The organism is Neobacillus dielmonensis, from assembly GCF_000612665.1.
GTDB classification, from domain to species: Bacteria; Bacillota; Bacilli; order Bacillales; family Cytobacillaceae; genus Neobacillus; species Neobacillus dielmonensis.
Window position 1 is genome coordinate 194,346 of sequence record NZ_HG942076.1, and the last position, 103,399, is coordinate 297,744.

General features: G+C 40.7%; 87 protein-coding genes and 3 pseudogenes. 32 read left to right on the forward strand and 58 right to left on the reverse strand.

Annotated elements, in window-relative coordinates; translation table 11 throughout:
- Positions 1 to 456: 456 nt before the first annotated feature.
- The gene (locus tag BN2425_RS17455) at positions 457 to 1,305 is read right to left on the reverse strand and encodes an AraC family transcriptional regulator (RefSeq protein WP_154663533.1); all 849 of its coding nucleotides are present in this window, start codon (positions 1,303 to 1,305) and stop codon (positions 457 to 459) included.
- A gap of 363 nt (positions 1,306 to 1,668) precedes the next feature.
- Between BN2425_RS17455 and BN2425_RS17460 the strand changes: the two genes are divergently transcribed.
- The 6 genes from BN2425_RS17460 (at position 1,669) to BN2425_RS17485 (ending at position 8,512) form a co-directional block, all read left to right on the forward strand.
- Positions 1,669 to 3,339 (forward strand): hypothetical protein, encoded by a 1,671-nt coding sequence (locus tag BN2425_RS17460; protein WP_042462295.1) that lies wholly within the window; start codon positions 1,669 to 1,671, stop codon positions 3,337 to 3,339.
- A gap of 166 nt (positions 3,340 to 3,505) precedes the next feature.
- Positions 3,506 to 4,321: an N-acetylmuramoyl-L-alanine amidase gene (locus tag BN2425_RS17465; RefSeq protein WP_052352938.1), complete on the forward strand. Its 816-nt coding sequence runs from the start codon at positions 3,506 to 3,508 to the stop codon at positions 4,319 to 4,321.
- Positions 4,322 to 4,587: 266 nt separating this feature from the next.
- A complete protein-coding gene (locus tag BN2425_RS17470) occupies positions 4,588 to 6,477 on the forward strand; it encodes a winged helix-turn-helix transcriptional regulator (RefSeq protein WP_042462088.1) in 1,890 nt (629 codons plus the stop codon).
- Positions 6,474 to 7,436 carry a DMT family transporter gene (locus tag BN2425_RS17475; protein WP_042462090.1) on the forward strand — a complete coding sequence of 321 codons (963 nt, stop codon included), beginning with the start codon at positions 6,474 to 6,476 and terminating at the stop codon, positions 7,434 to 7,436. Before BN2425_RS17470 ends, BN2425_RS17475 begins: the two co-directional genes overlap by 4 nt.
- A 44-nt stretch (positions 7,437 to 7,480) precedes the next feature.
- Positions 7,481 to 8,188, forward strand: coding sequence for a CTP--phosphocholine cytidylyltransferase (locus BN2425_RS17480; protein ID WP_042462092.1), 708 nt, complete (start codon positions 7,481 to 7,483; stop codon positions 8,186 to 8,188).
- Between the two features lie 96 nt (positions 8,189 to 8,284).
- Positions 8,285 to 8,512 carry a DUF2187 family protein gene (locus BN2425_RS17485; protein ID WP_154663534.1) on the forward strand — a complete coding sequence of 76 codons (228 nt, stop codon included), beginning with the start codon at positions 8,285 to 8,287 and terminating at the stop codon, positions 8,510 to 8,512.
- Between the two features lie 539 nt (positions 8,513 to 9,051).
- On the opposite strand, the gene BN2425_RS17490 is transcribed toward BN2425_RS17485, so the two are convergent.
- Positions 9,052 to 10,533: a S8 family serine peptidase gene (locus BN2425_RS17490; RefSeq protein ID WP_042462095.1), complete on the reverse strand. Its 1,482-nt coding sequence runs from the start codon at positions 10,531 to 10,533 to the stop codon at positions 9,052 to 9,054.
- A gap of 737 nt (positions 10,534 to 11,270) precedes the next feature.
- Positions 11,271 to 11,621 (reverse strand): hypothetical protein, encoded by a 351-nt coding sequence (locus BN2425_RS17495; protein WP_042462097.1) that lies wholly within the window; start codon positions 11,619 to 11,621, stop codon positions 11,271 to 11,273.
- Positions 11,622 to 12,206: 585 nt separating this feature from the next.
- Between BN2425_RS17495 and BN2425_RS17505 the strand changes: the two genes are divergently transcribed.
- Both BN2425_RS17505 and BN2425_RS17510 read left to right on the forward strand, forming a co-directional pair.
- Positions 12,207 to 13,553: an ABC transporter substrate-binding protein gene (locus BN2425_RS17505; protein WP_042462101.1), complete on the forward strand. Its 1,347-nt coding sequence runs from the start codon at positions 12,207 to 12,209 to the stop codon at positions 13,551 to 13,553.
- Positions 13,554 to 13,628: 75 nt separating this feature from the next.
- Positions 13,629 to 14,813: an amylo-alpha-1,6-glucosidase gene (locus BN2425_RS17510; RefSeq protein ID WP_042462103.1), complete on the forward strand. Its 1,185-nt coding sequence runs from the start codon at positions 13,629 to 13,631 to the stop codon at positions 14,811 to 14,813.
- Between the two features lie 60 nt (positions 14,814 to 14,873).
- On the opposite strand, the gene BN2425_RS17515 is transcribed toward BN2425_RS17510, so the two are convergent.
- The 5 genes from BN2425_RS17515 to BN2425_RS17535 form a co-directional block, all read right to left on the reverse strand.
- A complete protein-coding gene (locus BN2425_RS17515; protein ID WP_042462106.1) occupies positions 14,874 to 16,112 on the reverse strand; it encodes a sensor histidine kinase in 1,239 nt (412 codons plus the stop codon).
- 8 nt (positions 16,113 to 16,120) lie between these two features.
- A complete protein-coding gene (locus BN2425_RS17520) occupies positions 16,121 to 16,792 on the reverse strand; it encodes a response regulator transcription factor (RefSeq protein ID WP_042462108.1) in 672 nt (223 codons plus the stop codon).
- 65 nt (positions 16,793 to 16,857) lie between these two features.
- Entirely contained in the window at positions 16,858 to 17,688 is an 831-nt protein-coding gene (locus BN2425_RS17525; protein WP_042462110.1) for an RnfABCDGE type electron transport complex subunit D, read from the reverse strand.
- Complete coding sequence (locus tag BN2425_RS17530; protein ID WP_042462112.1) at positions 17,689 to 18,570, reverse strand: FAD:protein FMN transferase; 882 nt, start codon at positions 18,568 to 18,570, stop codon at positions 17,689 to 17,691. It lies immediately after the preceding gene.
- Between the two features lie 21 nt (positions 18,571 to 18,591).
- Positions 18,592 to 19,047, reverse strand: a complete 456-nt coding sequence (locus BN2425_RS17535; RefSeq protein ID WP_042462114.1) for an FMN-binding protein — start codon at positions 19,045 to 19,047, stop codon at positions 18,592 to 18,594.
- A gap of 657 nt (positions 19,048 to 19,704) precedes the next feature.
- Between BN2425_RS17535 and BN2425_RS17540 the strand changes: the two genes are divergently transcribed.
- Positions 19,705 to 20,085 carry a hypothetical protein gene (locus BN2425_RS17540; RefSeq protein WP_042462116.1) on the forward strand — a complete coding sequence of 127 codons (381 nt, stop codon included), beginning with the start codon at positions 19,705 to 19,707 and terminating at the stop codon, positions 20,083 to 20,085.
- A 510-nt stretch (positions 20,086 to 20,595) separates the two neighbouring features.
- Here BN2425_RS17540 and pssA read toward each other — a convergent pair.
- From pssA to BN2425_RS17555, 3 genes are all read right to left on the reverse strand, one after another.
- Complete coding sequence (pssA, locus tag BN2425_RS17545; protein ID WP_042462301.1) at positions 20,596 to 21,045, reverse strand: CDP-diacylglycerol--serine O-phosphatidyltransferase; 450 nt, start codon at positions 21,043 to 21,045, stop codon at positions 20,596 to 20,598.
- Between the two features lie 271 nt (positions 21,046 to 21,316).
- Positions 21,317 to 21,613 (reverse strand): DUF5661 family protein, encoded by a 297-nt coding sequence (locus BN2425_RS17550; RefSeq protein ID WP_042462118.1) that lies wholly within the window; start codon positions 21,611 to 21,613, stop codon positions 21,317 to 21,319.
- A gap of 629 nt (positions 21,614 to 22,242) precedes the next feature.
- Positions 22,243 to 22,830, reverse strand: a complete 588-nt coding sequence (locus tag BN2425_RS17555; RefSeq protein ID WP_235714674.1) for a YdcF family protein — start codon at positions 22,828 to 22,830, stop codon at positions 22,243 to 22,245.
- 229 nt (positions 22,831 to 23,059) lie between these two features.
- On the opposite strand from BN2425_RS17555, the gene BN2425_RS17560 reads away from it, so the two are divergent.
- The 3 genes from BN2425_RS17560 to BN2425_RS17570 all read left to right on the forward strand — a co-directional run bounded on the left by BN2425_RS17560 (position 23,060) and on the right by BN2425_RS17570 (position 23,791).
- On the forward strand, positions 23,060 to 23,278 hold the full coding sequence (locus tag BN2425_RS17560; protein WP_042462120.1) for a DUF1659 domain-containing protein: 219 nt from the start codon (positions 23,060 to 23,062) through the stop codon (positions 23,276 to 23,278).
- Positions 23,279 to 23,315: 37 nt separating this feature from the next.
- Complete coding sequence (locus tag BN2425_RS17565) at positions 23,316 to 23,534, forward strand: DUF2922 domain-containing protein (protein ID WP_042462123.1); 219 nt, start codon at positions 23,316 to 23,318, stop codon at positions 23,532 to 23,534.
- A 119-nt stretch (positions 23,535 to 23,653) separates the two neighbouring features.
- Complete coding sequence (locus BN2425_RS17570; protein ID WP_042462125.1) at positions 23,654 to 23,791, forward strand: YvrJ family protein; 138 nt, start codon at positions 23,654 to 23,656, stop codon at positions 23,789 to 23,791.
- 123 nt (positions 23,792 to 23,914) lie between these two features.
- Here the strand turns inward: BN2425_RS17570 and BN2425_RS17575 are convergent, their stop codons facing one another.
- Positions 23,915 to 24,316, reverse strand: coding sequence for a cytochrome-c oxidase (locus tag BN2425_RS17575; RefSeq protein ID WP_042462127.1), 402 nt, complete (start codon positions 24,314 to 24,316; stop codon positions 23,915 to 23,917).
- 550 nt (positions 24,317 to 24,866) lie between these two features.
- Positions 24,867 to 25,652, reverse strand: coding sequence for a transposase (locus BN2425_RS17580; protein ID WP_319922084.1), 786 nt, complete (start codon positions 25,650 to 25,652; stop codon positions 24,867 to 24,869).
- A 433-nt stretch (positions 25,653 to 26,085) separates the two neighbouring features.
- Between BN2425_RS17580 and deoC the strand changes: the two genes are divergently transcribed.
- Positions 26,086 to 26,796, forward strand: coding sequence for a deoxyribose-phosphate aldolase (gene deoC, locus BN2425_RS17585; protein WP_074433081.1), 711 nt, complete (start codon positions 26,086 to 26,088; stop codon positions 26,794 to 26,796).
- A gap of 308 nt (positions 26,797 to 27,104) precedes the next feature.
- Positions 27,105 to 28,703, forward strand: coding sequence for a PTS transporter subunit EIIC (locus BN2425_RS17590; RefSeq protein ID WP_042462131.1), 1,599 nt, complete (start codon positions 27,105 to 27,107; stop codon positions 28,701 to 28,703).
- A gap of 300 nt (positions 28,704 to 29,003) precedes the next feature.
- On the opposite strand, the gene BN2425_RS17595 is transcribed toward BN2425_RS17590, so the two are convergent.
- The 5 genes from BN2425_RS17595 to BN2425_RS17615 are packed head-to-tail and all read right to left on the reverse strand — an operon-like array spanning position 29,004 to position 32,727.
- Positions 29,004 to 29,957: an ABC transporter permease gene (locus BN2425_RS17595; protein ID WP_042462133.1), complete on the reverse strand. Its 954-nt coding sequence runs from the start codon at positions 29,955 to 29,957 to the stop codon at positions 29,004 to 29,006.
- Complete coding sequence (locus BN2425_RS17600) at positions 29,950 to 30,867, reverse strand: ABC transporter ATP-binding protein (protein ID WP_042462135.1); 918 nt, start codon at positions 30,865 to 30,867, stop codon at positions 29,950 to 29,952. The genes BN2425_RS17595 and BN2425_RS17600 overlap by 8 nt, the downstream gene beginning before the upstream one ends.
- On the reverse strand, positions 30,864 to 31,577 hold the full coding sequence (locus BN2425_RS17605) for an ABC transporter ATP-binding protein (protein WP_042462137.1): 714 nt from the start codon (positions 31,575 to 31,577) through the stop codon (positions 30,864 to 30,866). Before BN2425_RS17605 ends, BN2425_RS17600 begins: the two co-directional genes overlap by 4 nt.
- Positions 31,574 to 31,945 (reverse strand): GntR family transcriptional regulator, encoded by a 372-nt coding sequence (locus BN2425_RS17610; RefSeq protein ID WP_042462139.1) that lies wholly within the window; start codon positions 31,943 to 31,945, stop codon positions 31,574 to 31,576. Before BN2425_RS17610 ends, BN2425_RS17605 begins: the two co-directional genes overlap by 4 nt.
- Before the next feature lie 5 nt (positions 31,946 to 31,950).
- Positions 31,951 to 32,727, reverse strand: a complete 777-nt coding sequence (locus BN2425_RS17615; protein WP_042462141.1) for a hypothetical protein — start codon at positions 32,725 to 32,727, stop codon at positions 31,951 to 31,953.
- 652 nt (positions 32,728 to 33,379) lie between these two features.
- On the opposite strand from BN2425_RS17615, the gene BN2425_RS17620 reads away from it, so the two are divergent.
- Together BN2425_RS17620 and BN2425_RS17625 are read left to right on the forward strand one after the other, a co-directional pair.
- Positions 33,380 to 33,601, forward strand: coding sequence for a hypothetical protein (locus BN2425_RS17620; protein ID WP_042462143.1), 222 nt, complete (start codon positions 33,380 to 33,382; stop codon positions 33,599 to 33,601).
- Positions 33,602 to 33,721: 120 nt separating this feature from the next.
- Positions 33,722 to 35,194, forward strand: a complete 1,473-nt coding sequence (locus BN2425_RS17625; RefSeq protein WP_042462145.1) for an aminotransferase class V-fold PLP-dependent enzyme — start codon at positions 33,722 to 33,724, stop codon at positions 35,192 to 35,194.
- Positions 35,195 to 35,476: 282 nt separating this feature from the next.
- On the opposite strand, the gene BN2425_RS23570 is transcribed toward BN2425_RS17625, so the two are convergent.
- The 12 genes and pseudogenes from BN2425_RS23570 to BN2425_RS17680 form a co-directional block, all read right to left on the reverse strand.
- Positions 35,477 to 36,253, reverse strand: coding sequence for an OmpL47-type beta-barrel domain-containing protein (locus BN2425_RS23570; protein WP_406603201.1), 777 nt, complete (start codon positions 36,251 to 36,253; stop codon positions 35,477 to 35,479).
- A pseudogene (locus BN2425_RS17630) lies at positions 36,242 to 38,350 on the reverse strand (pectate lyase family protein); the annotation flags it as partial. The pseudogene BN2425_RS17630 and the gene BN2425_RS23570, both read right to left, overlap by 12 nt.
- A 320-nt stretch (positions 38,351 to 38,670) precedes the next feature.
- Positions 38,671 to 42,321, reverse strand: a complete 3,651-nt coding sequence (locus tag BN2425_RS17635) for a hypothetical protein (protein ID WP_042462147.1) — start codon at positions 42,319 to 42,321, stop codon at positions 38,671 to 38,673.
- A 13-nt stretch (positions 42,322 to 42,334) separates the two neighbouring features.
- Positions 42,335 to 44,641 carry an NACHT domain-containing protein gene (locus tag BN2425_RS17640; protein ID WP_042462149.1) on the reverse strand — a complete coding sequence of 769 codons (2,307 nt, stop codon included), beginning with the start codon at positions 44,639 to 44,641 and terminating at the stop codon, positions 42,335 to 42,337.
- A 384-nt stretch (positions 44,642 to 45,025) separates the two neighbouring features.
- Positions 45,026 to 47,059 (reverse strand): hypothetical protein, encoded by a 2,034-nt coding sequence (locus BN2425_RS17645; protein WP_042462152.1) that lies wholly within the window; start codon positions 47,057 to 47,059, stop codon positions 45,026 to 45,028.
- A 344-nt stretch (positions 47,060 to 47,403) separates the two neighbouring features.
- The gene (locus tag BN2425_RS17650; RefSeq protein ID WP_042462153.1) at positions 47,404 to 48,705 is read right to left on the reverse strand and encodes an MFS transporter; all 1,302 of its coding nucleotides are present in this window, start codon (positions 48,703 to 48,705) and stop codon (positions 47,404 to 47,406) included.
- A gap of 88 nt (positions 48,706 to 48,793) precedes the next feature.
- Positions 48,794 to 49,942, reverse strand: coding sequence for a galactonate dehydratase (dgoD, locus tag BN2425_RS17655; RefSeq protein ID WP_042462155.1), 1,149 nt, complete (start codon positions 49,940 to 49,942; stop codon positions 48,794 to 48,796).
- Between the two features lie 21 nt (positions 49,943 to 49,963).
- Positions 49,964 to 50,593 (reverse strand): bifunctional 4-hydroxy-2-oxoglutarate aldolase/2-dehydro-3-deoxy-phosphogluconate aldolase, encoded by a 630-nt coding sequence (locus tag BN2425_RS17660; RefSeq protein ID WP_042462157.1) that lies wholly within the window; start codon positions 50,591 to 50,593, stop codon positions 49,964 to 49,966.
- 27 nt (positions 50,594 to 50,620) lie between these two features.
- Positions 50,621 to 51,580, reverse strand: coding sequence for a sugar kinase (locus BN2425_RS17665; RefSeq protein WP_042462159.1), 960 nt, complete (start codon positions 51,578 to 51,580; stop codon positions 50,621 to 50,623).
- A gap of 23 nt (positions 51,581 to 51,603) precedes the next feature.
- Complete coding sequence (locus BN2425_RS17670; RefSeq protein ID WP_042462161.1) at positions 51,604 to 52,350, reverse strand: IclR family transcriptional regulator; 747 nt, start codon at positions 52,348 to 52,350, stop codon at positions 51,604 to 51,606.
- Positions 52,351 to 52,867: 517 nt separating this feature from the next.
- A complete protein-coding gene (gene wecB, locus BN2425_RS17675; protein WP_042462163.1) occupies positions 52,868 to 54,028 on the reverse strand; it encodes a non-hydrolyzing UDP-N-acetylglucosamine 2-epimerase in 1,161 nt (386 codons plus the stop codon).
- 282 nt (positions 54,029 to 54,310) lie between these two features.
- Positions 54,311 to 54,517 carry a spore germination protein GerPB gene (locus tag BN2425_RS17680; protein ID WP_042462165.1) on the reverse strand — a complete coding sequence of 69 codons (207 nt, stop codon included), beginning with the start codon at positions 54,515 to 54,517 and terminating at the stop codon, positions 54,311 to 54,313.
- Positions 54,518 to 54,882: 365 nt separating this feature from the next.
- Between BN2425_RS17680 and BN2425_RS17685 the strand changes: the two genes are divergently transcribed.
- Positions 54,883 to 56,061, forward strand: coding sequence for a rhamnogalacturonan acetylesterase (locus BN2425_RS17685; RefSeq protein WP_042462166.1), 1,179 nt, complete (start codon positions 54,883 to 54,885; stop codon positions 56,059 to 56,061).
- 396 nt (positions 56,062 to 56,457) lie between these two features.
- On the opposite strand, the gene BN2425_RS17690 is transcribed toward BN2425_RS17685, so the two are convergent.
- The 3 genes from BN2425_RS17690 to BN2425_RS17700 form a co-directional block, all read right to left on the reverse strand.
- Positions 56,458 to 57,396 (reverse strand): alpha/beta hydrolase, encoded by a 939-nt coding sequence (locus BN2425_RS17690; RefSeq protein WP_042462168.1) that lies wholly within the window; start codon positions 57,394 to 57,396, stop codon positions 56,458 to 56,460.
- Between the two features lie 17 nt (positions 57,397 to 57,413).
- Positions 57,414 to 58,220, reverse strand: a complete 807-nt coding sequence (locus tag BN2425_RS17695) for an SDR family NAD(P)-dependent oxidoreductase (protein WP_042462169.1) — start codon at positions 58,218 to 58,220, stop codon at positions 57,414 to 57,416.
- A gap of 223 nt (positions 58,221 to 58,443) precedes the next feature.
- Positions 58,444 to 60,411, reverse strand: a complete 1,968-nt coding sequence (locus BN2425_RS17700) for a sigma-54-dependent Fis family transcriptional regulator (protein WP_042462171.1) — start codon at positions 60,409 to 60,411, stop codon at positions 58,444 to 58,446.
- A gap of 267 nt (positions 60,412 to 60,678) precedes the next feature.
- On the opposite strand from BN2425_RS17700, the gene BN2425_RS17705 reads away from it, so the two are divergent.
- The 3 genes from BN2425_RS17705 to BN2425_RS17715 all read left to right on the forward strand — a co-directional run bounded on the left by BN2425_RS17705 (position 60,679) and on the right by BN2425_RS17715 (position 61,399).
- The gene (locus tag BN2425_RS17705; RefSeq protein WP_042462173.1) at positions 60,679 to 60,897 is read left to right on the forward strand and encodes a DUF1659 domain-containing protein; all 219 of its coding nucleotides are present in this window, start codon (positions 60,679 to 60,681) and stop codon (positions 60,895 to 60,897) included.
- Positions 60,898 to 60,934: 37 nt separating this feature from the next.
- Complete coding sequence (locus BN2425_RS17710; RefSeq protein WP_042462175.1) at positions 60,935 to 61,153, forward strand: DUF2922 domain-containing protein; 219 nt, start codon at positions 60,935 to 60,937, stop codon at positions 61,151 to 61,153.
- Positions 61,154 to 61,261: 108 nt separating this feature from the next.
- Positions 61,262 to 61,399: a YvrJ family protein gene (locus tag BN2425_RS17715; RefSeq protein WP_042462177.1), complete on the forward strand. Its 138-nt coding sequence runs from the start codon at positions 61,262 to 61,264 to the stop codon at positions 61,397 to 61,399.
- A gap of 191 nt (positions 61,400 to 61,590) precedes the next feature.
- Here the strand turns inward: BN2425_RS17715 and BN2425_RS17720 are convergent, their stop codons facing one another.
- The 8 genes from BN2425_RS17720 to BN2425_RS17755 form a co-directional block, all read right to left on the reverse strand.
- Positions 61,591 to 62,880: a glycoside hydrolase family protein gene (locus tag BN2425_RS17720; protein ID WP_042462179.1), complete on the reverse strand. Its 1,290-nt coding sequence runs from the start codon at positions 62,878 to 62,880 to the stop codon at positions 61,591 to 61,593.
- Between the two features lie 436 nt (positions 62,881 to 63,316).
- Positions 63,317 to 64,117: a prohibitin family protein gene (locus BN2425_RS17725; RefSeq protein WP_042462181.1), complete on the reverse strand. Its 801-nt coding sequence runs from the start codon at positions 64,115 to 64,117 to the stop codon at positions 63,317 to 63,319.
- A 266-nt stretch (positions 64,118 to 64,383) separates the two neighbouring features.
- The gene (locus BN2425_RS17730; protein WP_042462183.1) at positions 64,384 to 64,665 is read right to left on the reverse strand and encodes a hypothetical protein; all 282 of its coding nucleotides are present in this window, start codon (positions 64,663 to 64,665) and stop codon (positions 64,384 to 64,386) included.
- 190 nt (positions 64,666 to 64,855) lie between these two features.
- A complete protein-coding gene (locus BN2425_RS17735; protein ID WP_042462186.1) occupies positions 64,856 to 65,488 on the reverse strand; it encodes a hypothetical protein in 633 nt (210 codons plus the stop codon).
- Between the two features lie 113 nt (positions 65,489 to 65,601).
- Positions 65,602 to 66,315, reverse strand: coding sequence for a DarT1-associated NADAR antitoxin family protein (locus BN2425_RS17740; protein WP_042462188.1), 714 nt, complete (start codon positions 66,313 to 66,315; stop codon positions 65,602 to 65,604).
- Positions 66,284 to 66,964, reverse strand: coding sequence for a DarT ssDNA thymidine ADP-ribosyltransferase family protein (locus tag BN2425_RS17745; RefSeq protein ID WP_052352939.1), 681 nt, complete (start codon positions 66,962 to 66,964; stop codon positions 66,284 to 66,286). The genes BN2425_RS17740 and BN2425_RS17745 overlap by 32 nt, the downstream gene beginning before the upstream one ends.
- Before the next feature lie 472 nt (positions 66,965 to 67,436).
- A complete protein-coding gene (locus BN2425_RS17750) occupies positions 67,437 to 68,486 on the reverse strand; it encodes a phosphotransferase family protein (RefSeq protein WP_042462190.1) in 1,050 nt (349 codons plus the stop codon).
- A 65-nt stretch (positions 68,487 to 68,551) separates the two neighbouring features.
- Positions 68,552 to 69,133 (reverse strand): TetR/AcrR family transcriptional regulator, encoded by a 582-nt coding sequence (locus BN2425_RS17755; RefSeq protein WP_042462192.1) that lies wholly within the window; start codon positions 69,131 to 69,133, stop codon positions 68,552 to 68,554.
- A gap of 386 nt (positions 69,134 to 69,519) precedes the next feature.
- Between BN2425_RS17755 and BN2425_RS22340 the strand changes: the two are divergent.
- The 3 genes and pseudogenes from BN2425_RS22340 to BN2425_RS17765 all read left to right on the forward strand — a co-directional run.
- A pseudogene (locus BN2425_RS22340) lies at positions 69,520 to 70,595 on the forward strand (AMP-binding protein); the annotation flags it as partial.
- A 174-nt stretch (positions 70,596 to 70,769) separates the two neighbouring features.
- Entirely contained in the window at positions 70,770 to 71,084 is a 315-nt protein-coding gene (locus BN2425_RS23155) for an AMP-binding enzyme (protein ID WP_235714679.1), read from the forward strand.
- Between the two features lie 24 nt (positions 71,085 to 71,108).
- Positions 71,109 to 71,960, forward strand: coding sequence for a crotonase/enoyl-CoA hydratase family protein (locus BN2425_RS17765; RefSeq protein ID WP_042462194.1), 852 nt, complete (start codon positions 71,109 to 71,111; stop codon positions 71,958 to 71,960).
- Between the two features lie 792 nt (positions 71,961 to 72,752).
- Here BN2425_RS17765 and BN2425_RS17770 read toward each other — a convergent pair.
- From BN2425_RS17770 to BN2425_RS17800, 6 genes are all read right to left on the reverse strand, one after another.
- Entirely contained in the window at positions 72,753 to 73,325 is a 573-nt protein-coding gene (locus BN2425_RS17770) for a hypothetical protein (RefSeq protein WP_042462196.1), read from the reverse strand.
- A gap of 282 nt (positions 73,326 to 73,607) precedes the next feature.
- A complete protein-coding gene (locus tag BN2425_RS17775) occupies positions 73,608 to 74,681 on the reverse strand; it encodes an ABC transporter substrate-binding protein (RefSeq protein WP_042462198.1) in 1,074 nt (357 codons plus the stop codon).
- Entirely contained in the window at positions 74,678 to 75,484 is an 807-nt protein-coding gene (locus BN2425_RS17780) for an ABC transporter permease (protein ID WP_042462202.1), read from the reverse strand. Before BN2425_RS17780 ends, BN2425_RS17775 begins: the two co-directional genes overlap by 4 nt.
- A 1-nt stretch (position 75,485) precedes the next feature.
- Complete coding sequence (locus BN2425_RS17785; protein WP_042462310.1) at positions 75,486 to 76,289, reverse strand: ABC transporter permease; 804 nt, start codon at positions 76,287 to 76,289, stop codon at positions 75,486 to 75,488.
- Positions 76,279 to 77,388, reverse strand: a complete 1,110-nt coding sequence (locus BN2425_RS17790; RefSeq protein WP_042462203.1) for an ABC transporter ATP-binding protein — start codon at positions 77,386 to 77,388, stop codon at positions 76,279 to 76,281. Before BN2425_RS17790 ends, BN2425_RS17785 begins: the two co-directional genes overlap by 11 nt.
- A 1,454-nt stretch (positions 77,389 to 78,842) precedes the next feature.
- Positions 78,843 to 79,895 (reverse strand): HEPN domain-containing protein, encoded by a 1,053-nt coding sequence (locus BN2425_RS17800; protein ID WP_042462207.1) that lies wholly within the window; start codon positions 79,893 to 79,895, stop codon positions 78,843 to 78,845.
- Between the two features lie 629 nt (positions 79,896 to 80,524).
- On the opposite strand from BN2425_RS17800, the gene BN2425_RS17805 reads away from it, so the two are divergent.
- Complete coding sequence (locus BN2425_RS17805; RefSeq protein WP_042462210.1) at positions 80,525 to 81,100, forward strand: dihydrofolate reductase family protein; 576 nt, start codon at positions 80,525 to 80,527, stop codon at positions 81,098 to 81,100.
- Between the two features lie 426 nt (positions 81,101 to 81,526).
- On the opposite strand, the gene BN2425_RS17810 is transcribed toward BN2425_RS17805, so the two are convergent.
- The 8 genes from BN2425_RS17810 to BN2425_RS17845 all read right to left on the reverse strand — a co-directional run bounded on the left by BN2425_RS17810 (position 81,527) and on the right by BN2425_RS17845 (position 91,632).
- A complete protein-coding gene (locus BN2425_RS17810; RefSeq protein WP_042462212.1) occupies positions 81,527 to 82,549 on the reverse strand; it encodes a DUF3231 family protein in 1,023 nt (340 codons plus the stop codon).
- A gap of 391 nt (positions 82,550 to 82,940) precedes the next feature.
- Entirely contained in the window at positions 82,941 to 84,161 is a 1,221-nt protein-coding gene (locus BN2425_RS17815) for a cupin domain-containing protein (RefSeq protein WP_042462214.1), read from the reverse strand.
- A gap of 23 nt (positions 84,162 to 84,184) precedes the next feature.
- Positions 84,185 to 85,795, reverse strand: coding sequence for a response regulator transcription factor (locus BN2425_RS17820; RefSeq protein ID WP_042462216.1), 1,611 nt, complete (start codon positions 85,793 to 85,795; stop codon positions 84,185 to 84,187).
- Complete coding sequence (locus BN2425_RS17825; RefSeq protein ID WP_042462218.1) at positions 85,788 to 87,620, reverse strand: cache domain-containing sensor histidine kinase; 1,833 nt, start codon at positions 87,618 to 87,620, stop codon at positions 85,788 to 85,790. Before BN2425_RS17825 ends, BN2425_RS17820 begins: the two co-directional genes overlap by 8 nt.
- An 88-nt stretch (positions 87,621 to 87,708) precedes the next feature.
- Positions 87,709 to 88,086 carry a sensory rhodopsin transducer gene (locus tag BN2425_RS17830; protein WP_042462220.1) on the reverse strand — a complete coding sequence of 126 codons (378 nt, stop codon included), beginning with the start codon at positions 88,084 to 88,086 and terminating at the stop codon, positions 87,709 to 87,711.
- 22 nt (positions 88,087 to 88,108) lie between these two features.
- Positions 88,109 to 89,062 carry a sugar ABC transporter substrate-binding protein gene (locus tag BN2425_RS17835; RefSeq protein ID WP_042462222.1) on the reverse strand — a complete coding sequence of 318 codons (954 nt, stop codon included), beginning with the start codon at positions 89,060 to 89,062 and terminating at the stop codon, positions 88,109 to 88,111.
- A gap of 55 nt (positions 89,063 to 89,117) precedes the next feature.
- Positions 89,118 to 90,110, reverse strand: coding sequence for an ABC transporter permease (locus BN2425_RS17840; protein WP_042462312.1), 993 nt, complete (start codon positions 90,108 to 90,110; stop codon positions 89,118 to 89,120).
- A gap of 22 nt (positions 90,111 to 90,132) precedes the next feature.
- Entirely contained in the window at positions 90,133 to 91,632 is a 1,500-nt protein-coding gene (locus BN2425_RS17845) for a sugar ABC transporter ATP-binding protein (protein WP_042462224.1), read from the reverse strand.
- Between the two features lie 144 nt (positions 91,633 to 91,776).
- Between BN2425_RS17845 and BN2425_RS17850 the strand changes: the two genes are divergently transcribed.
- The 5 genes from BN2425_RS17850 to BN2425_RS17870 all read left to right on the forward strand — a co-directional run bounded on the left by BN2425_RS17850 (position 91,777) and on the right by BN2425_RS17870 (position 96,060).
- The gene (locus BN2425_RS17850) at positions 91,777 to 92,256 is read left to right on the forward strand and encodes a sugar ABC transporter substrate-binding protein (RefSeq protein WP_052352942.1); all 480 of its coding nucleotides are present in this window, start codon (positions 91,777 to 91,779) and stop codon (positions 92,254 to 92,256) included.
- Positions 92,246 to 93,718: a tetratricopeptide repeat protein gene (locus BN2425_RS17855; RefSeq protein ID WP_042462226.1), complete on the forward strand. Its 1,473-nt coding sequence runs from the start codon at positions 92,246 to 92,248 to the stop codon at positions 93,716 to 93,718. The genes BN2425_RS17850 and BN2425_RS17855 overlap by 11 nt, the downstream gene beginning before the upstream one ends.
- Positions 93,719 to 94,279: 561 nt before the next feature.
- Entirely contained in the window at positions 94,280 to 94,750 is a 471-nt protein-coding gene (locus tag BN2425_RS17860; RefSeq protein ID WP_042462228.1) for a hypothetical protein, read from the forward strand.
- A gap of 16 nt (positions 94,751 to 94,766) precedes the next feature.
- Positions 94,767 to 95,540 (forward strand): hypothetical protein, encoded by a 774-nt coding sequence (locus BN2425_RS17865; RefSeq protein WP_042462230.1) that lies wholly within the window; start codon positions 94,767 to 94,769, stop codon positions 95,538 to 95,540.
- A gap of 64 nt (positions 95,541 to 95,604) precedes the next feature.
- Positions 95,605 to 96,060, forward strand: coding sequence for a hypothetical protein (locus tag BN2425_RS17870; RefSeq protein ID WP_042462232.1), 456 nt, complete (start codon positions 95,605 to 95,607; stop codon positions 96,058 to 96,060).
- A gap of 130 nt (positions 96,061 to 96,190) precedes the next feature.
- Here BN2425_RS17870 and BN2425_RS22595 read toward each other — a convergent pair whose 3' ends face one another.
- Complete coding sequence (locus BN2425_RS22595) at positions 96,191 to 96,355, reverse strand: hypothetical protein (protein ID WP_154663537.1); 165 nt, start codon at positions 96,353 to 96,355, stop codon at positions 96,191 to 96,193.
- Between the two features lie 79 nt (positions 96,356 to 96,434).
- Positions 96,435 to 96,827: a hypothetical protein gene (locus BN2425_RS17875; protein ID WP_042462234.1), complete on the reverse strand. Its 393-nt coding sequence runs from the start codon at positions 96,825 to 96,827 to the stop codon at positions 96,435 to 96,437.
- 85 nt (positions 96,828 to 96,912) lie between these two features.
- Here BN2425_RS17875 and BN2425_RS17880 point away from each other — a divergent pair, with 85 nt between their 5' ends.
- The 3 genes from BN2425_RS17880 to BN2425_RS17890 all read left to right on the forward strand — a co-directional run bounded on the left by BN2425_RS17880 (position 96,913) and on the right by BN2425_RS17890 (position 102,220).
- The gene (locus BN2425_RS17880) at positions 96,913 to 97,392 is read left to right on the forward strand and encodes a hypothetical protein (RefSeq protein WP_042462236.1); all 480 of its coding nucleotides are present in this window, start codon (positions 96,913 to 96,915) and stop codon (positions 97,390 to 97,392) included.
- A gap of 217 nt (positions 97,393 to 97,609) precedes the next feature.
- The gene (locus tag BN2425_RS17885; RefSeq protein ID WP_154663538.1) at positions 97,610 to 98,764 is read left to right on the forward strand and encodes a hypothetical protein; all 1,155 of its coding nucleotides are present in this window, start codon (positions 97,610 to 97,612) and stop codon (positions 98,762 to 98,764) included.
- Between the two features lie 636 nt (positions 98,765 to 99,400).
- Positions 99,401 to 102,220, forward strand: coding sequence for a TerD family protein (locus BN2425_RS17890; protein ID WP_052352943.1), 2,820 nt, complete (start codon positions 99,401 to 99,403; stop codon positions 102,218 to 102,220).
- 435 nt (positions 102,221 to 102,655) lie between these two features.
- Here BN2425_RS17890 and BN2425_RS22350 read toward each other — a convergent pair.
- Positions 102,656 to 103,152 (reverse strand): annotated as a pseudogene (locus BN2425_RS22350) (SPFH domain-containing protein).
- Positions 103,153 to 103,399 lie beyond the last annotated feature (247 nt).

Below are 103,399 nucleotides of genomic sequence, written 5' to 3' on the forward strand. Positions count from 1 at the left end.
CATTTCTAGCTTTTTCAATGTTTACGGTCACGTAGAGGCTGTCTACGTTACCCATTTCTAGCTTTTTCAATGTTTACGGTCACATAGAGAAGAGGCATTCAGGTAACCTCAATCTGTATTTTTCAGCAGGGTCGGGATTAAGAGTCAGTGATGAAATAATAGATATCATTTAACAAAATTAACTAAACGTTTAATTAAAATTCACACCAAAACCTAACAATCGTTTGTTTAATTTGGCTGCAATCATTGATAGGTAGTGCCTTTGAATGCTATCTATCCCAAAAATGTTGTCAGTTAAACAAACGTTTAGTTAAAAGGGTCGATAAATCCGTTATGACAGCAATCATCCCAATTATAAAGAATAAATTTGTCAGTTAAATAAACGTTTAATTAGGACCGTAACTAATCCTCTTAAGAAAGATTGATGCATGAGAACCGTCCCCCCGTTCCCCAGGTTCACTGTTTTTCCAGTCTATATTGATAGGGTGACATGCCGGTGACTTTTTTGAAGACACGCCAGAAGTGGACGTTGTTGGTGTAGCCTACGATGTTGGCAATTTGGTTTATTTTTTTTGTGGTTTCGTTGAGGTATCGTTTGGCTTCGTTTATGCGGATGGCGTGTAGGTAGTCGATGAAGCTGCAGCCGGTGTATTTTTTAAATAGTCTGCTGATGTACTGTTCGTTTAAATGAAAATGGTCGGAAAGGGAACCCAATGAGATGTCGTTCGCGTATTCATTGTTGATAAAGGTGATGATCTTTTCGATTTCTGGTTTGCCTGACTTTCGTTGGGGATTCATCGCTTTCGTTGTTTTTTGCGGGCTCACCGCCTCTAACAACCTGTTACTTTCAATTAATAGTTGTGACAACAAGGCTCTAAGATAAATCTCCCTCCCCTTGCGTTTCATCTGATATTCCTCGAATAACCTCTGCATAATATTGTGGATCAATTCCCGCTTATTTGGAGGAATTGGCACAATATGCGGGCCATTTTCAAACAGTGATCCTAACAGGATCCGTTCGCTTGCGTTCAAAAAACACTCGCGAAAATTCATCACAATTCGCTCGTACTTCTGCTGGTTTTTCAAAACTGTTTTATGGATGACATTTTTATCGATAAAGACCAGATGCTGGCGCTTCACCTCGTACATTTCCCCATTAATGAGATAAATCCTTTCCCCTTCACACTGATAATAAATTTCATAATCCTGGTGCAGATGGTGGGTGGTCATCGATGGACGACACCCCTTAAAACGATCTATATAAAAAGACTGTTCGTGCAAAGAAACGCTTACTTTTTGTACCAATGAATATACCCCCTGTCACACTAAGACACCGAGCTGAGATTCCATACCTTTTTCCATGCTAAGCCGCCCCTTTCCTTCACCTTTTTAGTAATCCCTACTTTCAGCCCACTTCAGAAAAGAAATCGTAGTAAATTAGTAACCCTTCTTCCGAAATTGTAAACATTAACGCCTGACCCATACAAAATATGTAATAAAAAGGTTGCTATACTTTTATTGTTTAGGGGTTTAGTGAAGTAAAGTACTTAATTAGGAGCCCAAGCAAATGAAAGGTTTGCATAGTGGGCGGAGGTGATGATGAGAAACTCTGGTTTTTCCATCCAGACCTACATAAATTTTAAAAATGATAGAATGGTGGGATTCACTATGAAATTAAAAAAGACAATGAAATGGGTTTTGGCTTTATCCTTTGTTACTTCCCCGCTTTTGTACAGTGGACAAGGAACAGCGAAAGCAGCAGAAATCAATTCAATCCCCAATACAACAAGATATTTCAAGAATTATGACAATAGCTTTCTATCCGTCTCTGGTTATGCCTCATTCGGGGTTCATGACCGCAGCCAATACATTGACACCCCGTATTATCGCCAGGTAAAAACCGAAAGAGAATTTTTACAGGCGATTGTCGATGCCCAAGCAGGAAATGTCAAAGTCATTGAAGTAGCCAAAGACTTGAACTTTGGCTGGAAAAATTTAAATCTTAGTGCAGACGAAGCCAAAAAGTATCGGTTTATCACCAAATACCGGGACCCTATGTATGGATTTACCAATCCAAAACTAGCTGCTTCCGGTGTTTCACAGTTAAAGATTGATGGTGTCGATGGGCTGACGATTTTTTCAAAAAAAGGGAAAACGATTCGGTCCGCGGAACTCAATTTACAAAGATCAGCAAACGACATCGTCATCCGAAACCTGAACTTCGATGGTATGTGGCAATGGGATGATACCGGGAAACATAAGGAAGTAGGCTGGACCTTTATTAAAATTAATGGGGCCAATAATGTATGGATTGACCATTCCAAATTTACACTGGGAGCCGATGGGTTAATTGATACGGAAAATGGCGGATCCAATATCACCATCTCCTGGTCCCAATTCGGATTACCAGCCAATGAACATCCGGCAGAAGATAGCGACATCTATCAAACGATTCAGTTTATGGAGCAAAAATATGCCGCTGGGGAGTTAAATTCCGATAGCGTGTACTATAACATGCGCAATGGCGGGGCGACCAAGGAAGAGATTATGGCCTATGCCGCCTATCACAGTAAGGTCCATCTAACGGGGTCCGGTGATAAAGACTATGTGGATTATGTGTCAGGCAGTGGTTTGAATTACAAAGATGGCAATCAACGAATCCGGCTCACACTCGCCTATAACACCTATACCAATGTCGGGCAGCGGGTGCCGATGATCCGCCAAGGCACCGGCCATGCCTATAACTTGTATCTAGATAACTCCACTCACTATGATATTTTGGAAAAGGTTGCGGCGATTGCGGAATTTGGAACCGACCAATTGTCACGAGCATTGAATGCGCGAAATGGTGCTTCTGTTGCAGCCGATACCTCCGTTTTTAATGACATTAACGAACCGATTACCGGTGCTGAAATTCAAGGATTAGATACAGGTTACATGGAGGCCCCTTGGGATACGTTATTCCATAGTGCTTATAACCGTAATTTGATTGTCAACTCCCGAGTCACCAATCAATATGGGTCCTATACCGGAAGCAGTTGGGACAATAATGGCGAAAACCTGTTTACCAAAGGATTTACCTGGTATGACAAATCCACGATTGGAAATTGGGCTTGGTCCTCTCATATTGTAGGAAGCGAAAATATGAGCAAAATGAACCCGCCTACAGAACCATTCAGTTTCGAATATCGGGATGATGAGAAGCTGCCTTACACTTATAACGTGCTTCCTTTAAATTCTGTGGTGCCAACAGTGACAGAGTATGCCGGTGCAAACAAAGTGAACTTGAGTCCGATTGGTTGGTTAAAAACCACCTATAGTTCTAAGGGGAATAATTAAAGACAATCTGTCTTGATAAAAACGCTTGGTTTTTAAAACCAGGCGTTTTCTTTTTTCCAAAATACCAAAAAGCGAACCCGCCTAATAAGAGAAAAATGTTTACCCAAATGTCCCTGTCAAAAATAAATATTTCACATTATATAAAGTAAGGAGGAGTTGATAAGTTATGGTCAAAAAGGTTTGGTGGGATCCTGGTCACGGCGGAAGCGATCCAGGTGCTGTTGGAAATGGATTAAATGAAAAGGATCTAACATTAAAGATCGTTCGATACGCCATGACCTCCTTAGAAGCAAACTATACGGGTTTTGAACAAAGAGCCACACGAACAACTGATGCGACTGTTGAATTAACCAAACGGGATGATGGTCCCGATGCTTGGGGAGCAGACGTATTTGTAGCGGTTCATATTAATTCCGGCGGTGGAACAGGCTTTGAGAGTTACGTTTACACAAGTCCTGATGCAGGTTCCGTATCACTCCAAAATGTTTTACATCCTGAAATCTTAGCCGCCATGAAAAAATTTGGCGCCATTACAGACAGAGGAAAAAAACGCAGTAATTTCTTTGTGGTACGGGAAACCAATGCACCCTCGATTTTAACGGAGAATCTTTTTGTTGACTCCAGTGATGCTAATTATTTAAAAAATGAAGCCTTCTTGAAAGCGATTGGGGAGGCACACGCAAGAGGTGTAGCAGCCTATTTAGGATTAAGCAAAAAGGAGGTAACACCCGTGTTGGAACAAACACCAGTTAGAGTGATTATTCCGAATTCGGCATTTTGGCAAGTAAAATCCTTAATCCCGCAATATATGGATCGTGGTTATAAAGCATATGGAGAACCACAGCTAGACTATAGCACGGCCTATCCAAAAGACAATGACCCTTGGGCGTTTATCATTGAAACCACTTTAGCTTTTGCGAATCAGCTAGTCAATGAGTTTAAAAGAATGGGGTATGATCGGGTTTACATTGAAAACAGATAAGAGCACCCCCTTCCTACTATCTTTTCATAATAGGTTAAAAAACGTTTGGTTTTTGAACAGCCAAGCGTTTTTTTATTTTCCTGAACTGTCATGTTAACTTATCCACCCAAGCCTCCCAACCCTCCTATATTTCAATTAAATTAACCTAACGCCGATGTTCTGATAACTATTTGTTTTTTCCTAAAAATACCTATATTCCCAATTTACGTTAGATATGATACAATAGTACTGTTCAAAAATTGAACACGAAAAGGAGGGGGCTCAAGATGCTTAACTTTAAAATTCTAGAAATCTTATTAAAAAACCCAGACATCTCGCAGAGGGAACTATCCAAGCAGGTTCATCTTTCTATTGGGAAAGTAAATGCCTCGTTAAACAGACTCCAAATAGATGGATATATTGAAATAAACAAGTCAGGTAATAGATATGATTATCATGTTAGCGACAAAGGTAGAAACTTCCTTCTACAAGAACTTGAAATCCTTCAAGAATCAAAGGTTCCCCTTCAGACTATTAAAAACAAAAAAGTCACACAGGCTGTGATTTTAGCTGCTGGCGAGAGAAAGGAATTTAACCAACCCGTTTGTTTACTTGACATCGAGGGATCCAATCTTCTAAAAAGAACAGTGACGATTTTAGAAGAAAACGGAATTGAGAAAATCATCATTGTGACGGGTTACCAAAAGGACGCTATCGAGAATGATGAGTATCTCAAAGGGAAAGACCCTATCTTCTTCGTTGAAAACCCCCGCTATCTATGGACTGGCAGCATGGCCTCACTAGCCGTGGCGGCAGAACATGTTACAGATGATTTTGTCCTGATCGAAGATGATATTTTACTAGAAGAAAGAGTAATGAGGGAGCTACTCCAGCACGAAGACCGGGATTGTATGCTGCTGACAAAAGAAAGTGGATCTGGCGATGAAGCATACGTCGAAATCCGAAACGGTACGATCTATGAGATCTCAAAAGATATTTACCGCTTAAACCGCATTGATGGCGAAATGGTGGGGATGACAAAAATTTCGTACGAAGTCTTTAACGAGATGCTAGAAATTTTTAAAAGCAATAAAAATCCTTATATAAACTATGAATATACCCTTCTCGATGTCTCACGAACGATTGACTTAAGCTACCTTAAAATTCCTGACATGATTTGGTATGAAATTGATAACCAAGAAAATTACCATACCGTTGTAGACAAGATTTTTCCTTTATTAAAGGTGAAGGAAGAAGCGTACAAAGAGCATCAGCTAAAACAAACAATTGCAAACGCTTTAAAAATAAAGGTCAATCAAGTCACAGCCATCTCTCCCCTCGGCGGCTTAACCAACCGAAACTATAAGGTGACCATCAACGAAAAGGACTATGCGGTCAGATTTCCTGGTAAGGGTACCGAGTCCTATTTAAATCGACAGGCTGAAAAAATTCATTCTTTCATTGTCAGCAACCTTGGAGTTCATCCTAAAATTGTTTACTTTGATGAGCAGACCGGTTTGAAACTGGCTGAATATATTCCTAACGCTGAAACACTGAATTCTAAAACAGGAAAAAGACAAGACAACCTCTCTTTGGTTGCGAGAATTTTTCAGAAAGTCCATCATTCTGGTGAAAAATTTGTGGATAGATTTGATGTATTTGAAAAAATTACCGAGTACGAAACCATTCTTCATGAGTTTAATGGCAAATTACCAGATGATTATGATGATGTAAAAAGGCAAGTTCTTGAATTAAAAAGTGAATATCAGTCCCTCCCTTTTGAATTGGCACCATGCCATATCGATCCGCTTGCTGAGAACTTTGTCAAAAGCGGCGAAGACCAAATGTTTTTAATCGATTGGGAGTATGCAGGCATGAATGATCCGCTTTGGGACATTGCGGCTTATAGCATTGAAGCGGAGCTGTCGTCATCTGAGGAAAAGCTGTTCTTATTAAACTACTTTAATGGAGAAATGACTGATGAAGAAGCCAAAAGGCTTTGGATGAATAAAATTTTCCTAGATTTTCTGTGGACGATTTGGGCCTTAATGAAAGAAGCCTTAGGGGAAGATTTTGGTTCTTACGCTGCCACCCGCTATCATCGCGCAAATTCTAACTTAAGAGAGTATGACAAGCTACAAAAAGTAAGAGGTAAACGGGAGGGGCAGATTTTATGAAAATCAAAAGTGTCAGTGATGCCAGAAAAGGGTTAGGGGCTGGGGTTCTGGCCGGTGCTACATGGGGAGTAGATACAGTGCTAGTGGGGATCATTATGGCCAGCACTCCCTTTATCGACTCAGCGGAAGCAATATTTTTAGCGCCATTTGTCGCTACCTTTATGCACGACTTTTTCTCAGCCGTCTGGGCCACACTTTACATGCTAGTAAAAGGCCAATTAAGAGAAGTTTTAAAGTCGCTAAAAACAAAAAACGGCGTCGTCATTGTTGTTGGGGCCCTTTTAGGCGGACCTGTTGGGATGACCTGTTATTTATTAAGTGTTAAATATATTGGTCCTGCTTACACAGCAGCGATTACCGCGGTATTTCCAGCCGTCAGTGCCCTGCTAGCGGCATTAGTATTAAAGGAAAAAATCAATGCCCGGGTCTGGTTTGGTGTGGTCTTAAGTGTAATCGGTGTCATTGTCCTAGGATATGTACCATCAGCATTTTCGGTGGGCAGCAATTTCGGATTAGGGTTACTTTTTGCATTCGGTACAGTCATTGCCTGGAGCTTAGAAGGAATCATTTGCGCATGGGGAATGAAAGATGGAGATATGGACCCTGAGCACGCCATTAATATTCGGCAGGCCACTTCGGGAATTTTTTATGCCATCATTATCGTTCCATTTATTCAAGGATATGACTTAGCATTCAGTGTCCTGACCTCTCAGGTTGGATGGATTATCGCGATCACCGCATTAGTCGGCACGGCCTCCTACGTTTATTATTATAAAGCCATTAACATCATCGGAGCTGCACGAAGCACTTCTTTGAATATTACCTATGTGGTCTGGGCAATCGTTCTCCAGCTGCTATTTATGAGTACGCCTGTAAGTCTGCAACTCATTATTGGTTCCCTCATTGTGATTATGGGGTCGATTTTCGTCGCGGGGAATCCTAATCACTTAATGATTTAGAAGAGAAATTAGCATTATAACTGTAAATAGAAAGGCTGAATGCTATGAGAGCCATTATTTTGGCAGCAGGGATGGGAACCAGACTCCGGCCATTAACGGACCATACGCCAAAATCGTTAGTGGAAGTTGGCGGTGAACCGTTGGTGGAAAGGCAAATCCGGTTTTTACAGGAAAAAGGCATTACCGATATTATCATCGTAACGGGCTATTTAAAGGAAAAATTCAATTATCTAAAAAGCAAATACAAGGTAAGACTAGTCCACAACGACAAATATGAAATCTACAATAATGTTTATACCATGTACCTGGTCAGAGAATATCTGCAAGATAGCATTGTTACTGAAGCCGATGTTTATATGAACAATAACTTTTTTAAAACTAACTTGGTCCATTCCACATATTTTACAGGGCTTAAACAAAACTTCGCTAACGAGTGGGTTCTCCAATTTGACAGCCAATACAAGGTGACGAACATCACGGTTAGGAGTGGCACAGATTATATTATGTCGGGTGTATCCTACTGGTCAAAAGAGGATGGGTGCTTTATCAAGGAAAAGCTTGAAGAGATCATTGCCTCTGGCCAATTTAAGGATTTATATTGGGATGATATCGTGAAGGAGCAAATCCACCACCTTAACGTATACGTTTCAATCATCAACCCAGACGACTGGTTTGAAATTGACAGCTTAACTGATTTTCAACATGTTAACGAATATATGATGAAAAAAAGAAACGCAGTCACGAGTAACTGACCAGTATGAACGATTATAAGCCTTAAATTTCTCTGGCAAATTTTGAATACTTGGGCATACTTACAATGAACCGATATGAAAAAGGAGAAAAGAGCCATGGCAGATGAGGCAATACTGGATGAAAAAAATGAAGATAACACGAAAACGGGTAAAGCAAAGATAGGCGATATGGTCGAAATCAAAAGAGGCAAACGAAAAGGAGAAAAAGCAGAGGTTATTTCCCTTCGAGAAAACTCGGTTATCGTGGAACTTGGAATCAACAAAAAAACCGGAGAACCAATTAAAACGGTCGTCAACCATAAGAATTATAAGCGAATGAAGTGAAGGCTCCATGGGGATCCCACTGGCTCCATGGGGACGGTTCTTCTGGAGCCGTCTCCATGGGGATCCCACTAAGTACCAAGGGACGTTTCTCCTGGCTTGATTGCTACTAGAACCGTCCGAAACCATGACTTGGCAGTAACGTTAAAACTAAATAAACGTTTAGGTAAGGATTCATCAAAACCTAACAATCGTTTGTTAAGTTGGGCTGCAAGCATTCATAGATATAGCATTTGACTATTCCTCTCTAAAAATATGTCAGTTATACAAACGATCAATTAAAAGGCCTGAAAGTCCGTTAATACAACAATTCCCTGAACAACTAAGAAAAATTTGTCAGTTACTTAAAAGTTTAATTAAATTTCACGAATCCTAAGAATAAATGAAACACTAGAACCGTCCCCCTGTTTCGCGGAGGACACCCTTACCATTAGCTAACCGTTCCTACTGCCAAGCCTGTAGTGGACTTTCACCACCAAGTTATCGCCCATGCCGGGCGCACCATAAAAAAGAGGCTGACGTGGGTCAGCCTCTTTGCATGATTATTTACCAGTCACAGCTGTATAAGCGTTTGCTTCACCCGAACCAAAGTATGCGTCATATCCCGGTTTGCCGTAGTCTAATGCTGTTTTTTCAATAAGAGCCTCGACCTGAGCTGGTTTGTAATCCGGATGGGCGGCTTTGATTAATCCGGCGATCCCTGCCACTTTTGGAGAAGCCATCGAGGTTCCGTGCAGATAGGCGTAGCCTGGATGCTCAGGATCGATGGTCGTGAAATATGGCTCTAAATACGTTGGCCAAGTGGACAATGCCCGATAAGTGAAATCACGGTCATTTAAATCTCCCGATGCGGCATATTTAGGACCATTGTCTCCGCCAGGCGCTGCTACCGTAATAAAGCTATTGCCATAGTTCGAATAAAAGGCCAGTTGGTCCTTTGACCAACTATTTGAAGAAGAAACCGTAATAACGCCTGGAAGGCCTCCTGGTGTTTCAATGGTCACACCTTTAAAGACAAGGTTGGTATCGCCATAGTTTACATTCAAATAATCGGTAAGTGATTTTTTATCCGCGTAGTTTAACTCTTCATTGCCGGCAGAAGCCACAAGTGTTACATTGTTTTGAACGGCATACTTAATGGCCCTCTTCCAAAGCAGAACATCAGCAATGTCAGAATAGCTCGTGCCATCGAACTGATATTTTAGGTTATCATAGCCGCCGATTGACATATTGACCACATCGACTTTATCTTTTGCGGCTTGAATCATAGCGGAAACGATCGGTGCAGTTGGGGCACTGCCAGAGCTGTCAAAAATACGATAAGCTCTGATTCCCAAATCTGGGCCGACCCCTTTAATTTTTCCATTACCCGCAATGGAACCGGCTACGTGTGTGCCATGACCTTCACGATCCAGTACATCGGTTTTGTCACCTGTTTCTGATGTATCGTCTCCGTTATAGCCGCCTTTAGGAACGAAACTTTGCCCGCCCACATAGTTTGCTTTCAAGTCAGGATGGTTGGCGTCAATACCGGTATCGATTACCCCGACAATGGCTTTATGAGTAACCTTTCCATTTGTTGCTGTACCGCCGGACTCAATTTTGAATGACTTTCCTTCATTTGTTAAATGACGGATATCCCACTGTGAGCTCCAAAATGTACCATCCTTATCAGGAGTGAGGGTAACAGGCTGACCATCTGCTTTTGCAGGCTGCTCGTCGTCCAGCTTATACCTCATTTCCACATTGGCCGCGCTGATACTAGAATTAGATTTTAGGTTGCTGAGAAAATTAGGATTTGATGAACGGACTTCCAATCCGCCAATTTCCGGAATGGCATTGATGACTTCCCCACCAGCCTTATTGATGTCTTGCTGATAGGTTTTTGGCAGAGATGATTGTTTGTAAGCAATGAGGTAGGTTTTTGCAGGTGCTTGTGCAGATGCTTGAAGGTTGAGAGAAGATAGAGAGATTGCTAGAATACTGCTGGCTACGACCGCGATACCCTTGTTCCTTTTTTTCAATAGACTAACCTCCTATTAAATTAATCTAACACCTTCATTTTAAGGTATGTTCCATTTTATGGAAATAGAAATCTCTCGATAAAAAGTGACAGGCACCATCCAAGGAATTCCCAAATCAGATTATCTTCTTTGAGGTGGTTCCTCTCAGCAAATTGGCAATAATATTCAATCGTTTTCTGTGTCTGCATGATAAAACTTTTGGAAGGTTTTCAAGGTTCAGAAATGGGAAGGGCGTCAGATTGTCATTTTTGTAGAAAATATAGTTGCTGTAAAGTGTTGATAGGGTTACGATGTATGTATTTACTTACACGGAGGAGGTCTTGAGGATATGGGACAGGGGAACTGTTAAATCGCTGTTGAAATACATGTCCTGAATAAATATGATGATTAGCGTAAGGAACCGACTCTTGTTTTTTTCTTCCCATGGATTTCTCCCTTCAAACTACTTAAAATATGGCCCAAGAGATATTTCACTCAATTATAAAAAGTACTGAACGCATAGAGCCTCATCTATGGAAATAATATAACACCGGAAATCAAGGAAATAGGAATTCTTTCAATTCCTACAGGATGATGAAGTGTATAATGGAAGCGAGCTACCCGACTGTAAGGATGGAAAATTCGACAAGTGGAAAGAATAATTCAGTTGTAAATAGCCACTAAAAATAAAAAAACTACGGATAAGGAGATTATCAGTAGTCTTTTCTAATATGTATGTAACCTACGGTACCCTTATCCTAGCTATTCAAAAAGTCCAATGCCGCCGCCTTTTTTGAAGATTGTTGAACTTCTCTTTCTGCGATCATATTTAGAATTTCTTGTACTCTCGCAATATCTACTACATGGTAGGAGCTGCTTCTCTCTTTTCTATCAGTATCAGAAAATACGGTAATACCCCATTCAACTTCTCCTTCGATGAATTCCCCTTTTGATTCAATAAATTGAATAAAGGTATTTGATTCAACACTACGTCCAGTTAAATTACTGTATGCATTTTCATCAGTACAAAAGAAGAGCCTTTCTCCTGTCTTTAATTTTTGCTTTAATTCCTTTATTTTCATTTGGAATTCATCAATTCTCTCTTCCATGTCTATTCTCCTTTATAAAATTCCTCTCAATTACCGGTGCATAAGTTCTATCATCTACTAATTAATCAGTATAATATTACTAGAATAATAAAAATTATACAGTCAAAAATACCCGATCACAATACATTTTCCCAAAATTTGTCGAAAGTGTTTTTGTGTGTATTTATACCTTAACTTTAACAATCCTTTTATGGTTATACCTGAAATATGGTAGTAAAAGGTGGTATCGGATCCACGGGGACGGTTCTCTTCTGGGGCCATCTCCAGGGATCCACGGGGACGGTTCTTCTGGGGCCATCTCCATGGGTCCTAGGTACCACAGGGGTGGTTCTCCTGACTTGATTGCCACTAGAACCGTCCCCATGGTATCAGTCCCCCTGTTTTGTTCCCATTATCTAAAAATATTTGATAATTACCTTTAAATTTTTGACTTAAAATGAAAACGTTAACATTTATAATGATAAAAAGTAGTAATTTTTGTAGTGCCTTAATTCTGCCGTTTATCTTGAAACAGCAGGGCCAGTCAGCATAGTTATGGATGATGTCAGTTTTAAGTTATTTTATAACAGGTAGAGGAGGATCATCATGTACAAAAAGCTTCTAAAACTGGCTGGGGTTTCTTCATTGGCAGCCTCACTGTTGTTAGCCGGCTGCGGCAAAGATAGCTCGTCCGCAAGCAGTACTACCAAAGATAAGGCAGCAAAAACCGAATCAGACGAAAAGGTTACCATTACATTTTGGGACGATAACGCAGGCCCTCAGCGTACCCCGATATGGGAAAAAATCATCAAAGACTTTGAAGCAAAGAATCCGAATATCACCGTTGATTATGTGGGACTACCGAAGGATTCCTCCAAATCCAAATATGACACGGCCATCGCGGCAAACGATACCCCAGACGTAGCGATTGTCTATCCGCAATGGATCCCGGAATTTGTCATGCGCGGCGCCTTGCTTCCGCTAGACTCCTATTTTAATAAATGGGACGAAAAAGGAAAAATTGACGCAGGTAGTATTAAATTTAACAAGGATATTGCGCCTGATAAGAAATTATACGCTGTTTCCTTTTCCCAAAACCAGGACATCCTTTGGGTTCGTCCGGACTTGTTTAAAGCAGCCAATGTGAAAATTCCGGAAACATGGGATGAATTCTTTACGGCCGCTGAAAAAATGACCGATCCATCTAAAAATGTCTATGGCTTTACCCTTCGCGGCGGCGTTGGCGGGTCTTTCCAATTACAGCGGATGATGTACGCTTATTCTGGAATCACAGACTATATGAAAAACGGCAAAAGCACAATTAACGATCCAAAACACGTTGAGTTTTTAAAGAAATATTTAGGCATGTATAAAAAATATACACCGCAAAGTGATATCAATGCTGACTATAAAACGATGATGGCTACCTTTGGTACAGGCATCGCCGCAATGGTCCAGCATAACATCGGTTCCTACGGGGAAAATGCCAAGGCCTTTAAACCGGAGCAATTCCAGGCCATTCCACTGCCTGCGTCAATGAAAGGCAACTATGTAGCAGAAGGCGGTAATACCGTCGGACTGGGTATTTTTAAAGGGACGAAACATGCGGATGATGCGTGGAAATTTATCGCGTTTGTCAACTCCAAAGAGAGCCAGAGCTATTGGAACCAGCAGGCAGGACAAATCCCTACCAACTCTGATACGTTTGGGGAAGATTGGGTGAAACAGGCTCCGCACATCCAGACGGCAGCCAATGTCTATTCAAATCCAAAAACAAAATTATACATTCCGCCATTCTATCTTCCGGAATACAGCACGATCCTGAACACGGTTGTAGACCCGGGCGTTCAGGAAGTATTGAGCGGCAAAAAGACAGTGGAGCAATTCTTGGATGAATGGGCCAACGCCTTAAATGAAGCGCAGAAAAAATACGATGAACACATGAAAAAATAATTGGATCCATGGGGACGGTTCTCCTGGCATCGTTGCCAGAAGAACCGTCCCTGTGGTATCAGAGGAGTAAAGTTTATGAGGAATGAAACTAATTTTCCCGGAAAGCAAACATGGCAACCTGTACTAGACTATACGGAGGAGCTCCACCAAAAATGTACGCATGAAGCCTCCTCCCCGTTTATTTATCCATGGGAGGAAATTGGAAGTGGGTATTGTTACGGGCCGGCATTCGGCCATTGGGATATTATTCATGAAACAATGGATGCGATTCACACACGACCATTGCATGCACGTCAGCAGCTCTTGAACAATCTTCATAATCTTTCATGTGACGGATTTCTTCCCGGTGTCATTTACCTCACAAACAATGAAGTAAGATGGGGCACGGACCAAACACACCCTCCAGTCTGGATTGCTGCGGTAGACCGTTATATGGAGGTAACGAAGGATGAATCCTTGTTGGAGCAGTGCTTCGAGGCTTTGCAGCGTCAGGTGGGATGGTTTGAACGGGAACGTAAAGCAGACGGTGAAGGATATTTCTATACCGATATTTTGAACCACAAGTGGGAAAGTGGTGTGGATGACGGTATCCGATTTAATGATACTTCTATGGGGAAATTTGCCTGTGTGGATGCCACATCCCATGTTTACTCCATGTATCGGACTTTGGAGAGATGGGCTGATAAGCTGGGTTATTCCAGTTCTCAGTACCGAAGCCGTGCTGACGAGCTGCAACAATTCATTCAGACGAAGTTATTTGATGAGGAGTCTGGGTTTTTCTATGATGTTTGGGCAGTAGATAGTCCAGAAAAACGGCACCTCTGCTTTGAAGGAATCTGGCCGTTGGTTGTCGGGGCGGCATCCCCCGCACAGGCACAACGAGTGATCGATGAACATCTCCTGAATCCGAACAAATTTTTCACCAATCATCCGATGCCAACCGTAGCCATCGATGATCCAGGTTTTGAACTTCGCATGTGGAGAGGCCCTTCCTGGAATAGTATGACCTATTGGGCCGCACGCGGCTGTATGAACTATAACAGAGACGACGCTGCCAAACTCATTCTGGAAAAAGCATTGGATGCGACTGCCGAACAATTTGAACGTACCGGTACGATTTGGGAGTTTTATCATCCGTTTTTGGGAGAGCAAACCGAATTAGCCAGAAAACCCTATACGGAATTTAATCAACCTTGCAAAGATTACCTGGGACACAATCCCCTTATTACAATGGCATATCTTTGGATGGAATGCCAGTAATCCACAGGGACGGTTCTCCTGGCTCTATCGCCAATAGAACCGTCCCCGTGGCTCCCTGCTTCATTTAACGGGAAGATTTACAGTAACCCGCGTCCCTTCTCCTTCATGACTTGTAATCCGAATTTTCCCGGAGTGGGATTGGACAATCCATTTGGCGATGGAAAGCCCTAATCCGGATCCTTCTAAGTGACGGGTTCTTGCCTTGTCCCCCCGGTAATAGCGATCAAAGATGTATGGAATATCTTCCTTCGGTATCCCAATCCCCGTGTCCGCTATTTCAATGATCGCGCGCGAATTTTTTACACTGCTTTTAATGGATATCACGCCATTCTCCTTGGTGTATTTGACGGCATTATCCAATAAAATAACAAACAGCTGTTTCAGCCTCTCTTTATCTCCCTTTAAGGAAATGGGAGAAAGATCCGCTGTTACTTCAATATTTTTCAAACTGGCTAATGCTTTAAAGTTTTTTACTATCTGATGAAGAGTGTCATCCAGCTGGATCGCCTCTTGCTGCAGCTGCAATTGGTCAGAATCAGACCGGGCCAAGGTCAGCAAATCGGAGGCCATCTTGGACAGATAATTTATTTCCTGAATGGCCTGATGGATGGTCTCACTTTCCTGTTCGACACTATGATTGGGATGGCGAAACAAGTGTTCAAGATTGAGTTTTAAAACCGACAGCGGTGTCCTTAGTTCGTGCGAAGCATCCGCCACAAATTGCTGCTGCTTGTCCCAAGACCGCTTGATCGGGATTAACGCTTTACTGGCCAGGTAAATCCCTGCCAGAATCGCGATAAATACACTTAATAAAGAACCGAAACCAATCACCATCAACAAATGGGAGAGCATTTCTTTTTCGTGTTTCAGGTTATAGACCACTTGAATTTTCTGATAGGGAGCATAGTTTTGATTATCGGAAACCGAAATATTGATATACCGATAGGATTGATCCCCAACAGCAGCCGTTTGCAGCCCCTCCTGATCAAGCAGACTGGAAAATTGTTTCCTCAGGGCATCAGAAAAGGAGTTTGTTGGCACCACTAGGCTTTGCTTCGTTCCCTTCCCCCAAAGGATATAGACAAACCGGCTATTTTCCTCCCGCTCCGGGTTAAACTCCCTGTCAATTCTCTCTCTTTCGCGAAGCAAATGGCTTTTCTTTTCTGTAAGGTTTTTATCCACTTGGTGGTATAAGCTGTAATACGTATAAAAATAAATAAGGGCGCCAAAAATATTTTGCAGAATAAAAAAAACGAGTGAATTCAGTATCACAAGCCGGCGTTTTGTTTTTTTAAACATGGATTATACTACTCCTTCAGCATATATCCCACACCACGGACCGTCCGAATCAGGTGTTCATAGTCAAAGGGGGCTAATTTTTTCCGTAAATAGTGGATATATAAATCCACAATGGCGTCGGTTGTTTCAGATTCTATTCCCCAAATACGTTGAAAAATTTGATCTCTTGTTAAAATTTGTTCCTTATTTTGAATCAAATAATAAAGCAATTCATATTCTTTGATCGTCAATTTTAAAACTTGGTCACCGATTAAGCCCTCATGCTGATTGGTATCCAAAAGGATGGGTCCATAGGCTATTTTCCCTTCCAGTCCGATTTTCCCTGCCCGGCGCAGGAGTGACCTGATTCTGGCTAAAAATTCTTCTGTCGCAAAAGGCTTGACGATATAGTCATCGGCCCCGTAATCAAGACCCTTCACCCGATCCTCGATCCGATCCTTAGCCGTTAGAAACAAGGTTGGTGTTTGATTTCCTTCCGCCCGCAATTTCCTCATTAAGGTAAAACCGTCCATTTTTGGGAGCATAATATCAAGCGTGATCAAATCATACTCACAGGCTAAGGCCAGCATATACCCTTCTTCGCCATCTTCCGCTTGGTCCACTTCGTATTGTTCTTCCTGTAAAATGGTCGAAATAATTCTTCTTAACGGCAAATCATCTTCTACAACCAATACTCGCATTCTGCACTTCCAACCCCCTTAAGGATTTTCAACCACGATCGTCTTCCCAGCATTTTGCCGATACATTATCCACTAATCACTCTCCGAGAAGTTTTAGATCGCATCTGCCTGCGTTCTGCTGCTTTCGAAGTTGATAACTTTTTCCAATAACTATAGATATTCCCTATCATCAGCCCGATAAACAAATACGTCAAGCCGCCGAAAATGGCATAGACAATGATTCCCGCAATTGCTGAAACAATGCCAAACACCACTTGATTCTGATATTTAGCCGGTGAAGTAGGCGGGTCGGTCAGCATAAAAAAGCTAAAGAACAGGGCGGCGTTAATAAAAGGAGGCCGAAGTGCATCTGCCGCTCCCCCTATCTCCAATAAGCCCAGCAGCAGGAGTAATAGAAAAAACGTCCCCAGATAGGCAAAAACTTGAGGAAATTTATTGACCCGCTCCGTTACCAGGTATCCTCCTATTAAAAGAAAGCCAATCATCCACCAAGGAAGGTCGCCAAACGCTCCCCACCAGCTCTGCCCTGGATGAAAAAGAAAAATCGATAGCAGCAAGCCAAAGGCAGCCGGATTAAAAATCGGTTTCTTCTTATAGACGAACAAATGCTTGGACAGGATGGCCATTACAGCGGTCCCTGCCACCATGTACCACGGGGTGGTGAAACTTAAAACCAAGGATATGATCAGTCCGGTAATGACCGTACTATCCTTGCTGCTTTTTCGATTCTTCAACGCGCAATAAATCGAGTCTGTTACAAATGCGGCAACAATGGCAATGAGACTATTGACGATCCCCATTAGTGTGATGGATCCAATCGAAGCAATGAATAAAAAAGCGGCGATGCTGATGGTGACATATCCTTTTGGTGTTTTTAGCCATTTAGGTGCGTTCAATTAAATCCCTCCCGTTCTAACAAGTTGTAATTCAGGTGTAATCCAGATTCCTTGTAAATTGGCGTCTTCGATTAGCTGTTTTCCTTTTTCTCCACCGAGCAGGAAGGAGGACGTCGAAAAGGCATCGGCCATCATGGCAAATGGGGCCATGACGCTGACACTGACCCATTGGTTGGGTGATTGTTTGGTTTTTGGATTCACAATGTGATGCAAATCAGCGATTGCCGGATTCCTCCGCTCGTAACTTCCTGATGTGCAGATGGCTTGATTGGTGATTTCAACTGTATCAATTAACTGATCTTTTTGAAACGGGTGCTGAATCCCGATTTTCCACGGCTGCCCATAAAAATCAAGCCCTCCGGCAAACAGGTCACCGCCAGCGTTAATGAGAAAGCCGTCAAACTCCTTCAATTCCTGGGCAGCCAAATCAATGGCAAAACCTTTGGCAACAGCACCCAAATCGATGACCAAAGGTTTTTTTAACAGTAAGGTACGGGGTTGCCGATCCATAACGATGTCTTGATACGAAACCGAATCGGCAGCAGGGCTGTCCATTCGGTCTCCCGTTAAATAATGCCGGTTAAATCCGTTTTTCTCCATCACTTTCCCGACCGTGGGATCGAATAATCCTTCCGTCATTCTGGCCATTTCAATGGCAAAATGAAGCGGCTCGAAGAAAAAGGGACTGATTTCAACGGGTGTGCCGACATTTTGGCAGGCCCGCATTAACTCACTAGAAGGGCTAAACCGGCTGCAGGCTTGTTCCACTTGGTAAAAGGCCTGAAACGCCTGATTTATCTTTTCGGCTGCTGCTTGATTCGATTTTCCTGTAACAACTTGTATATCGACTACAGTATCCATATACAATTTGGTTTTTCTCATGGTTTTCCCTCCTTCTTGGCCCTATGCGTTTTGGGCTTGATTCAGGGCCTCTTGTACCGCATCTTGGAAAGCTTCCGTGCTATAGGTGGCCCCGGATACATTTTGGACTTGAGGGCTTTGATTCTGAAGGACTTCTTCCGGCAGTCCTACTACGTCACGTTCCGAATAATGCATGGCAAAATCACTGATTTCCACATCGGTGATTTGATCATTTTTTATGGTTACCTGTACTTCAATGGAACCACGGCGATTCATTCCCATGCCGGTATAGGTTCCGTCTTTATACCGTGATTGGGTTTGCCTGCTGGTGACGTCAGTGTGAGTGGAAGTTGGGCTGTTTGATTGAACAAAATTTGCCATATATGGTTTCGGCTGCCCATCAGCCGCCTGCGTTTCTGTCGTATAATACCCAGCAGCATAAACCGCTGCAATGGCAGTGGAACATAGAAGGACCCATTTTTTGTCCATTTTTTTCATCTCATCATCCTCCTGTTGGATGGCTGAATTCTTTTCACTCATTCAGTCTAACTCGGGAAGATTAGAATTTTCTTAGAAACAGGGAGACGGTTCTTGTGCATGAAAGGTAAAATTGAATAAGGGTCGTCATTTCTGACCACCCCTCTCAAAGAGTCCGTCCGTGCGAAACTTCGCATACGGGCCTCCCCCTCGTTATTGCGATAAAACTCAACCCTAGAAAACTACACTAGATTTTGTCGGATAGACATCTCGTGCTCTTGGATTACTGCCTTGAGTTCTGATACCGATCTGGTTGGACAAGGTCGGCGAGGCATTCACTCTATCCCTGCCCTCCTAACACTTTTCAGATATTTGGACCTCCTGTTCTCTCGCACAGTCTCCTGCCTTCATGTCAACTTGGGATTTACAGCTCTGGTCAGAGTTTTTCCTTCCGTCCCTCCGCACCGTTCCTCGCGGACATCGCACTGTCTGTTAGCTAATATTTCCCGACTGAACGGCAGTCGTATTCAGGACTTTCACCCTAAAGTAGCACGTGGGACATGCGCACAAAAGCAACCGCTTGGATTTTTCCGAGCGCTGTTTGCGTTCCACTGGCACCTGCATGATATGAACAGCCCTCAAGCAAGCCTATTGCAATACTAAAATAATTATATTATTATGATGACCCAGGATAACTTATTTTTTGGCAATATGAAACATGTACAATCTTACAATCTTAAAAAGAAAGACTTATATTGGAATGCAGACGGCAGCGAATTAAACTTCCCATTTGCCGCTGGTTTATACCAATCGTTTGTACCTGTGAAAAACGGAGCGTATTTGGTTACCCATGCAAAAGGCAATTTCTACTTAAGCTATACTCAGCTTAATAGTGATGGAACGGCAACAATATTAGCGACCATTGATATTCCTGCAAGCCTGGAAATTAAAAATGCTTATATATCTGCAGATAGCAAAAATGTAAATGTCTATGCCGTAGTGGAATATAAAGGGCAACCAACTATTCAAAAATATACCTACTCTAGGATAGACAATTAATAACGTGTAAGCTAAAAGGTGAGACATCAATACTATCCATAGATAGAACAATCGAAAAAGAGTGCTTTCTCTAAACTGGCACCCGTGTCAGGACATATGAATAAACTAGTCATTGTGCTAAAAGATGATCCTTATATTGGTTAGGGGTCATCTTTTTTTTAATTCTATTTACAGTAGGAAAAAGTTGTGTAAATAACCCTTATTGAAATTTGCACTTCTACACCTGTGGCCTTTTGGTGCGGAAATGCTACATAGTGAATGACAATCGGTACATTGTTTCTCCCATGTTTCTTGGCAAGGACTCAAATATCCAAGTCTTTCTTCAAGATATTCTCTTACTACCATACTTTTAAATTCATCATTATATTTCCCATAAACAACACCCCAAAAGCCAGAGTTTACTCTAACTTTTCGGGTGCAGTACATTCTTCTTTTGTGTCGTTGCCACAAGAACCGTCCCCGTGGTATCCCCTTGAACTTGCCGGATCCAATAGAACCGTCCCTGTGGTATCAAAGTTTTTTAACTCTAATAGGGGTTACCATTAAGAGTGCAAGGATTAAGGTAATCCATGCGTTGCTATAGGAAAAGAACCCCATTGCGGCAAGCGGCAATCCAGCGGCAGGAATAGGCAATCCACTAAAGTATCCAATGGTTGGTTTCACATTAAACCGAGCCAATCTTAATGCCCCCATGATGGGGAAAAGGATAAACGCCAAGGAAGTTAGAAGTGACGGAGCTGCTATTGTATGAAATATAAGTGCAGGCGCAACACCAAAACTAACAATATCCGCTAAAGAGTCCAATTGTACACCCAATTCACTGTTAACTTTTAATCCTCTCGCAACCCTTCCATCAAGCAGGTCAAAAATAGCTGAACAGAATATAAATACCGAGGAGAATTCTATAAAGCCGCTCATATTAAAGGTGATGGAAAGAACGCCGCACAATAAATTTCCCATTGTAAAAAAGTTTGGTACCGCTTTTGCTACTTGAGTTAACAAAATTGTTCCTCCTGACTTTAACAAAACCGCTCATATAATTAGCATTTTCTATAAATTCTACAGTTATTCTCCAAAAGATAAATATAGAATCAAGAATCTTTGTTCTCCAGTGCTTAACAGTAGTAGGTACCCAATTTTCTCAAAGCAGTGTTAGCTAGGTGACCAGAGGGACGGTTCCTGTGCTTCAAAAGTAAAAAATGAAGCAGGAGAACTGTCACCCTGCTTCAAATTATTTGTTCCAATAGGCTTTTGCTTCTTGCTCGAGTACTTTTAATCTTTTGTAGTAGTCAGGGAATTCGTTAAGGTGAGCTAGTGCAATTTTTCCTGTAATGATTGGATTATCATCAGAAACATTGGTTTGGCTGGATACTTTTCCATGTTCAAGCTCTGTATTTACTCCCATCCAAAACTCATCTAGATCAAATTTAACTTTGTTAAAGTCAATCCCTAACAGTAATGCTATTGCTGCTGCTTCTTCTTTAGAAAAGGATTTAGCCCTTGTTGGATAACGATTATTTTTATAAATGTTTGGTCTTTCGCTGGTTGGATATGGATAGTGTGAACCAGAATTATAATAATTGAAGTGGTTAGAATATGATTATTATAGTAAGACAAAACTCATCACCCCTAGTAAGCTAGTTATCACACTATACGTTAGTTACCTGTTTATGAGCATGTTTACCAAAGGTAAAACAAATCCTAACCTGCTTCATTAGCACAATTCAAAAAGGCTGCCGCAACAACCTGATTATTGAAGTAAAGCCCCCTATAGTTTCTGTACAAAAATCCTTTATGCTGCTGTGTCATTAGCTAGGTAAAAAAATCCCCTTTTATTGCTTCAGCTTCGTTAATCTTTTCACCATTAGCTTGAACAGAGGAAGCCCGCAATTACGGGCTTCCCCCTTTAAACAACTTAATGGTTTCGATTCTCTTTTTTAAAAAATTTAATACCATAGACAACAATTTAAATGTTCAACATGGCATTTATAATAGGTTGGCCCAGTAAACGGTCCCTGCATAGCTGTTTGATTAATTATATCCGAAAACTGGCAGCAGCGAGCCTTCGGTTTCTGCCTTTTAAACCAAATAAAAACGTCGAAAGTACTTAGGATCCCTTCAGGAAGTGATTTAGAGAGGAGTTTACTTCCCAGAAGGCTAATAGTTCTTCCCCACTGCGTACCCAACCATCTTCATGTACTCTGTAAGGGTATGCATGATACTTTTGTTATTGCTCCACCACCGTTCCGGGTTAAAATTCCGGTCCTTAGCTCCCGCATAATAAAGCTTGATTGTTGTATCCTTAAACTCACGGTCAAAAATCAGTTTGACCCGTTTCATATGATAATTGGAGGAAACCACGATGACCGAACTAAAGTTATAGGGTTGAATCACCCGCTTAGTAAACTGTGCATTCTCATAGGTACTATCTGAAAGGTCTTCCAGGATAATTGCCTTTTTTGGAACCCCGAGCTTTATGGCATGCTCCTTCATTAACTCAGCAGCAGTCACATCGTTGTAGATGGGGCCGCCGGAAATGACAAAATACTTTCCGTATCCTGTTCGGTAGAGTTCCGCCGCCCGTTCCACTCGTTCCCCACGGTCGCCGCTCAACACAATAATCGCATCTGACTTTTGGATGGAATCCTCAATCAAAAGAAACTTGCCGGCATTTAGGATAAAAACAATCAGCAATACTAAGATAACAACAATAAGTCCTATTAATATAGCACTACGTCTTCTCACAATATTCCACCCTCACATTTATGCATTATCACACTCGTAATTCCGATTCTCTTCTATATAAGGATAATTTTACCACAACCTATTACCCAGTATTTCATTCGATTATAAAAAAATATTACACTAGCTATCTGCCGTTTTTATACAAGTCCGGTGTAATTGCCTTTTTTCCATCCCCCTGTCCTTTTACCCTCTAAATCTATATATAAAAGGCGAAAGGAGGTGAGGCGATATGGCACAAGGATTCCTTGAAAGCACAAAGCTTCGTTTAGTTTTTCAAACGGGGATGGATGACGAAGGCAAGCCGATTCTAAGGTCCAAGACGTTCAGCAACGTCACCAAGGCTGCCACAGCTGATCAGTTGTATCAAGCTGCCAATGCTCTCTCTGTTTTGTCTATCGATCAGTTAAACAAAGTGGAACGCAATGACAGTACGGAAATTATGGGGTAATGACACGGGGAAAATGTAACGACGGGAGGTGAAGAAAATGGCAAAAACATTGGAATTGCAATTTGGCACAGAGTTTGGAAAAACGGCCCGGATCTCGGTCGAAAATCCGAAGGAACCGGTCGATGAAGAAGCCGTAAAACAATCCATGGCACAAATCATTGCAGCCGACATATTCGTAACAGCCAGCGGCAAGCTAGTTGCCGCGAAAGGTGCAAGAGTCATCGACCGCAATGTCGTGGAATACGAACTAGCATAAGATGAAAGATCGGAGAGGCCGGATTCAGCAGAAACCGGTCTTTTTTATGGTAGCCAGAGGGAGCCAGAGGGACGGTTCTCGTGGTCCTAACAGATTAATAGAGAAAGGAGTGAACAGCCGTGGAACAGATTATTCCGCTCATCAGCGAGGTGGGCTTTCCCATCGTAGTGACCCTATATCTGCTTTACCGAATTGAATCAAAGCTCGATTTAGTGGTCCAGTCGATCCAGAGTCTTCCCGAACGAATGAAGGGATGACAAAATTTCCTGACGAGGCTATTCCTACTAAGGATTGCAGTTCTTTTTTGGGGAGGCCCCTCTAAAAAATAAGGCTGAGTTCATTGTAGAACCCAGCCTTATTTTTTGCAGAATGTTCGTTCCTTAAGCCTTAAAATTACTTCTTGCATTAGGTATGGAGCTTGCCTTTAATGTCTTAAATAGGTTTACTGTAAATAGAAGTGTGCCAACCACAACTGCTAAGGAACCGACAATCATGACAGGAAGTGCAGCGGAAATGCCCCAAGACTCACAAAACAAGCCAATTACCATAACAGGCAATCCGATATTATGAAGCCAGAAATGAGTTTTAGCTAATTTGGTATCAGCCGCAAATGGATAAATGGAATAAATGATGCCAAATAAGGCGGTTGAAACCCAGCCCAACAAATTGATATGGGCATGCATAGAGGTATATCGAAAATCATGAATGATTCCCATGGTCATCCCTACTAAAACCCCTATTGAAAAATAGACTGCTGCAATTTTGATCAGTGTTTTCCCCATTATTTTTCCCCTTTTTCTAGTTTTTACTATAAACACCATAAAATTATACTATAAATCTATATATATAAAATATTTTTCAGTTCTTTTTCTATAACTTTTTTACAATTTTCGGTATTCATTAGTGCCACAGGGCTACACAGGGCTACACAGGGATCCACAGGGACGGTTCTCGTGGTTCTTTTTGGGAAGAAAAAAGGATTAGAAAGTCTCCTAATCCCTACTTAGTCATGTTGAGCCTGCCTTACTTCATGAATGAATCTTTCTCGGCTTTATACCAATGGAAGCCACTACAGATAATCAGGCAGTTATTTGGTTTCTGAGCTGAGTTTTTCAATCTCCTCTCGAGTCAACCCAGTCAATTCAGCAATTTCTTGTGTTGACTTGCCCTTTTCTTTCATTTTTTTGCAACCATTCTTATCGCTTCCATTTTTCCCTCTTGTCTTCCTTCTTTTTTCCCCAGTTCTCTCCCCCGTCTCTCATAAGAATTGATAATCTCCATTGGGAACCACAGGGACGGTTCTCTCGGTCTCAACCTAACTCCCATCTTCACCTACGCTTTTGAAATCAGCTTCCGTGAAACGCCCAGGATTCTTGCTGTTTGGCGCTGCGACAACCCTTTAATTCCTTTTGTTTTCTTGAAAATTTCCTTTCTTTTGTTTCTCGACAAACTTTTAACTTGGGCAATTTCAATCCCATTTAGCAGTATCTTAATTGCTTCCCTTGCTTCCTCATCCGTCAGTTTTGAACCTTTTATCTCGTATTCCAGACACTGGTCTTCATTAACAGTTTCATTAAATTCTCGAAATCGCTCTCTGGCCAGCTTCCGATTCTCTGAAAACTTTTCCAAAATGAAATCTGGATCCAGCAGGTCCCTTGCAGTTTTATCCCCTATACCGTTATAGGCAAGATAGCTGCTCCACCTCCATTCCGCTACTTTTTCGACCATTCCGGCCTTTAACGGATTTTGGTGGATATACCTAACCACGGTAAAGAGATAGGGTTCGGTTTCTACATTCTCGCTGTGGAACCGATCCTGAAAAAGATGACCGCAAGTTCCATACCTCAGGTTATAACAAGAGACAAAACTGATACCAATCCGTTTCAGCGTAACCGATACATCCTCATCCCCTTCTCGAATCAGAAGATGTACGTGATTGCTCATCAAACACCACCCATAGACTCCCATATTCGTTTTCAACTTATATTTATGTAAAATATCAAGGAAGTTTTGGAAATCACGGTCGTCGTGGAAGATCTCCTGTCTATTGGCCCCTCTCCACACAATATGGTAGATACCACTGCGGCTCTTTTTTCTAGCTTTACGAGGCATATCCATCACCAAAGGGAAAAAGTAGTAGTAAATGTTGATTTATTTCCATGAAATGCATTAAACCTCCTTAAAAGATTTATTAAACATTGGGAGTTGATAAAAAGATGGGATGTGCAGATAATTATGGCTGGTTTGTGCTAGAAAAAACTAAGGAGAAAAAGGAATGAAATGGGGTAACAGGCTTGAAGAGAAAGGAAAAGGTAAAATAACCATTTGACAGGGAAATCCAAGAGGAGATGAAGAATGAAACTACTCTCTATAATCCCCCCTATCATACAGCAGTTTTCAAAAAATTTCATCCATTTTTCTTTCCCTGACTATTATGACTCCGGCAGAACCGTCCCCGTGGCTCCCGTGGCTCCCGAGCAATACCAGATACTGTTGAAATGACGCTAGTTTAGTAATATATTAGTTGTAATTTATATATGGAGTGATTTTAGTGACAAAATACACTATTGATGATTTATCTCAAATGATAGATCATACCAATCTCAAACCTTATGCAACTCATAAGGATTTGAAAAAGTTATGTGCCGAAGCGAAGCAATATCATTTTAAAATGGTTGCCATAAATCAAGTTCAGACAAAGTTATGTGCAACAGAATTGAAAAATACAGACATTCACGTTGGTGCGGCCATTAGTTTTCCCCTGGGCCAAACGACGATTGAGGCAAAGGTTTCTGAAACATTGGATGCCATTCGCAATGGAGCGAACGAAATTGATTATGTGATTAATCTCACCGAGCTGAAGGAAAAAAATTATGACTATATACAAGAAGAAATGGAACGGATTGTATCTGTCTGCCGGAGCAATGATGTAATCTCAAAGGTGATATTTGAAAATGCCTATCTTACAAAAGAAGAAATCATAAAACTAGCTGAGATTGCGAAGATCGTACAGCCTGACTTCATAAAAACCTCTACAGGCTTCAGTCCAAGCGGGGCGAAAGCGGAGGATGTCAAAATCATGAAGGAAACAGTGGGCAATGCCGTAAAAGTGAAAGCTGCAGGAGGAATCCGCGACGCGGAAACGTTTATTTCGATGATAAAAAATGGGGCTGAACGGATTGGGTGCAGTGCCGGAATCCAGATTATTGAAGAAATAAAAAATAAGCTCGAAGCAGAAGGTAAAGACTTTATCGAAATCTAAATCCTTTAACGAAAAAGGCTCCAGTACCTAACAATATGTAGGATACTGGAGCCTTTTCCTCTACTGACAAGTAAAATCCGAAATTCGCAACATTTTAGACACAACATGAAACGAAAGTAATTTTATTCATTTTTCTTTCCCTGACTCCGATAGAACCGTCCCCATGGTCCCATAGTTCAAAAGTTTCATACATATTATTCTATGTGCTAAATATAATGAACCACGAAAATCATTTATATGTGGAGGAGGATTGATAGCACGGCTAATGGGTTTTGGCTTGATTCATTCCAATTTGTGGAGGGATAGGGATGTTTGAAAAACTTCAACGCCTGGGAAAAGCCTTTATGATTCCGATTGCAGTCCTGCCGATTGCAGGATTGATGCTTGGAATCGGCGCGGCCTTTACCAACCCTGTTATGGTGGAAACCTACGGACTAACTGGAATCCTCGGGGATGGTACCATTTTGTACTATATTTTAAGTACGATGTCTGCGATCGGAAATATCGTCTTTAGTAACCTGCCATTGATTTTTGCAGTAGGTATTGCGTCAGGGTTAGCTTTACAGGAAAAAGGAGCCGCTGGTTTATCAGCCTCCATCGCCTTTCTCGTCATGCATGTTATCATTAGTACCATTTTAGGATTCTTGGGCCATACCCCAGAAACCACGACGGTAGACTACTTCATGTCGAAGGGCATGAATTCAGTAGAAGCGACCCAGCAAGCAAGCGTGTATGGATATGAACTTGGCATTTTCACCGTCAGGATCGGGGTACTTGGGGGAATTATCGTCGGGCTGCTTGTCGCCTTTTTGGCCAATAAGTATTATGACAAGAAGCTTCCAGATGCTCTTTCCTTTTTCTCAGGCGTCCGATACATTCCGATTGTTTCCGTGTTATCCATCAGTGTTGTAGGGGTCATTATTCCATTTGTATGGCCTTATATTCAAATTGCCATCTCCACTTTTTCCGAATTCTTTGGCAGAACCGGCCCCATTGGAATGTTCTTCTATGGATTTTTTATGCGGATTCTCAATATCTTTGGTCTTCATCATGCGATTTATCCATTATTCTGGTATACACCGCTTGGTGGTGAAATGGAGGTAGCTGGAAAAGTAGTCCAAGGGGGACAAAGCATTTTCTTTGCTCAGCTGGCGGATCCGACTACTACCAAATTTTCAGCCGAGGCCACCAAGTATTTCACAGGCGGTTACCTGCCGATGATGTTCGGTCTCCCGGCGGCTGCACTGGCCATGTATAGGACGGCTGATACGAAAAATAAAAAAGTCGTGGGCGGCATCCTCTTTTCAGCGGCTCTTACCTCATTCGTAACCGGGATTACCGAACCCATTGAGTTCACCTTCCTATTTGTCGCACCCGTCCTTTACGGGATTCATGCGATATTAGAAGGATTATCGTATGCGATACTATATGCTCTTCATGTCGCCGTAGGGGTTACTTTTTCAAGAGGGATTATCGACTTTACGTTATTCGGGTTATTGCAAGGCAATGATAAAACCAATTATGTGTGGATTCTCATTCTAGGTATTCCGACAGCGATTATCTATTACTATATCTTTAAAATTCTGATTCTCAAATTCAATCTGAAAACGCCAGGACGCGGCGAGGATTCCGAGAATAAGTTGTATACCAAGAAAGATGCGCTGTTAAAAGACGTGGAGGTCGAGGACGTCATTGCGGCATTGGGTGGCAGAGACAACCTTGTGGAGGTCGATGCCTGTATTACCAGATTAAGAGTGACCGTCAAAGATATTAGTAAAGTGGCCGATGATTCGGTATGGAAAGGAGATCTGAAAGCAAAAGGTGTTTTCAAAAGAGGCTCAGGTGTCCAAGTCGTCTATGGAGCGCTTGCTGAAATCTTAAAAAATGAAATCAATAAAATAAGATAGGGCTCCACAGGGACGGTTCTCATGGCTCTATTGCCAATGGAACTGTCCCTAGTGGTACCACGCTTTATGAGACATTTCTGCTCTTGAAACCAACAAAATGTCTCATATGGGGCATCTATTGGACATTTTGCTATAAGAAAACCGGAAAAGTGTCCCATAAAGGGGCTCTCTATGAGACATCTTTGCCTTCGAAACATCAAACTGTCTTAGAAGCCTGGCACTGCTGTCACCAGTAGAACCGTCCCCCTGGAGTCATGGCGCTGCCGTCTCCAGTAGAACCGTCCCCGTGGTACCTGGACCCTACGCGGCGACGTCTCTTTTAGTGAATACGCCAAAGGCTAGTAGCTGGAAGACGAGGAAGTAGATCAGTAGCATGATAATGGAGAAGCTTACTGTCATTCCTTCGACTAATGGGACGCCATCGGTATATTGGGTTAGGTTGGTGTTGGCGAATAGGCTATATTTCGCCCAGTCATAACGGGTTGCAATCAATGTGGTAATCTGACCGCCTACCATTAGCAAGAAGATCGATAAACCAACGGCCAACGAACTATTCCGGAATACAGCGGAAATCATAAAGGCCATGGTGGTAATCATCATGACATCGATCGACGCTAAGAAATAGGTCTTGATCAAATAGAGAAGCATATTTTGTTCGACGACACTTCCATTCGCGTAGGCCAAATGCGTCGTGTTGCCATCCCCTGTTCCGAATAAAGCAAATCCCAAAATCGCGGCACTGCCAAACAAAATCACCAGCATCATCAGTCCAAATAAAATCACCGTCAAATATTTGGATAACAGGATTTTAGAACGTTTGATGGGCCTTATTAATAGCAGCTTGACCGTTCCCCAGCCAAATTCGCTGGCCACAATCCCTGCCGCCACAATGATGGTGAATAAACCGGCAAACGAAATCAGTGCCGTGCTGTCTTGAATGAATGTCCACCCTGTTGCCTCATTGTCAGGCGGAATTTTATGTTCCAACCGGTATTGATTAATGGCAATCTGTCTTTGCAAATTTTTCTTATACGTAGCGGCTGTTGGAGGCAGCTCGCTCATTTGTTTTTGGTCCTGTGCAATTTGCTGCTGAACCTGCTGCTCCCATTGAGGATTCACCGTTGGATTCTGTTCACCATAAACTTTGTTTAATGTCCCTGTCGCGATAACGGCCAGTACCAGCAGGCCAATCATCACGTAGGTGCCGGGACGTTTAAATATTTTGATCCACTCATTAACAATCAGACTATGCATGAACCTTTTCCCCCTGTGTTGTGACTTCAAAGAATCGATCCTCTAACGTTTTAGCCAATGGCTTCACTTCAAAAATTCGTATTCCTTTTTCAACAAAGAACTGAATCATGTCCGGGACTTCTTCTTTTTCCAGATCGACTTCAATCCCATTTTCACCCCTCTTATAGGAAATAGGGAGGTTTTTGAGAATCGCGGCGGCTTTTTTCAAATCGACCTCGAAGAAGTATTTCTGTTTACTATCCTGTACATAATCATGGACCTGTTGAATGTCGACGAGCTTTCCTTGTTGAATAATCGCGATGCGGTCACACATCATTTCCATTTCCGATAACAGATGGCTGGATACGATGACGGACATCCCTTTTTCCTTCGTCAACTTTTTCAAATGGTCGCGAATCTCTTTAATGCCCGCTGGATCAAGACCGTTGGTTGGTTCATCGAGAATCATCACCTTCGGATCATGAAGCAGGCTTTGGGCCAATCCCAATCGCTGCCGCATACCGAGCGAATAGGTTTTGACTTTATCATGAATGCGCTCCGTTAACCCGACAAACTCCACGACTTCATCGATTTTCTGTTTGGAAATGCCCTTAACCATCCGGGCATATTGCATCAAGTTCTGATACCCGGTTAAAAATTTGTATAGTTCGGGATTTTCCACAATCCCGCCAATATGCTGCAGGGCATCTTCAAATTCAGATTTCACATTATGACCGCAGATCATAATTTCACCGGATGTAATCCCCATCAGGCCGACAATCATACGAATCGTCGTCGTTTTTCCAGCGCCATTTGGTCCTAAAAAGCCGAATACTTCTCCCTCTTCAATCGTGAAGCTTAAATCATCGATGATCTTTTTCCCTTTAATCACTTTTGTAACATGTTTTAATTCCACAACAGGATTACTCATAAAACATTCCCCTCCCTTTTTGCCATCGTTGCTTTAAACCACTCGAGCACAGACAGCCCTTCCTCTTCTCTAAGGTCTTCGACATTTCGCTGTTCAATGACCTCTCCACGCAAAATCACCATCGCCTCGTCTAAAATTGGTTCAATTTCATCAATTTCATGGGTGGCAATCAGCACGGTCTGCTCCTCAAAATTAATATAGGATAATAGACTTTTCACAATCGAATCGCGCACCATTGGATCAAGCCCGGAAAAGGGTTCATCCAGCAGCAACACTGGAGCCTTCCTTGCCAAGGCCAGAACCAATTTCAATCTGCCGCGATTCCCCTTGGACAATTGTTTTATTTTTTTAGCAGAATCCAGCTTCATGTCCTGCAAAAGCTGCTTTGCCTTGCTCATTTCAAAATCAGCAAATTGCGAGGCATAAAAGTCCACCATGTTTCCCACTGTAAAGGAAGGATAAAACATATCCAGTTCCGTTAGATAAGAAACATTATGGCTAATTCTCCGGGTCACTTGCTCGCCATTCACTTCCACCTGGCCGCTGTCCGGATACACGAGCCCGGCAATCATTTTTAAGGTCGTCGATTTGCCGCTGCCATTTGGCCCAAGAAGCCCATAAATTTTTCCGGTTTCCAATGTGAGGGAAACATTTTTTAAAGAAAAATCTTTCCCATATCGCTTCGAAATGTTCTTTAGTGCAATGGTCATTCCTGCTCCCTCCTAAAGAATTGCTGTAAGCCCTGGACCATTTCCTCTTGGGAAAAGCCAAGCTCTTTCATGCTCTTGACGAATCCGCCAATAATATCGGTTTGCAGTTGAATCTTTAATGCTTGTAGGACCTGTTCATTTTCTGTCACAAAGGTCCCCTGTCCCCGCTTTGTTTCCACGATCCCCATCCTCTCCATTTCACTATACGTTCTTTGAATGGTGTTCGGATTCACACCTGATTCAACTGCCATTTCCCTTACAGAAGGTAATTTTTGTCCTGCTTTCAGTTCTCCTCTTACAATCTGGGACGACAGGTGATCAACTATTTGAAGATAGATCGGTTTAGATGCTTGGAAGTCTTTTGTCATCGCCATTACACCTCGACTTTTCTGTCAAGCAACCAACAGGAAATCAGGAATAGGACGATGGCAATAAGAGCATAGAGGAGAATCCCAAGTACCGGAATATCCATTGCATTCAAGCGGATTTCCCAGCCATCCTGTTTGTAGCTCGTATGGACCCCCGCCAATACGGGAATCGTCCATTTGTGGACGAACTCTTTGAGCGGTTCGATTTTTCCAAAAAAGGTGGAGATCGCATTATAGACAAAAAACAGAAGCAGGATCACGAGCCAGCGCCAGTTTTTTATGGCAGGGAATTTATTCAAAGAGTGAAAGATGGTCCAATACAACAACGCCCAGCATGATACATATAAACTGAACAAAAGCAGACCGGCATTAGCAATGACCGCCCCGTCAAACAAATCGGACGATTCGATATGAATCTCATTTTTGTAAAAATGATAAATTACCAGTCCGACGGCTGTTAAATAGATTTGGGCAACCACTTGATAAACCAAGCTGACTGTTAGTTTCGATAACAATAACGATCTGCTGCTTTGCGGATTATAGAGCCATAATTGGGTTTTTCCCTCCAGCCGAAGCATGGACAATAACATACACGGCAGGAAAACCGCGTGAAACAGCAGCACCAGGACTACTACCATCGGGAGAAAGGAAAGTGGAGAATGAAGATAGATCTCCAGTGCCATCGGCAGACACAAAATTAAAGAAATAAGAATGATCCAAGAAAAGAACCAAACCTTGGAAATAGCAAAGTCCTTTTTCACTAGCCCCTGAAAAGCAGACATCTGCTCAAAACCTCCTTGCGCACTTTTGTATTAGTGTTCTAATCAAATAGTACACTAATACAATATGACAAATCAAGGGGCTACAGTGGAAAATTTTGTGGACTCCACGGGGACGGTTCTCATGGCACCATTGCCAATGTAACGCTCCTCCATGGCCACTGCTTTTAAACAATTTCTAGAGTGAACAATTTAAATAAACGTTTAGTTAAGAAACCTATCAATACCTAACAATCGTTTGTTTAATCCGGCTGGATTCACTGATAGAAAAGGCTTTTGATTGCTTGTTAGCCAAAAATTTTGTCAGTTAAACAAATGTTTAATTAAAAGGTCCGCTGCATCAGTTATAAAAGGATTTTCTCCCAGTAAACAGAAAAAAGCTTGTCAGAATAAACGTTTAGTTAAGTCTGACACTAGTGCCAATATGCAAAAGTGCTCCACCAGAACCGTCCCCCTGGTTCCCCAAGTATTCTAATAATTTTTACAATTATATGGAAAGTAAGATAAAAATACCCTATAATCTACTTTACTAGGACTTTAACACTACGACGATAGTAGAAAGGGGGAGGAGAAAAGTTGAAAAACAGGATTTTATAAACTCTATTCAATAAAACTAAACTATGAAATAAATAGATATAAAAAAAGTGAGAAATAGATGAAGAAATTTAAATATCAATTGGCTCTATTCTTGGTTCACATTATGGTTGCCATCATTATTAGTTCTATTTTGACACTGATATGTTATGTCATCCTACCTAACTATGATTACCAAAACAAAAAAACAACTATGGTAATTGCGGTATTCTCGATTATTGGCACCGCTTATGTATTTAAAAAAGGTCTGGTTTGGATCTATCCATCTAACGGGGATGGGTAGTCGATAACAATATGGAGCATAAGATACTTCCTACAAAACGCAAATAAATTTTTCAATATTCAGTAATCATTGCTTGAACTAATAAAAATTATTCTATAAGTCTAAAGGAAGCTCGAAATAATGATAACAAAAGAAAACACCGTAAGTTTAGAAGAGTATTTTCTGCCATACTATAATGAAATCATTGGAAATGGCCAAACATTTGAAACACCTTTCGGGAAAAAGGCGATTTGCTACGCAGACTGGACTGCAAGCGGTCGTTTGTATCAGCCGATAGAAGACAAAATTACCCACCAATTCGGTCCTTTCGTGGCAAATACGCACACTGAAACGAATGTAACAGGTAAAACCATGACAGAAGCCTATCATACCGCAAAAAAAATCATTAAGAAGCACGTTAATGCAAATGAGAATGATGTATTATTGTTTGAAGGCACCGGAATGACAGGCGCTATATGTAAGTTACAGCGCATTTTAGGTTTATCAATTAACGCAAACTTCAAGACTAATATCAACTCTTCGGATAGACCAGTTGTGTTCATCACACACATGGAACACCATTCGAACCACACCTCCTGGGAAGAGACATTAGCCGAAGTTGTGATTGTCCCCCCTAACGAACACGGGGATGTATGCCCTGATTCATTAGAAAGTCTGCTGGAAAAATATAAAGAACGTTCCGTTAAAATCGGCTCATTCACTGCCTGTTCTAATGTTTCTGGAGTTAAAACACCCTATTACGAATTAGCCAAAGTGATGCACAAATACAATGGCTACTGCTTCGTGGATTTTAGCGCTTCTGCACCCTATGAATCGATGAATATGCATCCTGAAGACCCGAATGAAGCACTGGATGCTATCTTCTTTTCACCACATAAATTTTTAGGCGGCCCGAGTTCTACGGGAATCGTTATTTTCAATAAATATCTATATAAAAAAGAAGTTCCCGACAGGCCTGGCGGCGGAACGGTCAATTGGACCAATCCCTGGGGTGGAAAATCATATATTGATGATATTGAGGTACGGGAAGACGGAGGAACACCCGGATTCTTACAAGCAATTCGTGCAGCTTTGGCAATCAAGCTGAAAGAAAAGATGGGCATTGATCATATTGAGATGAGAGAAAAAGAGATTGTGGAAATGGTATTTAAGAGAGTAGGCAATAACAAAAAAATAACGTTATTAGAACCTGACAAGAAGGATCGATTGCCCATATTCTCTTTTTATGTCTCTACCGTTCATCATAATTTAGTAGTGAAATTACTGAATGACGTTCATGGCATCCAAGTACGAGGCGGCTGCTCATGCGCGGGTACATATGGACATTATCTGTTAAATATAAATCAAGAGTACTCAAAAAAAATAACAGATGAAATAGATAAAGGTAATTTTATAGTAAAACCAGGTTGGATCCGTGTATCATTCCATCCAACCACCAAAACAGAAGAAATACACTACGTATTTGACTGCATCGAGGATATCATTGATCATATCGAGGATTATCAAGAGGAATATGATTATTGTCCTAGTTCAAATGAATTTAAACATAAGGATGAAGTGAACTTACAACCTAACCATTGGTTTGAGCTTTAAAAGTTGGCCGCTGCAATATTGCCTTCTACCGACTCATTGGTTGCAATTATCTTCGAACAAGAATACAGGGCTGACGCCTGCCCGGGGCTGGATGGTTCGAGCAAAAGCAAAGGTTAGTAAGAAATTGCCGGACTTGACTCATTACTTAAAGCAAAGAAGAGATTTAAGAAACTGTTTTTACTGACCCTCGTCCCCCAATAAGCAAAAATTGATGCACGAGAACCGTTCCCCTGCTCCATCAAAAAGAGGGTGTTCCCATTGGGACACCCTCTTCTGCTAAGATTATTTCATTAACTTTTCTGTAAAAGTAATTAGGTATTCTGCTTGCGCTTCTGTTATTTGTTTATTTGTATGAGCTTTTACTACGTTGATGAATGCTTGAAGCTGACCGTTTCTGGCTTCAAGGTTTCCTCTTTCTTCTGCTGTTTTTGCAGCCTCTAGTTTAGAAAGATAGGAGGCGGCTTTTTCTTGATTGCCGTTATCCTTTAGGAATGACTCAGTTAATTTAGCTAGACTATCGTAGTTTACAGTAACATTGATGGTTATGGATGCTGTTGTTTTATTGCCAGCAACATCCACGGCTTCTGCGTTAAACGTATGAGCACCGAATCCCAGCTGATAGGCTGGTACTGAAATATCTGGACAATCACTTGTTCCAATCCCTGATAACCCATCTTCAGCATGACAAGAAATCGTAACCACTTCATCAACACCATACACTGTACCATCTTCTACAGAGTAGGTAATGATTGGGGCGGTTCGGTCGATGTTCATTTCAACATCCTTTTTCTCTTCCAAATTACCCGCTTTATCTTTACTCCAGTAGCTAATGACGTGTTTTCCTTCTTCACTCACTTCAACTGAAGTCCCTGTTTTTGCCTCTCCGTTATTGATGGAGTAGTAGGTGGTGTCCACCCCTGACTCATCGTCTGATGCGGTAAAGTTCACTGTAACAGGACCGCTAAACCAATTGTTTTGTGCTGCCCCCTCCGTGCTATACGTTGTTTGAGGTGCTGAGGCATCGGTCAGTTGCGGTTCACCTGCAAATTCTAGTGACATGAAAAATAGATTCGTCACATCCGCTTTCGTAATCGAATGTGTACCTGGCTGAAGTGGGACGGTCACAATACCATTTGTCATCGGATAATTGATTCCATCGATCTTGATTCTTACTCCATCTTCTCGATTAAACACTAATGTTAAGGTTGCCTCTTTAGTAGTAGTAAACTCAATACGGGTCGCGGTTTCTATTTTCAAAGCTTGTGTTAAAGTTAAACCATTATACTCGACGGTTCCCTTACTTGTGGAGAGGTTTCCGACAATCGTGAAAAAGTCGCTTGTTTTTCCATCCAAGGTAAAATTATGGACATAAGCTTCCGCTGTTGGAATGCCTGGGTCTGTTGGGTCTGTGGGGTCTGTCGGATTTGTTGGATCTGTTGGGTCCGTTGGATCTGTTGGAGGTGCGGTGGAATGACCGCCCACAGATACAAGGTTCGTGGTGTAATTTCTGATTTTCGTCATCAGTGCTGCATTAAGGCTATCCGATGTGTCATCTACGGAATCATTAAACTCCCATGTAAAATCTCCATGATTTAAGCGTCCAGACTCTGCCGTGACAACTTGTTCTACAAGGCTTACGTCATCAACGTCTGCTGCGTCGACGCCCAAGTCTAGACGAGTATCAAAATTATTATAAGATGTTCCACCTACCAATGTTTGATAGGAACTTGGAACGGTTTCACTTCTTGACGAAGCCAAGTAAGCATCAAATGATGTCGCATGTGCCGGAGCGGTTCCTGCATCGGAATTCGCATAAATAACACTTTGTGCATCCTTAATGCTATTATTGTAGGCTTTAATCATCCCGCCATTTTCGCCAGAGAAGGTCCCTGCCCCTAAGGCATCCGTTCCCTGCAAGGAACTCATCATTGGATATTTAGCATGTCTAAAATAGTTCGATTCTACAAAAGCTGAACTTCCTGTTGTCACACCGACACCGTATTTTGAGATGCCATCATAGAAGTTATTGTAAATATGAGCAGATGCGACTCGGATACGCGGGTGACGAGAGTCTGAATGATCAAACCAGTTATGATGGAAGGTAACAAAAAACTCCTGTGGTTCACTCAAACCGACGAGAGACGATTTTCCGGAATCCCAGTAGTGATTATAAGAGAGTGTAATATAAGTAGAACCATTTTTAAGGTCAGTGGAGCCATCCCCTTTTGCCTGGTCAGCATCTCCTCCTGCCGTTCCATAGAAAACGTCATTATTGTGAACCCAAACATTCACATTACCGGTATCCATGGAAATGCCATCATCAGGGAATAACATGATCCCCAGGTTTCGGACTTCTACATTCCCGACATATCGAAGCAGGATTCCCCATCCATAAGCATAGGCATCTTCTCCGATCCCTTCGACTGTCATATTTATTTCTGTATAATTGGATTTCCCCTTTACTTCAAGGTATCCGCTGCTATTCAATTGCCCGCTCAGGTCAGCAGCTGTCACTTTGCCAATGATCCGAATGCTAAGTGGCGTTTTATCGTAGCCCTTTTGTCTTAATTTCAAAATTTCGCCGATACCAACTGCGGTTTGCTTGGTGCCCTTACTATCGATGACCACATCAATCTTTACGGTTTTAGCAGTCTCGGATGTTACATAAACAACTTGTGCACCATCTTTAAGGGTTCCATTATCATTGTAAGCACCCGAACCGGTACCATATGGAGAATTAGCAGCAAAAGCAAATCCAGACCGGTCATGTGAGGTGACAGATACCGTATTGGAAACGGTCGTTACGGTTGAACCGTCTGGCAGTAAGGCTTCGACTTTCATAACATAATCGCCAGCCGCAAGGCCAACAGCATCCGCTCTCCAATAGGAAGGATATCTTCGGATTAATTCATCATCAAGTTGTTTATATTGAGAATCTGGTGCGCCCGCAGGTTTAACGTGAACATTATAACCTACAGCATCACTGATTGGCGCCCACTCGATGTAGGCCGTTTCAAACCATCCCCCACTTTTGGATATAGAAGGACTAGCAGCCTGTACGGTCTGACTGGCAAATCCTCCTATGATGAAAGATAGAATAAATGAATACGATAAAAAAAGAACAAATGACTTTCTAATTGCCTTCATCAAATACATTCCTCCATAGTTACAAGTTAAACCTTCACTTTGAAAAGTAATTTCATAGCTTACTACTTAGTGTAACAGGAAAACAATAAATCCACTTTTAATTATCTTTTTACTGGAAGACATATCTCTCTTTATCTATCTTTTTTCCTCCTCACCTCCTCGCCGCCAGAAAGCGCATACATTTTTCATTATAATTTAACACATACTGGTAAAAACAGGTACAAAAGTTGCATAGGCTCCACAGGGACGGTTCTCCTGGCTCTTTTGCCAGTGGAACCGTCCCTGTGGCTCCTCCCGTCTCCAAATAGAACCGTCCCCATGGCCCCGCTTCACATATATGGTGACTTAACAAGGTCCACTCCAAATAATGCTCCCATATACCCGTAAATCTGATGAATAGACATAGAATCAATGAAGTCTATTTTTTTAATTTGCTGAAATAATAATGTTGGATCCTTCATTTTGACTGCGATCTCAAGAGCTAATACATTGGTCCGAAGATGGGGACGGATGATTGTATAAAGTTCTTGCTTAAGTTCTTGGCCTTTCACAAGATTTAATAAAGTAGAATAAAAAGCGTTAGCCTGTCCCGCATCTTCTAACCCATTGATAAGATGAAGAATCGATGGAACTTGCCGTAGTACTTCTGCTTCGTCAACTTGATTTAAAAAAGCGATATAACTGCCAATTTTCCCCTTTTCATAAATAATAGGGATCGCCGTTTCAAAAATCTCACTTGCTAATTCTTCATTGTCCAAATAACAGGCAGAGGAATGAATCAATTCTAATAGATTTATAGTTCTATTTCCAACAGGTATAGATAGTCCCTCTTGAAGGGTTTCCTTTAGAATTTCTTCCGCTTGATTGGAAATAATTCCGGATTCCAAGAGATTTTTGAGAAGTTTAGCCCTTTCTTCCAAATCTTTAACCGTTAGCAATTGTCTATAAATATCGTCGACAAGCTTTTGCTTGGTGGATTGCTGAAAGAATCCCTTCAGATAGCCATTACACTTTTTATCGGTGAACAGCTTCGATATCTTCCCAGGATGACATTCCATTTTGTTTAAGTATTTTTCGAAATACTCATCAGCCATTTCTGTTAATTGGTTATCATATAAGGTAATAAGAACATCAGCAATCTCCTCGGATTTCGCCACATCAAAACAAAGCATAACCATCTCTATAGCCATTTCGGTTTCAATCTTTTGTTCTAGAAGAAAATTAGCTATCTTGGTTAACATGGCAACATTCTTTTCTTTTACAGCATCTTTGATGTTTTCTTGTAAAAGATAAACACCAGACTCTGGGTTTAAGAGATAAATCCTTTGAATCAGATCTTGACGATAAAAATCCATACGGATTCCGTCATTAGTTCTTCTAAGATTATTATCTAAAAGTTCCCGTACATAGGATAATTCTTCTTCCCTCTCCAGAAAATGATCAATTAAGTTTAATTTTATTTCTTGGGTCCAATCAATGAACCCCCATTCATCAGCTAGTGGGATATTTTTTTTCAGCAGTTCAATAGATTCCGTTGTGTAACCCAATAATGCAACTGCCGTTCCCATCATTCTCTCTAATGCAGTATAATTGCTAAAATCATCCGTATAGGAAACGGCCAAATCTGCAAGTACCTGTAACAAAGAAAAGGCCTTCTCTTTGTTATTCAATATGTTTACATAATACTCCGCTAATAGAATCAAATTGTCTGCCTGCTTAAATTCGTCATCAAGTAACAATGCCTGTTGATTGGCCTTTTCCAAAAGTGGTTCAACTAACGGCTGCTCCCCCATTTGATCAAGCAATCGGACCATCTCAAACAAGGAATCAAAATCGAATATTCTCCGATCAATGGTCCCAATTAATTGCGAAAAAAACCGGATTCCTTCTTTTTCTCCCATCATATAAATGGACATGTCGAAGCAATCTTTTATAAGATGCTCCGGATGATAATCGAAGTTATTAGTATGATTTTTTAAACAGGAAGGAATAACATTCTTAATCATGTCTAAAAATCTCTTTTGTTCACCGCACTCTAAATACCAATACGCGATATTAACTTTTTCTTGTAACCGGTAATAATAATCTGAAAGTTTAGGTGAGAGCTCCGCAGCAAGGTTTACCAATCTCAATACTTCTGACTCAACCTTTGTAACCGCCTTAATGGCAGTAATGATAGAGTAAGAGACATCAGCCCCTACTTGTGGTTTGGATAGCAGCTCCATCATTGAACGCCTCAACCGTTTTTCTTCCTTGTGATTCCTTAACTTGGGCATAATATATTTAAACAGTTTAACATACATTTCAGCCTGTTTTGTGGGGTTATCCATCCTACTAATTTTGGCTGACAGCTGATGATAATACTTTCTCAAAAGGAATGGATTATCAATGTGTTCCCCTATTGTAATAAAAAAGGAGTTAATCCAAAATGACCTTTCCAATTTTAAACTTTCCATTATATCTTCGAAGAGTAATAGATATCTTTCAAAAGAAGAACTGTACGATAGTAAAACACTGCAAAGGTCTCCTAATTTATCATTAGATTCACAGCCGGATATCCCTTGTTGGGCAACCTTAAAGGCTGTTTCATGATCAATACCACTAACGATATAGCATTGGGACAACTCACACATTAACTCGAATTTTTGGGGTGAGGAGGGTGTTTCACTCAATTTCTTATAAAGTAAAGGGAGTGTAAATTTAATGAGTTCTTCATGTTCGAAATCTTTCACCCTATCGACACCTTTTGAAATGGCACCCAAGAGATTTTCCTGTGATAGCTTTTCCATTGATGCAATGGCGCGAGTTACCATTATTTTCGATAAATCATGTAGTTGTTCATTTTGACTAAACTGTACGGCAAAATAAAAATAATTGTCAGCAGAAAAATTATGTCTATTAAAGAACTCAAAGGTAACTTTCCTTGTAAGGTCCTGATCCACTTGAGGTTCATAAAGTGCTAAAAGTTGAGATAAATAAACAAATGGAGAACCTCCTTCGTTCATTAGTTGAAAACATAGCTGAAGTGCCTCTAACACAAATAATTGCTTCCATGGACCGGCCTTTTTGGCTACTTCTATTAGACATTCCACTCGATCTTCCTTCTTATGAAAAAGCTTACTCCTTTCAAACAGAACTTTAAAAAAAGATATAGAAGCTAATTCTTTGTTCTTCATTCCTTGCAAAGAATATTCGATTTGATCTAAACATTTTAAAAAAGATAAGAACTCATTATTAATATACGAGTATTGGAACTCAATCATTAAAAGGTCAATCACTTTTGGAAGCCAGTCTGTCAGAACCTCAGCTTCCTTTCCTTGCTGTATTAATGCATTCATATAAAGAATACTTGCTTCTTTGATTACAACTGGATTTGTCATTAGTTTGAAAAGAGGTTTAGCAATCATGTCATCACGGTTTAAAGATCTCTTGAAAATTTCAAGTAAACTCTCCTCGTCTAATGTCTGCTTCATCATTTCCAAGAGCGTTACCTGATCCAATTCATGTAGTCGATCCAACAGTTCAATGACCAATACAGCGTATGTTTTGGGAACTTTGCTTAAATCTTGTTTTATGCCCTCCTTTAACACTTGATTGGCTTCATAATAATAGTTTAAACTCTTTAATTCATAGGCGATTACTAATAGCCAAATCACCTTTTGAGCACCAGAATAAAGTTTTGAATACTGAAGGGCCCGATAATAGATGACTCCATTTTGAAGGAGCTGTTTATTGGCCATATCCGACTTCAGAATATCTAAAGGAGAAACCGCCAATAGATTTTGTTTTCTCTCTTTATAAGCCTCCGCCAGTGAAAAGACGGCATTAGGATCTTGTTTTTGCGCTGCAACATCCAATGCAAGTTGAATCACTTCAAATGTTTTGAGTGGTTCGTCACTTAAATGGTTTTGTTGATACTCGTAGTATTTCTTATTCAGAGCAAGATGAATTAACTGCTCTCCATAATCAGTAGGGTGCATGTTCTCATCCTTCCTAAACTGTGGGGGATCGCTCTATTTGCAAATCCGAAAGTTGATTATAATAAAAATAAGCATCATACAAATGTTTTGCATAATGTCTAAGGGGATAAGTAGTATCTACATGGTTTTTCTCCCATTCCATGCACCAGGTAAGCAATAATTGCAGACCAATATGGCGAAGATGATTCATCATGCTGCTGCTTCTTAAATGGTTGCGGAAGGAATCATGGTAGATGGTCCAGCCCATTTCTCCGTCAGATGTTTCAGCCTGCTTGAGTACAACGCTGCCATATTCCAGGGCTCTATACAGGCCAGCCTGCCATCCCGGTACCCCATGAACGTCCAAGGCTTTTTCTAAAATTGCACCTATATCCTTTTTCGTTAAGGGCTCATATGCCCAACATAAAACGGAAAAAATATAATTTAAGTAAAAAGTTAAATCGCCAGTTTTTAATCGTTCCAACAAGGAATCATAATAATGTTCCAAACCGTTAGGTAATTCATTTTCATCATAAAAACTGTATTTTCCTTTTTTTATGTCTTCCATCAAAAGATGAATATATAAAGGCAAACCTTGTGATTTCTTCATTACTACATCTATAAAGTGATTTTCATAGCTTGCCGAGTTTACCTTCTCATCGCGTTTGTATAATTCATAGCGTTGCATTTCACATTCTTGTTCTATGAGTTCCCTAATTTCTTCCGACTGTAACGAAGGCAATTCCCCATCATCCCACAGTTGATCTGCATGCATAAAGATATTTTTGAGATGATACTCCGGCCTGCTTGCACACACCCACAAACATCCGGAAATCGGGTGCTTGAATGGCAGCTTAAAAAAGGACTCATGGCTGGGTCCTAATTCATCCAATCCATCTAATAAAAAGAGAATCGTTCGGTTTTCCTTTTCAAGAATCTGCTGTTTCTGAATTTCATCCAGACATTTTAAAAATTGGCCCTGAATGGGCTCATTCGGTTTGATAGCAAACGTCAATCCAAATTCCTTTGCCAGTTTCAACGTTGCAATGTGATAAAATTGATCTGGACTACAGCGGATATCCCCCGCCCTAAAGAAGAACGGAATAACGAACAGTTTCTTGCCAAAGCCTTTAAAATCAAGGGCTAACTTGGCCATAAACGCAGATTTTCCAACACCGGGCTTACCGGTCACCCACAAACAGGAATTTTCCTTTCTCTTTTCCTTCACCCAGCCTTTTACATCCTTTATTTGCTGACTCCGGCCAACGATAATCTGAGTTAAATCAGATAGGATATCCATAAACTCAAAATCCCATTGGGGAAAGGATTCATCTAACCGTTGCCGGGCAATCCTTTTCTTTCTCCAGTCTTCAAAATTGTAGATGGACAAAAAAGGCTGCAACAAGTCCTCTCCCTTTTGAGAAAATGAACTTTTTTTGCCAAATGAAGTGAATTCAAGCATTTTTCGGTTTTTATTGTAACGCATATAAATCATCGGGGATGGATGGCTATCTGTTTTTAAAAACTCTTGCTCTGACTCGGACCAAACCATGGCAATATCATAATATTGGAGAGGAAAAAGATTGATATATTCATGGTCATGCTTAATATATACGGCGATGGACTCTAATGGGGACGTTTGCTCTGAAATGGCAGGGATGCTCCCGATTTCATCCGGAAGACCTTGTAAGAGAGTTTGTATATTCCCCTTATCATCTGTGGCTAATAAAAGATAGGATTGCAAGAAAGTCAATTGATCGGCCATATTGGTCATCTTTGTAGAAAAAGAATGATAAAGTTTCTCCGCTTCTTCATCAGGCAATCTGCCGCCGTGAGCCAGCTTATTGCGCAATGATAATATAGCCGTTCCATCATGATTGGAAGTGCCGAGCAAAAATGGTTTCCAAGTGTCTTTCCAAAAAGGGAGCATTTCTTTCATAAAAAAGGCTTTTCTCTTAGCTAAAAATTGTATGGCATCATCAGCCAAACCAATCCATGCTCCAAAGGTAGGACGTTCTATTTTCTCCATCAGTGATAGTCTTAATTTTTCTGGGAATTCCTTCTCTATTTGATATACATTGCTTAAACTTACGATGGCAAAAAATCGAGTCACCATTTCAGCAGCATCGGTCAATCGATGCAAAGAGAGAAAAGGATTCGTTTCTTTAAAAAATTCAGCCAATGTTAAAGCAATCGGCGTTGGAAGTTTTTGAAGTAAAGGTATGTATGGATGATCGATCGAACTCACTTCTTTTTTCATTAAGAAAGGGGGTTCATGATTTCCACAAAAATAGTAACCTCCTGACTCAATCATAGGTTGTTCACATAGCTTACAAATCATCAAAAGGCTTCCCCTCCATAGATAGTTCTTTCCATGTTCATGATTAAAGGGTTTGTTTAGTCATAAAGCAGAAACTAATAAAAGTTTGGTTTTAGAAAGATTGATACTTTGAAAATTCCAGTGGGTCCCCATAGCCTACCTAGGTTTTAAGATTAGTATAACATGGGGACATTGGTGCAGAATAACCGTCCTCTGCACCAACATAAAAACTAAATAAATGTTTAATTAAAGATCACGTCAAAACCTAACAATCGTTTATTTAGTTTGTCTTTAAACCATGTAAAGAGTCGTAAAATATCTACAATCACTAGACGAAAAGTATAACTTTGACTTGTTCCTCCCGCTCTCTACTTTTTTGTGACCCTCCGAACTATTGAAAGGCACCTAAAAAATTTTCACTACATCTTGGACTAGATATTGATGTAATAAACCAAGTATGTTCTGAACATAGTCTCTGCATTCTCCTGCCACTTTTAATGAAACAAATTTTGTATGGGCAGGCGGATTGCGAAAACGATTCCGCACTTCCTGGTTGAACCAGTCTGCTATTTGTCCAGAAGCTAGCGCTAGGAGTCCTTCCTCCGTAAAATAATTAGTTAACTCATTATAAAAAAGCCTCTTTAAATTTTTATCTTTGCCGCTATCACTAGTTACTTTGCCAAATAAATAGTTTAATAGACCAAGCTCTAAGCCACTTTTGCTTCCATCTCGTATAAACAATAGATTCCTATAAATGGACTCCCAAAAATGAAATAAATCTTGGGCCTTTTTGGAGCCATCCGCCTTTAACTTCGACAATTCCTCTTCCAACGTTTCATAAGAAATCGTTTTACTGACTGGTACAATGCATTTCTCATTGATTTCCACTTCTAGTATTCTAAAGAACCCCAGAGATATCATCCCCGCATCCTTCCAGCGAAACCCTTCCTCAATACTTCGGTCATACATGGACACGGCGGTCTCGTACGATAATCTTCCCATTGGACTCAAGCTTGCTAACCAGCTAGTTTCCTTTGCTTTCTCCTCATATGTTTCCTTTAATTGAAGGAAATCCTCTCTTTCAGCCAAAATATTTTCGATGACCTTGGTTTTATTGTGACGTAAGGCAAGGGCCTCTAGGTAAGCCAGTTCGAATAATTCCCATTTTCTCTGATCATGAAAAGCGAGAATCTGTTTACGATTCCGCAAGATATTCTCTACGAATTGTTCCTTCTCTTGAAGCCTGTATTGGGCCATAAACACCGTAATGTAATCCTCTTCAGTTAATTCATAGGCATCTGTTAATACATATCGGACAATCACTTGGGTAGGATTTTCTTCATTCATCAGCTCATCATAAAGACTTGGATGAAACTTTAAGGCGAAATTCAGTTTATAATCACGGACATCCAACAAATCCTTGATAAAATCTTCTTCTTTGGCAGGTACACTTATATGTTGTTCATATGCCAACAATTGCACGTCTTTCTCTTGCGCCCTCTCCAAAAATTCAGTAGCCAGCTGACAAGAAAATCGGTTAAATACCGGAAGAGAGGATTGGTCCATTTCAATCATATTGTCAGAATGCTTTGATAGGATTGCCTCAATTTGACGAATGTCATCCTCATAATTGTCAGAATGCAAGACGGCTTGCTGCATAATATACATAAAAAAGGGGAAAGATATTTTGCCTTGTTGGGTTTCCAGACATTGAGATAGGTGGGAAACATCTCCCAAGAGAGCGTAGGACTCTAAAATTAGTGCCTGTGCAGATGGAAAATCGATCTGGCCGGATTTCAGCTTTTGTGCATATTGAATGGCACCTGTGAAATCATTTGAATGAAAGCAAGACAATGCTTCCAAATAATTTAATTCTCCTTCATCATGATCCTGGTCCTTTAACTTTCCAAGAATTTTAAAGGCGATTCGTTCTTTTTTACTATGCATTGCTAGGAAAAAACGAATCCGCAATTGAGCAGGGCTACATTCATCAAGACCCTCATCTAAATCTTCTATTCGCTTCTCTTCTAGCCGTTTTGCCTCTACAAACTCTTTTGCCCGTGGATCCATTTTATCCCATGCAGATAACAATAGCTTATATTTATTGCGAGTTTTACCTGGCTTAAGAGTTTGATGCCATTCTTTTTCATACTTATCCTTTAGTAAAATGAGTCCCATAAAATACTGCAATTTCGATGAACTAAACGAGTTTTTGTATCTAGGCTGTATGCTATTAGCACCATCATCCTCATTAGAGAGCTTTTCAAAAATCCATGTTAAAAACCCAGCATAATCAGGCCCGCCATAGAGTGTATGGTCACCGGTTGTATAATATTGATTGAGTTTTTGTTCAATCTCTCTAACAACAGAATTCCCAGTGGGAAGCTGCCGATATTTGGACGATACACTTTTGTTCTTCTGCTTCTTTTTCTTGGCCATGTGACTATCTCCCTTTTCTGCTAATCATACTATTATCTAAAAAAACTTTGGACTCTAAATAGGATTATAATACTATATTGTTCGGGGTACCACGGGGACGGTTCTAGCGGTTCTTTTTGGCAAGAAAAGCGAAGTCCTACTACTTTTGAAGATGAATGGAATATTTGGAGCAGATACGTTAAACTCATTCGCTATTTCGTTGTTTATAAGCAACGAGCCTTTGAAGCTAGAAAATGACCTCGGGATCGAACCCGAGGTCACTTTCTGTGAGTCTTTGAAATTTTACATTCGAGGAAGCTCTGAATGGAGCCAGAAGAACCGTCCCCTTGGATCCCTTGGATCCCTTAAGCTGCTTTGTTTACGTTATTGGGTTCGGTAACCCGTTCTACTTTTCCTACTAGGAAGATGTAGGATAGTGCGCCGATTAGGGTTACGCATGCGATGAATGTTAGTGCTGGTGCAAAGTTTCCGCCTTTTACTAGGTAACCGATTACGATTGGGATGATGATGGATGCGGTTCCACCGATAAAGTTGAACACACCGCCTGCAATCCCGATTAAACGTTTTGGAGCTAAAAGAGAAACGAATACCCATGTGATGGAGGCGAAACCGTTTCCAAAGAAGGCAATAGACATGAATAAAACAATAAGGGCTGGGCTGTCTACATAGTTCGCTCCGATAATGGAAGTAGCCAACAATAATCCAGTGATAATTGGCGTTTTTCTCGCTTTATCTTTTGAAACGCCCTTTTTCACAAGGAAATCAGATAAGAATCCTGAAGCAAGCACCCCAATGAAAGCTGCGATAAATGGCAATGAGGCTAAAAACCCAGATTTAATGAACGCCATTCCTCGATATTCTACTAAATAAGTAGGGAACCAAGTTAGGAAAAACCATAAGGTGGAGTTCACCGCAAATTGGCCGATATAAATCCCCCACAGTTTTCTGCTAGATAAGACAACTCCTAAATCTTTCATCGTCATTTTCTGTTTAGCTGATTTATCTGAGGAGCTGGCAACTATTCCGTCTCCTTCACGGATATAGTCTAGTTCTGCTTGATTCACTTTTTTACTTTTATCTGGATCACGATAGAACAAGAACCATAGCACCGACCATGCAAGGCCTATAATACCAGCAATGATAAACAAGCCTCTCCAGCCAAATGTTTGCTGAAGGAAAATAAGTGTTGGTGTTAAAAAGGCTAATCCGATAAACTGACCTGATGTATAGATGGAAACAGCGCGTGCCCTCTCATTTTCAGGAAACCAGGAAGCGGCTACCTTACTGTTCGTAGGAAAGGCAGGTGCTTCAAATACCCCTAAACCAACGCGGAAGAACATAAGTCCCGAAAAACCGCTTGCAAATCCTTGTAATAAAGTCATTAGTGAGAAACCGGCAATCCCAATGGTATGGGTATTTCGGTTACCCAGCTTATCTAACAGCCATCCGCCAGGAATTTGCAGCAAACAATACGTCCAACCGAAAGCTGAGAAAATCAATCCCATTTGGACCGTATCAATATGTAGTTCCTTTGTGATAAAAGGAGCTGCAATGGAGATATTACTGCGGTCCATATAGTTTACAATAACCGTGATAAACAGCATAAACACAATACCATAACGAACCTTTGTCGCCTTTTTATTCATTGATCCTCAATCCCTTTGCTGTAATTTAATCAAAAAGTAATTTCTTGAGCGGAGCCTGTCACCAGACCTGCCCCGCTCGAGATGTTTTCTACCACTCAGCGACGCTGCCGTCTTTATGGCGCCAAACTGGGTTTTGCCATTGATGCCCGACTTTGGCCATTTCACGTACTTTTTCTTCATTGACCTCGACACCTAGTCCCGGTCCTTGTGGGATCTTCACATAACCATTTTCATAATCAAATACAGTTGGATCGACTAGATAATCTAATAAGTCACTGCCTTGATTATAGTGAATGCCTAAGCTTTGTTCTTGGATAAATGCATTGTGTGCCGTAGCGTCTACTTGTAAGCAGGCTGCAAGGGCAATTGGGCCAAGCGGACAGTGCGGAGCAGCCGCTACATCATAAGCTTCTGCCATGCTAAGGATTTTCTTGCATTCGGTAATTCCACCCGCATGGGATAAATCAGGCTGGATAATATCTACATACCCGCCCTCCAATAACGGTTTAAAATCCCATCTTGAGAACATCCGCTCACCAGTCGCAATAGGAGTCGACGTTAACGAAGCAATCTCTTTTAGAGCCTCATTATTCTGAGGAAGAACCGGTTCTTCAATAAACATCGGTCTGAACGCTTCAAGTTCTCTGACAAGCACCTTTGCCATTGGCTTATGTACACGCCCATGGAAATCAATGCCGATGCCGATATTTTTGCCAACTGCCTCACGAATCGCGGCTACATTCTCAATTACTTTCTCGACTTTATCGTAGGAATCAATGTATTGTAATTCTTCGGTTCCATTCATCTTAACCGCTTGGAAGCCTCTTTCCACACAGTCTAATGCCATACGTGCGGTATCACTTGGACGATCTCCGCCAATCCAGGAATAAACTTTGATAGAATCACGGCAAGCGCCGCCAAGTAGTTGATAAACTGGTGCATTATAAAATTTCCCTTTAATATCCCAAAGTGCTTGGTCAATTCCAGCAATTGCACTCATAAGGATTGGGCCGCCGCGGTAGAAGCCGCCTCGATACATCACATTCCAATGATCTTCAATGCGTAAAGGATCCTTGCCCATTAAATACGTCATTAACTCTTCTACTGCTGCTTTTACAGTAGCTGCTTTTCCTTCGATGACCGGCTCACCCCAGCCAACAATTCCTTCATCTGTTTCTATTTTTAAAAATAACCAACGTGGTGGCACTTGGAACAATTCATAATTTGTAATTTTCATTTTTACCACACTCCATGTAAATTAGTTTTGTGCTGCAAGAACCATTTGCCTTGCTTTTTCCGTTAGTTCTGTTAAATAGGTCTCTGTTACTGGCTTTTTGGTGTTGACCAACGAACTGCCGATTCCCAATCCAGCCGCACCAGCATCGAGATACTCTTTTATGTTGTTCAATCCTACTCCCCCGGTTGGCAATAATGGAATCTGTGGGAGCGGACCATGAATATCTTTAATAAACTGAGGACCTAGCGCGGTCGCTGGAAAGACCTTAATGATATCTCCGCCTAGCTCATACGCTGTTAAAATCTCGGTCGGAGTAAACGCGGCAGGAATACTAACCGCTCCATACCTCTTTGTTAGTTCGATCGTTTCAGCACGTAAGGTTGGCGATAAAATAAACTGTGCTCCTGCAAGCAGGGCGCTGCGAGCTGTTTCAGGATCTAACACGGTTCCTGCACCCACTGCCATTTCATCACCAAATGCATCCGCCACCATTTCGATAGCCGACAGCGCTTTCGGTGAGTTCATGGTCATTTCTACAACGCGAATTCCACCTTCGTATAAAGATTGAACAATTTTTAACGTATCTTCTGGCCTTGCTCCTCGAACAATGGCAATTAATTTATGATCAAGTATTTTTTGCAATGTAGTCATTCGTCCTATTCCTCCTTGCTCACTTACTTAACGCTTTACTTCATCCCTTGCACCCACATCAAAAAACTGATGTAGTTCCGCTCGGTCAGGAAGCCCTTCTATATCTCCATTTACGGTACAAACCATCGCCCCAATGGCGCAACCACGCTTGACCGCTTCAGCAACTGGGAAACCATCAAGAAGCCCTGAAAGAACTCCTGCTGCAAATCCATCACCCGCGCCAACTGGGTCGACCACAGTTTTGACTGTAAAGCCTTCTACATGTCCTTTGTCGGCCCCGGCATTAGTAGAATAATAGGCTCCTCTTTCACCAAGCTTCACGATAACGGTTTCAACACCTAGTGCATGAAAGGAGTCTGCAGCTTTCTTGTAATCTCTTGATTCAAATAAAAACTCACATTCCCCGATGCCTGGCAAAACAATATCTGACTGCCCAGCGATCGATAATAACGTTTCTCGGGCTTCCTCCTCGGACCAAAGCTTCCTGCGAAGATTTGGGTCAAATACGACTTTCACTCCATTTTTTCGAGCAATCGTGATCGCTTGATAGATCGTTTCTTTGCAAGAAGCGCTCAGTGCAGGTGTAATGCCAGATAGATAGAGGAACTTTGCATTGGCTATATACTCCTGTTTTAGGAGGTCAGGACTTAGCTGACTGGCAGCTGAGTTTTTACGGTAATAGTAGATATTCACATTGTCCTGGTTCACGATTTCTTTAAAAAAGATGCCTGTCGGCGCATTTTCATTGATCGTGACCTGACTAGTGTCTACTCCCTCGCCTCTGACTGCGGTTACAATTTGGGCGCCAAACTCATCATTTCCAAGCTGACTAATCCATCCGGTTTGATGCCCAAGTCTAGATAATCCAATGAGCGTATTGGTCTCGGCCCCTGCAATTCTAGTCGTATACTGGTTTGAATAGCGCATTTTTCCCATCGTATTTGGGGTAAATAAAACCATTGTTTCCCCAATACTAATAACATCCATGTTTTCACCTTTTTTCTGTCTATTTACATAAATCCAAGGCTTTCTGAGATCTTTTTTGAGGTCCACAAAACCTTTTGAACAATCTCAGCTTGCTGCGCCAACATCCTCTCCTTGGGGCCGGCAACACTGATGGCAGCATGAATCTTTCGATCGGCGGCAAACACTGGAGCTGCCACGCAATATAATCCATCTTCATTTTCCTCATCATCAATGGTGTACCCAATCAACGCATATTGGTAGAGTTCCTTTTCCAGTTCTTCTCGATCGGTAATCGTTTTAGCTGTAATCGGAACTAGATCAATTTCATCCAAAATTCTTGACCGTTCTTGTGCAGGCAAATTGGCCAAAAAGGTTTTCCCCAGCCCGGTACAATACAACGGCTTACGGAAACCCGTTTGTGCCGTGGTCCGTATGGATCGCTTGCTATCAATCTTTAAAAGGTAGACTAACTCGTCTTCTGATAGCGCCGCCATAAACACCGTTTCTTGGACACTTTCCATTAGTTTTTCAAGGTAAGGCTTGGCTACAAGCGAAATATCTAAGTTTTCCAAAGCCAAGGTTCCAATATGGATCAATTTAGCCCCAAGCTTATATTTTTTCATCGGGTCTAAACTTAAATAACCTGACGCAGAAAGTGTGGCTACTAGATTTGATGTACTGCTTTGTGGAAATGATAGATTTTCACTGATTTCTTTAATCGTCAACCCATGTGGATTGTTGGATAACAATTCAAATATTTGAAGAACACGCTCAGCCGATTTTACCGACATCCTATTCCTCCTAGCGTTATCTTAAATCACATATGTGATTTAGAATCTCATATGTGATTTTCACAGGCACATAATATCACCATGACCTCAGCACGTCAACAACTATTTAAATCGTTTTCAAAAAAAACCTACAGAGCGCCAAGGGGACGGTTCTTCTGGCATCCATTCGAGGGAAATGCTGGGAGCCGCGGGAGCCATTGGGACGGTTCTCATGGTGCCCCCAGGAACGTTTCTCACATTTATATGCCGCGGATCTGTCTCCATAATTTGAAGTATATCTATTTGTTATGGCAATTGATAAATTACTAGCTTTGTCGCACAAACGAAACGGTTTAGTTAATTCACCTATGTAGAACTTTTTATAAGAAAGGTATTATGGAGAAACGCCGTGCAAATTTATATATCATTGTGACAAGCGTATAAAGCAAAAATTGGTGGGTATGAGTCCGGTACAATACCGGTTCCATACCCACCAATTGGCTGTATAAAATAAAGCTCTAACTTTCAGGGGGTCCCATCAGAACCGTCCCCTTGGTTCCCTGAAATCTTGTGGCCTGTCCTTGTGGTATCCAAAATAATAAAGAATGGCATCTACGATCCTTCTTGAAGCCTTCCCATCGCCGTATGGATTTGAGGCTTTGGCCATTAAATCATGATAATTTTTATTCGATAATAGCTCATCTGCCAGATTAAAAATGTTCGCTTCATCTGTACCTGCTAACCTAAGAGTTCCGGCTGCAACTCCCTCTGGTCGTTCGGTTGTATCTCTTAGTACCAGCACCGGAACCCCTAATGATGGTGCTTCTTCTTGAACACCGCCTGAATCAGTAAGGATTAAATAGGCTCTAGAGGCGAAGTTATGGAAGTCGATAACATCTAAAGGTTCTATTAAGTGAATTCGCTCATTTCCTCCAAGAAGCCTTTCTGCTGCCTCACGTATAATTGGGTTCAAATGAACCGGATAAACCACCTGAAGGTCCTCATGTTTTTCAACAAGGCGTTTCACAGCATGGAACATATTTTCCATTGGTTTACCCAAATTCTCTCGTCTGTGCGCTGTCATTAGTAAGAGCCTGTCGGAACCTACTTGGTCTAATACAGGGTGGGTAAAATAATTCTTTACAGTCGTCTTCAATGCATCGATCGCTGTATTACCCGTAATATATATGGACTCTTCCCTCTTATTTTCTGATAAGAGGTTCTCTTTCGACTGTAACGTTGGAGCAAAGTGAAGATCGGCAAGAACTCCTGTTAGCTGCCTATTGATTTCTTCCGGGTAAGGTGAATACTTATTTCTCGTACGCAACCCCGCCTCCACATGCCCAATGGGAATGGAGTGATAAAAAGCGGCAAGACTTGCCACAAAAGAAGTAGTAGTATCCCCATGTACTAATACCATGTCAGGCTTGGCATCCTCGTATACTTTATTTAATCCATCCAAACTCCGGGCTGTTACATCAAATAGCGATTGCCGTTCATTCATGATGTTTAAATCATAATCTGGGGTAATGTCAAATATATCTAAAACTTGGTCAAGCATTTCACGATGTTGAGCGGTAACAGCTACAATTGATTCAATCTTATCATTAAATTTATCTAATTCTTTTATCAATGGTGCCATCTTGATTGCCTCTGGTCTCGTGCCAAAAACGCTGACAATCTTCAATCTTTTTTCCATATCGATGCTCCTAAAGCCATTATTACTAATCTTCAAATGACAAATATCTACAATAGTTTATCACATTAACTACTAATTAAACGTTTATTTATAAATCATAACTTTGCTAATTCTGCTGCTTCGATTCCCTTTCACAGCTAAAAATTTTGTCAGTTAAACAAATGTTTGTTTAAAATGGTTAGTGGATTCGATAGGACGGAATTCCCCTCCAGAAAATAGATAAAAGTTTGTCGGCTATGGTAAAAGTGGACCAGTAGAACCGTCCCCCTGGTTCCCCTGGTTCTACTTACGTACCGGTGCTTGTAATGGGACGGCAAATTCTAAGGGAGCACCTAAAGGAACTAATGCAGTTCCAACTGTCGTATATCCAACCGGAGTAACTCGTTGGGCTTTGGCTGCCCCACTACCAATTTGAAAAACTCCAGAATTGGTTATCTGTCCAATTTTCAACACATTGATGTCAAATGCTTGTTTAAAATGTTGATTCATTTCAGTCACCTCAAAATACAATATGCCCAAGAGTTCGTTTGGGTTCCATGGGAGTTCCACGGGGTTCCACGGGGTTCCACGGGGACGGTTCTCTTGGCTCTATTGCCATTGAAGAAGCCATCTCTATGACCCCAACTTTGATTTTCAGTACATCAAAAGTCAATCGTATAAATACGCCAGCAACTTGGAAACTGTCTATCCTTCAAAATACAGTGACTCTAAAAATCACTGATTTTTGAACAAGATTACCTGAAATATACAATTCTAAATATTTGGACTATATGTAAAATAATAATGTAAACGTTTTCCAGACTTGGAAGGTTAATGCCCTTCCAATCAGGAAAAAAAGATATAAGGAGGAAAAGATGAAAAAAGGAGTCTTGTTAAAAGGATTAAGTATGTTGCTGTTAATAGTGGTGTTATTTAACGGATGGGGGCATATACCTGTGCACGCAGAGCCCCCCCACTACAAGTTTGATTTTGGTAATGGAGAAGTTGAAAAAGGATATATTGGTGTTAGCGCATCGGATAAATATGATGAAAAGAAACGTTACGGCTTTAATACTCCTGAAAACATGACCAATGTTCCGGCATCTGGAACAGGTGTAGCGAGCGATGCGGTTCGATTTCTTACGTTTGGCACAAAAAGTGAGAACACATTCAATGTCGACCTCCCAAATGGCTTGTACGAAGTAAAAGTCACATTGGGAAATACCGCAAGAGCAAGCATTGCCGCAGAGGGCGTTTTCCAAGTGATGAATATGACGGGTAATGGTGCAACCGATTCCTTCCAGATTCCTATCACAGACGGCCAATTAAACTTGCTTGTAACAGAAGGCAAAGCTGGAACAGCCTTTACATTAAGTGCATTGGAAATCAAAAAACTCTCACGCCACCCGGTAACGAACAGAACAATTTATATTGGCGGTGACTCAACCGTTTGCAACTATTATCCTTTGGATACAAGTGAGCAGGCTGGATGGGGGCAATTGCTTCCTAAATTTGTTGATACTGAAGAGTTTCAAGTCAGAAATATGGCCACAGGCGGGCAGTTCGCAAGAGGTTTTAGGGATGATGGACAGCTTGAAGCCATATTAAAATATATCAAACCAGGAGACTATTTTATCCTGCAATTTGGCATCAATGATACGGCCGCCAAGAACAGTACAACCGAGGAACAATTTAAAGAGATTATGCGGGATATGATCCAGCAGGTAAAAGCAAAGGGAGCCACCGTCGTATTGTCCGCTCCACAAGGAAAGGCGATTGATTTTAACGAGCAGGGCGTGCATTCCTCTGTGGACAGATGGTACCGCCATTCCACTGTAGCCTTGGCACAGGAGGAAAATGTCCCGTTGGTCGACCTTAATGTCCTAAGTTCAGCTTATTTTACTTCCATTGGCCCGGAAGCTACGCTTGAGCACTTTATGCCTGACACATTGCATCCAAACCGAAAAGGAGCAACCGAACTTGCTAGAATGGTTGCGGAAGAATTAGCGAAACTAGGGCTGGATGGTTTTACAGAGGAAAGCCAGAACAAATAGTGACGCAGCACGGGGATTGACGCGATAAAGCAAAGGGAATCGACCCAATTTATTTGGTTGATTCCCTTTTTTATACCACAGGACGGCTCTCATGGTTTTATTGCCACCGAAAGTCCCTACTGCACTCATCACAACGTAAACTTTTAAGCCAGTAGAACCGTCCCCCTGGCTATCTCTAGCACCGGCAAGCTGATCGCGGCAAAAATAATAAAGCAAGATTGTGGTCAGCAATGTCGTGGAATGTAAATTAGCTTAAAATAGAAAAACGAGAGGCTGGTCACAGAAACTAGCCTCTCTTGTTATAAGCCATGAGAACCGTCCCCCTGGTCCCCAAACAAGCAGTGAGGATTTGAAAAACACCCTCACAGCCTGCAGCTAAAAAACTCGTTCCATCTTTTATTGTGTGATTAATTCAGTAGCTGTTTCTTTCTCCAATAGGTGCTTTTTAAACCAATTAAGCGCAGCCGGTGCGGAGTGAGATAATCCCGGGTTTGTATAGGCGTCAAAATGGCCGCCTGGTATAATCTTGAGCTGTTTCGGCTCTCTCGCTCTTTGGAAGGCTTCAACAGCTAAATCGGTCGGAGTCAACTCGTCATTCTCCGCCACAACCATCAATAAAGGTGTAGGAGAAATTAGTTCAATTAAACCAGCTGGGTTGTAAGCCAAAAAGGCTTCCATCGTTTCAAGCGTTACCTCATTCCTCCAATTAGGGGCAATCGTCCCGCCCGTTGAGATGAACCATTCATACGAATCCGGTGTTGGCAGCGCACTTGGTTGACCTTCCGGAGCAACAACGGCTACATGTTGAACTTCTCCTCCGTTGTACCTTGCCCTTCTATACTCATTTAAATCTTTAATGAAATTGTTCAAGACATCCGGCCTCATTAATCGTTGCGCATTTTTAAAGCCATGAACCAGCGGCACTTGAGCAACCACAGCTTTTACCCGTCGATCGACTGCAGCCAAATGCAAGACATGGCCACCGCTGTAAGAAGATCCCCAGATACCGATACGTTCCTCATCAACTTCAGGGTGCTGAGAAATCCAAGTAATCGCATTTCGATAATCCTTATGCTGCTCTTCCGGAATGACATGCTGGCGGGGTTCACCTTCCCCTTCCCCGGTGAAACGATAATCAAACACCAAAACCACAAAACCTGCATCCGCGAACCTTTCTGCAAAATTAGGCAAATGCATTTCCTTTACCGCACTAAAACCGTGGGCCATGACAATCGCTGGCTTTTTCTGCCCTGTTTCTCCCTCTGGAAGATAGAGCCACCCTTTACAATTTAGTCCTTCACTTTTAAAAGTAACATCTGATCTGATATGAGCCATTTTTAATTCCTCCCTTTTTATCGTGCGGTAAATCCGCCGTCTACTACTAGTGATGATCCTGTCACCCAACGAGATTCATCGGATGCCAAAAATAACGCAGCGTACGCCACATCCTGTGCATTTCCTAAATGCGGCCATGGAGATTGGTCGTGAAGTCCTTTATTAAGCTCCTCATCCTCTAAAAATGGCCGGACCATGGCTGTTTCTAAGAATCCTGGGCAAATCGCGTTGATATTGATTCGTTCTGGCGCATAATCAACCGCCAGTTGTTTAGTTAAATTCACAACCGCTCCTTTTGACGTACAATAACCTGGTTCTTGGGCGAGTCCAACCAGGCCCCCAATAGAAGCAATGTTAATGACTTTTCCTCTTGATCCCGATGAAGCACTTGCATTTTGTTCTAACATTTGGGTAATAGCAGATTTACACCCTAACCAAACACCTTTCGTATTGACGGCCATCGTTAAGTCGAAGGCTTCCTCTGTTTCCTCAACAATTCCATTTAAACCCGTAAAGATGCCAGCATTATTGACCATAATATCTAAGCGTCCAAATTCCGAAACAGCCAGATCGACAAGAGCCTGAACATCCTTTGCTTTGGTTACATCTGCTTTTAAAAAGAGAGCTTGTCCACCTTCCTGCCGAATCAGCTCATCTGTATCTATATCAATGCTTTCATCGTATCCGCCTTGCCGTGCGGACTTTTGAAGGTCACTACAAATCACCTTTGCTCCCTCTCTTGCAAACGTAAGGGCAATCGCCCGACCATTGCCTGAACTGGAACCTGTTACAATCGCAATTTTGCCATCCAACCTTTTTGCCATTCTAGCACTCTCCCTTTACCTTCTTTATTGGTATTGAATAACTTTTCCCTTCAACTCCTCTCTTTTTTACCTCACCTTACATATATGCAAGTACCGTGCCAACTTAATAGATAGTGATATTTCTAGTTTTTTTTTCAAACAAGTGTCTCACCTGAGACAATGGCTGTCTCAGGTCTCACATAAAAAAAGCTTAGTAGGCAGTTCATACCTACTAAGCCCTATCCTATGAATAGGCACCGTCAATCCCGTATTTTTTCATTTTTCTATAGATGGTGGCACGCGATATGCCCAATTCCCTTGCAGCTTCCGTCATATTTCCGTTCAGCCTTTTTATAGCGGTTAGGATCCGGTCTCTTTCGACTTCCATGGGGTGTTCTGCTGCCGCTATTATTTCCTCTGGCAGATAGTGCGGAAGTAAGATATTCCCTTCCATATGAAAAAGAGACTGTTCTACGATATTTTTTAATTCTCTAATATTACCTGGCCAATGATATTGCTTAACCAATTGCATTGTTTCAGCTGGGACAACGACTTCACAAGAAGTAAATGGCGGACTTAACACTTTGATAAAGTGTTGAAACAAAAGGGGAATGTCCTCTTTTCTTTCCCTTAGGGCGGGTAGATGAAGTTGGATCACACGGAGACGATAAAACAAATCCTCGCGAAAGGTCCCATCTTGTACCGCTTTGGCTAAATCCTTATGCGTAGCGGATAGTATCCGAACATCAACAGGAATGGCTTTTTCTCCCCCAATCCTTGTGACCGTTTTTTCTTCCAATACCCGCAGCAGGTGCACCTGTACAGGTAACGGCATATCTCCAATTTCATCTAGAAAAATAGTTCCTCCCTGGGCCATTTCAAACTTTCCGGGATTGCCTTTAGCTTTTGCGCCGGTAAAGGCACCCGCCTCGTAGCCAAATAATTCACTTTCAATTAGTTCCCTTGGAATGGCACCGCAATTGATGGCGATGAAGGGCTTATTTCGACGGTCACTCGCATCGTGGATCGATTGGGCAAATGCTTCCTTTCCCGTTCCCGTCTCACCTGAAAGAAACAGATTGGTGGTTAGCCTAGCCGCCTTTTTCGCCAAGTTGACTGCCCTTAAATAGGGAGGTGATGTTCCGATTAACCCTTCAAAGCTATAGTTAGTATTCTTGTTATTTTTTTCATCACTTCTCCTTTTTTCCTGTATAGGAGGGCGAAATCTACTTTCACCCAATCGGATGACAACACCAATGACTTCTCTATCCAAAATCACAGGATAGATCATACATCTAAACTTGCGGTGATCTCCTAACGGGTGAAACTCCTGTTCAATAAATGGTTCTTTTCCTTGTAAAACATAATCAACCAGTGCATCTAATTCTTTGAAACTTGCTATGGACTGTACGCCTGATTGCTGTATGGTGTATGTATGTTCCCCGCTCATTTTTAATATATTCTTTTTCGCATCCGCAATGATATATGCTTCATTTGCTGAGCCTAAGGCTGCTTCCAAGAATGGGTTGATTTGAACACCATATTGATAGATATTTTGCTCGAGATATTTCGTAATGTGGTTGGCATTGGAGATCGCTAAGCAGATGGTATGGGGGTTGATGCTTGAACCTTTACCGGTAATATCAAAAACACCGAGTAAATCGTTTGTAAATGGGTTAAAAATAGGAGCTGCCGCACAATACCAATCCTGCCATCCGTTACAAAAGTGTTCGGTAAATAATACCTGAACGGGTCGTTTATTCTTTAAAACCGTTCCAATGGCATTTGTTCCAGCCACTTCCTCTGTCCAAATAGCACCTGGCATGTGACGCACTTTTTCGCCTTTTTTTAAAATGAAATGGTCGCCAAATGAATTTAAGATCACGCCATTTTTATCTGTAATACTAATAATGGTATCGGTGTTTGCGAGTGAATCTGAGAGGATTTTCATGTGTGGAGTGGCATAGGAAAGTAATAAATGATAACTCTCCCGCTTATCAAGCAGTTCGTCCTCATGAACTATTTCATTCACTTCCGACTGAAAAGGATTGACTCCGAAGTCCTTGGATCGTGCCCAAGAGTCGATTATATCTGGACGGATTTTATTATTATGACTTAACTCTCCCTTTTCAATAAAAGTAGCCCAGGCTTTTTGAATGGAAAAATGGGGGTCAACAGTTTGAAGGCTATAAGGATTCAACGTTTCTTTCATCAAAAATCCTCCCGCAATTAATCATTCACCATAACGTTATTCCTAAAATTGGTAATTAGGTACTACTCTAATTATTTCAATGAATAACCTGATTTTCCTGCCTGCTACATAAAAGGAATCCATTTCTTTTCCATCTACCGTTATACTTTCAATCTTAGTTACAAGCGTGACCGCATTCTCCTATTTTCCCGTGGCTAAATTTTTTCCTCCCCCCTGTCCTTTTCACCCATGAATCAATATATAAAAGGCGAAAGGAGGTGAGGCGAAATGGCACAAGGATTTCTCGAAACTACCAAGCTGCGTCTAGTATTTCAAACTGGTATGGATGACGAAGGCAAGCCAATCATACGATCTAAGACGTTCAGCAACGTCACAAAGGCTGCTACAGCTGACCAGTTGTATCAAGCTGCCAATGCACTAGCTGGTTTAACGATCGATCAGTTAAACAAAGTAGAGCGCAATGACAGTTCCGAAATTATCGGTTAATGACTTAGGAAAAATATAACGATGGGAGGTGAAAGATATGGCAAAAACATTGGAATTGGAATTCGGCACAGAGTTTGGAAAAACAGCACGTCTTTCTGTTGAAAATCCAAAAGAGCCTGTCGATGAAGAAGTCGTAAAGCTATCGATGACCCAAATCATTGCTTCTGACGTGTTCGTATCAGCCAGCGGCAAGCTGGTTGCGGCGAAAGGGGCAAGAGTCATCGACCGCAATGTCGTGGAATATGAACTCGCTTAAGGTGCGAGACCCGAAGAGGCCGGCTTCAACAGGAACCGGCCTTTTTTATGGTAGCCAGAGGGACGGTTCTCATGGAGTCTAAATAAGTAGAGAAAGGAGTGAATAGCTGTGGAACAGATTATTCCGCTCATCAGCGAGGTGGGCTTTCCCATCGTAGTGACCCTATATCTGCTTTACCGGATTGAAGTAAAGCTAGATTTAGTGGTCCAGTCGATCCAGAGTCTTCCGGAACGAATGAAGGGATGACATCCTGGCAAAAACTTATTTCTACCCAATGACTGCATCTCCTTTTGGGGAGGCAGCCATTTTATAGTACATTTATCCATTTCATTACTTATGATGGAACAATCATGTGAAACAAGAAAATCAGGGCGAGGCAGTGCTCCGCAATCTATTGTTGGTTGCCAGAAGAACCGTCCCCGTGGACCCCAGAATCATTATTCCAAAAAGTCATTAAGTTTCTTGTCGATTTTCCATAGAGCCAGCTGTTCTTCATTGTTTGAGTATTTTGCATATATAAAGTAGAGCTTGTTATCTACTTTGAGGACATCATATAAACTTGCTCCTGATTCGGCATCCAGATTAATATCCTTTTTTAAGACAGTAAATTGTTGGTCTAGTATGGCATACTTCATATTGGCAAATTCATAACTGCCTGTTCCACCGTGATCAAGGTCGCTGCTGTAGAAAAAAATGAATCGATCAGGATTTACCTTCATAAGACTTGATGGTTCATGGTCTGCCATATCAGAAAGGATTATCTTTGCCTGTCCCCAGCTTTTCCCTTTATCACCTGATGAAATGACCTTGATCCTGGAATGGCCCCTATCGATCTCTTCCTCCTCATACAGAAAATGAAACTGGTCATTTTCATCTACGACTAACTGTCCATCCTCTAGATTCTTATCTTCGGTTAATATGGACTGGACATATTCCCACTTCTTTAAGTCTTGAGAGTGATATAGCTTGATAGTATATCGTCCATTCTCTTGGGAAGGATTTCCTCTATTAATGGTACCCTGAATATCCGTAAAGGTGGCATAATAGCCATCTTTGGTGTGAACAATAGTCGGGTCAATTTTTAAATTGCCCTCCGTTTCAATGACCGATAGTTTTTTGGCTGTTCCATTCTTTAAATCAACTTCATGAATTTCAATGCTATTCTTTTCAAAGGATCCCGTAATCATAATCGTCTTGTTTTGGGACACTTTCACCATATCAAACCAATTTGCAGGTATTGCTGGAGTCATTTTTTTGAGGGGCTGTTTTCCTCTTTTTAAAAGCATTTGTCCACTCGTGATAAACGCAAGGACGCTGCCATTGTATTCAAGTAGTTTTGAATCTCCCGCAGGAAAGGATTCTACCCATTCTGTCCCCTGTGAAATGGGTTCAACAAGATTTTTATCTACCTTGACATCCAAATTCGTTTTCTGTTCTACTTGTTTTCTATTACCTTTAATCATGATTTTGTTGAAACTCAAATTTAGATTAGAGCTTCCGTTGCGTTCCTCCACGTCCTGTCTCCTGTCAGACAATGTTGGAGTGGTTTCGGTATCCCATTGTTTTTTATACCTTGCAGCATTATTCGAATCTGAAAGCTCATCAATACTATAGACGATCTTTCCTTGCTTTTGACTTTTAGATTGGGGCTGCTGCTTGAGATCTGTACAGGCAGACATAAGGGCCAGAAGCAACACCAAATAGAGTAACCATCCTTTTCTTAACACTTGTACCATTCCTGTCTTTGTTTAACTTGAGCTGTTGGCTGCGGTTCTATTAGAGCATCGGTCAAATATTTTCTAATATTAAAGGAACTATCCCTATTTATTTTGAACTTATTATGGCTTTGTTACACTTTGCTAAGAACTCACATTTATAAACTTACTTGATAGCACTAAATCAGGTGTTATATTTGACCATCTAAGCTCAGTTATAAAAGCAAAATCTCGGCTTCGCGACACCGCAATAAAAAAATGACCTCGGTATCGAGACCAAGGTCATTTTATGACATACAAAATATATCAGCTCTACACGATTGGCATAACATTAGAGGATGGCTCTTCATTGAAGCACAAGAACTGCCCCCCTGCTTCACCGCCAGAGAAGGGGTTGCCAGAAGAACCGTCCCCGCGGTTACCGTGACAGGCAATCTACACCGCCATCTTACTTCTCAAGCCCATTAACATCGATAAATGGTGTGGCGCCTCCCGTGACGCTCGGAAGGCGTCCGTCCCATTTTTCCAAGGCTTTTTCTTGGACTTCGATTTGTTTTAATTGAATTAATTCCGGGGTGACTTCTTGTTTCTTTAGCCGCAGTGCTTCAGCTTCAGCCTGGGCTTGTGCCACTTTCTGCTCCGCTTCAATTTTGACTCTTTCGAGATCCCGCTGGGCGCGCAGGGCATTTTGCTCTGCGGTTTGTTTCGATTCAATCGCTTTATTAAACTCTTCACTAAACGCAAATTCCTTAATATTAATATCCTCAAGCAGCATATAGTATTTCGTTAATTTATTCGCCAGTATATCCTTCACTTTCGCTGATACCTCGGGGCGTTTTGAGATTAATTCCTCTGCCGTGTACTGGGCGGTAACCGCCTTCAGTGCTTCGGCAATGGCGGGGTCGACAATGCGGGTGCGGTAATCCATTCCAATTTCCTGATAGAGTTTATTGACCGCTTCGGGATCCACCGAATAGTTGACCGCGACCTTTGTCGTTACCATTTGAAGATCCTTTGAGGATGCCGACTGGGAACTTTCCTCCTTCTGAACCCGAACCTCAATTTGTTGAACCGATTGGACAAATGGTATCCTAAAATGAAGGCCCTCTGATAAAATGGTCGACTTAACGGCTCCCAATTGCACCAGCACACCCCTGTTCCCAGATTCGACAGTGGTTACTGAAGCAAATCCCACAACCACAATCACCAGCGCAATGAGTCCAATCAAAATCGATTTTGTATATTTCACATCGTACCCCCCTTAAAAATTTCCATCACTAAACAAATATGAAAACGAGAGCAACTTTATACACAGAGATCCATAGGGACGGTTCCGTTCGTCATCCCCTTGTTTCCCATTCTGTTATACCTGCTAGTACGAAGGTATCAAGGAACAAAGAAGTAACTCTGCTAGTGTTAGCACTATAAAAAGCCGTCAGTTTCTAATAATAGGAGGGTCTTTCTACCATTTCAAAAAATAGGAAGCTATGAGATTTCATCGTCTAAATGGTTCCTTTAAAGCATCCCAAAATTCGAGGGGTGACAGTGCACTGGAACTACCACTTTCACCTTTCTAAACCAGAGTATTCCAGGGATATAATGAACCCGTACAAAAAAAGAGAAGTGCGCTAACACTTCTCCCTGGAGCCATGGGGACGGTTCAGCTGGCAATCTTCCAATTTTGAAGGTTGCAGCTGCAAAGAAAGATGTATGGAACAAAACGATCAACTCATAAATGGCAACAATGGTGAAATGGCGATGGGAGATGAAGAAAACCAGCACGATGTTGATGCCCAATGGGGAACCACCTGATGATCGAGAAATATGGGTTGACGGTGACCGTGATACAACAAGAGGGCTGAAATCAGCCCTTTTGTTTACCCATCCCTTCACTTAATAGCATCGGTTAAAGACATGTTCACCCAAGAGCAAACAAAAGCTGTTCCACATTATTAATCTATAAAATTTTGTCAATGACAGGCAATAATTATTCATTATAATCGATCGTTCTTTGGCCCCCGCTATCAAATATTCTTACCAAGTTCATTTCAGTAAGTTCCTCATATTTTTCCTTTACCTTCACTTGACTGTCTATAATCATTTTAATAAAACTATCAAGTTTATCGACTAGAAAATCGTCATATTGCAATTCGGATTCAAGCAGAGAGTTGTACACATTATTGGTTAAATCGATGATTTCTGCATTAATTAAACTAACGTCCATACTTTTATAGTAGACCGAATAGTCGTCCGTTTTTTCCGCTAATTGGTCGCCTATATCATTGATCTCATGTGATTCTGTATGCTTTTGATACGCTATATCTTGAATATCTAATATTAATTGACTATATTCTAATAACCCTTCTTCATCAAATGGGGGCATAATCGATCCTTTGATACCATTTATTATGTCAATAAGCGTAGCTAACATTTTTTGATTATCCAGAAGAATTTGCCTTAATCGGTTAAGATAAGCGGCTCTTTCTTTTTGGTTAGTATCGTCATCAAAATCGGGACGAGGACGTGTTTCTTTTATTTTTTTCTTCATTTCATTAGCAGCAATATTCGATACATCGTTCGCAAACCGTTTAGATGCCCCATAAAATAATTTCTTCCACATAATTCTTCCCCCTTTGTTCATTCATTCCTATAACAATACCTACAAATCTATAAATCAAAATTCTCTATCCTACGATTTAGAATTGCCTGTCACCTAGATTAATGCTTGATTAATTAATCAAATATGGACAATTGTTGCGTGTTTTCTTCTGTCATTGTATCAGAGTCCTTCTTAATCCCCTCAGAAAACAAAGCCTTAAAACTTTCAGGAGAAGATAAAGCTTTATCCAGTAAACCGGTTCGGTAAAGAGCTACATATATAGCCGATGACTTGGCCTGACAGTTAATCGATTTTTCAGGATTAAATTCAATATCTGTAAAAGCATCGTATAGGATGACCTGATTAGCCAATTCTTCATGCATAGATAGGGCATTAACATAAAGCCAGTCATAAAATAAGGTTTTTGGGGTTAAAGGCCAAATCCTTCCAAAATAATCAAAATGAACTAGGTCCCCGGAATTCCGTAATCTAGGGTCCCTTTTTGCTTCTCTTGAGGACTTTTCTAGTAAATCCCGATAGGGCCCTCCCTTTTCAAAAACTTTACTAGATTGAAAGGCAGTCTCTACTGTAAAAGACTTACCGGACTTTTTGGTTTTAATTTCCAAATTAAAGGCACTTAACTTTACACCCAGATCCGTTTCAGATTTACTAGAGATTTCTAAAACCCTTTTTCCCTCTTCTATCCTATTAAATTCATCATGTAATGAACGAATAGACTTTTGTTTTTGCTGTAAGGAGAACCCCGGAAACCATTCGAACTGAGTATTTATCTCTCTGACATACCCATCCTCTTTACTACCAACTAGGAAAACCGGTCGTTTGGCCATAGCTTTTCCCCCAGTATTTATAATCTAACCTTCGCCCGAAATAATCAGGGTCTACAACAAATTCAATTGGCGATTTGTAAATGCGCCTTGTGCGTTTTCCATTATCTTGTTTCCTATACTCATTTAGAGTAGATTCATTTTCAAAGATGACCCTTTTAAAATAATCCACTTCAATATTCGTCTTTACTAGGACCTCTGCTTGAGGATCGGTAGGAAAATGAGGTAAAAGCCCCATTTCTTTCCTGCTTGGTTTACCACTTCTCTCTGCAAACATATTGGTTAAGCCGATTAGTCCCTGCTTCTCTTCCAAAGGAGTATTCCTCACTGCATTACTTGCAGCATTTGTATGGCAAAATGAACATTCTTTTTCCAGTAACACATCTACGGATAGTTCAATCACGACCCATTTTGATTCAGGAGTACTTTTCCTTTTCCTATAGAGCATCTGATATTGAGGAAAGCTAATGGTACAGGAGATAGCGTCTAGTGACTCATCTAGTCTCCGATTATCACTAACGAAATATTGTCCTCTATTAAAATCTAAATCAGTTCTGGCAATTAATCCAGAGAATAGTATAGTAGGTAAGTTATCAACTTTGGTAAAGTGGTATAGGCTCCTAATGCCATTTTGAATAATAAAATTCTCCACTCAGTCTCCCCCTTCGCTGTCGGGTGGTTTACTTTTGTTTCCAGAAGATTTCTTAAAAATAAAATTGCTTGCTATGCGCAAAATTCCTCACAGGCTTTTGTTTATTCCACTGAATTCTTTGAGTCACAATAATGGTATATTTCGATATTTTTTGACGGATTCCTTTTTTGAATATACATAGACTTAACAGGGGGAAAGGAAAGCCGGCAAATCGGGCAGGATGCCGTCCTCATAACAAAGTCGAAGTCATTCCTTGCCAAGCATCGCAACTGTCCGACTAAAACCATTGAACTGTGCTTCCACAGGGAATATCGGTTGTTCGCTCATTTAGAGACAGAAAGGAATACCGCGAAAAGAAGCCTATAATCGTTTGGGCCATTAATTTCTTGTATTTCGATTTGATTGCAGCCCAATTAGATGCTGAGATGGACACTGTATAAAAAAGGCCGGCTTCATCAGAAACCGGCTTTTTTTATAGAATTCTATTTTCCCTTGTTAAATTGGCCATCTCAAATAAATTGGCAATTGGTATGTGCAAACTTGCGAACCGATGATCATCTGTTGCTCCTTTTTTCCAACGATAATAGAGTTGTTGCAAAATGACGGCAAGCTTATAAAAGCCAAATGCCACATAAAAGTTGATAGACTTGATGTCACGGCCACTCACTTGGGCATACAGTTCGGCCATTTCACGTCTTGAAAAGAATCCTGATTGGTTTGTCACCACGGAGATACCCATATCAGGGTCACCCTTTTCTCCCCAATAAGCTAGCACTGCCCCGATATCTGTCATCGGGTCACCGATGGTTGCCATTTCCCAGTCCAAAACCCCTTTTACTATGCCAGGGTCATACGGGTCCAGAACAAGATTGTTTAGTTTAAAGTCGTTATGAACAATCGTCGTGTCCACAGTGGCTGCCATATTCTTTATCAGCCACGCCTCCAATTCCTCTACACCAGTAAATTCATTTGTCTTGGACACAGCGTAACGTTTTATCCAGCCATGGACTTGCCTTTCCAAATACCCTTCAGGCTTACCGATGTCCATTAAGTTGGCCTTTTGATAATCTACCTGTTGAAGCTCCACCAAGCTATGAATGATACCTTTTGAAACGGCCGGTCCAACCTGCTCAGACGGTCCGTAATGATTAGGCAAAACTTCGTTAATCACAACACCTTGCTTTTTTTCCATTAAGTAAAAATGCCTTCCCATTATGTCAGGATCTTCGCTGTATAAATAGGGTTTTGGAGCAAGGGGGTAGACACCATGAAGTTTTGATAGAATCCTATACTCGCGCTCAATATCATGGGCTTTTGCTGGAATTTCACCAAACGGAGGCCTTCTTAAGACCGATTCCCAACTTCCAACTGACAGCAGATACGTATGATTGGAATACCCTTCGGAAAATTTCTTGATTTTCATTGTTTCATCCGGGATGTCCGAAAATGTTTTACGAATCAGCATCTCCAATCGATTCCAATTGATATGTTCATGATCAATAAGTGTGTTTACAGGTTTCATAGACTGTGATTCTCCCCTCTTACCTGGCAGGTACAAATTAGTCTCAAAAAGCCAGAAAACTGGTTTCATTCATTAAAATATCCATTCTTCAATAAAGCGGAAACGAACTGACTGATTTGTTCTTTATTGTATTTTCCTTTTGGAGAAAACCATTTATATGTCCAGTTGCACAGACCTAAAATCAGTTGAACCGCAACAGGTGGATCGATGTTGGCAAAATAGCCTTGATCCATCGCCTCTCGGTACACCCCTGTGATGGTTTGATAGTATTGATTGATCCGTTTTACCGTTTCTTGTGTAATACTTCCAGGCAGATTCTTTTGCTCTTCAAAAAAGATCCCCATCTCAATCTTGTTATCCAGTATAGCAAGCGTATGCTGTTCTACAATCATATGAAACTTTTCGTGGGCTGGTTGTTTCAAGGACAGTATTTTGCTTAAGTAGGTCTCCGCACGATTTAGAACATTTTTTAAAATAGTCTCCAGGATTTCATCCTTGCTTTTAAAATAATAATAAATTGCAGGGTGTGTAACATTCAATTGCAGCGCAATCTCTTTCATACTTGTATTGCGATAACCATTTTTAAAAAATAGTTTACTTGCTTCTTCAATAATTTTTTCTGCACTAATGGCAGGCGTATCCTTCAATTTGATCCTCTCGTTTCTAAAAAAATTATGAGTCCGAGGAAATCTACTAACATAAACCTTACTTACTGGTAAGTAAATAATCGTTTAATATTAAATTACCATTTACATCCTTTTTTGTAAATTGCTTATGAATAACCATGTGGTGAATGATTCTTTATTTTAACCGTTAATTGAATATTCATAATTATCAATAATTGTAATTTACAATTTTTGGGTCCGGTGATATCATTTACTTACTGGTAAGTAAATAAAAGGGAGGGAGTTTATTCAGTATGAGTATGGATGTAACGAAAAAGGCTCAGTGGTATCCTGATGAACAAAGTGCTGTATTGCTTGATAGGACGGTCGGAGACTATTTTGACGAGCAAGTAGCTCAATATTCAGACATGCTGGCCGTGAGTTATAAGCAGTATCCTGAATTCCATATTCCGGAAATCAACTGGACATATAAAGAATATCAGTCGAAAGTAAACCAACTTGCTAAAGGGCTAATCGCAGAAGGTTTTCAGTACGGTGACCACATTGCAGTGTGGGCCCCTAATATTCCTGAGTGGCCATTGCTTCAATTGGCCTCTGCAAAAGTAGGCTTAGTCCTGGTGACCGTCAACCCCGCTCTCCGTGCCGATGAAGTGGAATATGTATTAAAAACCAGTGATACCAAAGCTCTCTTCTTCCTATCAAACTTTAGAAACCGAAACTTCCTTACAGATGTTCAAAGTGTGATGAACAGGATTCCATTGCTGCAGAAAATCATCACTTTCGACAAAATGGAAACGGATACATCTAATGAAAATATAAACCATTCCCCATTCCAAGACATTTATTTAAAAGGGGACACGATTTCAGACTTAGATTTAAAGGAAAAACAGTTAGTAGTTAGACCTACTGATACTTTTCAGATCCAGTTCACCTCAGGTACAACAGGTTTTCCAAAAGGAGCCATGATTACACACAGAGGAGTGCTCAATAATGCGAGACTCTCAGCTCTTCGCTGGAAGTTGGGAAAAGGGGATTCCTATTGCTCACCCCTCCCATTTTTCCATACGGGAGGAAGCGTAATCAGTATTCTTTGTGCGATTGCCGCAGGAGCCTCTCTTCTTCCGGTCCCCTATTTTACGGCGACGGATTGTGTGGATATTATGGACGATATAAGGCAACCCATTTCTTCGGTGTCCCGACCATGCTTCATGCGGTAGTCAATGAGTTAGAAAAAACAAACGCCCGTCTACCCTCACTGCGGGTTTTCATGAGCGGAGGCGCCCCGGTGCCACCTACTACCATTCAAAAACTCGAAAAACGATCCAATGCAAAAGGAGTCATTCTGATGGGCATGACCGAAACCAGCCCTCTCTATACACTAGGGTCTCCAGACGACTCCGAAGAAAAAAGACACCATTCCACCGGAAGGCCGCTTCCGCATACGGAAGTACGGATTGTTGACCCTGTGACGGACGAAGTAACAGACTGTCAAACCCCCGGGGAAATTCAGGTCCGCGGATACCTGGTCATGTCAGGATATTACAAAATGGAAAGCCAGACCAAAGAAGTGCTAAGTCCAGATGGATGGTTCAGGACCGGTGACATTGGGATGATGGATGAGGAAGGGTATTTAAATGTGATTGGAAGAATCAAAGATATGATTATTCGCGGCGGCGAAAATATCTATCCAAAAGAAATAGAAAACATTCTTCTTCAACACCCTCAAATCAATGATGCTCAAGTGGTAGGTGTTCCAGATGAATATTTTGGTGAAGTGGCAGCAGCCTGCATCAAAAAGAATAAGGATGAATCTTTAACGGAAGATGAAATTATCCAATACTGCAAAAGTAAAATGAGCCATCAAAAAGTGCCCAAATATATCTTTTTCACTGATGAGTTTCCGCTGACAGCAAGCGGGAAAGTCATCAAGATGGCACTTAAAAAACAAGTCATCGAGGAACTGGGAATCTAGTTTTTCAAAACAGGAGGAGATAATATGGATTATAAAAATATAAAACTATCAGTAGACAATCGAATTGCCACCATCAGCCTAAACCGTCCGGAGCGCCTCAATGCCATCACCAACGAATTATTATTTGAAGTGCAAGCGGCCGTATTAGAAGCGGATCATAACGAGGATGTTCGTGTCATTGTATTAAAAGGCGAAGGGAAAAACTTTTGTGCCGGGTACGACCTCGACATCATTACAGAAGATGAAAGCAACAAAGATAACGGAGGGAATGGTGTTTGGGACCCCATTCATGACTATACTTGGATGTCCAAAAACAGCAACGCCATGATGAGCCTGTTTCGCTGTTCAAAACCGGTGATTGCCCAGGTACATGGATGGGCTGTAGGCGGCGGCTCGGATATGGTACTTTGCGCCGATATGATTATCGCTTCGGAAGATGCCCATTTTGGCTATCCACCAACCCGGGTTTGGGGGGCTCCGACAACACCGATGTGGATTGTCCGATTAGGAATGGAAAGAGCCAAAAGACTATTATTTACCGGCGACTCGATTAATGCGGTAGAAGCAGCTAAAATTGGAATGATTTTAGAGGCAGTTCCTCTAGAACAGCTAGAAACAAAAGTGAATGAACTGGCAAACCGTGTCGCTCTCCTTCCAGCTAATCAATTAAAAATGATGAAGCTTTATGTGAATCAAATGTACTTAAATATGGGATTAGACACGACCCAATCCTTCGGAATCCTTTTTGATGGGATTGCCCGTCATACGCCAGAAGGCATCGCATGGAGGGAAAGCGCCATTACAAATGGAGTGAAACATGCATTAAAAGAAAGAGATGAAGCATTCAGGGATTATAGTCAGAGGGTAAGGGACTAACACCTCCAGGGGGAACTCCAGGGGGACGGTTCTGGTGGCATCCACGTGAGGAAAAAATCCAGTAGAACCGACCTTCTGGCTATACTCATAATATTCGGGAGTATTGAGCCTCTCGTTATGCTTTTCCCCTTAGTCTCCGGGAAAGGTTCACATGGTGCCCCCGTGGACGTTTCACTCATTTTATATGCCTCGGAACTGTCTTCCATCGTGGTTCCATAGGGACGGTTCTCTTGGCTCTATTGCCGCTCAATCCGTCCTATGGCCAAACTTCGATTTTCAGTACATCAAAAGTCTCAATCATTCGTATAAATACGCCAACAAACTGTAACTATATTATAAATTTTTGTAGGCACCGCAATTACACGGTATTGAAACCATGGTTATTTTATACCATTAAAATATATCAGCTCCACACGATTGTCATAACATTCGAGGATGGCTCTGCATTGGAGCACAAAAACGCCCCCTTTGCTTCACCGCAGGGGAAGGGGTTGCCAGAAGAACCGTCCCCGTGGTCCCAAAAATAGGCGGCCATGAAATTTCATCGTCTAAATGGTACCTTTAAAGCATCCCAAAATTCGAGGGGTGACAGTGCACAGCAACTACCACTTTCACCTTTTTAAACCAGAGTATTCCAGGGATATAATGAACCCATACAAAAAAAGAGAAGTGCGCTAACACTTCTCCCTGCAACTGCTGCCGTCAATAACCTATCAATCTTCGACAAAATTCGAGCGGTGCCAGACAACCAAAGTTAGAACCCCAGAAGAACCGTCCCTGTGGCGCCGCTTGTTACCAATTCCATTTGTCCAGAGCAACGAAGGTGCAAAAGGTAAGCAGTAATCCAAATCCAAAAAAGAGAGAAGAGAAAAACATCCCGTTGCCGTACTTGTCTAGTAAACTGAGATAGATAACTCGGTCATCCGCTGTTATGGTGAAGGTACAGATTACGTTCACTAGGAAGATAACAAACATGATGATGGTAGCGGATTTAATACTGATTAGCCTATGTAACCCAGGTAAAACGGTTTTGGCAACCAAAATGGAATACACGAACATCGCCAAATAAAATACGAACGCAGGGTAAAACAGAAAGGTATGGAACGTTGCCCGCAGCAAGGGCATCACCGCAAAAAAACCTAATAAAAAAATCATAAGAAAAGAGACTAGTGCCTTATACCGTAAATAATCTTCTTTCGTTCGATACCAATAATAAGCCAGTAACATACCGAGAAGGGATATTCCCGTATTCGTCCAAAACATAACAAGTGATTCTTCTGGAAGCACGCTGCAAATGGCCCCAACGAAGAAGGTGATCCATAAATATATGGCCTGACTTTTCCAGAAGCTAATTTTTTTCTCCAATTTCAAACCTCATTTCAATTCCTTTTGAGATAGAACAATGACTATCCACCTTATCCAATACGATTTAATAGGATGAAAAGTTCCATTGGTACTGCCGTGCTTGAATTTCCAATAACTTATACGCAAAAAAGACAGTACATAATGAGTGTACTGTCTTTCCATTCAGTCTTCCTGAGATTAATAACACACATTAAGAGCAACGAGTGCGCCAGTAGAACCGTCCCTGTGGTCCCAAGGGTACCAATAGAACCGTCCCCGTGGTTCCCGTGGTTCCCTTGGTTCTTATTTCGGATGCATTTTGAATTGCAGGAACAGTTCGTTGTAAAGGGACAGGTTTCGTTTCCCTAGGTTTTCGTATACTTCAAGCTTTTTGGTTAGCTCCGGTGAAGGATAGAATCGCTCGTCGTTCACGACTTCTTCGTCTAAGTACTTCAGCGCTTGCTTGTTTGGTGTGGAGTAGCCGACATAATCGGTATTCTTGGCCGCTACCTTGGCATTGAGCATAAAGTTGATGAATTGATGGGCTCCCTCGACATTTTTGGCTGTTTTCGGGATGACCATATTATCGAACCAGAGGTTGGAGCCCTCCTTCGGTACCACATAATCCAAATCTTCATTTTCAGACATGATTTCGGACGCATCTCCTGACCAAACCAAGCCAATCGATGCTTCTTCGTTTGCCATCAGCATCTTGATTTCGTCGCCGACAATCGCCTTTACATTGGGTGTAAGCAAATCCAGCTTCTCTTTCGCTTCCGCCAGGTGCTTTTTATTCGTATCATTCAGAGAATAGCCTAAACTATTCAGCCCCATCCCCATCACTTCCCGGGCCCCGTCAATGAGGAGAATCTGGTTTTTTAAATCAGGATTCCATAAGTCATTCCAGCTGGTAATTTCTTTATCGGGAAGCAGTTTGCGATTATACACAATCCCAACGGTGCCCCAGAAATAAGGAACCGAGTACTTATTTTTCGGATCGAACGAAAGATCCATAAACCGCTGATCGATATTTTTTAGATTCGGCAGCTTGGAATGATCCAAGGGGATCAGCAAGTTGGCCTGAATCATTTTTTCAATCGTGTATTCGGAAGGAACCGCGACATCGTAATTGGTTCCCCCTTGCTGGATTTTCGTCATCATCGCCTCATTGGAATCGAAGGTTTCATAGATGACCTTGATGCCGGTTTCTTTTTCAAACTGTGCGATCAAATCCTCATCAATATAGTCGCCCCAGTTATAAACCGTCAGGGTATTGCCGCCCGAATAACCCTGTGACGTATTCAGGCTGGATATGGCATACAGCAGAATGCCGGACGACACCACAATAATTAGGAAAAAACGGAGGATTTTGTTCATCGCTTTCGCACCCCCATTCCGTTCAGTTTAGTCCGCTGGGTGATAAAATAATAAATCACAACCAAGAGCATCGTAAACAGAAACAGGATCGCTGATAAGGCGTTAATATTCAGAGATATCCCGCGGCGGGCCAATGAATAGATTTCCACCGAAAGGGTCGAAAAACCATTTCCCGTTACAAAAAAAGTAACTGCGAAGTCATCTAAAGAATACGTTAAGGCCATGAAAAAGCCGGCGAAAATCCCAGATGAGATATACGGAATAATGACCTTGGACATGACATTCCAGCTGCTGGCTCCCAGGTCACGTGCTGCATCAATCAAGGATGGACTCATTTCCGATAGCTTTGGCAGGACCATCAGAACGACAATCGGAATGCTAAACGCGATATGCGACAATAGCACCGAAGAAAATCCCAGTTTGATGCCGGCCATGGTGAACAGAATTAAAAACGACGCCCCAATGATGACATCTGGACTGACAATGAGCACATTGTTAAACGATAATAGCAGATTCTTGGTTTGCCGTCTTTTGGCCATATAGATGGCCAATGCACCTAAAACACCAATAATGGTGGAAAAAAGGGCTGCTAACAGAGCCAGCACAATGGTGTTTAAGACAATAATCAAAAGCCTCGTATCATGAAACAATTCCTTGTACCATTTTAGAGAAAAGCTTTCAAAATCATACATCGTCTCTCCACTGTTAAAAGAGTAGAAAATGAGAAAGAAAATCGGGGCATATAAAATCAAAAAGATGATGACCAAAAACAGTTTTGCCCATGGAGTCATTTTCTGATCCATCTTACACACCCCGCTCTCGAGTATTTGTCACAAGCATAATCAGTACCATAATCACGATTAAAAACACAGCAATCGTGGACCCCATTCCCCAGTCCTGCGTGACTAGGAATTGCTGCTCAATCGCGGTACCAAGCGTAATCACCCGGTTTCCGGCAATTAACCGGGTCAGCATGAACAAGGAAAGGGCCGGTATAAACGTTACTTGGGTTCCGGATTTTACCCCGTTGATCGTCAGCGGAAAAATAACCCGGCGGAACACCGTCCACTTGGATGCTCCCAGGTCATGGGCGGCATCGATCAAGGTGGGGTTCAGTTCCGATAAGGAGTTAAAGATTGGCAGAATCATAAACGGTATAAAAATATAAACCGACACAAAGACAAAGCTGAAATCGGTAAATAACAGCTGCTGCCGGCCGATTCCGATCACTTGTAAAAAGCTGTTGGCAATCCCGTATGTACCAAAAATGCCAAGAAACGCATATGCCTTTAATAACAAGTTAATCCAAGAAGGAACGATAATCAGAAGCAGCCATAATTGTTTATGCTTCGTTTTGGTTAATAACAAGGCCGTCGGATAGGCAATCACTAAGGAAATGGCCGTAATTAAAAAGGCATACCAAAACGAGCTGAGCGTCATTTTTAAATAAACCGGCGTAAAAAACTTCCCATAGTTCTCAAATGAAAAATGCCCTTCAATGTCAAGAAACGAATAATAGAGAACTAAACCAATCGGAGCAATCACAAACAGGACAATCCACAGTAAATACGGCACCTGATAGAGCTTGCGGGTGAAGTTATTTTCCATCATCTTCACCATCATTATAGGCCTCTAATCGCCTGTCGAATTCTTCCTCTGTTTCTCCCAGACGCATGACATGAATGGCTTCCGGGTCAAAATAAAGACCAATCTCCTCACCGACTATGGCCTTTTTGGTAGAATGGATCAGCCATTCGTTCCCATCCTTATCATAGCCAGAGATTTCATAGTGGACCCCGCGAAACAGCTGGGAGTCAACCTTAACCTGCAGCTTTCCACGCTCCAAAGAAGTGATTTCCAAATCCTCAGGGCGAATCACCACCTCAACTTCTTCGTTTTCATCGAAGCCCATATCGACGCACTCAAACTCTCGGCCAACAAATTCAACCAGTTGGTCATGAATCATTTTACCTGGTACGATATTCGACTCTCCGATAAAATCGGCCACAAAGCGGTTGATAGGTTCATCATAAATATCGATTGGCGTCCCGCTCTGCTGAATTTTCCCTTTATTAATGACAAAGATCTCATCAGACATGGCGAGCGCTTCTTCCTGATCATGGGTGACAAAAATAAACGTAATCCCAAGCCGCTGCTGCAGTTCCCGCAATTCATATTGCATTTCGGTGCGCAGTTTTAAATCAAGTGCCGATAATGGTTCGTCCAGAAGCAGAACTTCCGGTTCGTTCACGATGGCTCTGGCGATCGCCACCCGTTGGCGCTGGCCGCCTGACATTTCGCGAATTTCCCGATTTTCATATCCGGCAAGGTTGACAAAGCTTAATGCTTCTTTCACCTTGGCTTGGATTTGGTCATTTTTGAGTTTTTTAATCCTTAACCCAAAGGCAACATTTTCAAATACGTTGAGATGGGGAAAGAGTGCATAATCTTGGAAAACGGTATTGACCTGGCGCTTATTGGCCGGTACCTGGTTCACCTTTTTTCCATTTAAATAGACTTCGCCTTCAGTCGGTTCCATAAAACCCGCAATGAGGCGCAGGATGGTGGTTTTCCCGCAGCCAGATGGTCCAAGAAGGGTATAAAATTTCCCACGCTCAATTTCCAAGCTGACGTCATCAAGGACTGGCGGATCATCATCATATTGTTTCGTCACATGTTCAAATCGAATAATCGTTGAGCTTGTCATTGCCTATCTCCCTTATTCATAATCCTGTATGATTGGATAACAGGTAATATCACTATAATAGTCAACATAAAAAGAATAAAAACCAGCAGGCCCTCATCATATTAAGGGCCCATTTTATTTATATACTTTTATATCGATGGCCGCAAGCCAAAGATGGCCAGAGGGACCAGAGGGACGGTTCTTTTGGCTCCTTCATGGGCAAGTCCCCCTGCTCCCCCTATCCTATGCAATTATTTGATAAGTTGGGCCTGTTAGAAGTTGACCACCATAATCTCTTTTCCCGTAAATAGACACTACTATAAGTAAAAGTGAAACGAGAGAACCGTCCCCCTGTTTCAAAACCCGGCTCCACGGGGACGGTTCTCATGGTTCCCCCTAGAACAGTTCATACATCTATTATGCCTCGGAAACGCCTCCTAAATTTTCCGTATTTCCTAATTGTGTTTTGTAGCCAGATGGACGGTTCTTCTGGCTCCTTGCCACAGGCTATCGTCCCCATTCTCCACATCCTTTGCAAATATTTTATAAGCGGGGCATACTCTTCTTTCCCCGTAAATGTTAAAAATTCTAAGGAAACCATTGTGTGACCGTCAAGAAGATTGACACAGTTTTTGCTCATTTGAATATCATAATTAATTAGAATTTAGAATTAAAAACCAATGTGATCTCTATGATTAATATAAGCTACTAATGGCAGTGTTTTATTAAAATAAAAAGAGCCGAAATATACAAGTAGTGTAGAAAAACTTGTATAATTTAGGCTCTTTTAGGTACTTTTTTTGTTTCACTAAAGCATCCGTATTTTAAGCGAAAGAATTCACAAATTAAAACTGGCTTTCTCTTATTACTTCTTTCCCTTAAATTAAATTCATTTCATTAAAGGAAAGACCCCTCTCTTTTTTAAGAAACGGGAAAACTGTGGAAATTATTCATTACTCTATAAAGTTTATATCGAAACTCCATTTGAATTTTGGTGAAGACTCAGAAAGAAATTTCCCATCTCATTGGCTGAGTCTGGATCCATCATAACTGCCGAAGGTCTTGCCCTGAAAGTGTGGTATTTAGTTTGAGGTAATAATTCAACAAGTGACTTGGCAGCATTAAGGAAATAGGGTAAACTTTTTTCTCCAACCATGACTGATGTTGGAACATTTACTTCCCATCGGTCAATCGGTATGGCTTGCCAAATTGAGTTTCGCCCATAATCATTCCATCGTAAGCAAAAGTGCGTGCCATACCTTCCATAAACCTCCATGTATGTCCAGCTTTAAGTATTCAAAGGAGTTCCAAGCGCTTCAAGTGGTAACACGTCACCTGAAGACCTTCCAAACAACAAGCAGTTGCCACCAGCCTCATTTATAAGGGTCTCGATGTCTTCCACTTCACGTTCAACTATTATAATTCTGGCTTACTGTTTTAAAAAAAACCAACCCACTTTGGGGATTGCAATAAATTTAAAGAATATCTGTAACACCACTCTCGAGTTTCTCTCTTACATCTGAATAAAATTTAGTGTAATCCGTTTCCCTTATTGCTCGAATAGCAAGTTGTGTATTCGTGTTAAGAGGCTTATCTTCATCTAGAAAACTAATCATTTCCTTATTATTTTTTACGTCATTGTACATTGATACAAACCAATAATTTAAGAGAACAACTCTCACAAATTCTTTAAGTTCCTCATATAAGGCGTATGTTATTCTATCTGTTTTTTGTCCATGAATATACCTCGACCGTTCATCATACAGTTTTTTTATTCTTGAATAGATTTCATCTTTCTTATCTTTATCAAAAATCAACTTACTTGTATAAGTTGAAACTTTTTCAGCAATTTTCTCTTTGTCGTAATTAAATAACGATTCAAGTGATGCGAATAGACATAAAAGTTTTACTGGGATGTTATTAACAGAAAAAGATTGATTAAAATAATCTAGGGCACGAATATAAGCTTTATTTGTACTCATTATTCCTGTCATTAAATCCCAACGTATATGCAATCTTAGTCTATCAGATTGTAGTTCCAATTTATTTTTTGAAAACCTAAAAGGATGGTTCAATGGCGAGAAATCTTGCATAAAAAAGAACTTTCCTATAAAGTCCATTTCTTCATCGTAAACCTCAAGTTTTATTACTGGGATAAAAATATCAAAGTTTGTTACCAATCTAAGTACTTTTTCAAGGTATAGGACTTTGTTACATAATTCAATTAAGTTCTTTCCAACGTATTTTTTTATATTATCTTTTGAAGCCCCAATCTTATTTGCAACCTCAATTTCAATTAGATTATCATTTTCAAAGCAACAATAATAATGTTTTTCATCACCATCAAATTGCATACACCAAGAAGGGAGACTAGGATTTGCGAAATATGGATTAGCATTAAGTATTTCTTCGTATTTTGTTAAGTCTATTTGTTTTTGTTTGAAAACGAACTCGTCCACACTATAATCATTTTCCATGGGATATAATCCGTATACTACTGCTTCATACTTCAACTTTAACTTTTTCATTTTTTCCCCTTTTTGATTTTTATTTTACAGCAATGGATATTAAAAAGTGATCATTTAGTCTAACTTTTCTTAACGTAAGTGTAAAACCCTTCCCAATAGGCCATAAATCTCCATCTTATGTCATAATCTCCTCAGGGAAATACATGAGGAGGTTTTTTAATGAAAAAAATGGATTCTCAAAAGGAATAGGAACTCCGAATAGACAATAGTTAGTTTATGTTGGTGCATAAACCAGAGGGACGGTTCTTCTGGCTCCTCGCTTGAAGTGACACAATTAATTAGAATTAAAAACCAATGTGACCTCTATGATTAATATAAGCGATTAATGGCAGAGTGTTTTATTCAAATAAAAAGAGCCGAGATATACAAGTAGTGTATAAAAAACTTGTAGAGTTTTAGGCTCTATTAGCTATTTTTTTGTTTCACTAAAGCATCCGTTTGTATAAGTCTAGTTCTTCACATTCTTCTCTTTAACAAAACAAATCGGGACTGATGCTAGCACCATCCCATTACTTTTTAATTGGTGTAACTCATAGAACATTTTACCAAATTTTATAAAAATTGGTTATACTTACATTAGAGGTAAAGATGTATAAAAAAATATCCCGCAGGAACAAAGGAGACTAAAAATGAGAAAACTCGTTCTATTTCTGCACGCATCACTTGACGGTTTTGTAGAAGGTCCGAACGGTGAAATGGACATTGGCTGGGTTTCATACGATGCTGACTTGGAGAAACACGCGAAAGAAGTCCTGAGTACTGCCGACACTGTCATATGGGGACGTGAGACTTATCAGATGATGCACAGTTACTGGCCCTCTGTGCCTTCTGACCCCTCCGCTTCGCAGCATGAACTGAATCATGCCGAGTGGATCGAAAAGACACCCAAAATCGTTTTTTCCACGACGCTGGAGAAAGTCGAATGGAACAATACCAGACTGGTGAAAAAAGATGTCGAGGAAGAAATCAAAAACCTCAAACAGCAGCCAGGCAAGGATATGGTCATCCTCGGCAGTCCTAGGTTAGCACACTACCTTATGCAGCTTGATTTAATAGATGAGTATAAAATGACGGTTTCTCCCGTCCTAATCGGCAGCGGGTTGCCGTTATTCCAAGGTCTTAAGGAGCGGATCAATCTTAAACTGATCGAAAACAAGACATTTGATTCTGGAGCCATAGCCCTCGTTTACCAGACGGTTAGATGACTCTTTCTCCTAATGCAGATTACGACAGATACGATAGCTCACTAAGCCGCCTCTTCAACGAGACGGTTTTTTTAATATAGCCTAAATCTAAGATGATGACGCAACATTAAGTAGATCATACCGGCAAAACAATTTAGGTTAAGGATCCCTAAAAAATGCAAACTCAAGCAATCAAAAGCTAATGAAAAAAAGAGTGAAATGAAAAATTGGTATGGAATGATTACTTTAACCTTAAAGTTTGAAAAAATAGATCTTTAAGAAAAAAGAGAACAGAAAAAAAGACCACATTTAGGTCCGGAAATTCAGTTTCTTCAAGTAAAGGACCCCTTTAGTTTAAGTGCAACTTTTCACAATATATCTAATATAATTCATAATGATATTAAAAGAAGTCCTTGCTGTTAAATATAGAAGGACTTTAAACGTTATTTACAATTGATTCTTTTTTCTTATTAATTCATCTCTATCGGATGCCATTGGAGGCTGTTCCAACCATCTATTTTTAATCATGATATTTGCTCCATCTTCAGAATACATCTGAACTTCCATGGATAGCCTGTTGTACATTGCACTAATATCTCCTCTAGGACTTTGACTAACAGCTGTACCATAATAGCCAACGCTCAAAGAAATCAAACCACTTGTGAAGAACATCATCAGTTTATCAGAAAAAGTATGGGATGTACTATTTGTTATTTCTGAATCCCAACCCATAGGTGCTGGAAGTTTACTTTCCTCTAGCTTACTTCTAAATAATCTAATATGTTTATTCCCAATTTCTAAACCCTTTAAAAAGAATTGTTTTACATCCTTATCCTTTGCAACCTGACTGAAGCCAGTAAGTGCAGCTACTCCCAAGGCATTTCTTTGTAGATTCGCAAATAAATTATCGACTTCGGCAGCAATTAATGGTCTTTTTTCTCCGAACACATCTAACATAAACCATTGCTTTTTTACAAATTCAACCTCCTCTAAATTAGGCAGGCTAGGAGATCTGATAAACAATCCTTTAGACAATAATAATTCAGTTGACTTATCATATAACTGCATTGTTTCTGTAAGACATTCCATGTAATAGGATTTAATATCACTTCTTACAGATGTTCCAACACTACCAGCATAAGTTGTAAGCCCAACCTTAGACATTTGGTGTATAAAATTTAGTACAAAACTGTCGGAATAAAGTCTAGGAGCAGTTAAATCAACATCCTCTTCAATACTAAAACCATATGGAACTACATTTTTTTCCTCTATTAGTATTGCCGTTATCTTTTGAATATGTGACTTTGATAATTCTAAAGCAAATTCAATTATAGGCTTTATTTCAACATCCTCAGCTTTTTCTAGAAAATATGTAAGAACACATACGCTTGAGCTATCATTTAAGTATTGAAGCCAAAGTTGACCAATCTCACCCGCTGTTAGCCTAATCTGTTTTTCTTTATCATCCATAAGTAACCCTCCAAAAAAGTTATACTAAAAAATACTTTCCCCAGAAATTACCTATTGTATGTATTAGCTACCTAATGAGCCAAAGGGACGGTTCTTCTGGCTCCTGGCTCCACGGGGACGGTTCTCATGGTTCCCTTCTAGAACCGTTTAAATATCTCGGAAAGGCCTTCAAGATAGCCGTATTTCCTGATTATGTTTCATTTCTTCTTTAAGGATTTAAATCCCTTTACATCATATTATGACTACCAGCGGAACCGTCCCCTCGGCTCCTAATTAGGAATTTCCTAGTATTTAGGAAGAATTCTATCGACAAAATAAACGTCCTGTTTCACGAACAAAATAAAATGAAGGTGCCCATTTACTTCGGCCACCTTCATTTTCATTCAATCTATTACTTTAAATCACTATTTTCAGAGAAATGCTTTAACAGGACAATTGGCTCAGTCAAAGAATGGTTCATGATGGTAACACCTTTCCTGGCTGCGGGCTCCGTTACGAAAAATTCATCGTTCGTTAATTGTCCATAACGGATTAAGGACGGTGTCTCAATATCCCAGGCGCCAAACTTTCCATGACCCTGCAGCATATAAAAACCGTAAGCCGCACTATCTTTAATCGTGACCGTTTGCCCAGGAAGAACGGTCAAACGTTTAGCACAGACCACTTTACTCTTATAACAAATCCATTCCTCCATATACCCTTCTTCTTCCATCTCACTGACCGGACGAACTGGCTTTGGAGCCATAAAGTAATTTTGATAGAAATCAGGATCTGTGTTTTTCTCCCAGTCGATAATACTCATCAAATAGTCGAAGTTTCCAACTTCCTCTTCAGGCGTATCCTTCCAGAGCAGTTCTTCTGGTACAGCATGTTCGCCATGCAAGACGGACTGGTACATCGCATAAACATCCGATGCAAATTGTGGTTCATACGTGCACAAACTGCCTGGTGCATGCAGGATCCCAGGAGGCACATCCCATCCTGTATCAAGCGTTAATCTAAAAGCACGGGAAAGATCGGTAATTTTATTGTCCCCTTTTGTAAAATTCATTAAGGCTTCCTTTACCTGTTCTTTTGTAACACCTGGGTTGATGCCAAAGAACGTGTAAGGAAACTCACCGCCGTGATTATTCAACTGAGAAGGATAAAAATACATTTCTGGTTTACCTTTTTGACCCACACGAGCAGCTGCTTCATCATTATGGTGAATATGATGCGGCAATGGACCAAGGTTATCAAATAGCTTAGAATAAACTGGCCAGCCCTGATATTTTTCCCATAATTCATCCCCAATGGCTTCCCCTTTTAGCGTGTCCACCATATCTTTAAGAAGAACCCGCTCTTTTCCGTCTTTTGAAACGACGTAGCTCATCCCTTCATCTTCTGGAGTCTCCGGGCCGTTCTCCGCGTGTGTGGTCGAAGAAAACCAGCGTTCGTTGATTCCACCACGGGATAATCCAAGTACATAGTAATCCTCCGGATGCAGCTTTAATCGTTTTCCGGGGCGGCAAAAGGAACGAGGTACCCATGTTGGTGCTAGTCTTAACACCCCTTGACCCTCTTCCACTAATTTTTCAATAGCAGCTGATAGACCTTCAATTGTATTATTCATACTTCATTCAACCCTTTCTCATTTTAGATAATCGATTTTTGATTTTTTTGTTTAAATTCTCCGGGAGGCAATCCGGTAAACTTCTTAAACACTATGGAAAAATAAACGGGATCCTTGTACCCAACTAATTCCGAGATTTTTGTCGCGTTCATATCATGAACCACCAGTAATTCCTTTGCCTTGTCTATTCGGACCTTATTCAAATATTTATTAAAGTTCAATCCAATCTCCGCTTTAAATAACTCACTAAAATAGGACTTATTGATATTAAGTTTATTGGATATGGACTCCAGCGTAATCTCTTCTTGAAACCTTTCATCGATCATCCTTTTCGCTTCAAGGACAAGACTAGTACATTGGTTATTTTGTTTTTTTGAAATCCTCTCTGCAATATCAAAAAGCGTGGAAAGGAGGCTGTATTTTATATCCTCTACACTTTGAAAAGATCTGATCGTTTCAAAGAAGCTATAGCCAATGTCTTCAGGAAGACGGACGTTTTTAAAATCGTGAGTTTTTACGATGAATGTCAAAATTTCAATTGATAGTCTTTGCGAAAAAAGAAGTCTGTCATGATCGTAATCCTTACGCTCAAATAATCCGTTGACCGCCGCTACCAAATTCTTACGATTGTAATTCTTAATATAGCGAATCAAATCTTCTAACTCATTGGAATCATACATATAACTTGAATCCTTATCTTCTAGTTCATCGAAAAAAATGAGCGTTGACTCTTCTTCAACAAACAAGGAAGAATACAGGGATTTCAAATATTCTTTTCTAGTATCCAAAATATTCTGATAGCTACGACTAATGAAAAGCTGAAGTTTGACCTTCTTGGTTTCAGCCAAACGCTGTACGGCTGTGTTTAGCGTCGCTTTAAACTCCAGCATTCGATCCTCATCCACTTCTTCTCGAAAACCAAAGATGCATTGGAACTGCTCCTTAGTACTTGGGTCAATTAAGTTTGAGAGGAAACTTGGCTTTCCCAATGATTCTTCAAGCATGTCTTGGATTTCACTGGTTAAGCTTTTATTTTTTACATGGTTGTAATTAATAACTCGACCATTAATGAATAGAAAGAACTGGTATTTAGGATAATCACCAATTGGAATAAGTAGTTTTTGATAGTCCGATTCTGTCAGATCAACATCCTGAATCAACCGATTTACCATGTCTGCCTTAAATAGTGGAAGACTAGATTTAATATAGGAATCGGCTTTTTTCTCCTCTACTCTTTTTCTACTCAATTCTTTTGAACTTGTAATCGCTTTCCAAAGAGCGCTCCTTAATTCTTCGCGAACGATAGGTTTTAACAAGTAGTCCTTTGCCCCGCATTTTACAGCCTTTTGCACGTATGCGAATTCAGAATACCCGCTTAGCACAATTACCTGGATGTCAGGAAATTCACTATTTAGTATGTCAAGAAACTTCATACCGCCCATTCCAGGCATTCTCATATCCAGGAGGACGATATCAGGAGGTTCCGTCTTGATCTGTACATAGGCATCTTCCGCATTTTGATATTCACCTTGAATGGTTAAAGGTAAGTTTTCGCGACGAATTTTTCCGATAATACTTCTCCTCACAGCAATCTCATCTTCTACCACGATTAGAGTTGTCATGCTTTCATCCATCATGTCCACCTCCCGATTCAAGTGCTGGAAACTTAATCGTGATCAAGGTTCCCTGACCCGAAACACTATCAATAGCAAAATATAATTGTTCTCCATAGACCATTCTTAGTCTTGCGTAGACATTTTTCAGTCCTAAGCTTTTCGTATTGGATGGGAAGTAGCTCACCACATCTTGCTGTTTCCTAAACTGTTGAAATTCCCTTAGCTTTTCTTCAGCAAACCCTACCCCATTGTCTTCCAATGCAAGGACTACATTCTCTGCCTCTTTTTTAATGGTTAATCGAATGAATCCTTGCCCGAACTTTTTTTCAACCCCGTGTTTAATAGAGTTTTCCACCAACGGCTGTAAGACCATTTTCACAATCATGAAATTTACAACATCAGGTTCTATTTCATGCTCAATGATTAATTGATCCTCAAACCTGCTTTTTAAAATAAGGAAAAAATCTAAACAATTTTGTATTTCATATTGAAGCTTTACTTTTTCTTGTTTCAAATCAATGCTATATCGCAGCATTTTACTTAATGACTGAGAGATGTCGGAAATTTCATATACGCCTTTATCATCCGCAATCCCTTCAATGACCTCAAGCGTGTTATAGAGAAAATGAGGATTGATTTGCATGAGGAGAGCCTTTAACTCGGCATTCTTACGATTGATTTCTGATTCGTATTGCGTTCGAATCAGCTCTTTGATCTTATCTAACATCGATTGAAAACTTCTTTTTAGAACTTCCGTTTCGACATTTGCTTTTGGAACATTCATATCAACTTCCAAATTCCCTTTCTCCACCACACTCATGATTTCACTCAGTTTTTTTATTGGCCTTGATATTCGAATCGAGAGAATAATCGATAAAATAAACACGACCATTAAAGCCGTAATACCTATAATGAAAGTAAAATACTTTAAAGACTGTAATTGGTTCGAAAGATATTTCTGTTGAACAGAGCCTATGATCAGAAGCCCCTGGTCATTAAGTTTCGATGATACGATAAGAAGTTTTTCCCCATCCACTTTTGCTGTGAAACTACTTTCCTTTGACTTTAAAACCCTACTAAGTAAATGAGGATTTACATTTGTTCCAATGCGTGAAGAATTGGTATGGTAAAGGACCGTATGATCGGCATTTATGACTTGGACAACACTGCCTTTTCGATTTTCAAATTGGCGAAAAATGCTGCCAAACGATTCAAGCGTTTTATCAAAAGAAATATACCCAATCCTTTTATGGTTAAATTGATTGATGACCGGTTTGGAGGCAACGAAACTCAACTTTCCTCCTTGTTCAAGCCGGTGAACGTCATAAATCAACTCTTCTTGATCATTACGGAGCATCCTTTGATTCCATATCTTTTCTTCAGGTGAATTGTAAGAAATTAACCGATAATCTTTCCGATTATAGGCACTAGTGATAAAGTCTCCTTTGTCTGAAAAGATTCTAATATTGTAGTAATCTTTTGTAGAATCAAATGTGCTATTTAAATAGTCAGTAATCTCTTTATTATTTTCTAAAAAGTCGACATTACTTAATGACTTTTCAGGACTTAAATCGATGTTATTATTGATGACTCTTGCTGAAAAGACCTTGGAGTCATTATCCAGCCTTTTTAAATAAAGACCAATGTTCTTTTTAATCCCTTCTATCAACTGCACATTACTTTGATTCACTTCTTTGGTAATGATTCTGGAGGATGTGACATAAGAAAAGACCGCGAATAAAAGGATTGGCACAAGAATCACCAAAGTATAGGTCAGAAGAAGTTGATTCTGGATACTTTTATTGGTAAAACGTCTGGCTAGATAATGAAATACAGGGTTCATTCTTTCCAACTCCATTAATTAGAAAATATAGTTCTATTATACTAATCATTCAATTGGAAAAGCTGAACCCTTCCTGTAAAAATTTATTTTATTGTTCTGCTGGATAAGCCATAGTTGTCATTAGTGTATTTTCAGCCTGAGTAGCATCCATTCTGCTGAATTGCACAATCACTGGCAGATTACTTTCAAGCCGGAGTGCGTAAGGCACACCTTTGGGAATTTTCCTGCCGCTACCGTCAAGCCAATCCGTACGAATATGTTTTGTTCTTTTTCCCTGCACCAAAACCTGAATATTTTCTATCGGTTCCTGATCCTCAAAATAAACCGTTACTTGGGTTTCAGCATCTTGCTCATTGCAATTTAAAACACAGATGGCTTCGTGGCTTTCCAAATTACCCGAGCTTTTTACCGGGATAAACCCATCCGGAATATACCAAACTGTCGATCCTTCTTTTCGATTACTCATTTTAATCCTCCCTCCAATCATATTATTTTAAGTATTTATCCACATTTTCTTTTGTTACTAGTTCAAAAGGAATATAGGTTTCTTTTTCATAGTCTTCTTTTTTGATAATCTTCAAAGCGGTTTCAATGGCTCCTCCACCTTGTCCATTCGCATTCTGGAAAACCGTTGCATCCAATCTTCCATCTTTAACAGCCTGAAGGGCATCGGCAATGGCATCAATACTAATCAATACAATATCTTTCTTCACCCCGGCCTTTTCCAGAGCCTGCAAGGCCCCCATGCCCATCTCATCGTTTTGTGCAAATACCGCATTTATTTTTCCTTTGTTCGCTTGCAGCCAGTTTTCCATTAAGGAAAGGGCTTCGTCTCTCGACCAATTGGCTGTTTGCTCAGCAATTAGTTTCATATCCGGATAATTTTTCAAGATATTCTTTGCACCGTCGGTTCTCTTAATTTCAGCTGCCTGACCGGGATAGCCATGCATCATGACGATATTTCCTTTTCCATTCAGCTTTTCGGCAAGGAATTTGATCGCAATTTCTGCAGATTCCTCATCCTTCGATCCAACGAATGCATCAGGTTCAGCCGTTGTCACACCATTAACATTGATGACGGGAATTCCTGCTGCTTTGGCCTTTTCCACTGCTGGAGAAGAGGCCTCTGTTTCAACAGGATTCACGACTATGGCATCTACCCCTTGGGCAATAAAGCTATCAACCTGTTGAAGCTGCTTGTCGGCGCTTTTCTGAGCATCATTGATGATGACTTTTACTCCCAATTCCTTGGCTTTTTTCTCAATTCCATTTTTGATTTGAACAATAAATTCATTGCCAAGATTTAATAAAGAAACGCCAATCACAATCTGATCATCTTTCTTCTTATCGTCTTTTTTAGCTGTTCCTGTTGTCTGCATTCCGCAACCTGCAATGAGAAGAAAAACTAATAAAACGGATATGACACTGGTGAACTTCTTCACTTTCCCCACCTCTTATTCACTTATTTTTTTATATAAATATAAATTTATATCCCGATTATTTGGTTTTCTTTCGATCAATTAGTAAGGCCCCTATGATGATCATTCCTTTAATAATCTGTTGATAGTAGGAAGATACATTAAGGAGATCCAAACCATTATTAATGACTCCAATTATTAATGCACCTAGCACGGTCCCCGTAACAGTACCGACACCACCCATGAGACTCGTGCCGCCAATAACAACGGCAGCGATGGCATCTAATTCATAGCCGACCCCGACATTCGGTTGTCCTGTTGTAATCCTGGATGCTTGTATTAGCCCAGCTAATCCTGCCAATGCTCCGCAAATGATGTAGCTCGATAGAATGACTTTGTTCACCTGAATCCCAGAGGCACGGGAGGCTTCCTCATTTCCCCCAATGGCATAGATATATCTGCCATATTTGGTCTTCTTGAGTACAATGAAGGAAATGATAAAGACAGCAGCAAGAATAATGACTGGAATCGGAATCCCGAAAAGAGCACCGCCCCCGATTAAATTAAAGGAATAAGACAGGTTGGAGATTGGTCTTCCTTCACTTACGACAAGTGCTCCCCCTCGGGCAATGGTCATCATTCCTAAAGTGACGATAAAGGGAGCCAATTTTGCTTTTGTGACAAAGAAACCGTTGACGGCCCCGATCAATACCCCGCCAAGGACAGCTAATAAAATGGGGACAATCACCGGATACGTATTCGGATGGGCAAATAAAGCAGCCAAGCATCCTGTTATGGCAACATAAGATCCCAGCCCTAGGTCAATTCCGCCAATCAAAATAACAAACGTAACCCCGATAGCTAGAATGGAATTAATGGCCACCTGATTCAAAATATTCATCAGATTTGTAGGCTGTAGAAAAACAGGTGAAAGAGCTGAAAAAATCGCACATACTAGAAGTAAGGCTATGACCAATCCGTATGTTTTTAATAAATTTCCATTTACTTTAAAGGTTTTTTTTAGTGGTGCCCCATGTCCACTTTCATTCGTTTGAACCTTTAGGTTGTCCATTGTTTCACTCCTATTTACAATTTTATCCTCCAACGGCAAGCCTCATAATTTTCTCCTGATCCGCTTCTTCTTTCGATAACTCGCCCGTTAATCTTCCTTCGTGTAATACAAGGATTCTGTCGCTCAACCCGAGAATTTCAGGCAATTCAGATGAAACCACGATGACGGCTTTTCCCGCTTCTGCCAGTTCAGAAATCAAATGATAGATTTCTGATTTGGCCCCAATATCAATCCCCCTTGTTGGTTCATCTAAGATGATGACATCGGGGTCTCTCAATAATGATTTGGCAATGACAATTTTCTGCTGATTTCCACCACTTAAATTCTTAACCAACTGTTCACCAGTCGGGGTTTTGATCGATAATTCCTGAATCATCTCATTGACGATATTTTTTTCTTTTCGCTTAGAAACTAGTTGGGAAAAACCTGAAATCAAATGTAAATTTGGTAATGTCATATTTTCTCTTACCGATAAAGGTAAAACGAGACCAAATCTTTTTCGATCCTCACTGACTAAACTAATGCCTAAATTAATAGCATCCGCAGGTGATTTAATCTTGACCTGCTTGCCTTTGAATTCAATTTCACCCTCATCATACGATTCTAATCCAAAGATACTGTTGACGACTTCCGTTCGCCCTGCCCCCATTAGGCCAGCAATCCCCACAATTTCTCCACTGCGAACATGGAAGGAAATATCTCTGTAAGCGTTTGCTTTCTTTAGCCCCTTAACACGAAGAACTTCCTCACCCAAAACCTTCTTTTTCTGAGGGAATAGGTCGGTAAGTTCTCGCCCTACCATTTGAGCAACCAGTTGATCAATCGTAAGTTGTTCCGTTTTGTAGGTCCCAATATACTTACCATCACGAAGGACGGTTATTTCATCCGAGATTTTAAAGATTTCGTCCATTTTGTGTGAAATATAGATAATGGCAACATCATTCTTTTTTAGTTCATGAATAATCGTAAATAATTGGTCAACTTCCCGGTCTGTGATCGCTGATGTTGGTTCATCCATAATAATGACTTTCGAGTCATATGAAATCGCCTTTGCAATTTCTACCATTTGTTTTTCAGACACGCTTAAGTTCTTCATTAAGGTCTTAGGATCCAAATTTAATCCTACTCGGTCCAATAACTCTTTCGTTTTTCCAATCATTGCTTTTTCATTAATCCAAACCTTTTTGAAGGCGGGTTCTTTTCCCAGAAAAATATTTTCGGCAATCGTCATATGTTCAATGGAAGTCAATTCCTGGTGAATCATCGAAATTCCTATATCTAGAGCCTGCTTAATATCTTTAAACTGCACCTTGTTTCCGTTATAAAAAATCTCCCCTTCATACTCCGGATACATGCCTATTAATATTTTCATTAAGGTAGACTTTCCGGCACCGTTCTCACCCATTAATGCATGGACTGTTCCCGGCTTAATCTTTAATTCGACATTACTTAAAGCATTGACACCAGGGAATGTTTTTGTAATCCCTTTCATTCCAAGGATGTATTCAGCTTTCTTCTCCATCAAATCCCCCCTCCATCATTGTTTCTCTAACTCCTATTTAGATTTTAATAAGTTATGAGTTATAATAATATTGATAAAAATCGGAATATTTATTTATATTTTTTCGTATCAAAAAAAGTCACATTTTATCTAAAGGTGCAGCGTATGGTAAAAAAAGGACCGATCCTACTACTATTTTTTCTCTTTTTTGTTTTGGGAAGTTGTAATACTCCATCAAATCCTGAAGAGGTTGTAAAAGACAAGAAAACTGCCAATCCTATACTTGAATCGGACATCTTAGTGGGAGCAACCTTTTTAGGAGACTTTGAGTTTCCTACAACGATAAAAAATATCATGGTGCAAAACGCGGAAACCGAGGGAATTCGATTATTGACCTATAGCTCTGAAAATAATGCTGCACAACAATTGGAACAAATAAGACAATTAATTTCCAAAAAGGTGGATGTGCTAATTTTAAATCCGATTGACTTTAAAGCAGGATCACTAGGTGTAGATTTAGCCACACAAGCAGGGATTCCCGTGATTGGAATTAATACAGTTGTAGATACAGTCAAAATGCAATGTTATATAGGTTCGAATGATATTGAGGCCGGTGAAATGGCGATGAAATATTATGCTAAATAAACTTCAATCTGCCATAAAAATTGAAACAAGAATCCTGAAAAATATGCATTATGTGAGAGAAATGGGAAACATGGGATCTCATAGTATCAATGGTACAGTAGAGGATAAGGATGCTGTACGCGCATTAGATTGTTTAGCAGATATCATAAACTGGTACCTGGAGCGTTATGGAAGTCCGCTAGATTCTAGCGTGAATGTAGAAAATACCGATAGCAAGGCAGAACCTGCCGTTGAAAAGGAGTTCCAATTAGGGGAGAATGCCAAACAACAGGGAGATTTCATTACCGCATTGGTTCATTATTCTAATGCTGCAGAGCACGGCCACACCGAAGCACAATATCAATTGGGAATAGCTTTTAAGGAAGGCTATGGAGTACACTCGAATCTTGAAGAAGCCTACAAATGGTTTGAAATAGCCTCTGAAGGAGAACATATGAATTCTCTATTTGAAGTTGGTTCTTTTTATTATTACAGAACGGACGAGAAAAAGGACCATAAGAAGGCCTTTGAATATTTAACAAAAGCAGCGGAAAAAGGTCATCCTGAAGCCCAAATCCTACTAGGAAAGATGTATCAAAATGGCGAGGGAACCGATGTAAATATTCTTAAAACGATCTATTGGTTTAACGAGGCGGCAGAAAAACACAATCGTGCTGAAGCCTATTTATATTTAGGCGTTATTTACGAAGAAGGAAAATACATTAAGCAAAATGAAAAAACAGCATTCCAAATGTACTGGAGGGCAACAAATCTAGAAAATGTGGAAGCCATGTTCCGATTAGGCATCATGTGCCTGGAAGGCAGAGGAACAGAGACCAATCTAGATCAAGCGCTATACATGTTTGAAAAGGCAGCAGAACTTGGACACGAAGAGGCATTGGCATGGTATCAAAAAGCAGCCAAACTCAACCATGAACTTTCTGACGATCCCGAAAGGAATCAACTCTTCGAAAGTATAGCAGATTCTTATAAAGATTTCCGTCGAAGCGATGCTTCATCGGAATCTGAAGATGATTCCATTCCAACTGACATAGACCACACAGCAGATTCTAACCCTGCTTCCGACATAGCAGACGTATACCGCAAAGCGGCATCGGAAGTAAATGCTAATACGAAATATAAAAATGGACAGGAAATCTTAGAAGATGTCTTGGCAACATTTGCCGTTATAATCGAAGAACACCTAGAAGGTATTGATCCATTTAAAATCAATTGGAAAGGCAACACGAACGAATTTTTTAATCACGACCAAGAAAAGTTTGGTTTAATATTGATCGACTGCCATTTATATTTCGGTATTGAAATTGATTATGACCCGTACACAGAATTAGAGATTTTCCCTACTTTAGAACATGCCTATACTCACCTTGCAGATAAGGTCCTAATAAAGCATGGGTTTGATCCGAAAACCTTAAAACCGATTCGAAAAAAATCTGGTTTTTTCAAATCGCTTTTTCATTAATGGGCTCCGGGGGGACGGTTCTCATGGTGCCCCCTAGAACACTTCACATATTTTTTATGCCTCGGAACTGGTGCTGTTCCTCTAATTTAAATCCCTTTACATCCTATTATGAATGCCAGAGGAACCGTCCCCCTTGGCTCCCCCAGAACGTTTTTTGAAAAAATAACTGCTACGGTCTCCCGCACAATGCCTTTCGGAACATCTCTAAGTACCTCAAGAGAAGTCTCCAAAAAAACTGTTTCTCAAAACCCATGATTATATACACTCTATGCCGCTAAATAAGTAGAAAAATTGTTTCTATAACGTGCATTTTTTAACCAAAAATCCACAAAAAACAGGCACGGGTCTGCCTCTTAGTGTACCACCAGAACCGTCCCCTTGGTTACCTTTTTTGTTCATTATATCGAACGAAAAAGTGAGTTAGAAGGAGATATTTGGAAGTTTACGGTCAATATTTAGTTATTTTAAGCTTATTTGGCGATATTTAAGATTTTATTTCTATACTTACGAATTATATAATGAACATAATGGTTCACTATATTGAACAACGAGGTGGTGAAAATGAAGAGAATCGCTGTGGGATTTCTTTTAGGATTCATACTGTTAGGGGCAGGAACTACATATGCTTTTTCTGATGCTGGGGCAGCCATTTACACTTGGTTCCAACAATCCTTATTAGAACAAAGCAACAAAATAGAAAACGAGGCTGCGAACCATATCACCTCTTCATTTGAGGAAATCCTTACCGATTTTCAAAAGGCCTCACAAGATGCCGAAGACCAGTTAATCGGTTATCAAGTAGAATTGACTACCGATTATCAAAAAACAATTGAAGCGCATCATGATCAATATATCCAGCAGTTGCAAACCACCACAGAAAATCTCAAACAGCAATCTCAACACGATATGCAGCTATATAAAGAGCAGACAAAATCTAGGGCGGAAGCACAAGCTTCTCAGGATGTTGAGGCTATTCTAGCAGAGTTACTGGTAGAACAAAATGGATCTACAGAAAATATGAAGAATGATTGAGAGGATGAATTTTACCATGAAATCAATTAAAGCAAAAGTTCTAACAGGTGTCATCGCAGTAGGTTTAGTATCAGGTGTTGGAGCGGCATTTGCTGATACCGATGCTGGTGCTGTTTTAAAGACTTGGTATGACGGAAAGTTTAGTCAATCATCTGCTTCCGTTCAAGAAGGCGCCACAAACTACGGTAATGCCAGCCTTGAGGCATTTACTAATGAGACAAATGGATTAAAAACCGAGGCAACCAACAGCATAAACGCGACGAAAACAAATGAGACCAAAACAGCAAAGAATGAAATCGCTGCCGAGAAAAACAAACATCTTAAAGCATTAAATGACAAAAAGACGGAGATTTTAGGGTACATGGATGACCAATTTGATGCCATTTCCCTTTCTGCTCAAAATACTTTTAACAGCACCGCCGACCAGGCATATACCAATGCCTACGACAATTTAAAAAGTCATACGGAAAGCAAGGGATGGGATGCTTACGTTGATATGAACTCACAATTAGCATCAGCTGAATTTGATGCGATTAGATCCTTGGAGGATGCTATCTATTATGCAAAGGCTGACTTGCAAAAACAATTAGATTCCGAATCCGCCGCAACGACACAAGAAATTAAAGACGCCATTGATTCGAAAATTCAAGAACTGCGAACACTGATTTCTCAGAAGAAAGACGAATTAGTAGCAGCCCAACAGAAGTATATTTCAGACGAAGCCCGACAACGTGTAGAAAATGCCAAAGCAAACCTTGAGGCAACCGTTATAGATAATATAAACCAATAATGATAACAACGATTAGGGCCCTCTTTCCCGCTGGGCCCTAATTAAAAACAGGAGGGTGTTCATCATGACAAGGAAAGATCAAGATAAAAAAAGAATTCGTTTTAGCCTCAAGCTTCTGATTGGAGTTCTGCTTTTAAGTGCTGTGATGGTTGGCCATATCGGAGTCGCTTTTGCCGATCAAGATATCAATTCTCTTTTAACCAATTGGTTTAATAAAAAGGGACAAGACTCGGTTAGCTCCATTGAAAAGGCCATAGCAGCCGAAGAAGAGCAGCAAAAGCTGCGTTTAAAAGAAGAACTGCAAACAGAATTAGCGGACTCCGCACAACTTCTGGATCAGTATACTCAAGAGGAAAAGCAAAGGCGAATACTCGAATTACAGCAATATGCTGACAAACTCATTGAAGATATGAAACTGGAAAATAATCAAGCGGAAAAAGCAAGGATTGCTGCCGAAATGGATAAAGAAGTTCAGAAGGCCATCAAAGCGATGGATAAAATTAGGCCAAAAGAAAAATAGGGACTTAAAAGTAATTAGAATCAAATTATAAATGGATTATCACCTTGTCTTAGAGTGGAAAAATTTTTGGAAATGGTCACCTCATAAATTCAGCTGCTAGTTTCTATTCACCCAAACAACCAAGCAATCTTCAATGGACAGGAGGACGACTCTCTTCGCTGGCCAGCAGGCCCCTTTCTTTGGCACCTGCCTTTGGGTTACCACTAGAACCGTCCCCTTGGCTAATAGAGCTTGATAGAGGTATCCTTAAACTCACGGTCAGAATCAGAACACCCTCATCCTTACTTATGTACATTCCTTTTTTTTCCTCTATGCTATTGCCTGTCACACAAAAAAGCCGCATTACACGGCTTTTTGTGTGGATAGATCTATTTTTATTTCTGATTAACAGTTGCAAGTAACTTTTCTTTAAATAAGTTTAGAAAAGTTTTTTGTCTAACCCCTTTTGCATTATCTTGAAAGTAAATAAGCACGGCAAAGGCTAATGGCAACTTTAATTTTGAATCAATCGTTATTGGATTAGAATAATCAACTTTCAATTCTTTCGTTTGTTCATGTATCCACACTGGATACATTTCCTTAGCATCAACACCAGGACTATCACTAGCGAATATCTCTGGAATAAAATATACTTCCTCCTGGTCAAGCACCATAATGACATTTTTCATTGTGACGTATGTACCAAACATATCTGGTGAAATTTCTTCTACTTCATAGATGGAAAAAAACTCTTTAGTAATCTCTCTGATGGAATTTAAATCGTACATAGTTTCACCTCAGGGTATTTTAATAGTTAGTAAAAACAGACTATTTCCAATATACTATATAATAGACAAAAAGGGGGAAAGTATCATGGAATTTATAAGAAAATTACTAGAGTCGCTTCATTTGGGTAATCGCTATAATAAAATTCTTATTGCTGAACAAATAGAAAGGGATTTCAATACCTCTTATCCAGTATACGTGGATTACTTTCTATCTTATGAAATAGGGTCTATAAATTTGCCCAGCTCTATCATTGAAGAAATGAGAAATGATTTTGAGTTTAATGTTTGGTTTTTAAACCACTATATTATAGTTATGTTTTCCTATGGGTGGATTATAGGGTTCTTAAGTAAATACAACACTAAATATGATCAGTTGAATAAAGTCATATATGAATTTAACGAGGAAGCAAAAGAACATTTATTATCCTCTGCAAATAATATCCTTAATTACTTTGGTCACCAGGAGATAGCAAATATTTACACGACTTGTGGTAGCAACATGTTTCACGAAGGTAAGGATGCAGGAAAAGCATATAATGGTAGCGTAGAGATTAATAAACTATAAAATTTTGTACCATATGACAGTATAATTTCCCCTTGGAGGATTCAAAAGATGAGTTTCATAGATCTTAAAGGCATCATTTTCGATACTGCGACCTTAATTTCTATTATTGCGATTAATATGACAGTGATTGGTTTAACATCTTTAGCGGAAACTAAAAAAAATAATCGGGGTCGATTACGGAAGGTTTCTTGTAAAGAAATATAGAATTGTGGGTCCCATGAGAATTTATGAAATGCTGATTGTATTTGCTATCATAAACGTCTTTTCTTTATTCTTTATAGTTATTGAGAACCCCAGTTTTAGGCTAATATTATCTATTTTGCTCACTGTTAGTCTAGTATTTGCAATTTATTACTTTTTTGCTTATATCATTTCCGAGAATTGGCGAGTAAAAAAGCAGATTTATGAGGATGAACTCCTAGGATTATATTATGAGAGTGATAGTTTTAAGCATCAAGAAGCGGATGTTCTAACCAAAATGAGTGGAGGTTCTAGAACAAGCAAGAAACTGTCAAGCAATATCATCAGTTACTTCGATACATATAATAGTGATTCGCAGCTTGCATTTTCTGAGGTTTTTGGAAAGGACTCTGTAATTTACGATTATTCGAAAAAGACTCGAAGAAAAATCAAGAAGAAGTATGGAACTTCCCCCTACCTATACCGTAAGCAGCCAAATGGTATTTATGACATTTCCTATGAATACTTCCAATTGTTTCGGAGCAGTGAGCAGCAGTTTAAATGGACGTTTGAGATTTTTAGGCTTTTTGATGGAGACCGTTCCATTAATCAATTATTTGACCTCATTCGATTATACAACTTCACCAGAATTGTGACCCACCTTAACTTATTTGGGTATAACGAATCCATCTATAATTATAAGTTTATCGAATACTTGGTTGGTTATTATTATCATGCAACCTCGATAACAGACGAGGAAGTGGCCACGATAGAGGATTTACCTCACCTCAAAGAGGTAGAAAAATATACATACTTACAGCTCATTCAATTTATGTTTGACGTTGAGGATCAACCGCGAGATGCAGCTTTTCTTCAGAAGGCATACACGATTTCTGAAGACATCATTTTAAATCATAAGTATCATGGCTTGTTAACTGAAGAAGAACGCATACTTCTTTTATTAGACAAGACGTTAGAACTGAACAACCCATTACTGAAGAAATTATTTACTGACATGCTGGATAAGTACTATCTCAAGAACCAAGGAATGGCAATACCTTCAACACTCAACCTAGAACGAATTAAAACCTATATTAAGGAATATCAGCAACAAAGAGCAAGATACCATGTCGTTTCCATCGAGGAATTATTTGAGCAAAATGCACAGTCACGGGAAACAGTATTCTCTTAGGGCTCCACCGGGACGGTTCTCATGGCACCATTAGGAACGGTTCATAATAAAACTAAATAAACGTTTATTTAAAAATCATATCAAAACCTACCAATCGTTTGTTTAAATCGGCGGCAATCATTGATAGGTAGAGCCTTGAATGTTAACAATCCCATAAATGATGTCATTAAAGCAAACGTTTATTTAAAAGCGCAAATATACATGCCAATGCATTTCCAAAAACAATTAGAAAAAAATTTGTAGCTAAATAAACGTTTAATTAAACTCATGGCATATTACCACCGGAACCGTCCCCCTGGCTCCATCTTTTATGCCTCGGAACCTCTCCATTAATTTCGGTGCTTGTCATGACCAATTTTTATCGAAGATTGATAGGTTTTAAGTTAAATAGAAAATGGTAAAATGAAGTGGGATTTAAATATTATTGGGGTGGTTGGTTGTGGCTCTTCTTTCCGTTTCGGGAAGGAGATGATAATCATGGAGACAGTTCTTCTCCTCTTCAGGCTGTCGACCATTATCCCACCAATCCAATTTTATTATGTTATGCTAATTTATAATATTTAGCAAAAGGCACTGTTAAAATATAGAGAATCGCCCTTACCGGCCATTTTCCAGCATCTTGAGGTGAGAGATTTCATGAAAGAAATGATTCGTGGTGAAAAGGTTACTTTATCAACCTATACACCCGACTTCCAACTGCAGGTAGAAGTACATATTGAATCCTCAACGGAAATCGACATTGCTTGTTTTGGTCTCAGTGAAGCGAATTTGCTATCAGATGAGCGTTATATGATTTTCTATAATCAGACCCAGTCGCCTAATCAGGAAATCGAGCTTCTTTCCTATAAAAGCGGAAACGGTAAATTTCTGATTGATTTATCCAATCTTCCTTCCACTATTCAGCATATCGTATTTACTGCGGCCATTGATGGAGAGGGCAGCATGTCCATGATAGAAAAAGGATCGATTATCATCTCAGCTAAAGGTCATCCTATCTTAAACTATCCGCTAAAATCCAGTGATTTTAAAACCGAAAAGGCGATTATCCTATCAGAAATTTATTACAAATCCTTTTGGAAAGTGGCAGCGGTCGGACGCGGATTTAATGGTGGGCTCGCAGCCTTGATACAGCACTTTGGAGGAGAGGTAGAAGAAGCATCTCAAAAGCCTTCCCATCCAACCCCCGTATTCCAACAGGTGACGGACGAAACTCCTTCAAAAACACATCCATCCACCGAAATGGAAACGGCTCCAAAGACGGAAGCCCCTGGTTTACCAATCTATTCTTTGGACATAGAAACACGATTCATGTTGGATACGCTTGATTTTGAGGAGAGAAAGACCGAACTATCCAAGCTTGAAAAAGAATCCTTTCTCTTTTTCAAAGAATTACTAGAGGAAAATATGGAAAACGTAGAGATTGATGAGAAAGATTTTTCCATAAGTTTCGATCATTTACGATTTAACAAATACATAGATGTTCTCGTCAACATCATTGGGGAACTTGAAAATGAGCTTGATCTCCTTCACGAAAGCGAAGAGGATTTAGACGAAGAAAAAGTGAAGCTCTATGCAGCAACACTATGTATAGCGTGCCATTATCGGTATCCATTGGGGCTGTACAACGACCTATCAACCATTCACGACTATATTGCGAATAAAGTGCAAGAGGTTCCTAGATTTGAAAAGTTCTTTCAACTCTCATTCCAGTTAGAGACATTTTGCCCCGAGGCTATTCCTTTTTACAAACATCCCTTTAAAGGGGCATCACTGACAGATTATTTCCAAAAAGAGACTGCCGGTGCGGATGAGGACGTATCCCTCGCCTACTATAGGATTCAACAATACCTTTATGTCATCTCTTTGGAGACCAATAAGGACTGGATTTACCCTGAAGAGCGAGAGTTCTCCTATTGGGAAGTAAAAGTGATCATGGAAGATTTGCTTTCTAAGCTTCGGAATGACTTAAGGAAAGCTTATTTACAAGAAGACGACTGTGAAATAAAGCGGATCGTTTATGCGATCCATTTAGTCTCCAATTATTTTATCGGCCTAAATGGAGGAACATCGATGAAACCTGAAGAGATTTCATTTGACGATCACCTCGATGCCAACTATTTGAATATCAATCTATTAGGGGAATCCCTCTACAATACTTCCCTTACTTATGCAAATGATGTTCGTATTTTAGGTTCAAAAGGACATGGTGTTGCGGCAGAGCGAGCCAATCACATCATGGATCGAATTCAAGGGAAAGATGCTGAACTCCTTGGGGATGACAATAAGCCAAATGGAGCTGACCGCAGAATTGGCAGCGAAATGATTCAAACGAAGTATTGCAAGACCGGCGGAAAATGTATCAGTGAATGCTTTGAAAATGGAAAATTCCGCTATCAAACGGATGGAAAACCCATGACCATTGAAGTTCCAAAGGATAAGTATGATGATGCGATTAAAAGCATGCAGGACCGTATTCAGCGTGGGGATATGAAGGATTTAGGGATTACCGACCCTGAACGTGCAAAGGACATTATCAAAAAAGGAAATGTATCCTATAAAACCGCTCAGAGAATTGCCAAAGCAGGAACCGTTGAAGGCCTTCTCTATGATTCTAGTACAGGGGTGATTCAAGCATCACAGGCATTCGGTATATCCGTCTCGATTTCACTTGCTCAAAGCATTTGGCGCGGTGAAGATCTGGATGAAGCTGTTTCGGATGCGGTCAAAAGTGGTTCAAAGGTCTTTGGTCAATCCTTAGCACAACATATTGTAACAAAGCAGCTTGGCCGGACAGCGGTTGAAAAAAGCTTACGCCCGATGACAGACTTTGTGACCAATAAGATGCTTGGGTCAAAGGCCTCAGCCAAAATCGTCAATACATTTGTAAGGGGCTCGAGCCAAAAAGCGATTAGCGGAGTTGCTGCGACCAATCAATTATCAAAATTTTTAAGAGGAAATGTGGTCACCGTTGCCGTGACAACGGCTGTAATGTCTAGCGGGCATATCTATGATGCAATTGAAGGAAGAATTTCAGGAAAGCAATTATTTAAAAATATCAGTACCGCCGGCGCAGGTGTAGGCGGTGCAGCCATTGGCGCTTCCTTGGGTTCGGTTGTCCCTGTGGTTGGAACCTTGGTTGGAGGAATGGTCGGAGGCTGGGTTGGAGGAAAAGTCTCCAAATCCGTACTGGATAAAGTAATCGAAGATGATGCTGTCGCCATCTATGAACAATTAAAAGATGTATTTGTTGCTTCAATTGAAGAGCTCCAGCTCGACCGTGATGAAGTCAATTTCATCATGGATTATGTATTCGACCAGAAACAATTGCCGAAGAAACTCAAGCTCATCTATGCATCCAATAATCGAGAAGAGTATATTGAAGAGGTAATCGATCCTTATATTGAAGCCACCTTAAAGGCGCGGCCAAAGATAAGAAACGTCTACGCACTTAACTGATTATTTATCAAAAACGCCTCAGCGGAATCATACCGTAGAGGCGTTTTTCTTAGGGCTCCACGGGGACCGTCCCCACGGGGACGGTTCTCATGGCGCCATTAGGAACGGTTCATAATAAAACTAAATAAACGTTTATTTAAAAATCATATCAAAACCTAACAATCGTTTGTTTAAATCGGCGGCAATCATTGATAGGTAGCGCCTTTGAATGTTAACAATCCCATAAATGAGAGGGAAAGTTTCCTTGGTACTGCCGTGCTTGAATTCCCAATAGCTTATACGCAAAAAAGACGGTACGTAATGAGTGTACTGTCTTTCCATTCTGTCTTTCTTAGTTTAGAATCACACCATAAGAAGCACGAGGGTACCAATAGAACCGTCCCCATGGTTCAATCAAACAATAGGCGGCATACGGGGTGTGACTGGCACCACAATCTACTGCTTCTCAAGCCCGTTAACATCGATAAATGGTGTTGCACCTCCGGTGACGCTCGGGAGGCGTCCGTCCCATTTTTCCAGGGCTTTTTCTTGGACTTCGATTTGTTTCAATTGAATTAATTCCGGGGTGACTTCTTGTTTCTTTAGCTGCAGTGCTTCAGCAATGGCAGGGTCCACAATGCGGGTGCGGTAATCCATTCCAATTTCCTGATAGAGCTTATTGACCGCTTCGGGATCAACTGAATAGTTGACAGCGACCTTTGTCGTTACCATTTGAAGATCCTTTGAGGATGCTGGGAACTTTCTTCCTTCTGGACACGAACCTCAACCTGTTGAACCGATTGGACGAATGGTATCCTAAAATGAAGACCCTCCGATAAAATGGTCGGCTTAACGGCTCCCAATTGCACCAGCACCCCCCTGTTCCCAGATTCGACAGTAGTTACCGAAGCAAATCCCACAACCACAATTACCAGCACAATGAGTCCAATCATTATCGATTTTGTATATTTCACACCGTACCCACCCTTTAAAAATTCCCCATTAAACAAATATGAAAACAAGAGAGACTTAATACCCGAAGACACCACAGGGACGGTTCTACTGGCTACGTACCACATTGGCGGTTCTTGTAGCTCTTTTGCTTTGGAGGCATTGATGGCGCAGGGACAGTTCCCATGGCCACACATATCATCAGTTGATAAAGAGAACCACAAGAACCGTCCCCCTGGTATCGTCCCC

Bases quoted from the DNA above. Each gene is read 5' to 3' on its own strand.
- BN2425_RS17460 (WP_042462295.1), top strand. From the start codon at position 1,669: ATGAAATTAAAAAAGACAATGAAATGGGTTTTGGCTTTATCCTTTGTT.
- BN2425_RS17465 (WP_052352938.1), top strand. From the start codon at position 3,506: ATGGTCAAAAAGGTTTGGTGGGATCCTGGTCACGGCGGAAGCGATCCA.
- BN2425_RS17470 (WP_042462088.1), top strand. From the start codon at position 4,588: ATGCTTAACTTTAAAATTCTAGAAATCTTATTAAAAAACCCAGACATC.
- BN2425_RS17475 (WP_042462090.1), top strand. From the start codon at position 6,474: ATGAAAATCAAAAGTGTCAGTGATGCCAGAAAAGGGTTAGGGGCTGGG.
- BN2425_RS17480 (WP_042462092.1), top strand. From the start codon at position 7,481: ATGAGAGCCATTATTTTGGCAGCAGGGATGGGAACCAGACTCCGGCCA.
- BN2425_RS17485 (WP_154663534.1), top strand. From the start codon at position 8,285: ATGGCAGATGAGGCAATACTGGATGAAAAAAATGAAGATAACACGAAA.
- BN2425_RS17495 (WP_042462097.1), bottom strand. From the start codon at position 11,621: ATGGAAGAGAGAATTGATGAATTCCAAATGAAAATAAAGGAATTAAAG.
- BN2425_RS17505 (WP_042462101.1), top strand. From the start codon at position 12,207: ATGTACAAAAAGCTTCTAAAACTGGCTGGGGTTTCTTCATTGGCAGCC.
- BN2425_RS17510 (WP_042462103.1), top strand. From the start codon at position 13,629: ATGAGGAATGAAACTAATTTTCCCGGAAAGCAAACATGGCAACCTGTA.
- BN2425_RS17515 (WP_042462106.1), bottom strand. From the start codon at position 16,112: ATGTTTAAAAAAACAAAACGCCGGCTTGTGATACTGAATTCACTCGTT.
- BN2425_RS17520 (WP_042462108.1), bottom strand. From the start codon at position 16,792: ATGCGAGTATTGGTTGTAGAAGATGATTTGCCGTTAAGAAGAATTATT.
- BN2425_RS17530 (WP_042462112.1), bottom strand. From the start codon at position 18,570: ATGAGAAAAACCAAATTGTATATGGATACTGTAGTCGATATACAAGTT.
- BN2425_RS17535 (WP_042462114.1), bottom strand. From the start codon at position 19,047: ATGAAAAAAATGGACAAAAAATGGGTCCTTCTATGTTCCACTGCCATT.
- BN2425_RS17540 (WP_042462116.1), top strand. From the start codon at position 19,705: ATGATGACCCAGGATAACTTATTTTTTGGCAATATGAAACATGTACAA.
- pssA (WP_042462301.1), bottom strand. From the start codon at position 21,045: ATGGGAAATTTATTGTGCGGCGTTCTTTCCATCACCTTTAATATGAGC.
- BN2425_RS17560 (WP_042462120.1), top strand. From the start codon at position 23,060: ATGGCACAAGGATTCCTTGAAAGCACAAAGCTTCGTTTAGTTTTTCAA.
- BN2425_RS17565 (WP_042462123.1), top strand. From the start codon at position 23,316: ATGGCAAAAACATTGGAATTGCAATTTGGCACAGAGTTTGGAAAAACG.
- BN2425_RS17575 (WP_042462127.1), bottom strand. From the start codon at position 24,316: ATGGGGAAAACACTGATCAAAATTGCAGCAGTCTATTTTTCAATAGGG.
- BN2425_RS17580 (WP_319922084.1), bottom strand. From the start codon at position 25,652: ATGGATATGCCTCGTAAAGCTAGAAAAAAGAGCCGCAGTGGTATCTAC.
- BN2425_RS17590 (WP_042462131.1), top strand. From the start codon at position 27,105: ATGTTTGAAAAACTTCAACGCCTGGGAAAAGCCTTTATGATTCCGATT.
- BN2425_RS17595 (WP_042462133.1), bottom strand. From the start codon at position 29,957: ATGCATAGTCTGATTGTTAATGAGTGGATCAAAATATTTAAACGTCCC.
- BN2425_RS17600 (WP_042462135.1), bottom strand. From the start codon at position 30,867: ATGAGTAATCCTGTTGTGGAATTAAAACATGTTACAAAAGTGATTAAA.
- BN2425_RS17605 (WP_042462137.1), bottom strand. From the start codon at position 31,577: ATGACCATTGCACTAAAGAACATTTCGAAGCGATATGGGAAAGATTTT.
- BN2425_RS17610 (WP_042462139.1), bottom strand. From the start codon at position 31,945: ATGACAAAAGACTTCCAAGCATCTAAACCGATCTATCTTCAAATAGTT.
- BN2425_RS17615 (WP_042462141.1), bottom strand. From the start codon at position 32,727: ATGTCTGCTTTTCAGGGGCTAGTGAAAAAGGACTTTGCTATTTCCAAG.
- BN2425_RS17620 (WP_042462143.1), top strand. From the start codon at position 33,380: ATGAAGAAATTTAAATATCAATTGGCTCTATTCTTGGTTCACATTATG.
- BN2425_RS17625 (WP_042462145.1), top strand. From the start codon at position 33,722: ATGATAACAAAAGAAAACACCGTAAGTTTAGAAGAGTATTTTCTGCCA.
- BN2425_RS23570 (WP_406603201.1), bottom strand. From the start codon at position 36,253: ATGTCACTAGAATTTGCAGGTGAACCGCAACTGACCGATGCCTCAGCA.
- BN2425_RS17635 (WP_042462147.1), bottom strand. From the start codon at position 42,321: ATGCACCCTACTGATTATGGAGAGCAGTTAATTCATCTTGCTCTGAAT.
- BN2425_RS17640 (WP_042462149.1), bottom strand. From the start codon at position 44,641: ATGATTTGTAAGCTATGTGAACAACCTATGATTGAGTCAGGAGGTTAC.
- BN2425_RS17645 (WP_042462152.1), bottom strand. From the start codon at position 47,059: ATGGCCAAGAAAAAGAAGCAGAAGAACAAAAGTGTATCGTCCAAATAT.
- BN2425_RS17650 (WP_042462153.1), bottom strand. From the start codon at position 48,705: ATGAATAAAAAGGCGACAAAGGTTCGTTATGGTATTGTGTTTATGCTG.
- dgoD (WP_042462155.1), bottom strand. From the start codon at position 49,942: ATGAAAATTACAAATTATGAATTGTTCCAAGTGCCACCACGTTGGTTA.
- BN2425_RS17660 (WP_042462157.1), bottom strand. From the start codon at position 50,593: ATGACTACATTGCAAAAAATACTTGATCATAAATTAATTGCCATTGTT.
- BN2425_RS17665 (WP_042462159.1), bottom strand. From the start codon at position 51,580: ATGGATGTTATTAGTATTGGGGAAACAATGGTTTTATTTACCCCAAAT.
- BN2425_RS17670 (WP_042462161.1), bottom strand. From the start codon at position 52,350: ATGTCGGTAAAATCGGCTGAGCGTGTTCTTCAAATATTTGAATTGTTA.
- wecB (WP_042462163.1), bottom strand. From the start codon at position 54,028: ATGGAAAAAAGATTGAAGATTGTCAGCGTTTTTGGCACGAGACCAGAG.
- BN2425_RS17680 (WP_042462165.1), bottom strand. From the start codon at position 54,517: ATGAATCAACATTTTAAACAAGCATTTGACATCAATGTGTTGAAAATT.
- BN2425_RS17685 (WP_042462166.1), top strand. From the start codon at position 54,883: ATGAAAAAAGGAGTCTTGTTAAAAGGATTAAGTATGTTGCTGTTAATA.
- BN2425_RS17690 (WP_042462168.1), bottom strand. From the start codon at position 57,396: ATGGCTCATATCAGATCAGATGTTACTTTTAAAAGTGAAGGACTAAAT.
- BN2425_RS17695 (WP_042462169.1), bottom strand. From the start codon at position 58,220: ATGGCAAAAAGGTTGGATGGCAAAATTGCGATTGTAACAGGTTCCAGT.
- BN2425_RS17700 (WP_042462171.1), bottom strand. From the start codon at position 60,411: ATGAAAGAAACGTTGAATCCTTATAGCCTTCAAACTGTTGACCCCCAT.
- BN2425_RS17705 (WP_042462173.1), top strand. From the start codon at position 60,679: ATGGCACAAGGATTTCTCGAAACTACCAAGCTGCGTCTAGTATTTCAA.
- BN2425_RS17710 (WP_042462175.1), top strand. From the start codon at position 60,935: ATGGCAAAAACATTGGAATTGGAATTCGGCACAGAGTTTGGAAAAACA.
- BN2425_RS17735 (WP_042462186.1), bottom strand. From the start codon at position 65,488: ATGTGGAAGAAATTATTTTATGGGGCATCTAAACGGTTTGCGAACGAT.
- BN2425_RS17740 (WP_042462188.1), bottom strand. From the start codon at position 66,315: ATGGCCAAACGACCGGTTTTCCTAGTTGGTAGTAAAGAGGATGGGTAT.
- BN2425_RS17750 (WP_042462190.1), bottom strand. From the start codon at position 68,486: ATGAAACCTGTAAACACACTTATTGATCATGAACATATCAATTGGAAT.
- BN2425_RS23155 (WP_235714679.1), top strand. From the start codon at position 70,770: ATGATTATTCGCGGCGGCGAAAATATCTATCCAAAAGAAATAGAAAAC.
- BN2425_RS17765 (WP_042462194.1), top strand. From the start codon at position 71,109: ATGGATTATAAAAATATAAAACTATCAGTAGACAATCGAATTGCCACC.
- BN2425_RS17775 (WP_042462198.1), bottom strand. From the start codon at position 74,681: ATGAACAAAATCCTCCGTTTTTTCCTAATTATTGTGGTGTCGTCCGGC.
- BN2425_RS17780 (WP_042462202.1), bottom strand. From the start codon at position 75,484: ATGGATCAGAAAATGACTCCATGGGCAAAACTGTTTTTGGTCATCATC.
- BN2425_RS17785 (WP_042462310.1), bottom strand. From the start codon at position 76,289: ATGGAAAATAACTTCACCCGCAAGCTCTATCAGGTGCCGTATTTACTG.
- BN2425_RS17790 (WP_042462203.1), bottom strand. From the start codon at position 77,388: ATGACAAGCTCAACGATTATTCGATTTGAACATGTGACGAAACAATAT.
- BN2425_RS17800 (WP_042462207.1), bottom strand. From the start codon at position 79,895: ATGAAAAAGTTAAAGTTGAAGTATGAAGCAGTAGTATACGGATTATAT.
- BN2425_RS17805 (WP_042462210.1), top strand. From the start codon at position 80,525: ATGAGAAAACTCGTTCTATTTCTGCACGCATCACTTGACGGTTTTGTA.
- BN2425_RS17810 (WP_042462212.1), bottom strand. From the start codon at position 82,549: ATGGATGATAAAGAAAAACAGATTAGGCTAACAGCGGGTGAGATTGGT.
- BN2425_RS17815 (WP_042462214.1), bottom strand. From the start codon at position 84,161: ATGAATAATACAATTGAAGGTCTATCAGCTGCTATTGAAAAATTAGTG.
- BN2425_RS17820 (WP_042462216.1), bottom strand. From the start codon at position 85,795: ATGGATGAAAGCATGACAACTCTAATCGTGGTAGAAGATGAGATTGCT.
- BN2425_RS17825 (WP_042462218.1), bottom strand. From the start codon at position 87,620: ATGAACCCTGTATTTCATTATCTAGCCAGACGTTTTACCAATAAAAGT.
- BN2425_RS17830 (WP_042462220.1), bottom strand. From the start codon at position 88,086: ATGAGTAATCGAAAAGAAGGATCGACAGTTTGGTATATTCCGGATGGG.
- BN2425_RS17840 (WP_042462312.1), bottom strand. From the start codon at position 90,110: ATGGACAACCTAAAGGTTCAAACGAATGAAAGTGGACATGGGGCACCA.
- BN2425_RS17845 (WP_042462224.1), bottom strand. From the start codon at position 91,632: ATGGAGAAGAAAGCTGAATACATCCTTGGAATGAAAGGGATTACAAAA.
- BN2425_RS17850 (WP_052352942.1), top strand. From the start codon at position 91,777: ATGGTAAAAAAAGGACCGATCCTACTACTATTTTTTCTCTTTTTTGTT.
- BN2425_RS17855 (WP_042462226.1), top strand. From the start codon at position 92,246: ATGCTAAATAAACTTCAATCTGCCATAAAAATTGAAACAAGAATCCTG.
- BN2425_RS17860 (WP_042462228.1), top strand. From the start codon at position 94,280: ATGAAGAGAATCGCTGTGGGATTTCTTTTAGGATTCATACTGTTAGGG.
- BN2425_RS17865 (WP_042462230.1), top strand. From the start codon at position 94,767: ATGAAATCAATTAAAGCAAAAGTTCTAACAGGTGTCATCGCAGTAGGT.
- BN2425_RS17870 (WP_042462232.1), top strand. From the start codon at position 95,605: ATGACAAGGAAAGATCAAGATAAAAAAAGAATTCGTTTTAGCCTCAAG.
- BN2425_RS22595 (WP_154663537.1), bottom strand. From the start codon at position 96,355: ATGTACATAAGTAAGGATGAGGGTGTTCTGATTCTGACCGTGAGTTTA.
- BN2425_RS17875 (WP_042462234.1), bottom strand. From the start codon at position 96,827: ATGTACGATTTAAATTCCATCAGAGAGATTACTAAAGAGTTTTTTTCC.
- BN2425_RS17880 (WP_042462236.1), top strand. From the start codon at position 96,913: ATGGAATTTATAAGAAAATTACTAGAGTCGCTTCATTTGGGTAATCGC.
- BN2425_RS17885 (WP_154663538.1), top strand. From the start codon at position 97,610: ATGAGAATTTATGAAATGCTGATTGTATTTGCTATCATAAACGTCTTT.
- BN2425_RS17890 (WP_052352943.1), top strand. From the start codon at position 99,401: ATGAAAGAAATGATTCGTGGTGAAAAGGTTACTTTATCAACCTATACA.